This window comes from Dongia sp., from assembly GCF_041909655.1.
Lineage (GTDB): Bacteria > Pseudomonadota > Alphaproteobacteria > Dongiales > Dongiaceae > Dongia.
The window spans coordinates 343,671-458,769 of the sequence record NZ_JAYRDA010000001.1; the positions used below are offsets into that span (position 1 = coordinate 343,671).

Below are 115,099 nucleotides of genomic sequence, written 5' to 3' on the forward strand. Positions count from 1 at the left end.
ACCAGCACTTCGGCGGCCGTGAAGGGCCAATCGATCGACAGGTCTGGATCGTTCCACAAGATGCCTCCCTCGGCACCGGGCGCATAAGGGGCCGAGACTTTGTAATGGACCAGGGTCGCGGGCTGGAGCGAGCAGAAGCCATGCGCGAAGCCTACCGGTACGAAAAGCTGCCGGTCGCTGGAAGCGGCAAGATGCAGTACGGTCGGTTGGCCGAAATCCGGTGAATCCGGCCTGAGGTCGATCACCACGTCCAGAATGGCGCCGGCCAGCACGGTCACGAGCTTGGCCTGGGCGTAAGGTGGTCGCTGGAAATGCATGCCACGGATAACCGCCGGCGCCTCGGTGAGAGAGACATTGTCCTGGCAGAAATGCGGCAGAGCGTCATTGGCTGCGGTGCCGGTGGCCGGGTCGTTTTCCTGGTGCCGGTACAATTCCATGAACCAGCCGCGCTTGTCGGCGTAACGCTGCCGATCGACCAGACGCAATCCGGCCGGTAGGTGTTGTGGCAGGGGCGGGTCATACGGCATGGCGCACCTCGGCGTGTTGATGCATATCCTGAAGCGAAGCGTGCCAGGCCCAGGCCGACCCGACGATATCGGCAAGGCTCGATTCGACGGGCGACCAGTTGAGCGTTTCGCGGGCCAGCGTGGGGTCGGCGTAAAGCGCCGCCGGGTCGCCGGCGCGGCGCGCGCCAATCTGCTGCGGCACCGCCCGCCCGGCCTGGGTGGCGACGGCAGCCACCACTTCGCGTACCGAATAGGGCTGGCCGGTGCCGAGGTTGAACGCCTCGAAACCCGTCTGGCTCTCGGACCGCGCCAGCGCCTGGACATGTGCCGTCGCCAGGTCGTTCACGTGAATATAGTCACGCTGGCAGGTGCCGTCGGGAGTGGGGTAATCGGTCCCGAATATCTGGACCGGCCCACGACGACCGAGCGCCGCTTCGATTACCAGCGGGATGAGGTGAGTCTCGCAGGGATGCGCTTCGCCGATGCCGTCGGCTGGAACTGCTCCGGCGGCGTTGAAGTAGCGCAACGCCGTGGCCTTCAGTCCATAGGCGGCAACGAAATCCTTGAGGATCGTTTCAATCATCAGCTTGCTGCGGCCATAAGTGTTGATGGGCTGCTGAGGTGCCGTTTCACGGATCGGACAGGATTCCGGCTGACCGTAGGTGGCGCAGGTGCTGGAGAAGACAAAGCGATCAATCCCCGCAACGCGCATCGCATCGAGCAGCGACAAGGTGCCGGCGACATTGTTGTCGTAATAACGTGCCGGCAGGGAACCGGATTCACCAACCAGGGAAAGAGCCGCGAAATGCATCACCGCGACGGGCTGATACTTCGCCAGCAGCGCTGTGATCAGTTTGTGATCCGCAATGTCGCCAACTTCAAGAGGCCCCCAGCGCACCGCCCAGCGATGCCCGGTGGTGAGATTGTCCACGGTTACCGGAAGGTATCCGCTCTTGGCGAGCATCCGGCAGGCATGACTGCCGACATATCCGGCGCCGCCGGTCACGAGCACATGACGCATCTTGGTCTTCATTCCTCTTCTTGTGCCGATCGGTAGCGATGGCGACGTTATCAAACGGAAACCGGCTAAGCACTAATTACTTATTGGCGATAATATTCGTAAACTGCCGTACAAATAACGCTGCACTAATGCTTGCGCTTGCTTGCATCTTGCGCCTTCAATGTGACATCGCAATTTCAATGCCGACATTCTGCTGATGCGCGGCGAGACATGAGGTTCGCTTGATGAACATCCTCTTCGTGCATCGCGACTTCCCCGGCCAGTTCGGCGCAATTGCTGAAAGATTGGCGCGCTGTTCCCACCATCGTGTTGCTTTCATAAATTCCATGCAGAGCTTCGTGCGTGACGGCATACAGGTCGTTCGGGCGCAGCCGCGACGTCGTCCAGCCGCAACGACGCACCACTATCTGCACAGTTTCGAAGCAGACGTGCTGATGGGACAGGCAGTCTACGAAGCGTGTCACCGGTTGCGGCAGAATGGATTCGTGCCGGATGTCATTCTGGGTCATTGCGGTTGGGGCGTGACGCTTTATCTGCGTGAAGCCTTTCCTGCCGCCCGCTTCGTCGGCTACTTCGAATGGTATTATCATCCTCACAATAGCGATGCCGATTATCTCGACCCCGCCGGTATGAACGCGGACAAGGCCTGTCGTATCCGTACCCTCAATGCGCCGATCCTGATGGCGTTGGAAGATGTTGATTTTGGCCTTGTTCCAACGGCTTTTCAGCGCAGTCAGTTCCCCGAGGCCTATCAGGAGAAACTGGAAATCTTGCATGATGGTGTTGACACGGATTATTTCACTCCGCTGACACCGACATCTAAATGTATCGGCCCGCATGATTTAAGCGTCGTGGAAAAGCTGGTTACCTATGCGACGCGGGGCCTCGAACCGTATCGCGGTTTTCCGCACTTCATGCAAGCGATCAGCGGGCTATTACAACGTGACAAAGCTGTGCACGTCGCCATCGCCGGAGAAGACAAAGCATATTATTCCAGGTCTCTTCCCAACGGTGAGACCTATAAGGAGATGATGCTGCGGGAGCTTCCGGATCTGCCGCTGGAGCGCATTCATTTCCTGGGCACATTACCCCGCGACGACTACCGAGCTCTTCTCCGCCTTTCCACATTGCATGTCTATCTTACGGTACCGTTTGTGCCGTCTTGGTCATTGGTCGAAGCGATGTCCTGCGGCTGCCATATCGTCGCGTCGGACACGATTCCGGTGCGCGAGATTGTCGGTGACCCGGCTGTGGCGCGTTTAGTCGACTTTCGCGACGTGTTGCAATTGGAAGAAGTGATGCGCTGCGCGCTTGCTGAGCAGGAGGCTGCCGCGGAAATGCGCAGTGCTGCCAGAAATCGAGCAAAAACGGCCTTTTCCAGCGCACAACTCCTGCCCATATGGGAGCGCGAGCTCTGTGGCGAGACCTCCTCGGCGGTGTCGTCACGTATCACCAAAGTATAGGGTCGGATAATTTGTAATTCTTAGAATTAAGGTCATAGTTATATAACAATACAAATGTTGCGCCGCGTTATATTTGCTGTTCAAGTTAGTTCGGTTTCGGCACCCACGACCAGCAATCTCAAGTGATGAGGAGAGACACGATGGCGACAATTCCGGGCGGTGATTTCGCCGACCGTCTTGTCGGCACCGGCCAAGGGGATCATATCCTTGGTGGCGGTGGTGACGACGCGATCGCGGGCGGCAGCGGCAGTGATTACATCGACGGCGGTGACGGCGCCGATTGGATCAATGGCGGCTCCGGCGACGACACGGTCTATGGCGGCGAGGGTTCCGATCATATCGTCGGCGGCTCCGGCGCAGATTCGATCTTCGGCGGTGGCGATGCCGATTACATCAATGGCGGCTCCGGTGACGATGTGATTTCCGGCGGCGAAGGCGATGACTGGCTTAACGGCAGCGCCGGCGACGACACCATTTCCGGCGGCGACGGGGCGGATGACCTTACCGGCGGCAACGGCGATGATCGCCTGAGCGGCGGTGAGGGCGACGATGCCCTGCGCGGCGGCAATGGCGATGACACCCTCGACGGCGGTGCCGGCAACGACTTCATCACAGGTGGCAATGGCGATGACTTCATCGTCGGTGGTGCCGGTGATGACGTACTGGCTGGCGGTGCCGGCGCGGATACCTTCGTCTTCGCAGGTGGCGGTGGTCAGGATGTCATCATGGACTTCGAGGAGGGCGAAGACGTCGTCCAGATCGCGAAGAACATCAATGGTCTCGACATCACCTCGGCCGACGACGTGGCGACTCACGTTACCGATGTCAACGGCAATGCCGTGATCGACTTCGGCAATGGGGATCAAATCACCTTGGTAGGTGTCTCGGCGGCCGACGTTCAGGCCAACCCGAGCTCCTTCTTTGTGATCAGCTAATGACGGGTTGGTGGCGTTGCGGTCCCAGTCTATCGGGCCGTGGCGCCACCAATTTCGTTTTACGGCTCATTTGATCCCGGCCCGATTTGACTACAGTTCAATGTCGGCAGTTCAATTTTGGTCTGGCCAATTTCAATCGGGAGAGTGATGCTCGTTCAACCCATCGATCGGGCCACGCCTAATGGCCAGGACCCAAGAGTACGCCCGCCGGGGCAGGCTGACGCAGCCATCCCATGCTTCACATTGCCGGGTGGTTTGGTCGTCGTCATTCTGGACATGCATTCCTTGCCGGCGCAGATATCCCCGGCCAGCCTGCGGCCGTCGCGGGATGGCAAGCTGCTGCCGGCACCGACGGTAAAAGTTCAATTGCCGTGCAGCGACGGATCGCAGCGCGTGCTCATCACGCTCCACGGCGCTGCGGGGACGACGCCGATTGATTTCGCCGATGCCGGCGGCCAGATCGTTGTTCATGCCGACCCGCAGGCAGCGCAACCTTTGCCGATGCAGCGGCTGACCGAAGGCCTGGATGAGGTTGGGACGTTTCGATTGATCCGCCAGGTGGCGGAGACTTGGCGCAATCTCTTTCATTTGCGACACGATCCTGCCTATGCCCGGTTCTGTCGGCGCTTGCTGAAAGAATTGGCGCTGCAGCCGCATGCAGTGACGCCCGAGGCGGCAGTCACACGTCATCTCGCCCTGGTCAGCGCGGTTCTGCCGGCGAATCTCGGTGACATTACGGAGATCGTTCTGGTGGGTGACGACGCCCTCGAACAGGCGGTCTATCGGCCCTTGCAGACGAAACGCGGTCGCAGCTATCTGCTGCTCGATCGTGCCGCGGTCAAGCCGGGCTGTCTCATTGTGGTGCTGGGGACTCTGGGCCAAGCAGTGTTGCGCCTCGAAGAATTGCCAAGCACCCCCATTCTCGCCTGGCTGGAATCACATCGCAGCCTCAGCCGGCAATTGCGGGCTTTCATTCAGCGATCGGTTGTCGAAGCGCGCGCGGATGACGGATCGACAGCCGCTCTGTTGCGGGAGCTCAGTTTTTTCGCGCCGGCGGAGCAACGCAATCTGCTGGCGCGGAAATCTCCCGTGACCGCCGCCATAGATCTTCTTGTGGCTGACGGGGAGGGTGGCGTTTTCCTGAAGGGCTGGGTACGGGATGCGCATCAATTGCTGGCCGGGGCCCATCTGCGTTTCGGTGATAACGCGCCCATCGCGCTCGACCCTCATTGGCTGCGCTTTCCACGCCCGGATATCGATAAGCTATACAAGGGCCGCAGCGCTGCCTTCGGTTTTGCAGCCTACATCCAGGATGCCGGCAGCCAACGCGGCCAGGCGGTGGTGACACTCGAGCTTGGATCGGGCGGTGCGCTCGACTTGATGGTGCGACCGGCCATGGGCAGCGCTGCTGAATTGCGAGACGCCGTTCTGGGTGGAATCCCGCCGGAACGCCTGACCACCGATGCCATTGCCCGCATCATCGCGCCGGCGGCAGTGCCCTTGCATCGGCGGCATCTGGCCAGCCGGCAGGCGCCCGATGTGGTGCAATTGGGTGTAAAGCCGAAGCGACCGCGTTTCAGCATCATCGTCCCGCTGTATCGCAATCTCGACTATCTGCGCTTTCAGGTCGGCGCATTTGCCCTCGACCCGGAAATGACCCGGGCGGAGCTGATCTTCGTGCTGGATTCGCCGGAACAGCGTGCCGATCTGGTGCATTTCCTGAGCGGCCTCAATCAGCTCTATGGCCTGCCAATGACGATCCTGATCATGTCGGCAAATTTCGGCTATGCCGCGGCAAACAATGCGGGTGCCGCCATTGCCGCGGGCGAATATCTGGTGCTGCTCAATTCCGACGTGGTGCCGGAAGAGCCGGGCTGGCTATCGCGTCTTGCCGCGCCGCTGAAGCGTGGGCGGAAAGTTCTGGCCAGCGGCGCGCGCCTGCTGTTCGACGATCAATCCTTGCAGCATGCCGGCATGCGCTTCACCCGGGATGCCGGTGGTCATTGGCTCAACCTCCATTATCACAAGGGGGCGCCACGCGATTTTGCCCCGGCGTTGAAGGCACGGAAGGTGCCGGCGGTGACCGGTGCCGCCTTGCTGGTGCGCCGTGCGGCCTTCCAGCAAGTCGGTGGCTTCACCGAAGATTACATCATCGGTGATTACGAGGATTCGGATCTCTGCCTGAAGCTGCGCGCTCTCGGCGGTGAGATCTGCTACTGCCCCGAAGCGGTGCTCTATCATTTCGAGCGGAAATCGATCAACCGCCATGCCGGATATCAGCGCAGTGTCGCCGGCCTCTACAATCGCTGGCTGGCGGCGCAGCGCTGGAACGATGCGATGCAGGATTTGATGGTTCGTTTCGACCGGGCGCGGCCCGGAGCTGCCCAATGAATGCGCTGAGGGAGGATTTCGGTGTTGAGGCGGCGGAGATCGCCTTTGCCGAGTTGTTGCGCGTGACGCGGCGCAATCGTTTCCTGCCGATCCCACCGCAGGAGCGCAACTTCGTCGGCGACGGCGACTTCCTGGCGATCGGCTGTGAATTCCTGCGTCATTTCGTCGAACTCGGCGGTTTGCGGCCGCAGGATCGCGTGCTGGAGATCGGTTGCGGCCTCGGGCGCATGGCATTGCCGCTCACGCAATTCCTGGATGCGCCGGCGGGTCGATATACCGGCTTCGACGTTGTGACGGAAGGGATTGCCTGGGCACGCGAGAACATCGCGGCCGCTTACAGCAATTTCGAATTCTTGCATCTCGATTACCGCAACGAGCTGTACAATCCGGCGGGCGCTCTGCGGGAAGGCGAGGATCTGCTGCCCTTCGCCGGCGGGACCGTGGATTTCCTGTTCATGACCTCCGTGGTGACCCATCTCGACGCCAGCAACACGGCGTTCTATCTCCGGGAAGCTGCGCGATTGCTGCGCCCCCAGGGGCGACTCTTCGTGACCGCCTTCCTGCTGGACGAATCCAATCGTCTGCTGGCTGCCGGCGGCAAGGCGCGGCCGTCTTTTGATCTCAAGGATGCCGGCCCGGAGTACATTTCGGACCGCGCCCATCCGATGGCGGCGGTAGCCTTCGACCATGACTGGTTCCTGGAAACAAGCGCCTGCGCCGGTCTGCATCTGGCGCGGCCGATCGCCTTTGGGCATTGGAGTGGCCGGTCGGCGGAGAACTTTCAGGATATCTGTGTGTTTACCCGCAGCCCCATCCAACCGAAAGGGACGCGCGACCGATGACATCCGCAAAGCCGCTTAAGGTGCTCCATCTCTGCCACAACCACCCCGCGCTGCATCCCGGCGGTACGGAGATTTTTGCCCGCGATCTGCACCGGCAATTGGCGGCGACCCAGAATGTGAGCAGCCTGTTTATCGGCTGCGTCGACAAGAATCACCGTGAACAGCGGCCTGGCACCGTGTTTCAGGGAATCGGCCGCCAACGCGACGAGATGCTGATGTGGACCGGCTATTTCGACGGTTTCTATCTGTCGCAGATCGACCTCCATGGCATCGTGCCGGAGCTCTCGGATCTCCTGTGGGAGGTAAAGCCGGATATCGTGCATTTCCACCACATCCTGCTGATGGGCGTCGAGATGCTCTTTCTGGTGCGGCGTGTTTTGCCGAAGGCCAAAATTCTGCTCTCGCTGCACGATTACTATTCGATCTGCGCCCATGATGGCCAGATGGTGACGACCGGAGAAAGGCGGTTGTGCAATGTGGCAACGCCCGATGCTTGCCGCCGCTGCTTTCCACATCTGGAAACCGAGCAATTCGTTTTGCGTGAGCGGCATTTGAAGACGCATTTCTCGGTGGTCGACCAGTTCCTGGCACCCAGTGAATTCCTTCGCCGCCGCTATATCGCCTGGGGCCTGGCGCCGGAGCGGATCGCTGTACTGCGCAATGCCCGACCTATGGCGAAGGTGGCGCCACATCGCGCGTTGAAGCGCGGCGACAGGCGCAATCACTTTGCCTATTTCGGCAATCTCAGCCCCAACAAGGGCATCCTCGTACTGCTGGAAGCGGCGCGGCTGTTGAACGAACGCCGTCCCGGGTCGTTCCGTGTCGACATCTTCGGCGGCGCGCCGTTCCAAAGCGATGCCTTCAAGGAAGATATGAAGGCAGCCCTCGCGGCAGCGGGTGATGTGGCCGCCTGGCACGGAGCCTATCAGCCCGAAGAAATGCCAAACCTGATGCGTGAGGCCGATTGGGTGGTGACGCCGTCGCTTTGGTGGGAGAACGCACCCCTTGTGATCGACGAGGCATTCGGTCACCGTCGCCCGGTCATTGCCAGCGATATCGGCGGTATGGCTGAAGCCGTCAGCCACGGTCGCAATGGCCTGACTTTCCGTGCGGGCGATGCCCTGGCGCTGGCGGATACGCTGGAGCGGGCCCTGAGCGAGCAGCAGCTTTGGAACAAACTTGTCACCGGTATCAAGGCGCGCCGGACGCTAGAGCTTTGCACCGCCGAGCATCTGGCGACATATCGGCGCCTGTTGGGGGACGCTGCGGCCGAAACGCCCGAGATCGCTGTGCGACGCCGGAGAAAAGTCGTCGCAGAACCACGCGCAAGCCTGTAGCGCGGAGGCAAAGGATAGAGCATGTCGACGAGCGCCGAAACGGTTCACGAGTTGAATGCAGAGCGCGGCAAGCCGCTGGACGGCACGCCGCACCTGCAAGGCTATATCGATGCCATTGAACCCGACCGCGTCTATGGCTGGGCCTGGAACAGCAGCGATCCATCCGAGCGCCTGATGATCGAGATTCGGCAGGGCGAACAGCTGATCGTGCGGCTGGAGGCGAATCAGCCGCGCCCGGATCTTGTCTCCAATGGAATCGGTGATGGGCGTTATGCTTTCATCGCCAATGTGGCGGCGATTGGCGAGATCGATCGGGCTTCGCCCATCACGGTGCTCGCCATCGGGGCGGATGGTGACAGCGCGATAGAATTGAAGCGACAAACTCCGACCCAACCGGCCAGCAATGTTAACGCCGCCGTCATCGGAGAGATTCGTGCCCGCGATCAGCGATTGCAAGGTCAGTTGCGGCAATTGGTGAGTGTTGCCAAGGAGCGCGACGGGCTCGATCAGGAATTGCATGAGCGCCTCACGGAAAGTCTTGGCAAGCTGGATATGGCGGTACCCGAATTAGAGCGCCGTATCGGCGCCCTTGAAGTGTTCGAATTGCGGTTCGACACGCTGCTGCAGAAAGTCGACAAAAGACTCTCCATGATGGAAATACGATCACGCCCCAAGCCGTCCCTGCTGTTGTGGCTTTGGTGTGGGCTCGCCACCTTGGTATCGTTCGGCTTCCTCGCCTATCATTTATTGTTTCGAGGCGCTTGATCATGGCTCTCAACAAACAAGCCAAGTCTAACAGCGCTTTTGAGGACGCCATCCATGCGTTGCGCGGTGGCTTCATCTTCGTCGCGGTGCTGACCTCGGTTCTGTGCCTCTGCCAGTTGATTGTGCCGCTCTTCATGATCCAGGTTTATGATCGGGTTCTGGGCAGCCGCAATCTGGATACGCTGACGATGCTGATTGTGGTCGCGGCCGGTGGCTTGATGCTGCTCGGCTTCCTCGACTACATCCGCAGCCGCATCTATCACGTGCTCGGCGACAAGTTGTCGCGCCGCCTGCATCAACCGACGCTCCAGGCAGCGGTCGACGGGGCGCTGGAGGGACGCAACACGCATCCTGGGCAGGCCCTGCGCGATCTCAACGAGTTGCGGCAGTTCATCACCGGTTCGGCGATCAATGTTCCGTTCGAGGCGATGTTCACACCGCTCTTCCTGGGCATCATGTTCATGATGCATCCGGTCTATGGATTCATGGCGGTTTTGGCGGCATTCCTTTTGATCTCGCTCAGCGTGATGATGGAATTCGTGGCGCGCCGGCCCCTTGCCGAGGCAAATGAAGGGGCGGTCAAGAGCATGAGTGCGACCTCGGCAGCCTTGCGCAATGCCGAGGTGATTCAGGCCATGGGCATGCTGCCGGCGATTGCTCAACGCTGGGAGAAAGAGCAACGCCGGGTACTCTCCAATCTCGATGAAGGTAATCGCCGCAGCCGGGCCATGGCGTCCACGTCGAAAACGGTCCGCTATCTGCTGCAAATCGCCATGCTGTCGATCGGTGCCCTTCTGGTCATCGAGCGCGAAGCAACGCCTGGCATGATGGTGGCCGCCTCGATCATCATGGGGCGAATGCTGTTGCCTTTCGACAGCCTGATCGAAGGTTGGCGGCAATGGGTGTTCGCACGCGGTACCTATCACCGCCTCCAGGAACTGATCGGCCGCAGCGAAGCCCGTCGTCCCGGAATGGCCCTGCAAAATCCGGAAGGCCGCCTGTCGGTCGACCGCCTGACCTTCGTGCCACATGGTTCGGACCGGGCAGTGTTGCGCAATATCAGCTTCACCCTCGATCCCGGCGAGGTACTGGGCGTGATTGGGCCGTCCGCAGCCGGCAAGTCGACACTGGCACGGTTGCTGGTCGGCGTCTGGCGTCCGACGCAAGGAGCGGTCTATCTGGACGGGCAGAACGTCGTCAATTGGGATCGCACCGCTTTCGGCAAATCGGTCGGCTACCTGCCGCAATCTGTCGGGCTGCTGGAAGGCAGTATCCGGGACAACATTTCGCATATGGCTGTGGCGAATCCGGCCGATGTCGTGGCTGCGGCACGGCGTGCCGATGTGCATGAAACCATCGGCGCTCTTCCCCATGGCTATGACACCGAGATCGGCGAGCAAGGTTACTCGCTGAGCGGTGGCCAGCGCCAGCGTATCGGCCTCGCCCGCGCGCTCTACGGCAACCCGGTCTTCATGGTGCTGGACGAGCCCAATGCCAATCTCGATCAGAACGGTGAGCAGGCCTTGATGAACGCCCTGGCGGCGGCCAAGGCCGACGGCACCACGATCATCCTAATCACCCATCGCCCGTCGATTGTCGGCGTGTGCGACAAGTTGCTGGTGCTACGTGACGGTGCCATGGCGCAATTCGGCCCCCGCGCCGACGTGCTACGCTCGGTCACGGCTGCCAGCAAGAACGACAACGCCGTGACCGCGGGCGGGACAAGCGGCGTCGCAAGGTTGGTGAAGTCATGAGTGTTATCGATTTCGACGAAGCGGTTCTGGCACTGCCCGAACCGAGCCTGAGGCGTTATGTCATCGCTGGTCTGGCGGCGATCGGCATCGGTGTCGGCGGGTTCCTGCTGTGGGGCTTTCTTGCCTCGCTGGATCGGGCAGCAATCGCCGACGGCACGATCGTGGTCGATAGCAACCGCAAGACTGTGCAGCATCTGGAAGGCGGCATCATCAAGGAATTGCTGGTGCGCGAAGGTGACGAGGTCAAGGCCGGCGACGTATTGCTGCGGCTTGACCCGATTCAGGCAGAATCGTCGATCGATCAGCTGGAAACGGAGCATTTCTCGCGCGTGGCGCGGATCGCCCGCCTCACTGCCGAGCAGCAGAACGCCGATGAGGTAACTTTCCCGGATGACCTCATGGCTCATGCCGATGATCCTGCCATCACGGCGTTGATTGCCTCGCAGCAATCTCTCTTCGAGGCGCGCCATTCCGCCTATGTCGAAGGTGTCAACATGCGGCACCGCAAGATCGGCGAGATCGAGAACCAGATCAACGGGTTCAAGAGCCAGATCGCGGCCAATCGCGAGATGCGCGAGATTGCCCAGAAGCAGTTGGTGACGGTGCGTGAGCTTTATGCCAAGGGGTTGGCGCAGATTCCGCGCCTGCGCGGCCTCGAAAGTGAAGTCGCCGAAATCGGCGGCAAGCTTGGCGAACTGCAGTCATCGATCTCAAGCGCCAATGAATCGATCGCGGGTCTCAGGATCGAAATCGAAAACCTGCGCTCGACCCGGGCCAGCGAAGTGGCTGCCGAACTGCAACAGGTGCTGGCGGAAGGCAGTGATTATGTCGGCCGCCGGGCGGCCTTGGCCGACGTGCTGGGGCGTCTCGAACTCCGAGCACCGCAGAGCGGACGCGTGGTCGATCTGCAGGTCTTCGGTCCCGGTGCGGTTCTCCAGCCTGGCCAGCCGGTGATGGACATTGTGCCGCAGGATGAGCAATTGCTGGTGGAAGCGAAGATCAAGACCGACGATATCGATACGGTCCATGTCGGTCTGCCAGCCGAAGTCCGGCTGCTCGCCTACAAACAGCGGCGCGTGCCGCCGATTGAAGGCGAAGTGGTTAATGTCTCCGCCGATCGTTTTGTCGAGGAAACATCGGGGGTTGCCTATTACACGGCGCGTGTGAAGCTTGACCTTTCGTCGATCCCTGCCGGCATGGACGTGAAGCCCTATCCCGGGATGCCGGCCGAGGTACTGATCGCTGCCGGCGAGCGCCGGGCCATCGACTATTTCCTCTCACCCATCACCGATAGCTGGAACCGCGCTTTCCGGGAGGAGTGACAACACTGGCATCTTGCCAGGGCCGGGTGGCATGATCCGCGATATCGAGTCGCGTATCAGAGGAAAAAAATCATGGCCGGATGGGAACGGGTAGGGCGCTTGCTCTGCTGCCTTTGTTTCCTGACTGCGGGTTGCAGTGCCGACACCGCCTATGTTGAATTTGACCGATTGCAACGGGCCCCGTCGCCGAACGATGCCCTGGCCTGCCCAGTAAATCTTTGTCAGGCGCCGGCGGATTTTGTGACCCGGCCGGTCGAAATGACAGCCGACCAATTGGCGGTGCGGGTTGCCGACATGCTGCCGCTGGAAGTACGCACCGAACTCGCGGCGCGGGATGAGAGCGGCTACCGCTTCGTCTTCGTCCAGCGCTCGCGCCTGTTCCGGTTTCCCGATACCGTCAACATCCTGGTTGTGCCCGTGGGCGAAACCCAATCGACGGTGGCGATCTATAGCCGCTCCAATTACGGCTATGGTGATTTGGGTGTCAATCGGGCGCGGATCACGGCCTGGCTGGCCAAGCTGGGCATTCCCTATCGTGTTGGAAGTTGACCACAGTGCCCGATATCACCTCCGGCTTTTGGCCATTCACTCAACCGGATCAGGCGCGCATGCGCGCGACACGACGACTGTTCGAATATTGGCTGACCGGCCAAGAACTCGGGATAAAGTTCCGTCGCACCGACATCGATCCCAGTGCCATTGCGGAAATTCTGCCCTTCATCATCCTGGGCGATATCGAGGCGGATCCGTTCCGCGTGCGCTTTCGGTTGGTTGGTACCAGCGTAGTAGAATTCAGCCGTCTCGATTTTAGCGGCAAGTATCTTGATGAACTGAAATACGACGCGCGCGACAGTGTCGATTGGCGGGATTGTTATCGTTACGTCCATACTGAGCGCCAGCCGATCATCGGCAATAACGAGATCAGCTTCGTCGACGGCAAGGTGTCGATTTACGAATTCTCGATCCTGCCGCTGTGGCGGGACGACGACCCTGCCGGCAGTTTCATCGCCAGCGAGGCCTATGAGGGGTTCGACCGGCTCCACATTCCGGATCTGGAGCCGGTCGAGCAGCGCCCGCGCTGATGGCAGTCCTTATTCAGCCTCAGTCATAGAGGACGTGCGGCAGCCATAGCCCGATCCCCGGGAACATATAGAGCAGGAACATGGCGACGACCTGGATCAGCATGAAGGGAATCATGCCGGCGAAGATCTGGTTGAGCGTCACGTGGGGTGGTGACACACCCTTCAGATAGAAGGCCGCCATCGCCACCGGCGGTGACAGGAAGGCGGTTTGCAGGTTGAGCGCCACCATGAGGCCGAAGAACAGCGGGTCGATATCGAAATGGCCCAGCAAGGGGATAAAGATCGGCATGAAGATGACGATGATTTCGGTCCATTCGAGCGGCCAGCCGAGAATGAAAATGATCACCTGCGAAAGCAGCATGAACTCAATCGGCGTGAGATCAAGGCCGAGAACCCAGTTTTCAATCAACTCCTGACCGCCGAGAAGAGCGAAGGCCGCGGAGAAAATCGCCGAGCCGACGAACAGCCAGCAGACCATGGCCGAGGTCTTGGCGGTCAGGAAGACGGATTCCGTCATCACGCGCACGGTCAGTTGGCGGTAGGCCAGGGCCAGCACTGTGCCACCCAGGGCGCCGATCGCCGCCGCCTCGGTCGGTGTCGCCAGGCCGAAGACAATGGACCCCAGCACCGCCAGGATCAGTACGCTGAGCGGCACGAAGGATTCCAGCAGCAGGCGGTAGATCTGATAGCGCGGAAAATTGAGGATGGAATAGAAGACGAGGAGGCAGAGAATGCCTAGGCTCAGTACCCACCAATAGGCTTCCGGCGCCGGCCTGCGCTCGGGCAACGAGGTATCACTCTCGATATCGGCCGGCGCGGCGGCGGCCGGGGGCTCAGCCAGGGGCACAGCCCCAGGTGGCTCGGCAAGGCCGTTATCGGCAAGGGGCGGCTCGGCGAGGCCGCCGTCCAAAGGCGGCTCCGACAGTCCACCGTCGCTGGGCGGTTCGGCAAGGCCCCCGCCATAATCGGCCCAATTGTCGCTACCGGCACCCATTTCCACGAGGCCGCTATCCGAGACGATCACGGGCTCGGTGATGCCGCGGTAGATGAGCCCCATCAGAAGAGCAAAGGTGAGGAAGGGGATGCCGAGCAACAGCAGCTCGCGCCAGACTGCGCGCTGCGGGACCCGTGACGGGCCCTGCCCAAACGCGGCGCGGAAGAGACTGAGCGGTGCCCAGCGCTGCCGGTTTTCGCCGGCAAGGGTGGACAGAAGTGGCGGAAGGGCCACTTCGCGATCCGCTTTGGCCAGCGGCGGGGCAAGGCTCGGCTTCAGCCAGCTCACCAGAATGACGGCGCCTACATAAAGCGCGGTCAGCATCAGGCCGGGGAAGAAAGCTCCTGCATAGAGCTGCACCACCGAAACCCCCGCCGTGGCACCATAGACGATGAGCAGGACTGACGGCGGGATCAGGATGCCAAGACAACCGCCCGCCGTAATGACGCCCGCCGAGAGGCGGATGTCGTAGCCGGACTTCAACATGGCGGGGAGTGCCAGCAGACCCATCAGCGTCACCACGGCCCCGACGATGCCGGTGGCGGTGGCGAAGATCGCGCAGGTGATCAAGGTTGCGACCGCGAGCGAGCCGGGCAGCCAGGCCGTCGCCAGATGCAGACTGGTGAACAGGCGTTGAATGAGGTTGGCGCGTTCGACCAGATAGCCCATGAAGACGAAGAGCGGCACCGAAATCAGCACGTCATTGGTCATGACGCCATAGGTGCGCTGGACCATCAGGGTGAGCGTGTGCTCGATGTTATAGTCGAAGGCGATCCAGGCGAAGATCATGCCCATGCCCATCAGCGTAAACGCCGTGGGAAAGCCCATCATGATGGTAACAACGACCAGCGCCAGCATCAGAAGGCCGAGATGTCCATTGGTCATCTCGGAGGGAGATGGCAGGATGATCGCGGTGCCAATGAGAATCAGGACAACCAGTGTAAGGCCGAACCAAAGTTCCTTTCTCATGGTTGGGGCCTACGCTTGTCGTCATGAGCGTCGCCGGTGACGTATTTGTCGAGGGCTGCAATGTCCTCGTCGCGCACATGCACCATTTCTTTCAGCTTCTCGACGTCGACTTCCTCGACATCGCCCAGGCGGGCGGGCCATTTCCCCTGCTTCAGGCAAACATAGCACCGTGCCATTTCGACGAAGCCCTGGAGCAGCAGAAGGAAGCCGGCAACCGGAATGATGGTCTTGAAAGGATAGATCGGCGGGCCATCGGCCGAGATGGAGGAATGCTCGTTGATGACCCAGGAATCGGCGGCAAAGGTCCAGCCTGCCCACGCCATCGCAAACACGCCGGGAATGAAGAAGGCGACGTAGAGCGTAAGATCGATGCCGGCCTGCAATCGCGGCGGAAAGAAACCGTAGAGCACGTCACCCCGGACATGGCCGCCGGCCGCCAGGGTGTAGGCGCCGGCCATCATGAAAAGGAGGCCGTAAAGCATCGCCGAACCATCGAAGACCCAGGCATGCGGCGTGCCGAGCGCGTAACGTGAAAAGACTTCCCAACTGATCAGCAGCGTCAGCGCGACGATCGACCAGGCGCAGAGCCGCCCTGACCAGGTGCTCAGGAAGTCGATGAATTTAAGCGTCTTTCCCATACTCATCCCATGGCGATCAAAGTGAGATGCAAAAATGGCGAGGGGTCCGGCACGCGCTGCCGGACCCCTCGTTCATAAATCGCCCTCAGCCTTTGGCGAAGAAGTGGCTGTAGGCCATGCGGAAATTGACCAGCGTGTCATTCTGCCAGCGGACGGTCCGGGCGGCATAGGCGCGCTGCGATTCCAGCACCTTTTTGAACATCGGATTTTCGGCGGCTTTTGCCTCGATGATCTTAGACCAGGCGTCGAGCTGGGCCTGGAGCACCGAGTCCGGCGTCTTGTAGAATTTGACGCCATCCGCCTGCAAAGCCTCGTAATCCTTGGAATAGCGGTCGATCGCCTTCCATGACATGTCGGCGGACGAGGCCGATGCAGCCTGGTCGATGATTGCCCGCAGGTCTTCGGGCAAGGCGTCATATTTCGCCTTGTTGAACAGGATCTCGAACTGCTCCGAGCATTGATGGAAGCTCTGCAGCATGCAGATCTTGGAGACATCGGGGAAGCCGAGGACGCGGTCGGATGAGGCATTGTTGAATTCGGCCGCATCCAGCAGGCCGCGATCCATGGCCGGCACGATTTCGCCGCCGGGCAAGGCGTTCACCGCTGCACCCAAAGCGGTAAAGACATCGATGGAGAGGCCCACGGTGCGGAACTTCAGGCCCTGGAGATCTTCCGGCTTGGAGATCGGATTCTTGAACCAGCCCAAAGGCTGAGTCGGCATCGGCCCGTATAGGCGCGAGACGACGTTCATGTTGAGGCTGGAATAAATCTCCTGCTGCAATTCCTTGCCGCCGCCATAATTGTGCCAGGAGAGCAGCATGTTGGGATCCATGCCGAAGGCCGGCCCCGATCCCCAGAGCGCCAGGGCCGAGTTTTTGCCGTACCAATAGGCAATGACGCCATGGCCGCCGTCGAGCGTGCCGCTGCTCACGGCATCGAGCAGATCGAAGGCCTTCACGACGGCACCCGACGGCAGGACCTCGATCTTCAGGCGGCCGCCCGACATGCCGTTCACCTTGCTGGCAAAGTCGAGCGCGTATTCGTGGAAGATATCCTTGGCCGGCCAGGTGCTTTGCCACTTCATGGTGACCGGGTCCTGGGCGCGTGCCACATTGGGCGCGGCAAGTGCCGCAGCGCCGACGCCGACGGTGGCCGCGCCGAGAAATTTGCGACGCGACGGATCGGCTGTACGCGAATCACTCTGGGTGTTCTTCTCCCGCTTCTTCATCAGTGCCTCCCAGGCTATGGAATAAGGATGGGGTATTGCCCCCTTTGCTTATGCTTGATCGGCATTCTGCGCCAATCTGCCAAAAAGACTAGTTCAACCATGGGGGTGGGTCGAGCGGCAATTGACCGGCCGGTCCTTAGACAAACGTCGTAGTTCGACCGTTAAGGCCAATTCCATGATTGGATTCGGCAGTGCAGCAATCAGTCCGGGCAGCAATCAATCCGGCTGGTTCGTCACCCGGGCGGCGACCCGCTCCAGGAGGTCGCGGGCGAAGCCGTCGCTGGCACGCTCCATCTCGCGCAGGGCAGGCAGTCGGACGATGTCGTGGAAGCCGGTGAAATTGAGCATCTCCCCTTGGAGAGTCGCCGTATCGCCGCTCTCGCGCAGGCTGGTATAGAGCCGGCGCAGGGTATGCGCGACGGCATAGAGCGAGGCCACCGGATAGGCGACGCAGGCATAGCCGATATCCTCCAACTGCTCGGCGGAGAGCAGGGGGGTCTTGCCGCCTTCGACATGATTGGCCATGCAGGGCGCCGGGATTTCACTGCAGATGCGCGCCATTTCGTCGACGGTAAGCGGCGCCTCCACGAAAATGAGGTCGGCGCCCGCCTCGCGGTAGAGTTGGGCGCGCTCGATCGCCGCTTCCAGCCCCTCGATCGCCCGGGCATCGGTGCGGGCCATGATGACCAGGTCCTGATCGGTTCTGGCATCGGTTGCGGCCTTCAGCTTGGCGATCATCTCGGTCACCGGCACGACCCGTTTACCATCCATATGGCCGCAGCGTTTGGGTGCCACCTGGTCTTCGATGAAGAGCGCTGCCACCCCGGCGCGCTCATAGGCCCGCACCGTCCGGGCGGCATTGATCGCCGTCCCGTAGCCGGTATCGGCATCGGCGAGGAGGGGCAGCGACGTGGCATCGCAAAGCCGCGCGTAGTGATCGGCCATCTCGGCAAGGCCCAATTGACCGATATCCGGGGCCCCCAGCAGGGTCGCATGGGCGGCGTAACCGCCGGCGGTCAGGGCCTCAAACCCGGAAAGCTCGATGATGCGGGCGGCCAACGCATCATGGGCGCCGGGGAGAAGAAGGATTTCCGGGCGGTCGATCAATTGGCGGAATTGCGTCGTGCGGCGCATGGGACAACCCTGTTGCAGGCAGAAATCGATTAAGGTGCGGCATCATAGCCATGACGCCCGAGTCGGCTTGCCACCGGCGGTGTCGTTCCTGGCGCCCGGCCCCCAATTTTATCGATTTTGTACCCCAATGGGGTGGAACCAAAGCCGGGACAGCTATGTTAATCCCCTGCGATTGTGGCAAATTCCTGTTGAATTCTGCCGCCGGGCGCAGGACACTAGGCCCGGTTTTGCAATCCATGGGCTCAAAAGAGGGATAAATAACTATGTCGAAGAGCATTGTAACCCGCCTTGCGGCGGCAGCCCTGGTGGCCGGTAGTGTGTTGGGGACCGCCGGCTTTGCCGCCGCGCAGGACATGAACGCAATGTACAGCCAGTACCATCAGGCCATCCGTGCCGCGATCGCCTGCGAAGGCGTGTCGATGGACCCGGCGACCTGGAGCAAGGTCTCGACCTATATCGACCAGAAGATCAATTACGAGATTCCGGCTGGTGAGCGTCTGACCCTGATCGAGGCCGCGAAGACTGATACACGCGTGCTGGTCGAGAAGAAGGGCTGCGAGTCGGAAGACGTCGCCGCGCTGCTCAGCCTTTACAATTCGGAACTCGCCAGCCTCTAAGGCGCGTTCCGGCGGCCGCGAGGCCGATTGAGCTGCGAAAACCCCGTGCCCTTGGGCACGGGGTTTTTGTTTGTCGGCTGTGAGGCCGCAAGTTCCAGCAAGGCGGCAATGCCGGCTTGAATTGTTGGAGTGTCGCCGGCGCGGCCTGCCGGCGAGAGGATGAAATAGCCTTTGCCACTGGGCTTCTCGTCACCCGGCAGCTTCCGCAGACGATCCTCGGCCAGCAGCCTGTCGACGAAGGGCCGGCGGCCGATGGCGACGCCGAGGCCTTGGCACGCGGCTTCCAGGATCAAGGGGGAGCTTTCCAGGCGAATAACTTCACCGCCCCCGAATTTGTCGATCCAGGGGGCCCATTCCTCCGGATGCTGCAGGTTTTGCAGGCGTGGGATTTCCTCCAACCATCCGGCTTTCCGGGCGCGCCGTGCTAGCTCGGGTGCTGCCACCGGAAAAACCCACTCATCCATCAAGTGCTGCACCCGGCAACGCGGCCACGTGCCGGTGCCATAGCGGATCGCGATATCGATCTCGTCGCGGTCGAGGTCAACGAGGTCGCTTGAGACGAAGACCGACAGGCTCGTGCCCGGCAATCTTTCTTGTAACGCACCCAGATGCGGTATCAGCCAGTATTGCGCCAAGGCAGGGAGCACGCTGAGGCGCAATTGCGTGGTGGCACTTCCTTCAAGAGACAGCGTGGCCCTCAGGATGTCGCGATGCGCCTGTTGCACGATCTGAAGATAGGCGCGCCCGGCAGGCGTAAGCTTGATCTGGCGGTGACCCCGCACGAACAGCTCGATGCCAAGATCGCGCTCAAGTTTCCGGATCTGATGGCTGATCGCGGATTCGGTGACCTTCAATTCCAGCGCCGCGCGCTGGAAACTGGCCAGCCGCCCGGCGCATTCAAAGGCGCGGAGGGCGGCACTGCCGGGGAAAGTCACCTGGGCCAATCGCGCTCGCATGAAACCTGCTCATCTGAAATCGGGATCGAACTCGTTTGCGGCGTTTTGCGATGCGCTGTCAAGCTGGACGCCAGTAAACAACCGGATCGATAGTGCCATGAGCGAGTATCAAGTCGCTGCCACGAAGCATTTGTCGCCCATCGAAGTGACGCTGCTTTTTACCGCCTTCATCGCCTCCGCCTATGGCTTCGGCATTTATCTTTTCGCCTCTCTGGCGGCTGAAATGCGGGCTGAGCTCGGCCTTGATTACGGTACGATCGGCCTTGCCACCGGCATTGCTCAGGCGGGTTTCCTGGCGGCTTCGCTGCTCAGCGGAATCTGGGCACCGCGGCTTGGACCGGTGCGGCTCATTCTTGGGGCCGTCGCGGCCACCGCCACTTCGCTGCTGCTGATGAGCCGGCTGCCGATCGCCAATCCCACCTTGCCGCTGGTCGGCCTCCTTGCCGTCATGGGTGCTGGTGCAGCGGCGGTCTGGGTACCGATGGTAGCCATTGCGCAAAATGTCATCCCGATCCGGCATCGTGCCAAGGCGCTCGGCCTGATGTCGAGCGGGACCAGCTATGGCGTCTTCCTTAACGGTCTCATCATCCCGCCGCTGGTGAGCGACCATGGCTGGCGCAGCGTCTGGGTGGTGGTGGGTTGCCTGGCGATTCTGTTGCTGATCACCGGCTTCTGGCGGCTGCGCGGATTGGCCGATACCAATGTCACGGCCGCCAGCACCCAGCCGCAGCAGCGTCCCGACTGGCGGGATATGAAGCAGCCCCTGGCGTTGGTCATGATCGCGACGATGTTTCTCAACGGCCTTGCCTGCATGCCGTTCCAGACCTATCTGGTGCCGCTGCTGCAGGACGATCTCGGCCAGCCCGTCGCCTTTGCCAGCCGCATCTGGAGCGTCATTGGCGCCATCGGCATGGTGAGCGGCTTCCTGCTGGGAATGCTGGCCGACCGTATCTCGATCAAATGGGCGATGGTCGTGACCTATGTCTTCCTCACCGGGGCCGCAATCCTGATCCTGGCACTGGTTTGGCTGGATCTGCCGGTGGCGTTGCCGATGACGATCGCCGGGATATGTTTCGCCATGGCCTTCTACGCGATCTTTGGTCTGGTCCCGGCCTATATCAGCGCGACCTTTGCTGGCGGAAGTGCCACTCTGCTGTTCGGCTTTGGCAATATCGCGCTGGGCCTGGGTGGCCTCATCGGCAATATCGCCGGCGGCTATACCAAGGAGGCATCCGGCAGCTTTGTGCTGATTTATGGTGTGATCGCGGTCGCTGCGTTGTTGCAAATTGGGCTGGCCCTGGCGACTCCCAACGAGCGCGGGTTTACCCCGCAGCGTCGATCCTGAAACGCGCCGGACAGGAGCCACCCGGCGCCTTGGCCGGGATGGCCAGTGAAGTCCGGCCAAGCTTCCGGTTGAGACCTTCCGTGCGAAGCAAGAGACGAATCTCGCGCAACAATACCACACCGTCCTTGCGTTCGCAGATCAATCGCAACGCCTTGGCGCTGCCCCGGCCGAAATCGGCCTCGAAGCTGGCCAGCAGATCTCGGCGTGCGATCTCCCGGTCGATCGATGCCGAGACGAACTTGTTGAAGCCACTCGCGGCGAGGTCGTCGGTCCGCGCGATGGCGGCCTGAAAATAGGTCGTCTGGTCCAGGCCGGAGCAGGTGCCGTGTTTTACCCATTGATGACGCTCGAGCAGGGAGATTGTGCCCGGCATGACGCGGTTAAGATCCTGCCTCAGTGCCGCCGGCAGTGCGACCTCAGCAAGATCACGCCATTCGCTGCGGATCGCAAGGCTGCGCTGCGGCTCCGGCAGACAGTAATTGTCCTCGCCATCGATCCGGCCATTGCCGTCCCGGTCGACATTCGGCCAGAGACCATGAAGGGCAAGGTGTCGTGAGTCCCAGCGATCGGTGCTCTGCGCGCGGCATTCCGGTTTTCTCGCACTCAATTCGCAGAAGGCCGGTTGCCAGGAAAGGGCGAGGGTGAAATCGCGGGGCGCTTCATTGGCCCAGGCGGGTATCGCCCAAAAGAAAACGGCCGCCAGAAGGAAGAACATCCGGCGGCCGTTTTGCAAGCTCATGGCGGGTCCTATTTGAACTGGACCTTGGCGATCTCGTAGGATTTCGAGCCGCCGGGCGTGGTGACCTCGACCGATTCACCCACGGCCTTGTTGATGAGGGCGCGCGCCAGCGGCGCCGTCACCGCAAGTCGGCCATTGCTGATGTCAGCCTCGTCTTCGCCGACGATCTGGTAGACCGCTTCATCGTCCGTGTCCTCGTCGATCAGGGTCACGGTGGCACCGAACTTCACCTGGTCACCGGTGAGCTTCGCCACATCGATGATCTCGGCGCGCGAGATCTTGTCCTCGAGTTCCATCACCCGACCTTCGATGAAGGATTGGCGCTCACGCGCGGCATGATACTCGGCATTTTCGCTGAGATCGCCATGCTCGCGCGCTTCCGCAATGGCACGGATGACCGCCGGCCGTTCGACCGACTTCAGCTGCTTCAATTCCTCTTCCAGGCGGGCGAAACCGTCCGCCGTCATCGGCACTTTCAACATTCTCAATCCAATCCGGGCCGCGCCTGAAGGCGTCGGAACCCAAAAAAGCAAAATGACCCCTCGGGCGCCCAGCGGATTTTGTTGAGAAATCCGCCTTGCCACCCGGTGAGCCTGACTTGTCCAGTGGACCTGAGGCGTCTCGCCCCAGCTAAAACCCCTGGTAGCCGTCAACTAAAACGGCCGTTTCCGGTTCAGCTCTTAAAGTACGATTGCAGCGGCGCGACTGCAAGCTCCCCAGCGGCAAGGGCGCCGATGGCGTCCACGGCCGCCTTTGCCCCTGCCAGAGTTGTATAATAGGGAACTTGTCCCATCAAGGCCGCGCGCCGCAGAGAGAAACTGTCAGAGACAGCCTTGGTTCCGGCAACGGTATTGAAGACCAGCTTGATTTCACCCCGTTCCATCGCGTCGACGATATGGGGCGAGCCCTGGTGCACCTTGTTGATGGCGCGGACATTGAGGTTCTGGTTGCGCAGATATGCTGCAGTGCCGGGGGTGGCGCAGATGTCGAAACCCATATCCAGCAGGCACTTGGCCGCCGGGGTAATGGCGTGTTTGTCCTTGTCTTTCACCGAGATGAAGACCGTCCCGCTCTTGGGAAGATTGAGGCCGGCACCCAGCTGCGCTTTCAGGAAGGCGCGGGCGAAGTTGGAATCGAGCCCCATGACCTCGCCGGTCGAGCGCATCTCTGGCCCCAGGATGATGTCGACGCCGGGGAAACGGGCGAAGGGGAAGACCGCTTCTTTCACCGCCACATGGTGCCGCAGGCTGGTATTGAGGTCGAAGCTTGTGAGTTTCTCGCCCGCCATCACGCGCGCGGCGATCTTGGCGATGGGGAGGCCGGTCGCCTTAGCGACGAAGGGGACCGTACGGCTGGCACGCGGATTCACTTCAAGGACGTAGATATCGGCATCCTTGATCGCGAACTGGACGTTCATCAGGCCGATTACGTTGAGGCCTTTGGCGAGGGATTCAGCTTGCGTCCGCAATTCGGCGATCACCTGCAGCGGCAGGGTGTGCGGCGGGAGAGCGCAGGCGGAATCGCCGGAATGAATGCCGGCTTCCTCGATATGCTCCATGATACCGGCCACGTAGACGTCGGTACCATCAGCAATGGCGTCGACATCCACCTCGATCGCATCCTCGAGATAGGAATCGATCAGCACGGGATTGTCGCCCGAGACCTGGACGGCGGTGCGCATATAGCGCCGCAGCTGGTTGGTTTCGTGCACGATCTCCATCGCGCGGCCGCCAAGGACGTAAGAGGGGCGGATCACCACGGGATAGCCGATCTCGGCGGCGATCTTCTCGGCCTCTTCCGACGAGCGGGCGATGCCGTTCTTTGGTTGGCGCAGTTTCAGCTTGTGCAGCAATTGCTGGAAGCGTTCGCGGTCCTCGGCCAGATCGATGGCATCGGGCGAGGTGCCGAGGATGGGGATGTTCGCAGCTTCCAGGGCGGCGGCGAGCTTCAAGGGCGTCTGGCCGCCGAACTGCACGATGCAGCCCAGCAGCTTGCCTTTGCTTTGCTCAAGGCGCGCGATCTCGATCACGTCCTCGGCGGTCAGCGGTTCGAAATAGAGCCGGTCGGAGGTGTCGTAATCGGTCGACACGGTCTCCGGATTGCAATTGACCATGATGGTCTCGACACCGGCCTCCTTGAGGGCATAGGCGGCATGGACGCAGCAATAGTCGAATTCGATGCCTTGGCCGATACGGTTCGGACCGCCGCCCAGAATGATCACCTTGTTGCGGTCGCTGGGATCTGCTTCGTTCTCGGCGAGATCGACGCCGTCTCCCTCGTAGCAGGAATACATATAAGGCGTGTTGGAGGCGAACTCGCCGGCGCAGGTATCGATGCGCTTGTAGACCGGGTGGAGATCGAGGGCGAGGCGATGCTCCGTCACCTCGGCGGCCTTCTTGCCGGTCAATTGTGCCAGACGGGCGTCGGAAAAGCCCATCTTCTTCAAGCGCATGAGGCCAGGGCGCGTTTTGGGTAGGCCATTCGCCTTGATCGCAGCTTCCGTCGCAACGATGGTTTCGACCTGGCGCAGGAACCAGGGATCGAATTTCGAGGCGTCATGAATTTCTTCGACGGTGAGGCCGACGCGCATCGCCTGTGCGATGACCAGCAACCGATCGGGCGTCTGCCGGGCGAGCTGGGCGAGGATGGTTTCCTTGTCCTCGCCATCCAGCGGCACTTCGTTGAAACCGGTGAGGCCGGTTTCCATTGAGCGCAGCGCCTTCTGGATCGATTCCAGGAATGAGCGGCCGATCGCCATCGCCTCGCCCACCGATTTCATCGAGGTGGAAAGGATCGCTTCGGCGCCAGCGAATTTTTCGAAGGTGAAGCGCGGCATCTTGGTGACGACGTAATCGATGGTGGGCTCGAACGAGGCCGGCGTCACCTTGGTGATGTCGTTGGAGAGTTCGTCGAGCGTATAGCCGACCGCGAGCTTCGCCGCGATCTTGGCGATCGGGAAACCGGTCGCCTTGGAGGCCAGAGCGGAAGAGCGCGAGACGCGCGGGTTCATTTCGATGATGACCAGGCGGCCGGTTTCCGGGCTCACCGCGAATTGCACGTTGGAGCCGCCGGTATCGACGCCGATCTCGCGCAAGACCGCGATCGAGGCGTTACGCATGATCTGGTATTCTTTGTCCGAGAGCGTCAGTGCCGGGGCGACGGTGACGGAATCGCCAGTGTGGACACCCATCGGGTCGATGTTCTCGATCGAGCAGATAATGATGCAATTATCCGCCTTGTCGCGGACCACTTCCATCTCGAATTCCTTCCAGCCGAGGACCGATTCCTCGACCAGCACTTCGCCCACCGGCGAGGCCTTGAGGCCGCCTTCGATGATGCGGATGAATTCCTCGCGCGATTGGGCGATGCCGCCGCCGGTACCACCCAAGGTGAAGCTGGGGCGGATGATCGCCGGAATGCCCACATAGGCGAGGGCGTCGAGCGCTTCTTCCATGTTCGACACGAGGCGGCCCTTCGGGCTCTCAAGCCCGATCCGGTCCATCGCCTCGCGGAACAGGAAGCGATCCTCGGCCATGTCGATGGCATGCGCATTGGCGCCGATCAGTTCCACACCGAGTTCGGCGAGCTTGCCGGATTTGTGAAGCGACATCGCCGTGTTGAGCGCCGTCTGCCCGCCCATGGTGGGCAGCACCGCATCGGGACGTTCTTTCTCGATGATCTTTGCCACGACATCGGGCGTGATCGGCTCGATATAGGTTGCATCGGCGAGATCGGGATCGGTCATGATCGTCGCCGGATTGGAATTAACCAGGATGACCCGGTAGCCTTCCGCACGAAGCGCCTTGCAAGCCTGCGCGCCTGAGTAATCGAACTCGCAGGCCTGGCCGATGACGATCGGGCCGGCGCCGATGATGAGGATGGATTGGATGTCAGTGCGTTTGGGCATAATCGATCACTTCTTCTTCGCCATGTTTTCGACGAAGCGGTGGAAAAGGTAATGGCTGTCTTGCGGGCCGGGCGAGGCTTCGGGGTGATATTGGACCGAGAAGACCGGCTTCGATTTCATGGCGAGGCCCTCGACGCAATTGTCGAAGAGCGAGCGGTGGGTGACGACGACATCCGCGGGCAGGCTTTCCGCCATCACCTCGAAGCCATGATTCTGGCTGGTGATCTCGACCTTGCCGGTACCGAGGTCCTTGACCGGGTGATTGGCGCCGCGATGGCCGAGGCCCATCTTCCGGGTCTTGCCGCCCAAGGCCAAGGCCAGCATCTGGTGGCCAAGGCAGATGCCGAAGATCGGCAGATCCTGGGCGAGGAGATCCTTGATGACGGGGACGGCGTATTGTCCCGTCGCCGCCGGATCGCCCGGGCCGTTGGAGAGGAACACACCATCGGGCTTGTGCCGCAACACATCCTCGGTGCCGGCGGTCGCCGGCACTACGGTCACGTCGCAACCGGCATCGGCGAGGCAGCGGAGAATATTGTTCTTGGCGCCGTAATCGATGGCGACAACTTTGTATTTGGCGGCAGGCGCCGATTGGTAGCCACCGGCCAGGGCCCAGAGCCCGCCTTCCCAATGATAGGTCTGGCGGCAGGTGACATCCTTGGCGAGGTCCATGCCGTCAAGGCCGGGCCAGGCCTTGGCTTCGGCGACCAAGGCCGGAATGTCGAACTTGCCATCCGCCTTGTGGATGATGACACCGTTGGGGGCGCCCAGATCGCGGATGCGGCGCGTCAGCGCCCGCGTATCGACGCCGGCAATGGCAGGGAGATTGTTGGCCTTCAGCCAGGCATCGAAATGCTGCGTGGCGCGCCAGTTCGACGGCTGCGTGATGTCGAGATTGAGGATGCAGCCCCGGGCCGCGATCATCTGGGTTTCGACGTCTTCCGGATTGGCACCGACATTGCCAATATGCGGGAAGGTGAAGTTGATGATCTGCCCGGCATAGGAGGGATCGGTCATGATCTCCTGATAGCCGGTCATCGAGGTGTTGAAGCAGATCTCGCCCACGGCCTTGGCTTCGGCGCCCAATCCTCGGCCCTTCAGCACGCTGCCATCGGCGAGGACGATCAGCGCGGTCGCGATCGGCATCTCGTCGGTTGCGGGCGCGTGGGCGGATTTGGTCGCGGCGGTCATGCGCGGGCCTTTGCTGGTCTAGGGATAAAGGGGGCGGGCCAACCTGGGCAGCCGCCTTCAGCTTGAAATGCGCCGGCCGCAAGTTGGGAGTTTCTATTCCGTGACAGGCCCCGCGTCAAGCAGGCTCTCGAAAAGAATTTCAAGTATTTTCAATGGGTTGATGGCAATCAGCCGCATGGACTCGCAGGGGCGAATCCTATATGGTCCGACCTTTCCACAATCCTTCGGATCGGACAGGTGGCGGCCATGCTGCGGCAGCGGATCAATGATGATGTCAAAACGGCCATGAAAGCCAAGGACGAGGCGCTTTCGGGCCTGCGCCTGATCACGGCGGCGATCAAGGATAAGGACATCGCGGCGCGGCCCGGCAATATGAACGGCATTTCAGATGCCGAGATCATCGACATGCTGCAGAAAATGGTGCGCCAGCGCCAGGAAAGCATCGAGATGTACACCAAGGGCAACCGCCCGGAACTCGCGGCCAAGGAACAGGCCGAGATCGAGGTCATCCAGCGCTATCTGCCCAAGCAGATGGGGGAGGCCGAGACCGAGGCCGCCATCGCGGCGATCGTCACCGAGACCGGCGCCAGCTCGATCAAGGACATGGGCAAGGTCATGAGCGTCCTCAAGGAACGCTATGCCGGCCAGCTCGATTTTGCCAAGATCGGTCCCATGGTGAAGGCGAAGCTCGGCTAGAGGTCCCGCGCACATGGCGCTGCTGCCGCAATTCCTGGAGGAGCTGCGCCGTCGCGTCTCGATCTTTGACGTCGTCGGTCGCCGCGTGCGGCTCAATCGCCGCGGCCTGCAGGCGACCGGCCTTTGCCCCTTCCATAACGAGAAGAGCCCGTCCTTTCATGTCTATGAAGGGCCGGATGAACCGCATTATCACTGCTTCGGCTGCGGCGCCCATGGTGACGTCATCACCTTCGTCATGGAAACCGAAGGCATGCAGTTCCGAGACGCGGTCGAAAAGCTGGCCGGCGAAGCGGGGCTCGAAATTCCGCGCGACAACCCGGAAGCCCGAGCGCGTGCCGAGCGACAGGATACCCTGGCCGGGGTGATGGAACTCGCGGCGCGCTTCTTCGAAGCGCAATTGGGCGGCGGCGCCGGGAAGGCGGGCCTCGAATACCTGAGAGGCCGCGGACTTTCGCCCGATACCATCAAGCGCTTCCGCCTCGGTTTCTCGCCCGACGGATTCGAGGCGCTGAAATCCAAGCTCGCCAAGGAGAACATCCCGGAAGCGCTGTCGCTGGAAGCCGGCCTCCTGGTGAAGAACGAGGAAACCGGCCGCGTCTATGACCGCTTCCGCGGCCGCGTCATGTTCCCGATCATGGACCCGAAGGGCCGCGTCATCGCCTTCGGTGGCCGCACCATGGGCGACGAGAAGCCGAAATACCTCAATTCGCCGGAAACGCCGCTCTTTCATAAGGGCCGCACCCTCTACAACCTCAACCAGGCGCAAAAGCCCGCCCGCGACAAGAACGAGATCATCGTGGTCGAGGGCTATATGGATGTGATTGCGCTGGCTGAGGGTGGCTTTCCCCACGCCGTGGCACCCCTTGGCACGGCCCTGACGGAAGACCATATCCAACTCCTCTGGCGTTTTGCGCAGGAGCCGATCCTCTGTTTCGACGGCGATGCCGCCGGGCAGAAGGCGGCGGCGCGCGGCGTCGAGCGGGTTTTGCCGATCCTCAAGCCCGGCCTTTCCTTGCGTTTTGCCTATCTGCCCCAGGGTCAGGATCCGGACGACCTCATTCGCGGCCCCAGCAGCGGCGGTTCATCGGGCGGTGGCGCCGGGGCCATGCGCCAGGTTTTGGAAAAGGCGCTGCCGCTGGTCGAGGTGTTCTGGCAGGAAGTGTTGGCCGGCCGGTCGCTCGAAACCCCGGAACGGCGCAGCGGCTTCCGCCGCGATCTTCTGGGGGCCGTGGGCCGGATCGCCGACAAGGGGGTCCAGGAGGATTACCGGCGCGAGATGTTGGGGCGGCTGGATCAGACCTTCGCAGGTGCGAGACCCGGGCCGGGATCGACGAGCCGCCCCACCCAGCGCAGCCGGCAGCCCGGCCGTTTTGCCGACACCCGCCAGCCCGGCATGCCGTTCCAGCACCTCAGCCCGGGGGGCGAGGCCGCCAGGAGGGGTACCTCAGGGGTGAAACGCCTACCCTATGAGGTGCTGTTGATGGTCGTCATTAACCATCCCGATCTGCTGCACCGCCACCACGAAACTGTGGCCCTTATCGCTATTCCTGACCGTCAGCTTGACAAGCTGAAGGGGGCCTTGTTAGACCTCGCCACCCGGCATCCGGACCTTGACGCCAACGACTTCAAGAACCATTTGATGGACTTAGGTTTCTCTGGCGCGATCGAGACCTTGGTCCGGCATACCGGAACGATCAGATTCGCCCTTCCGTCGGCCGGGCTTTCCCAGGCCGAGGCGGGGCTTTTGCATGTTATGGCCATCCTGCGCGAGACCGAGATCGAGGTTGAGCTGACAGCGGCGGCGCGGGCGCTGGAGGAGGACATGTCCCAGGACAACCTGGATCGCTTTCAGGCCGCCCAGCAACAGAAGCTGGAAGCCGAGAGCCGGCGCCGGGACCTAGACCTCGCCGAATTCGATCCCTTGTTCAAGACATGAACAACGATTTCGACTGATACTGCGTGGCGCGATTGAGACGCCCCGATGGAATGACGACGCTCAAAGAGCCCAGGTGAAGATAGATGGCAACCAAACCGACCGCGAAGCCCCAAGCCGATTCAGCCAAGCCCAAGGAGGAGACTGCCGAGGGTCCTTTGATGGACGGCATGAACGCCGCCGTCCGCAAGATGCTGGCGAAGGCGAAGGAGCGCGGCTACGTCACCGTCGATGAATTGAACGCCGTCCTGCCGCAGGAGCAGATGTCCTCCGAGCAGATCGAGGACACGCTGGCGCTCCTCAATGACATGGGGATCAATGTCGTCGAGAACGACGACAGCGAGGAAAGCGAAGACGAGCCCCGTGCCGAGGCTGAGGAAGCCGAGGAAGACGGCAAGCCGGCCGGCAATCTCAACGACAGCGAAGTGGGCCGCACCGATGACCCGGTGCGCATGTATCTGCGTGAAATGGGCTCGGTCGAGTTGCTCTCGCGCGAAGGCGAAATCGCCATCGCCAAGCGCATCGAGGCCGGCCGCGACATGATGATCGGGGGTATCGGCGAAAGCCCGATGACCCAGCGCAGCATCGTCGAATGGCGCGACAAGCTGAAGGCCGGTGAGTTGCTGTTGCGTGACATCATCGATCTCGATGCCAGCATGCCGAGCGTGCCGGGCACCGAAGAAGAGATGATGCGCGAGAACGAGGCGGATCTCGGCGAGGACAAGGAACCCGAGGCGGAAGCCGAGGTCGAAGAAGAGAAGGAAAAGAAGGAAGGCGAAGGCGCCCCCGCCCAGGATGGCGAGGAGGCCGAGGAAGCGGCCGTGTCGCTGGCCTCCATGGAACTGCAATTGATGCCGCAGGTCCTCGAGACCTTCGACAAGATCGCCGCCCTCCACAAGAAAATCGAAAAGGCCCAATCGAAGCGCCTGGAAACCATTCTCGCCGGTGAAGAGCTCAATCCGCGCTCGGAAAAGGCCTATGAGAAGCTCAAGGCCGAGATGGTCGAGCTCATGTACACCGTGCGCCTCAACAACAACCGCATCGAGGCGCTGGTCGATGCGCTCTACGGCCTTAACCGCCGCCTGATGGGTCTCGAAGGCCAGTTGCTGCGCCTCACCATGAAGGCCGGCGTGAAGCGCGAGGAGTTCCTGCAGAAGTATTACGGTGCGGAACTCGATCCGAAATGGACCGCGCGCGTCGGCAAGCTCGCCGGCAAGGGCTGGAAGAAGTTCGCGACCGATCACAAGGACGACGCCAAGCAGATCCGCGGTCAGATCGCCGAAATCTCGCAGATCGTCAATCTGCCGATCGGCGATTTCCGCCGCATCGTCAACACGGTACAGAAGGGCGAGCGCGAAGCTTCGCGCGCGAAGAAGGAGATGGTGGAAGCCAACCTCCGCCTCGTCATCTCGATCGCCAAGAAATACACCAATCGCGGCCTGCAATTCCTCGATCTAATCCAGGAAGGCAATATCGGCCTGATGAAGGCGGTCGATAAGTTCGAATATCGCCGCGGCTACAAATTCTCGACCTATGCCACCTGGTGGATCCGGCAGGCGATCACCCGTTCGATCGCCGATCAGGCCCGCACCATCCGCATCCCGGTGCACATGATCGAGACGATCAACAAGCTGGTTCGCACCAGCCGCCAGATGCTCCATGAAATCGGCCGCGAGCCGACGCCGGAGGAATTGGCGGAAAAGCTGCTGATGCCGCTCGAAAAAGTGCGCAAAGTGCTGAAGATCGCCAAGGAACCGATCAGCCTCGAGACGCCGATCGGCGACGAGGAGGATTCACATCTTGGCGATTTCATCGAGGACAAGAACGCGGTCCTGCCGCTGGATGCCGCCATTCAGGCCAATCTGCGCGAAACCACGACCCGCGTGCTCGCCACACTGACGGCCCGCGAAGAGCGTGTGCTCAGGATGCGCTTCGGCATCGGCATGAACACCGACCACACGCTCGAGGAAGTCGGCCAGCAATTCTCGGTCACCCGCGAACGCATCCGTCAGATCGAGGCCAAGGCGCTCAGGAAGCTGAAGCATCCCAGCCGCTCGCGGAAGCTGCGGAGCTTCCTCGATACGTAAGGGGAGGAGCGGCGGCAAGCCGCTTCGGGGGCCCGTAGTTCAGCGGTTAGAACGCGCCGCTCATAACGGTGTTGTCGGGGGTTCGAGTCCCTCCGGGCCCACCATTCTCCTCACGCCCCGTCCTGCGGCATGTCGTCGGGCTTTGATCTGAGCGGCGTGTCCGGCCTGGTGAGGATGAAGGTCGCCACCGCGACCAGCACGGCGCCTTGCGCGACAAGCACCCAGAGCGGCAGGCGCATCGCCAGGCTGAGGCCGAAGGCGCCGATCATCAAGAAAAGTGCAATCCGTTTGGTACGCCGGTCGATGCTGCCATAGCGGCGCCAGTTTTCGATCATGGGGCCGAAGGTTTGATGTGCCTGGATCCAGGCATCGAGGCGCGGCGACGAGCGCGCGAAGCTATAGGCAGCCAGAAGAATAAAGGGTGTTGTCGGCACCAGGGGCAGGACGATCCCGGCAATGCCGCAGAGCAGCGACGTAAGCCCCAGAAGCAGCCAAAGGGGGCGCGTCATGGCTGATCATTCCCGTCGATAGCGGTCATGCGGCGATTTCGGTGGCGGGTAGCTAGGCGTTGGATATTGTTCATGCAGAGATATTCTACGCAGCCATATCTCCCAAGGGAAAGTTTCGATGCCCAGTCTCGCTGATTTCCCCATCACCAAGCGCTGGCCGGCAAAATATCCGAACCGGCTGCAGCTCTATTCGCTGCCCACGCCCAATGGGGTGAAGGTCTCGATCATGCTGGAGGAGATCGGCTTGCCTTACGAGCCGCATCTCGTGGACATCACCAAGGACGAGAGCTGGCTCCCGGAATTCCTGTCGCTCAATCCCAACGGCAAGATCCCGGCGATCATCGATCCCGACGGGCCGGGCGGGAAGCCACTGGGGCTTTTTGAATCGGGCGCCATCCTCCAATACCTTGCCGAGAAGACGGGGAAGCTTCTCTCTACCGATCCTCATATGCGCTATGAGACGATCCAGTGGGTCTATTTCCAGATGGCGGCGATCGGTCCGATCTTCGGCCAGGTCGGATTCTTTCACAAATTCGCCGGCAGAGAATACGAGGACAAGCGGCCGTTGCAGCGTTACGCAACGGAATCAAAGCGTTTGCTGGGGGTGCTGGAAGCGCGGCTCGAGGGCCGCGACTGGATCATGGGCCATGAGTTCAGCATCGCCGATATTGCGAGCCTCGGCTGGGTACGCAATCTCGTCGGGTTTTATGATGCCGGATCCCTGGTCGAATACGACAAGCTCCGCCGAGTGCCGGCCTGGCTGGAGCGCGGCCTCGCCCGGCCGGCAGTCCAGCGCGGCCTCGGCATACCAGCCCGCCCGGCGTGAATGTGATCAGGTTTTGCTGATCTTCTCGGCGCTGAGCGGCGTCGAAAGATAGCAGCCGAATTCCCTGGGGAAGTCGGCGCCGACCCTGGCATGCACCTTTCCCTGGCGGCCGAAGCAATCAAGACTGTCGACCACCGGGCAGAGGGCTTCGTGCCAAACACCCGGATGGATGTAGAGGCCCTGGCCGCCATCGAACCAGAAACCGACGAAGCTTTCCGGCGTGATGTCGTCGCCGGGTAGCGCCAGGGTCGTGACGAAAGGGCCGGGCTGCAGCGGAAAGAAAAGCTGGCCGCCATCGGGATGATAATTCGCTCGCCACATCAGCCATTCCTCGCGCGGCGCGTTGGTATCGTCTTCGCGCGCCAGCGAGGGCTGCGTCGACCAGCCCAGGACATAGTGATCGTCGACCGCATCGTTGCGGGCGCGCAACACGCTGCCGCGCCAGCGGAAAGTGAAGGGGCCTTCGGTAGTGCCACCCTGATCGCCGGTGCCGGGCTCGACCTGGCGCCAGCCCAGGGACGGCCAGCGCACGATCTCGACCTTATGGGCATCGGGATGGTCGAGGATGATTCCGAAGCCCTTGAGGTTCTCCGGCGTGGCGCGGAGCAACGGCACGCGATGAACCGGGAGATCCGGCATGACACGCGCTTCGGGGCGCAAATTCGGGGTGGGGGCTTGTATGTTCATGGCGGCACCTGCGTACTGGTTGTTGGCCCAGCTTGCCGTCGACCCAAGCTATAAATCCAATTTATTCCAGTATCAGATTCATACTAAAAAACTTATACTGACATCATGCGCTACAGCCAGTTGCGAGCCTTCGATGCGGTAGCCCGCTGCCTCAGTTTTTCACGAGCGGCGGAGGTTCTGGGCGTCACCCAGCCCGCCGTCTCGCTGCAGGTGGCGGCACTTGAGCGCAGCTATCGCACCGATCTCCTGGCCCGTCATGGCGCCCGCATCAGCCTGACCGGCGATGGCGAGGCGCTGTTCGTGCTGACGCGCCAGATGTTCAGCGCGGAAGCCGAAATCGAGGATTTTCTGACCTCGTCGGAGAAATTGCAGCGCGGCCATCTGCGTTTCGGTGCCGACGGGCCACATATTGCACTCGATCTGGTGGCGGCCTACCGCGCCAAATATCCGGCAATCACGCTGGAATTGGTATTGGGCAATGCCACCCAGACCTGGAACGCCGTGCTGCAATCGGTCGTCGATATTGCGGTCCTTGCCAATCCGCCCGAGGATCCGCGCCTCGGCTATCTGCCGCTCGCCGCCCAGAACATGATGCTGCTGGTCCCGCGTGAACATGCTTTCGCACGCCGCAAGGAGATCGGTCTCGCAGAAATCGGCAATGCGCCCGTGATTTTCCGCGAACACGATTCCAACACTCAGCGCACCCTGGAAGCCAAATTGCGCAAACTGGAGCTCACCTTGCGCCCGGTCCTGATCGTCGGCAGCCGCGAGGCGATGGTGGAGGCGGTCTCGCGGCAGATCGGCCTCGGTTTCATCTTCTCGCGCGAGAAGAATGAGGATCCGCGCAGCATCGCCATTCCGATCCGCGACCTCAAATCCTCCAGCAAGAACATGCTGGTCTATCTGAAGCCGCGCCGCCGCCGCCGCACGGTGGCGGCCCTGCTGGAGATCGCCGGCAAGATGCGGCGCTAAAAGAAGCTCCGTAGCCTGTCCCTGGCCAAGGGGTCTTCGCCCGCATGGCCGGGTAGGCCGAGGTCGCGCAGCATGTGGCTCGAAAGGGCATTCGCGTCCAGCCGATCGCTGTAGGTGAGGCGGCGCCAGGCGCGGCCGAGAAGACGCCAGAGCGAAAGCGGCAAGCCGGGCGCGGGATGGGGGCAATCCATGGCCTTGTTCATGGCAATCTCCAGGTAGCTCAAGGCCTAGCTGGCCTTATGCGATGACCCAAAAATGCGCTGGACAAAGCCTAAATTCAAATCGATCCTCAGGGGTAATCCATTAACTGGACTTATGGATAGATTGTGCTGAAACTACCTCCACTCGCTGCGATCCGCGCTTTTGAGGCGGCCGCCCGCCATGGCAGCTTCACCGCCGCCGCTGCCGAACTCGGCATGACCCAGGCCGCGGTGAGCTACCAGATCAAGCAATTGGAGGACCGGGTCGGTCAGCCGCTGTTCCTGCGCGGGAAGCGCAAGGTGACGTTATCGGAAGCGGGCCAGCGCTTGGCGCCGGCGGTCAGCGAAGCCTTTCAACGTCTGAGCCTGGCTTTTGGTGCGCTCAGGGAAAGCCAGGACGGCGTTCTGTCGGTCACTGTCGTCAATACTTTTGGCACCAATTGGCTGGTGCCGCGTCTTGGCACTTTTCAGATGGCGCATCCCGACATCGCCGTGAGGCTCGATACCTCGGCGCGCATCGTCGATTTTGCGCATGAGGATGTGGATGTCGGCATCCGCGCCGGCAAGGGGCCCTGGCCAGGCCTCAAGATGCATTGGTTGATGCCGGTCGAGTTCGCCGTGTTTGCCAGTCCTGATCTGATGGCGGGGCGAAGCTCGGTTATTGACGCTGCCGATCTCCTGAGCTGGCCGCTGCTCGATTGGACCGACGATGCGTGGCGTCACTGGTTTACCAGCGTCGGCATCCAGGATCCGCAACATATCCCGATCCGCAACATTCAGGTTCAGACGCAGCAATTGCTGGGCAGCGCCGCTCTGGCCGGGCAAGGGGTCGCCCTGCTGACGCCAGCCTTTTTCCGCAGTGAAATCGCGAGCGGTCGCCTCATCCAGGTGCATCCACACGTGGCGCGCCATGAGATCGACTATTGGCTGGTGTATCCGCAAGAACGTCAGAACACGAGGAAGATCCGCGCCTTCCGCGACTGGCTGCTGGCGGAGGTAGAGAAAGTCTGTGGCGTTTCCGTCTAGCGCAAGGCGGCCTTGATCGCCCGGGTGGCCTGGCGGATGCGCTGTTCGTTTTCGACCAGCGCAAAGCGGACATGGTCGTCGCCATATTCGCCGAAGCCGATGCCGGGTGCCACCGCGACGCCCGCTTTCTCGATGAGGAGCTTGGAGAATTCCAGCGAGCCCATATCGCGGAAGCGTTCCGGAATCGGCGCCCAGGCAAACATCGACGCAGAAGGCGCCTTCACCGGCCAGCCGGCGGCGTTCAATCCCTCGATCAGCACGTCGCGGCGAGCCTTGTAACGCGCGCGCATCTCGGCCACGCAATCCTGCGGGCCGTTGAGCGCTGCCGTGGCCGCCACCTGGATCGGCGTGAAGGCGCCGTAATCGAGATAGGATTTGACGCGGGTGAGGGCTGTGATCAGGCGCTGGTTGCCGACGCAGAACCCGATGCGCCAGCCTGGCATGGAATAGGTCTTGCTGAGGGAACTGAATTCGACCGCGATCTCTTTTGCCCCGGGCACTTGCAGAATGGAAGGCGGCGGCAGCCCATCGAAATAGACCTCGGCATAGGCGATGTCGGAGATGATGAAGATCTCGTGCCGGCGGCAGAAATCCACCACCTCGCGGTAGAAGTCGAGATCGGCCACCTCCGCCGTCGGGTTGCTGGGATAGTTGACAATGACGGCCAAAGGCTTCGGCACGGAATGCCGCACGGCGCGATCCATCGCCACCATGAAATCAGGGCCTGGCTGGAAGGGGATCGAGCGGATCGAAGCGCCGGCGATGATGAAGCCGAAAGCGTGGATGGGATAGGAGGGGTTAGGGGCCAGGATCACGTCGCCGGGACTGGTGATCGCCTGGGCGAGATTGGCAAGCCCTTCCTTCGAGCCCAAAGTCACGATCGCCTCGCGTTCCGGATCGATCTCGACGCCGAAGCGACGCGCATAATAGGCGGCCAGCGCCTTGCGCAAACCCGGAATACCGCGCGAGTTCGAATAGCGATGCGCGCGCGGATCGTTGAGCGTCTCGACCAGCTTGTCGCTGACATGTTTGGGCGGCGGCTGGTCCGGGTTACCCATGCCGAAATCGATGATGTCGCGACCGGCGGCGCGGGCCTCGGCTTTTAGCTTGTTGACGACGGCGAAGACATAGGGCGGCAGGCGCTTGGTGCGGTGGAAATCGGCATCCATCGTCGAACGGGTCTTTCTGCGGCGAAGAAATCGGATGCGCAAGCTCGCGCCGATTGTGCCGCCTGTCAATCACGCCTTTCGGATCGCCATTACTGTTCAATTGTTCAGGATTGAGGCGCGCTGCGGCCGCTATTCCGGGGCCTGATCCCGCATGAGACCGCGGGTCGCCGCTTGCGGCACCGTCACCATGTTGGGTGTCCGCTGCCGACGACGCGACTTCACCGGCTTGGCGCCATAAACCTGCTTGGTGGCTTCGATCAGGATGGCACCGGCAAAGCCCGGCAGCCAGGTGCGCGCAAGGCGCTCCCAGCCGGGGGCCGCCTTCAGCCAGGACCGGTTGCGATAGGGCAGGAAATAGAGGCCGCTCATGGTCCTGAGCGGGGTGAAGGAATGGCTGCGCAAGAGGCGCGAGACCTGGCCGGCGGAATAGGGCTGGCCGAAGCCGAAGGGAGTCCGCTCCACCTGAGCCCAGAGGCTGCGCCGATTGGGAACGACCAGCAACAGTCGGCCGCCACCTGAGAGCACGCGCCAGGCCTCGCGCAGCATGTCGCCGGGATGGTCTGATCCCTCGAGCGCGTGCACCATCAGGATGCGATCAACCGCGAAATCCTGCAGTGGCAATTCGGTTTCATCCGCGAGTGCGGTGAGATTGGGCTCGCCATGGGGCCAATGCACGACACCCTGGCCCGCCGGCATGATGGCGAAGACGCGTTCGGCCTCGTTCTTGAACTGGCGCAGATAGGGCGTTGCGAAACCGAGGCCGAGCACCGATTGGCCGGTGACGTCGGGCCACATTTCCCGGATGCGCTGGCGCAACAGCTGGCGCGTTACGCCCCCCAGCGGCGTCTGGTAGAAATCCCGCAGATCGACGACGTCCTGAAACACCTGGGCAGCTTCTCCCGAAAGGCTACTAGCGGTTTGATTATGGCATATCCGCTGCTATCGTCAGCAGGTCAATTGCCAGGAATGCGACAGAATGCTGAATGATCGCTCCCAGCCACCTCTGGAAATCGTGGTTTTTCCGATGCTCTCGGACAATTACGGCTTCCTCCTGCACGATCCCGCCAGCGGCGATACCGCGGTGGTCGATCCCGCCGAGGCGGAGGTGACCCTGGCAGCCTGTTCCGTGCATGGCTGGCGTCTCACGCATATTCTCAACACCCATCATCACGGCGACCATGTCGGCGGCAATCTGGCCCTCAAAGCCAAAACCAATTGTACCATAATCGGGCCAGCTTATGACCGCGACCGTATACCGGGTATCGACGTGGCGGTGGACGAGGCAAGCGGTGCCGATTTCGGCGGCCGCCATGCGCAGGTCTTCTTTGTCCCCGGCCATACGCGCGGCCACATCGCCTATTGGTTCGCGGCGGACAAGGCGCTCTTTTGCGGCGACACGCTGTTTTCCCTGGGATGTGGCCGATTGTTCGAAGGCACGCCGCAACAGATGTGGTCGTCGCTCCTGAAATTGCGCGCGCTGCCGGACGATACCAGGGTCTATTGCGCTCACGAATACACGCAATCCAACGCGCGCTTCGCCCTTGCCGCGGAGCCGGAGAATGCTGCCTTGCGCAGTCAGGCGGAGAAGGTAGCCAAAGCGCGATCGGCTGGCGCCTTCACGATTCCCTCCGATATCGGCACCGAGAAGGCATGCAATCCGTTTCTGCGAGCCGATCAATCAGATTTGCGACGACGCTTCGGTTCGGTCGATGCTTCTGATGCAGATGTGCTGGGTGCGATCCGTGCCGCGAAGGATCGCTTCTAGATAGCATTCACACCAGGAAGTGATGGGTGTAGGCGATGATTTTGTTGATGTACAGGCCATCGTCCGACAGCGGCAGTAGCACCGATTCCTCATTGCCGATGCGATCGTCCGGTGTCACGAAACGCCGGCGTTCAAAGCGCGGTGCCCGGCGATCGACCACATCCTGATAGGCGGCCAGGGCGACATCGGGCGAGATCGCGAAGAAACCTTCGGCGACGCCCTTGCCGGTAGGATCATTGTCGCGCATCGCTACCTCGCGTGTGCCAACCAGGCGATAGACGAAGCGGCGCGGATCGACCACGACGTCAATCAAGGTAATTCCGGCAAGATGGGATGTCATTTCGGCTGGATCAAAATCGGCGCGGCATGGTAATGCGCGCCTGCCTTTCTTTGCACACCAGAGCGCGTAGAAGGCGAGAATATCGTCGCAGAACAAGCCGGCTAAGGACGTTCCATCCGCATCGCTGATGAGGGTGATTCGTCCATGATCCGAAATGACTGACGCTGTCATTGGTTGGCCGATTGCTGCTGTCTTCCCATCCGTGTCGAGGGTATCCGAGGATGAGGCGGGAACCAAGGGCCAAGTCCCCTGCGGAACTCTTTTCGTCACAATCTGTTAGGTCGAAAGCTGCGCTCGCGCCATGTCGGCGCCGACATCACTGGTTGACCCTCACGTCTTTGCCATGAATAATCCAGACATGATCATTGAGCGGGACATATCTGACCCGCCGCTGCCCGATAATGTCGCCACTGGCGATTGGGCGCTCTTTCTGGATCTTGACGGAACCTTGCTAGATCTGGCGCCGACGCCGGATTCGGTTATCGTTCCAAAGGATCTGATCGAGACTTTGGCGGCGCTCCATACTCGCCTTGATGGCGCATTGGCCATTGTCTCGGGGCGATCCCTGTCGACCATCGATGCGTTTCTGCAGCCTTTGCGCCTGGCTGCCGCAGGTGAACACGGTGCCGTTCTGCGGTATGCCGATGGATCGTTCGGCGGAGCCGGCGCGTCCGCCGCCGTGCCCGTCCTGTGGCGTGCGAAAATTCGTGACGCGGCGCGGAACTGGCCTGGCGCCTTAGTCGAGGAAAAGCCGCATGGCATCGCCGTTCATTTCCGGGCCAACCCGAAACTGGAGACCGAGATCACAACGGCACTTGCGGATTTGACGGCGGCGGATCCCGCCTTTGAAGTGTTGCCGGCTGCGATGGCGCGCGAGCTTCGCCATCGCGGCGCGCACAAGGGTGCCGCGTTACGGCATCTGATGCAAACATCTCCCTTTGCTGGCCGTCGTCCGTTGTTCATTGGCGATGACGTGACGGATGAGGATGCGATCACGGCCGCGCAGGCACTCAATGGTATCGGCCTGCGCGTACCGGAACACTTTGCGGGACAACCGACGCTCGTGCGCGCCTGGTTGCGGCATTTGTCGGGGAAGGAATAGCGGCATGGCGCAACTGGATCTCGGAGTCATCGGCAATGGCACGATCGCCAGCCTGATTGACCGCGATGGGCGCCACCAATGGTTCTGCTATCCGCGTTTCGATGGCGATCCGCTGTTCAATGCATTGGTCAATGGCGAGGCACCGGAAGCCGGATTCCAGGATATCCTCGTCCGCGACGGCGCGATGGTGGCACAGGCCTATCGTCGAAACACGGCGATCCTGGAGACGGAATTCGCCGATAAGAACGGTGCGCGGTGCCGCGTGATTGATTTTGCACCCCGCTTTACCCGGTTTGGCCGCGTCTTCTGTCCGCCGATGATCATCCGGCGCATAGAACCCGTGGCCGGACGCTGCCGCATCAGAGTGCGCCTGCGGCCCACATTCGATTATGGTGCCAGCATCCCGCAACAGGCGAGCGGCAGCCATCATCTGCGTTACACCGCGGGCGATGTCACCATTCGCGTGACTACGGACATGCCGGTCAGCTATCTGAAGGACGAAGGCGAGTTTCTGCTCGACCAGCCCATCAATCTCATTCTTGGCGCGGACGAGCCCATACCGGAAGCGCCCAATGCTTTAGTCAGCGAATTCCTGACCGAGACCGAAACCTATTGGCGCGATTGGGTGCGCGGTCTAGCCGTGCCGTTCGATTGGCAGGATGTTGCAATCCGTGCCGCCATTACACTGAAACTCTGCACCCATGAGGATACCGGTGCCATTGTGGCCGCTCTCACGACGTCAATTCCCGAAGCGCCGAATTCCGGGCGTAATTGGGATTATCGCTTCTGCTGGCTGCGCGATTCCTATTTCACCGTGACAGCGCTCAACCGGTTGGGTGCGCCGCGCACGATGGAGAATTATGTCCGTTTCATCCTCAATGCCGTGCTGGCCCTGGGCCTGACGCCCGACATGCCGCTTTATCCAATCGGACCAGGCGGCAATCTCACGGAACGCGTCGCCCCCGCTTTGCAAGGTTTTCGCGGCATGGGACCGGTCCGGATCGGGAATGCCGCGGCGATTCAGCGACAGCATGACGGCTTCGGCTCGGTGATCCTGACCGCAGCACAAATGTTTTATGACGCGCGCCTGCCCAATCCCGGCGACATCGATCTCTATCGGCAATTGCGTCCGATCGGCGAAATGGCGGCAAAGGCGGCGCTGCAACCGGATGCGGGCCTTTGGGAGTATCGCGAGCGCACCGCAGTTCATACCCATTCGGCTGCCATGTGCTGGGCGGCTCTCCACCGGCTGGGGCTGATTGCCGAGCGGGTGGGCGAGATGGCGGACCGGGAGCATTGGTTGGGCCTTGCCGAGGAACTCCGCGTAACGATCCTGTCGCGCGCGACAGCGGCGACCGACGGTTGGATCGCCGGCGCTTTCGAGACTGAGATCGCCGACGCCGCAGTCCTGCTGCTGCCCGAACTTGGACTTCTGCGCTATGACGATCCCCGCTTTTTGCGCACATTGGGTGTTGTTGAAGAGCGCTTGATGCATAACGGCTTTATTCTGCGCTATGACGAGCCTGACGATTTCGGCCGCCCGGAGACAGCCTTTTTGGTGTGCAGCCTTTGGTACATCGATGCATTGGTGGCCGTGGGCCGCCGGAGCGAAGCGGAAGACATGTTTCGTCGCATCCTCGCCCGCCGGAATCATCTCGGCTTGCTGTCGGAAGACGTTGAAGCCAACGAGGGCGTGCTGTGGGGCAATTTCCCGCAGACTTTCTCGATGGTCGGTATGGTGCTCTCCGCCATGCGCCTCAGCAGGACCTGGGAGGAGGGGCTATGGCGCGCATCGTAATCGTTTCCAATCGCGTCCCCAGCCCCAATGAGCGGGGACCACGAGCCGGCGGCCTGGCTGTGGGCCTGGCCGATGCGCTCAAGGATGGCGGGCTGTGGTTCGGGTGGAGCGGCGAGATCGCGAAGACTTCGCGTAGCGAGGTGAAGCGGGTTGAGGCGGATGGCATCACCTATGCCACGATCGACCTTTGCCAGGAAGATTACGACCGCTTCTATGTTGGCTTTGCCAATTCGACCTTGTGGCCTTTGCTGCACTTCCGCCTCGGCCTGATCGATTTCAAGCGCGAAGATCTGGAAGGCTATATCGAGGTCAACCGCACCTATGCCGCCGCCTTGGCACTGGAACTCAGGCCCGACGATCTCGTCTGGATTCACGATTATCATCTCATCCCGCTGGGCCAGGAATTGCGCAAGCTCGGCGTCAAGAACCGGCTCGGCTTTTTTCTGCACATTCCCTTCGTGCCGGCCAGTCTGTTCACCGCCTTGCCGCAAGGAAACCAGCTATTGCGCGCCTTCTGCGCCTATGACGTGGTGGGTTTCCAGACCGACGAGCATCGTCGCGATTTCCTGGATTGCATCGAGCAGATTCTGGGATTGAAAGCTGAAAGCGACGGTCAGGTCGAGACCTCGACGGGCCGCATGCAGGCGATTGCCAATCCGATCGGTATCGATGCGCGCGGCTTCGCGGCCTTGGCGACCAAGGCCGAACGCTCGCCCGAGACGCAACGCTTGAAGGCAAGCCTGGTCGGCCGCGCCCTGGTGATCGGCGTCGACCGGCTGGATTATTCGAAGGGATTGCCCAACCGCTTCGATGCTTTCGGCCGATTGCTCAATTCCTTCCCGGAGCACCGGCAGAAGGTGAGCTATCTGCAGATCGCGGCACGAAGCCGCGAGGACGTCTCGGAATACCAGGCCATCCGCCGCGAGTTGGACCGCAAGGCCGGCAATATCAACGGCCGCTTTGCCGAATTCGATTGGGTACCCCTGCGCTATATGACGCGGGCAGTTGGTCGCAACACGCTGGCCGGCTTCTACCGGGCGGCCCGGATCGGCCTGGTGACCCCTTTGCGTGACGGGATGAATCTGGTGGCGAAGGAATTCATTGCCGCACAGGATGATAACGATCCGGGTGTGCTGGTGCTCTCGCGCTTTGCCGGCGCCGCCGAGGATTTGAGCGAAGCTCTCATCGTCAACCCGTTTGATCCTGACGAAATCGCCGAGGCGATGCATCAGGCTCTGATCATGCCGCTGGATGAGCGCAAGGACCGCATGGCGCGGCTGCGCGGTCGGGTGTTCACAGTGACGGCGGAAGCCTATTGCCGTGAATTCCTGAAGGCGCTTGCCGCCTAATCAGGCGGTTGCCGTGAGGCCGATGGGGCACGAAACGCCGGTGCCGCCCAGGCCGCAATAGCCAGCCGGATTCCGCGCCAGATATTGCTGGTGATAATCCTCGGCAAAATAGAAAGGCGGTGCCGGCGCGATTTCGGTGGTGATGCGCTCGGGATGGCCGGCCTTCTGTAACGCCGACTGATAGACATCGCGGCTGGCCAGAGCTGCGGCCATCTGTGCGTCGGAATGGGTATAGATGGCGCTGCGATATTGCGTGCCGACGTCATTGCCCTGGGCCATGCCCTGGGTCGGATCGTGGCTTTCCCAGAACAGTTTCAGCAGGGCATCGTAGCTGGTCGCAGTGGGATCGTAGACCACGCGCACCGCCTCGGTATGGCCGGTCAGGCCTGAGCAGGCCTCCTCATATGTGGGATTGGGCGTGATGCCGCCCTGATAGCCGACGGCGGTCACGTAAACGCCCGGCGCCTGCCAGAATTTGCGCTCGGCACCCCAGAAGCAGCCAAGGCCGAAATCGGCCACTTCCAACCCGGCCGGATAGGGCGGAGTCAGCTTATGACCATTCACGATATGGGGGCTTGGCAGTTGCATCGCCTCGGGGCGACCGGGCAGCGCTGTCTCGACACTCGGCATCTCGATTTTCTTGCGGGCGAAACTGAACATGATGGGCCTCCGTTCTGGCCGGGATGATATGGGGCGACTAAGCGCCTTTGCCAATACTCTACGGTTTTGCTGTCCTTACGTTACAGGACCGACGCGGTCAGTGGAAATCGCGGCTCCGCGTGGTCAGTGCTGGTTTTCCCATGCGCGGATCACGGCTATTGGGGCGTGTCACCTCATCGGCACGGGCTGTTGGGACGGCGAGTTTTGGGCCATCCCCTTCACGCAAGGTTTCCAGCAATTCGGTCATGTCGAGCAGCCTCTCGGCCACCACATGGACCACTTGTTGCGGGGCTTTCCCTTCGATCTGGACCCGGCCGACACAACCAACCAGACCAGCCCCCATGACGATGGCACGCGTTTGCTGAAAGAGACGTGGCCAGACGACAAGATTGGCGATGCCATTTTCATCCTCCAATGTCATGAAAATGACGCCGCTTGCCGTGCCGGGCCGCTGCCGCACCAGGACCAGACCGGCGACAAAGACCCGTTGGCCATTCTTGAGGCCGCCCAATTGATGGCAGGGAATGACACCGCGCCGCTGCAATGTCGTGCGCAGGAAGGCCAGGGGATGTTTCTTCAAAGAGAAGCGCAGGCTGCGGTAATCTTCAAGGACATGCTGCGAGAGCGGCATCTCGGGCAAGGGAACGGGGACGTCCGCTATCGTTTCGAGCGTGCTGAGAAGCGGCAAGGGTGCCTCGTTCAATGCCTTGACTGCCCATAAAGCCTGACGTCGGTCGAGACCGAGAGAGCGGAAGCAATCAGCCTCAGCAAGGCGCATGAGCGTTGCCGGCGCAAGATTCGCCCGGCGCCAAAGATCCTCGATGCTGCGATAGCCTTTGCCGCGGGCGGCAACGAGGCGCTGCATGTCGGCCTGCTTGATGCCATCCACCTGCCGGAAGCCGAGCCGTAGAGCGAGAAACTGGTCTTGCCGAATGAGTTGAGCCTTGGTGCGCCGGTCCCCCCTGTCGCGCAAGGGCGGAGGGTTTCGCCCGGCTTCGAGCCTTTCCAGGCCATTATCCCAATCGCTGGCATTCACATCCGCCGGCAGGATGACGACGCCATGTTCATCCGCGTCATGAATGATCTGGGCGGGAGCATAGAAACCCATCGGCTGGCTGTTGAGGAGTGCCGCCGGGAAAACCGATGGATAGCGGCATTTGAGCCAGGCCGAGACATAGACGAGGAGGGCGAAGCTGGCAGCATGGCTTTCCGGGAAGCCGTAATTGGCGAAGCCTTCGATCTGGCGAAAACAGCGCTCGGCAAAATCGCCCTCATAGCCATGTGCCAGCATGCCACCGATGAACTTGTCGCGGAACGTGTTGATGGTGCCGGTTTTCTTGAAGGTCGCCATGGCACGGCGCAATTCATCGGCTTCATTCGCTGAGAATCCGGCGCCGTCGATGGCGATTTTCATCACCTGTTCCTGGAATAGCGGAACACCATGAGTCTTCTGCAGGATATGTTCCAGGCCCTTGGGAGAATCGCTAGGCTCCTTGCCCTCGCGCCGGCGCAAATAGGGATGAACCATGTCGCCCTGGATCGGTCCCGGCCGCACGATCGCTACTTCGATCACCAGATCGTAGAATTTGCGGGGCTTGAGGCGCGGCAACATCGACATCTGAGCGCGGCTCTCGACTTGGAATACGCCGATCGAATCCGCCGCACACAGCATGTCGTAGGTTTCCGGATCATCTTGCGGGATCGTGGCGAGCGTGAAGCGTTGGCCGGTCTGTTCCGCGATCAGGTCAAAGGCGCGGCGGATGCAGCTCAGCATGCCAAGCGCCAGGATATCGACTTTCATCAAGCCCAAGGCTTCCAGATCGTCCTTGTCCCATTGAATGACGGTTCGGTTCTCCATGGCCGCGTTCTCGATCGGCACGATGCTGGAAAGCGGTCCCTTGGAGATGACGAAACCACCGACATGCTGCGACAGATGGCGTGGCATGCCGGTCAGTTCATGGGCGAGTGCCAGGCTGATCCGCAAGCGACGATCCGCGGGATCCAGGCCGATGCCTTTGATCTGATCGTTGGTGACGGCTTCACTCGACCAACCCCAGATGGTCTTGGAAAGCCGGTTGATCACATCCTCAGACAGCCCCATGACCCGGCCGACATCGCGCAAGGCCGCCCGGGAACGATAGCAGATGATGGTGGCGGCAAGCCCGGCACGATGCCGGCCATATTTCTCATAGATGTACTGGATGATCTCTTCGCGGCGCTCATGTTCGAAATCGACATCGATATCCGGCGGCTCGTTGCGGGCCGAGCTGATGAAGCGCTCGAACAGAAGGTTGCTCTTGATGGGGTCGATCGAGGTGATGCCGAGGCAATAGCAAATGACCGAATTGGCGGCCGACCCGCGCCCTTGATGCAGTATTTTCAGTTTGCGCGCCTGGCGGACGATGTCACGCACGGTGAGGAAATAGCGCGCGTAATCCAACTCGTCGATCAGTTGGAATTCATGTTCGATCTGATGCCGGATCTCCGGCGGGACATGGCGGCCATAGCGCCAGCGTGCCCCCGCCCAAGTGAACTTCTTGAGGCTCTGCAGGGGTGTCTCGTTCGGCCTCACCACTTCTTCGGGATATTCGTATTTGAGTTCCCGCAGGGAGAAGGTACATCGCGAAGCAATTTCGCTTGACCGCGCCACAGCGGCTTCATGCCCGCGGAACAGACGGCGCATCTCCTCCGAGGGTTTCAGATGCCGCTCGGCATTTTTCTCCAGGCGGTAACCGGCAGTCTCGATGGTGCAGCCATGACGCACGCAGGTCATCACGTCATGCAATGCCTTGCGGGCCGGGGCGTGATAGCGCACCTCGTTGATGGCGACGGTCGGCAGGCCGATCTGATCCGCCAGATTCTGCAGGCTGCACAGCCGCCGCACATCATCGCCGCGATAGAGATGTGCGAGTGCAAGATAGCCGGTGTCGGGAAAATCGTTATGGAACCGTTGCAGGAAAGCGGGAGAGGCCGGCGGTACGACAAGTGCCAGGAACCCGTCTTTGGCAGCGACAAAATCGGCGTAATCGAGATGGCATTGGCCCTTGGGCGCACGCCGTCGGCCCAGCGTGAGGAGTTCACAAAGGCGGCCATAGGCCGCGCGGTCGGTGGGATAAGCGAGGATGTCGGGCGCATCGCGGAAACCGAGCCGGCAGCCGACGATCAGGCGGATGCCGGCCTTGTCGCAGCCGACCAGGGCCCGCACGATGCCGGACAGCGAATTGCGGTCGGCGATACCCAGCGCGTTCATACCGAGGGCGGCAGCGGTAAGGGCCAATTCCTCGGCATGGGAAGCGGCTTCGAGGAAGCTGTAATTGGTCATGGCGGAGAGTTCGATATAACCGCTATCCGCCACTGATGCCATCGGCAGGCGCGGCTCAATAGCCGGTCGAAAGGCGATGATCTGGTCGTTGGCCATCCGTCTTGACCTCAGGCGAAAATGCCGTGGAGGAACCAGCGTGGCGGCTGGGGCATGTCGCGTTGATAGAGGCCGCTGCGGAACAGCCAGAAGCGGCGGCCATCCTCGATCTCGACGCGGTAATAATCGCGCGTCTGGCTGTAATCATCCGCCGCCAGCCACCATTCGGGCCGCAGGCGCTCCGGTCCTTCCGCTTTTGCCACACGGTGCAGCACATGACGCCAGCGGAAGGAAAGCGGTGGATCGTCCGGCACCGGCGCCATGGCATCGATCGGCTCCGGCGGTGACAGGAGGCGGATGGGGCGTGGCGGCAGGTCTTCCTGCCAATTCTCCATTGCTGCTTTCTTTTGCAGCGGTGGCACGAAGGCGACCGCCCGTTCGGGGATATGACTGGCAATGGCCTGGGGCCGGGTGATCGACCCCGCTCCCAGCCGGTTGCCGAGGCGATCGATCAGCGGGGCCAGGTCGGCGACGGCATCCGCCTCGTCACGCCGGATGAAATTACCCTGTGCGAGCGACATGCGTTCGACGAGAAGCGCGGTGAGGCTCATACGCTCGATGCCGGGACCGGGATCGAGCGTTTCGCTCTTTTCCAGAAGCAGTTTGAGAAGATGTTTGGCGTCCTGACTGGGTTGCGCGGTGCCGATGATGCATCCGGGAGCCGCATCGTCGAGGCGATGCAGGACGAGGCCCAGGCGCCGCACACCCAAATTCTTCTCGGCAAGTTCGGGCAAGAGGCGGGCGAGCAGATTTTCACTGGCATGGGCGATCTGTTCCGGTGTCGAGATCGGCTCGGCGAAGATCAGGCTGACGCGGTGATCGGGTAAGGGCGTCAGGGGTGACAGGCTTTCCCCCTGATAGCCCAAAGCCTGGTCGAGACGCTGTAACAGCAGCGGACCGAAACGCTTGGTGATGTCGGCACGGGGCAGGGGGTAGAGCGCGCCGATGCGGCGCAAGCCCAACCGATCGAGCGCCGCTGCTGTGGCATCGTCGAGCCGCAATCCGCGCACGGGCAGGGCCTCGAGCGCCGCGGCGATGCTGCCGGCAGGGAGGGTCGATCGCCCGCCGCCAAACCGCGCACTCGCCCAGGCAGCCCCGATCGTGCCGGCGATGGCACCCCGGGCGCTGATCCCCTGGCGGGTCAGGCGCGTGAGCGCATCTCGCAGCAAGGCTTCTTCCCCGTTCCATAGATGCGCGCAACCGGTGATGTCGATCAGCAATCCATCCGGCGCGTCGGGCGCGGCATGGGGCGAGAAGCGTGTCGCCCAATGTGCCAGTTGATGAAGGGCCGCGAGGTCCCCGGTGGGATCGGCTTCCTCGACCTGAGCTTCCGGCACGCAGGCAAGCGCATCGGCCAGGCGCTGACCGGGAATAAGGCCGCGCGCCAAAGCGCGGTCATCGGCGGCGTGAACCAGGCGCAGATTGCCGGCACTTCTCACCAGCAGAAGCGGCTTTGCTTCAGCCAGCTTTAAGTTTGGGTTCTCGCGTATCCGACGCCGCCACCAGCGGTCGCTCGGCCAATGCGGCAGCCACAGGGAGAGGTAGCGTCGCTTCTCGCCATCCATGTTCCGTTTCCTCCACAAGCCAGGATCCCGGGCGGCCGCCGCGGCAGCGCCACAACTCGATCTGCCACCGTGCGGTGCCGGGTAAGGGTTGCTGATGTGTCGCGATGCCGATCGAGGGGGCGGGATGAATCCGCCATCGCGTGTGGGCGGCGATCGGTTGAACCGCCCAACTCCGCGCCTGGACCGCATTCCGGCCGCGGCGGATGATGAAGGCCGGCACGCCGCTTTTCTCCGCGGCCAGTTGCAGGCGCCGGCTCTGGGTGAGGTCGAGCATTCCCACTTCGCCGATGACGGCCACCAGGCCGCGGCAGCGCAAGGCTTCCTCGATCGCCCAGAGCGTGTCCTCGTTGCGCCGTGTGTGCAAATGGAGGAAGCGTGCGGGATCGCAGGAACTGGCCGGGAGCGCACGGGCGTAGAGATCGCGCTGCCGTGCAATCCAGAGGGCATGGCCGGATCGGCCTCGTTGCGCACGGCCGAGCAGGCGCGCTGTCACTACGGCAGCAAGACTCGCTTCTTCCAGATCGGCGCCTGCGCCGGCGATTTCATGGAGGGCCCCCAGACCGAGGCCGCCACCCGGCAGATGCCGGTCGATGCTCTCGATGCCCCACGCGAGGGTAGGCGCGGTTGCTTCCTCGGCCTGAGGGGAAGCCGCACGCTCCAGCAGCGCGATCCGGCGCTTGAGGGCGCTGAGGCCCGGTCGGGCATCGGGCGATGGATGGGGGGCGGCTTCATTTTTCATATTCTCTTTTTGTTCTCATTGATGGGGGAGTCAAGAGATGAGAACGTATAACGAACATTCTGGTGGACATATGTATAAAGCGTGTGGTATATTACGTAAATCAACCAATGGAGGGTCCTCGCATGCTTCGCCCTATACCGAGCGTATCTAAGGGAAATATTGGAAAAAATACCCAACCTGAGGAACCCAAAACAAACCGTAAGAGAGACGGTGATTATGAAGAAAAGCTAAAACTGGCAGCCTCATTGCACGATCAGGGTGTCAATCCTGAGCTATGGCAGGAGGCCGAGCCGGCGCCATGGACAGTGCAGAAGCGCTTTCGTGAAACCGGCGAGGCGCCGGAAGACATGTTCCTCGCTCAAGGCCGCCTCTACCGGAAATCCCCGGCCATCGCCGCCAGCCGGACGCAAGGGGCGGCTTCTCTCAACGCGTTTCTCGGCGAAACGCCTAAACCCATCACCGATCTTGTCCCGGTCGAGAAAGTGCATTTGCGCCACCCGCTCGGCAACAAGCCGGACAACCTGCCGGCAGGGGACGCAGCCCTTGAGCGGTATCGTCGTTATGCCAATCTCGGCGTGAATCCCGACCAGGCCCATGAAGGCGATGCCATCCCGCATCACCTTCAGGATGGACTGAAGCGTGCCGTGACGGCAGCTGATGGCAGCGAAATCCCGCTCGGCATCCCCGGCGTTTATCGCAACCCCGATGATGGCATGTTCTATCTTGCCCATTCCGGCACAGAAGAACGCGATGCGGTCAAAGACCTGCGCCGACGCCTTGCCCTTGAGAAAACCGAACGTATCAATAGTGCCGATCCCATCACTGCTAACGACAATGATCCGGAGATCGATGAAGCGGTCGCACGGTTCTATCTGCGGGAGCTGGAGGCGCCACAAGAGAAAGTCGTTGGCAACAGCGTCAGTGAGAGTCGATCGAAATCGATCGAAAAATCTAACCAGGCCGCGGCCGAAACCAGAGGGCGCCTTGAGGAGCTGATTCAGGCAATCGAGTTGCACCAGAAAGAGGCATCTCTCACGCCGCGACAGGCGAAGCTTCTTGATATCGTTGAACAGTCCTTCGGTTCCCTGAATATCGAGGTTGATCTCGAAACCGTGAATACGGAAAGATTGCGAAGGATCATGAACCTTCAGTCATCTTCAGCTGACAAGCAAGAAGAGCTGTTATCGACCACGGAGAAGGATCTTGCCGCGAATGCGGCAACACAGGCTGCTGCAATGGGCAGCATTGCGACTGCGCAGTTGGGTGGTGGCTCCATGATGCCGATAAGAACGCTCGCAGCACTTGCTACAGAAGCTGTAAAGGGAGCGGCCGTAAGTGCCATCACATTGCCTGTTGCCGTGGCCGGCATCCTTGTCGCTCTGACGAAGCCGGTTAGCTCGCCAAACGAAACTACATGGGAGGCGCTCAACATCGCGCAAGAGATTGCCAGCCGGCCCGAATTCTCGGATCCTGATCAGGACGGGGAAGAAGAAGCTGACGTGAATCCTCGGAATTCGGCCAACGACAATCAACCCGATCCAGCGAACGACAATGATCCATCACATGGGCCGAATTTGACAGTGACTACGGCCGCAACGGTAGCGGCTGGCCTGTCGGCGATGGATGATCAACAATGGGCAAGCCAGACGGGTTTTGCACCATCCGAGAAGTTCAATCCCAATTCCCAGGATATGCGCGATTTCCAGGAAGACTTCGCACACGCCATTCTGCAAGGGCAGTTGCCGGAGATATGGCTCGATGGCAAACTATTAACGGCGCCAAATCCAGGTGGAATGCTTGGAGGTCCACTTACAAGGGAATTGGACAAAAGAGCTGCTGAAGCTGTTGCTACGGCATTGGATCAATGTCGGGGAATTAGCAATGTTCAGCAAGCAGGTGGCAGACCTAACGAGAAACAATTTCGAATTAAGGACATTGAAGAAAAGGGAAACAAGAACAGCGTGAGTCTTGATACGTCTTTTATCTTCGATCACGGAGATTTCAAGTGCATGTATCACCTTAATACGGTCGATCCAAATGCGAAGGGTTTGCCTAATTCTCGTGAAAGCGGGGCCCTCAAGCGAATGCAAGAGAATATCGAGAAAATCCATAAACTAGCCGGCAGCATCAACAAGAACTTTGCTCACGCCAAAACGCTAATCGAGGCCGGTTATGCTTATGATTGGATCAAAAAATCGACGGCGGAAAGCGATGCAGAAATTAATGAAATCATCGCTGATTTCATGAAGAACGTTTTTAGCTGCTCTCGAATTGTACGAGAATGCTGGCGAACCCAACCAATGAAGACGCTAAAATGACCGCTGTTTTTGGCGTCGACAATTTTTTTGTGGATCGTACGTCATGAACCAAAGATTCAAATCTACGTGGATGCCGGTTCCCCGTAGCGATTCAGAACGTTGGAAGCGCGGTGTCATCTATGAATTTGCTATCCTGCCCGAGGAAATAGATGGCTTTGGTATCGCGCTGGAACAGCGGTTTCCAGGCAGTGTAATCTATCCTTCGCGACTGCGGACAGAGCCGACACGGCTAAGTGGTTTTTTCCACTCGCTGCGGGAGGCCGGTCAGGCGGCTAACTCGGCAAGCGCCCATTTTCGGCAACCTTGGCCGGACGATACCGCGTCAGGTGACGAACGCCGGCTGGTGAGCTATCGCGAAGAACTGCTGGGCGGAGGGCATGATGCATTTCGGCGAATGGGCCGCTGTCTCCATGTTTCATGGTGGACTGGTCGTACCCCCATACTGGAGCGCCGATTCAAAGAGCGACGCAACAATGAAATGCTCGATTGCGAATTCTACTTCATTGCATCATCCATGAAGGTGAATTTCATCTACGATTGCGATGATCCGGAGGTCGTCTTATTTCTGAGGGATTTGGAGGCATTTCTACTTGAAATCACTACATGCGATTTTGCCAGCTACGATCCCTGCACACACGAAGTGATAAACCCAAAGCGGCGGGACGCATCGCAGCGGCGTAGCGTTGGGGTCGTTCGCCATGCCTCGCTGCATGACAGAATATACTTCGATTATTGTCACAGAGAGGGAAAACCACCCGAAGTCATGGGCCCCCGTCCCGAAATACGGGCGGCGTTCAGGCGCGAAGCGGGACTGGAGGCTTGAGCCATGAATCGGAAGCTCGCAGTTTCTCTCATGGATGCTCTGATGCGCCTTGGGCCGGGCTTCAACGAGATTGACGCGCTGGCGCGGCAGATCGAGGATCCGGCCGAGCGGGGTTTATTTCTGCGCAAGCTCGGCATCTTGATCCGGATAAATAAGCCGTAAACGTCGTTGTGATCGGCTGCTTGCGGATCATTGCTTGACCTCCGGACCCGCCGGGTGAAAATTCGGCAGGGAAAGAGCCGGATTGTCGGAATCCACTGGAGCCCCATCGCATGGCGCGCATCGTCGAGTTCTATTACGCGATCGGCAGCCGTTACTGCTATCTGGCGCAGAGTCAGGTGGCGCGGCTGGAGGCGATCGGGCATGTAGCGATCCGCTGGCGGCCGCTGCTCTCGGAGGCCTTGATGCGCGCGCGGGGCCTGACGCCGTTTCAGGACAAGGCGGTTTCCGTCCAGTATCTGCCCGAATATCGTTCCGAGGATGCCGGGCGCTGGGCAGCCTATTATGGCATTCCCTATCGCGAGCCGGCCTGGAAGAGCATTGATTGGCGCCGGGTCAACATGGCGGCCGTGGCGGCGGCCAGACTTGGCGATGTCGCGGCTTACTCCCGGCGCTTGTTCGATTTCGCCTTCGGCCTTGGCGCCAAGGCGATTGATGACGGCGACCTCATCCGGCTGGCGCAGGAGGCTGGCCTCGACGGCAAGCGCCTGGTTGCGATGCTCGATGATCCCGAAACCCAGGACCTGCATCAGCGTACGATCGATGACGCGGTCGCCGCCGGTGCGTTCGGCGTGCCGACCTTCGTCGTGGATGGCGAGGTATTCTGGGGCAATGACCGGTTGATCCTGCTGCAGCATCACCTTCAGCAGGATGCGGCTTGACGGGAAGGTCGGGGCAGGATTGCCCTTGGCGCGGGGATCGCCGATAGTGCCAGGAGTGAAGTCACCGCCGCACGAGGTTGATCTGTCCGCCGATGATCCGCGCTGTCACCATCGCCGAGCTTGATTCACAGCCGATCTCCCGGCTGGAGGCCTATTGGCTGGAAAAGCGGCAGGGGCGGTTGATGCCGGCGCGGGCGGATATCGATCCGGCCGAGATCAAGGAATTGCTGCCGCAGATTATTCTGGTGCGGATCGAGCATGATCCCCTGCGCGTCAAATACACCGTCATCGGCACCGCCAGCGCCGAGGCGGCGGGATTCGATTATACCGGCCGCTATCTCGACGAATTGCACTTCGATTCCGAAATCGACACCGATTGGCCGGCGATCTATCGCGAACTCGTGCGCGAGAAAGCGCCTATCGCCGGCACCTGTATCTTCAAGACGGCAACCCTGGAGCGGCCCTACCGCGTCGCCGTCTTTCCGCTCTCCAATGAGGGCGAGCAGGTCGATCACGCGATCGCTTATGAGCATCTGGCCCTGACCCCGCTGGAGCGGGACAAGATCCTGCCGGTCAAGCCGCGCGGTTAGGAGACAACGCGCAGTGGCGTGATGTCACGGAACAGATCCGTGCCGATGAGATCCTTCGCCGCGGCGATGTCCGGGGCCATTTCGCGGTCGATGTCCCAGAAGGCCACGCGCACCCGCAGGGCCGACATGACATTGCGCAGGCGCGGACTGGTTTCGACCGGTTTCCTGAGATCGATACCTTGCGCCGCGGCCAACAATTCAATCGCAACGATGCCGGATGTGTTGTCGTTCATGTCGATGAGACGCCGCGCACCATGGGTCGCCATGCTGACATGGTCCTCCTGATTGGCGGAGGTGGGGAGTGAATCGACGCTGGCCGGGTGGGCGAGGCATTTGTTTTCCGATGCAAGGGCCGCGGCCGTCACATGGGCGATCATGAAGCCGGAATTGAGGCCGGGTTCCGGCACCAGGAAGGCCGGAAGGTTGCTCATGCGCGCATCGGTCAGCATGGCGATGCGGCGTTCGGAAATGGCGCCGATCTCGGAGACCGCGATGGCGATGCAATCGGCGGCGAAGGCGACCGGCTCGGCGTGGAAGTTGCCGCCGGAGAGAATTTCGCCTTCACGCGCGAAGACCAGGGGATTGTCGCTCACCGCATTGATCTCGCGGCCGATGATCTGTGCCGCATGACGCAGCATGTCGAGCACCGCGCCCATGACCTGGGGCTGGCAACGGAGGGAATAGGGGTCCTGCACCCGGTCGCAATCGACATGGCTGGCGCGCAAGGGAGACTCGGCCATCAGGTTCTTGAGAGCAGCCGCCACCTCGATCTGGCCGATCTGCCCGCGGACCTCATGGATGCGGGGATCGAAAGGCGTGTCGCTGCCCAGGGTCGCATCGGTCGTCAGCGCCCCGGCGGCCAAGGCTGCCAGGAACACATCCTCGGCCACGAACAGGCCGGCGACGGCCAAGGCAGTCGAGACCTGCGTGCCGTTGAGAAGGGCGAGGCCTTCCTTCGCCGCGAGTGTCATGGGCGCAAGACCTGCGCGTTCCAACCCTTCCTTGGCGGTGATCACCTCGCCGCGGTGCCGCACGGCGCCGACGCCGAGCAGGGCCTGCGAGAGATGGGCAAGCGGTGCGAGGTCGCCCGAGGCGCCGACCGAGCCCTTGGCCGGGATCAATGGATAGATTTCCGCGTTGAGCAGGGTCACCAGCGCCTGGATCACCTCGCGCCGGATGCCGGAATAGCCGCGGACGAGGCCGTTGATCTTCAGGATCATGATCAGGCGCACAAGTGCATCATCAAGTGGTGCGCCGGTGCCGGCCGCATGCGAGAGGACGAGGCGCCGCTGCAATTCGGCAACCTGGTCGTCGGGGATGCGGGTATGTGCCAGCGAGCCGAAGCCGGTATTGATGCCATAGGCGGTCTTGTGCTGGTCGAGGATGGCTTGCACTGTCGCCGCCGAGGCGTCGATCGCCGGAAAAGCGGCCGGATCAAGTGCGATCGCGGCATTGCCACGCCAGATCTGCCGTAACTCCGCCAGGCCCAGTGTGCCGGGGTTCAGGGTAAATGTTTCGCTCATGCTTGTTCTCCGGCGCCACCAGGGAGGGGATTAGCTTGTATATACAAGTTGGCGCGGCGACTCGCAACTCCGTCTGGGCCGTCTGCTCAAAACCACCTCACATGAATTCTTCTCCTGTCTGGATGATTACGGGTGATCGATACCTGTCGCATGACGCACCCACGCGAAATCCCTGTCGTTCCCCGGATACTCGATGTCGCGGCGGCGCGGCCCGGAAAGCCGGAAAGCCGTTACGCCTGTTGCGAAATTTACGATGAAGGGGCAGGTTAACGCCCATTCTTAACCGGTGCTTAGGAACGATGGTGAGAGATTGCCGTCAATTCCGGACCACAACATGCCAAAGGCGAAGGTGTGACCATGGCCAATGACGGCGATCTTGATCTCAATGCGCTGAGCGACGACGAACTCGTCCAACAGATGCACGACGACCTCTATGACGGTCTCAAGGACGAGATCGAAGATGGGGTCAACATCCTGCTCGGCCGTGGCTGGACACCCTATGACGTGCTGACCAAGGCCTTGGTCGAAGGCATGCGCATCGTCGGTGTCGATTTCCGTGACGGCATCCTGTTCGTGCCCGAAGTGCTGCTGGCCGCCAATGCCATGAAGGCCGGCATGTTCATTCTGCGCCCGCTGCTCGCCGAGACCGGCGCGCCGAAGGTCGGCAAGATGGTCATCGGCACGGTCAAGGGCGACATTCACGACATCGGCAAAAATCTCGTTTCGATGATGATGGAAGGCGCCGGCTTCGAGGTGATCGATCTCGGCATCAATAACTCGGTCGAGAAGTATCTGGAAGCGATTGAAGAGCATCAGCCGGACATTCTCGGCATGTCGGCGCTGCTGACCACGACCATGCCCTATATGAAGGTCGTCATCGATGCGATGATCGAAAAGGGTATCCGCAACGATTACGTCGTGTTGGTCGGTGGTGCGCCGCTGAACGAAGCCTTTGCGAATTCGGTCGGTGCCGATGCCTATTGCCGCGATGCGGCGGTAGCTGTTGAAACCGCCAAATCCTTCATGGCGAAGCGCCAGGGTTCGGCTCTCTCCAAGAACTGATCCCCAGGCAAAATCTCTGGGTACGAAACCCCGCTTCCAGATGCTGGAGGCGGGGTTTTCATTTGCTGCGCCAGGCAGCGAGCCAGAACCCGCCGGCCATCACCAGCGTGCCGGCTATGCCATAGAGCAGCGGCTGGTGATAGGAACCGGTCAGCGACCAGAGATAGGCGGCGAGCAATGGCGAGGCCCCCTTGGTGATCGTGGCCGGGAGGTTGATGGCGCCGTTGAGCGTGCCATAGCCATCTCGGGTCAGGAGTTCGGGCACGGCCAGGCCGCGCACGATGGTCATCACACCATTGGCGGATCCCAGCAGCGTTGCAAAGGTGACGAGCCAGAAAAACTCGGCCGGCATCAACGCGACAAGCGCAAAGGCCAGTGGGAAGAGTAGTACGACAAAACGGCCGATAGCGCGGATTGGACGGTCCCGCCCCAGCATCCAGATCAGCACGCGGCCAGCCACCTGCGCCGGGCCGATGATGGCCAATCCCGTCACGACCGCCGCTGCTTCGAAGCCGCGTTCCAGGAGCAGCGGATAAAGATGATAGATGAGGGCGACATAGGTGGCCGAATAGAAAACGTTGGTGATCACCAAACCCCAGAAGGCGTGGCGCCTGAGCGCCCAGCGCAATATCGGCCATCCTGAGCGTTCGGCGGGCTTCGGGGTATCCGGCGCGGCTTCCGCCATGGTTGGGCGAGAAATGCCTGCGGCGTAATTGAGGCCAGCACCCAAGGCGATCTGCATCAGACCCAGGATGATGACGCTCTCGCGCCAATGGAACCGGTCGAGCAGCACCTGCACTAAAGGCACGAAGACCGTGCCGGCAAAGCCGCCCCAGAGTGTCAGCGCGGTAATGCCCGATCGCGCCCGCCCGCCGAGCTTATGCGCCAGCACCGCGAAGGCCGGTTCGTAGAGCGACATCGCCATCGCGACGCCGATGCCGGCATAGACGATATAGAGCGGAACCAGGCTTTCAACCCAGGCCAAGGCGATCATCAACGCACCGCCGAGCAGCGATCCCCCGACCAGGATCGAGCGGCCGTGTCCGCGATCGATCGCCGTTCCCACCGGATAGGCGGCGAGGCCGCTCATCAGCAAAGCGAGGGTCGCGGCGACATAGATCGCATCCTTATCCGCGCTAAGATCCTGCTCCAATGGGCCGGCCAGGAGCGGAAAAGCATAGAATAGGATGCCCCAGGATGTGATCTGCCCCAAGCCGAGCGCCCCGATCATCAGATGATAATTCATGTCACACCGATGCTTGACCGGGGGCGGATGGCTCAGAAAATTTCATGATTTCTCTTTTAAACCAATTAATTATGCGAAGTTCACCCCGTAATGACCAGCTTTTCCGGCCATTGCCGCGAAAACCGAGATCGGCCTCAGAATATCCGCCTTGGCCTAGCAATTGTGCAATTTGCGCCCCATTTCTGTCATCATTGGCGCCGATCTTGGCGATGCCTGCCTTTGGCCGACAAAAGCTGGCCATCATCGGGCAATTTCTATAACTGTTCCCGCGCCAAGGAGGATTCTCGTGCCGCAGACAATCGCGCTGGTTGACGACGACCGCAACATTCTCACTTCCGTCACGATGACGCTGGAGGCGGAAGGCTTTGCGGTGCGCACCTATAGCGATGGCGCCGAGGCGCTGCGTGGCCTAACCAGCCAGCCGGTGGATCTCGCCGTGCTCGACATCAAGATGCCGCGCATGGATGGGATGGAACTGTTGGAGAAGCTGCGTAAATCCTCGGCCCTGCCGGTGATTTTTCTGACCTCGAAAGACGATGAGGTTGATGAACTCATGGGTTTGCGCATGGGTGCCGATGATTATATCCGGAAGCCATTCTCGCAGCGTCTTCTGATCGAGCGCATCCGCACGATCCTGCGGCGGGAAGACAGCCGCAGCAACACAGGCACCACAGGCGAGCAGGCGATGCTGCGCGGGCCGCTGATGATGGACCCCACCCGGCATCTGTGCACCTGGGATGGAAAATCGATCGAGCTCACCGTTACCGAGTTCCTGTTGCTGAAGGCCCTTGCGCAGCGTCCAGGTCACGTAAAAAGCCGCGATCAACTGATGGATGCGGCCTATGGCGAGAACATTTATGTCGACGACCGCACCATCGACAGCCACATCAAGCGCCTGCGCAAGAAGTTCAAAGCAGTGGTCGATGATTTCAATCAGATCGAGACACTTTATGGCGTCGGTTACCGCTACAAGGAAAGCTGACCGCGGCCACGATCGGCGGCGTAGATGAGCGAGGCAGCCCGCGACGAGAACGTCGATCGGTGGCGCTTGCCTTTGTCGTCACCCGGTACTGGACAGCTTTCGCCCAAAGCGGCGCCGAAGGGTGGTTTCTGGGGGCGCAGCAAAGAAGCCGACGCGCGCGCGCAACGAGAGCCCGAAGCGGTCTCTGCACGAGTTCGGCCGGTGTCGCGCCCCGAGCCGGAAATCAAGGAAAAGCCAAAGCGCCTGCCGGCCTCCCGTCGCAGCTTGTGGCAATCGCCGCTGACGCGGCGCATTCTCGCACTCAATATCATGGCGCTGCTGGTGCCGGTGCTGGGCCTCCTTTATCTGCCGACCTATCGTGACAGCCTGCTGCAATCCGAACTCGAATTGCTGAAGACCGAAGGCAAACTGTTCTCCGGCGCGCTGGCGGCCAGTGGCGTCGTGACCGGTCCGCTGGGTGACGAAAAGCTGCTTCCGGAAACCTCCCGCCAGACCATCCGGCGTTTGGTCGACGTTTCGAAAACCCGCGCGCGTCTTTTTACACCCGACGGGACGCTGATCGCCGATTCATTCCTGCTCTCGGGCCCCGGTGGCATCGTTACGATCACGCCATTGCCACCCCTCGACCCCAACCGGAGTCTGGTCTGGACCTGGATTTCCGGTGCCTATGACTGGGTCTTCGACCGCCTGCCGAACAGCCGCGTGTTGGAGCCCTATCAGGAATCGGCCGTGCAAAATGCCCTCGATTACAACGAGGTTGTGAAGGCATTGGGCGGTGAAGCCGCCACTTACGTGCGCGATGCAGGCAAGGGCAAGATGGTGCTCTCCGCGGCCGTGCCGGTGCAACGATATCGTCAGGTTCTGGGCGGATTGCTGCTCACCAAATCCGGCGACGAGATCGAGGCGACATTGCGCGAAACGCGCCTCACGATTCTTGGTGTGTCCGGTGTCGCGCTCGGCATCACCGTGCTGATTTCGCTCTATCTCGCCAGCACCATCGCTTTGCCGATTCATCGCCTGGCAGATGCTGCAGACCGCGTGCGCCGCGCCAAGGGGCGGCAGCAGAACATTCCAGATCTCTCGAATCGTAGCGACGAGATCGGCGATCTTTCCGGGGCGCTCCGCGACATGACGGAAGCGGTCTGGCGGCGCATGGATGCGATCGAGGGTTTTGCCGCCGACGTGGCGCACGAAATCAAGAATCCTCTCACCTCCCTGCGCAGCGCCGTCGAAACCGTCGCTCGGGTCGAGGATCCGCAGCAGCAGAAGAAGCTGATGGGTATCATTCTCGATGACGTCCAGCGCCTCGATCGTCTGATCAGCGATATCTCCGACGCCTCGCGTATCGATGCCGAGATCTCGCGCGCCGAGGCCGGCCCGGTCCGCATGCGTGATCTCATTCTGGCACTGGCCGACATCCATGCCGCCACCGGCGATGGCGATGATGATATGCGCCCCCGCTTGATCACGGATTTGCCGGAGGGCGACGCACTCGCTGTCCTGGGAACCGAAGGTCGCCTGGGGCAGGTGCTGCGGAATCTGGTCGTCAACGCGATCTCGTTCAGCCCGGCGAAAGGTGTCATCACGATTTCAGCACGGCGCAAGGGCAGCCGCATCATTGTCACGGTGGATGACCAGGGACCCGGGATCCCGTCCGACAAGCTCGGCGCCATCTTCGAGCGCTTCTATTCCGAGCGGCCGAAGGGCGAAAAATTCGGCACTCATTCCGGCCTCGGCCTGTCGATTTCGAAGCAGATCGTGGAGGCCTATGGCGGCAAGCTGGGCGCAGAGAACCGCATTGATGCCGACGGCTATATCTGCGGTGCCCGCTTCATCATCGATCTTCTCAAGGCTTGAGATCGTTTATGACGGCAAGTCGCCTGCGCATCGATGGTGTGGCGGTAGCAATCGGTGAGGAAGCCGTCTTGCTGCGCGGGAAGCCGGGCAGCGGCCGCTCTGATCTGGCCTTGCGGCTGATCGATGAAGGCGCCAGGCTCATCAGCGACGAGCAGGTGGAATTGGAGCGGCGCGGCGACAGCGTCTTTGCGATGGTTCCTGCCCTGATGCCGCAGCATCTGATCGGGCGGATCGAAGCGCGCGGCCTGGGCATTGTACCGGTGCCCCATGTCAGCGTGGCATTGCCACTTTCCTGGGTGTTCGACATGATGCCGTGGCCGGAGATCGAACGCATGCCGGCTGCCGAGCAGGCTGATTACCTCGGTGTCGCGGTTCCGGTCTTGAAGCTGGATCCATTCGGACCTTCGGCAGCCGCCAAGCTGCGTCTTGCCGTGAAATGCGGGCCGAATCTTATCATGGGGCGATCGTGACGACAGAACCGAAAGTTTGCCAGCGATGAGCGAGAAGGAAAGTATGGCCGTCATCGCCGGGCCGAACCGCCTCATGGCCGAGCAGCACCGCCACATTCTCCTGGTTACAGGACTGGCCGGTGCGGGCCGTTCGACTGCGCTCAAATGCCTTGAGGATATCGGCTATGAAGCGGTCGACAATCTTCCCCTTGATCTCTTGCCCTTGTTATTGGCTGGCCTGGGGCAAACGACCTTGCCAGATCTTGCCAAGCCGCTCGCAATCGGCATCGATTCACGTACCAGCGGTTTTTCCAGCGAACGCTTTATCGATCTTGTCCGGCAATTGAAGGCTGAATCGACACTGAAGGTCAGCCTGCTGTTTCTGGATTGCGAGGACGACGTGCTGCAGCGCCGTTATACCGAAACGCGGCGGCGGCATCCGCTGGCGCAGGATCGGCCGGTGGCAGACGGCATTCAGCGTGAACGCACTTTGATGGCCCCAGTCCGCGACCGAGCCGATTTGATGCTCGATACCAGCGACACGGCGATCGGCGATCTCAAGGTCCTGCTTTCTGGGCATTTTGGCACGGCTGCCCGCTCGGAATTGGCGGTGACCGTGCTTTCTTTCTCCTATCGACAAGGCCTGCCGCGCGAATCAGACCTCGTTTTCGATGTCCGATTTCTGGATAACCCACATTATAATCAAGAGCTTAAGCCGCTTACGGGTGAGGATCTTGCTGTTGGCAAGGCGATCGAAGCAGACCCTGCTTTCCCTGGTTTCTTTGCGGCTTTGACTTCCTTATTGTGGCCCCTCCTGCCGGGCTACGAGGCTGAGGGAAAGAGTTATCTGACCATCGCCATCGGTTGCACGGGTGGGCGGCATCGATCCGTCTTCGTGGCCGGCAGGCTTGCTGCCTGGTTGCGCGACAAAGGTCGGTCGGTGACGTTGCGGCATCGGGATCTGGCTCGTGATTTGGCACGCACCGCCGTCAAAGACAGAGGTTGAAGATGTCGCTTGGTGAGTTCGTATTTGGGGGTTTCGGGTGGGTCAAACATCGTTGATCGGCATCGTCCTTGTGACGCATGGCAATCTTGCCGCAGAGTTTCTCGCAGCACTTGAGCATGTCGTTGGTAAGCAGAGCGCTGCCGCCGCGATCTGTATCGGGCCGGAAGACGACATGGAGCTGCGCCGCCGCGAGATATTGGATGCAGTCGCGGCCTGTGATCAGGGAAAGGGCGTCGTGCTGCTGACCGACATGTTCGGCGGGACACCCTCCAATCTGGCGATTTCGACTCTCGACAAGGCGAATGTTGAAGTGGTGGCCGGCGTCAATCTGCCAATGCTCATCAAACTCGCAAGTGTGCGCGGCACACTGCCGCTGACGGGCGCGGTGAACGCAGCGCAGGAAGCGGGGCGGAAATATATCAACGTCGCTTCGCAATTGCTCAAGGCCAGCGAATCCTAAGGACGGGGAACGGCGAGATGTCGGCGGTGGGGAAGATCACGGGACGTGCGCGGATCGCCAATCAGAAGGGGCTGCATGCGCGTGCCGCTGCCAAATTCGTCAAGACGTCCGGGGCATACAACGCCGATATCCGCGTCGCCAAGGGCGAGATGGATGTCAGCGGCGGTTCGATCATGGGTCTGATGATGCTGGCTGCTGGAATTGGTTCCGAGCTTGAAATCCAGGCATCGGGACCGGAAGCAAAGCAGGCCGTCGATGCCCTCATTGATCTTATCGAGCGCAAATTCGACGAAGAGTAACGATCATGAACAGTGACGGCCCAGCTTCAAAGCGGCGCCGATCCAAGGCCGGTGGCGATAAGCCAGAAGCGGTCGCACCCGGTAAATTGGCGCCGGTGGGTGAGATTGTGCTGGTGGGCCTCGGCGTTTCCAGCGGCATCGCCATCGGCGAGGCGCATGTCGTTGAGATCGGCGTTGTCAATGTGCCGGATTATGAGATCGCCGAGGATGCGATCGAGACCGAACTGGAGCGTTTCGCGGCCGCTTTGACAAAGTCAGAGCGGCAGTTGAAGAAGCTGAAGAAGAAAAGTACCGAATTGCACGGTGCCGCGGCCGAGGAACTGGAATTCCTGCTCGATGCCCATCTCCAGATGTTGTCGGGTTCGCGCGTCGTGCGTGGTGTCGAGCGGCGCATTCAACAGGAACGGCAGAATGCCGAAGCCGCCGTGCAGGCCGAGATCGGCGCTGTCGCGCACGAGTTCGAAAATCTCAATGATCCCTATCTGTCTGCGCGTGCCAAGGATGTGCGCGAGGTCGGCGACCGGCTGCTGCGCAACCTGACCAAGACCCCGTTCGAAGCCTTCAAGCATCTGCCCGAGGGTGCCATTGTCATTGCCGAGGAACTGACGCCCGCCGACACGGCATTGCTCGACCCCAAGCGCATTCACGGCTTTGCGACCGAGCTCGGCGGTGCCGAAAGCCATACGGCGATCATGGCGCGGTCGCTGGCCATGCCCGCCGTCCTTGGTCTGGCCGGCCTATCCAAGGCGGTGAAGACCGGCGATACGGTTATCGTCGACGGTACCGCTGGGCGCCTTTATGTCAATCCGACGGCCGCGCGGCTCGACGAATTGCATCGCCGCCAACTCGAGATCGAGAAATCAGACCGCATTCTGGCACGGCTCAAGAAGGTGCCGGCAATCACTCGTGACGGGCAGCGCATCGGCATGCTGGTCAATCTGGAAATGCCGCGCGAACTCGAGATGGCGCTTAAATCGGGCGCCGAGGGCGTCGGCCTGCTGCGCTCGGAATTCCTGTTCATGAACCGCGCCGATCTGCCCAGCGAGGACGAGCAACTTGAGTCCTATCGCGAGATCGTCGAGGGCATGGAAGGCCGCCCGGTGACGATCCGCACGCTCGACGTGGGTGGCGACAAGCTGGCGCCTTCCTTGCGCGACCGGCTGGGCGATGCTGCCAACCCGGCGCTGGGATTGCGGGCGATCCGCCTCGGGCTGCAGGAACGCGGCCTCTTGGAGACGCAGCTTGCCGCCATCCTGCGCGCCAGCGCCTTCGGCGAGGTCCGCATTCTGTTGCCGATGATCTCCTCGCTTTCGGAGGTGCGGCAGGTGCGCGAGATCGTGCTGCAGGTCGCCAAGAAACTGAAGCGGCGCGGGGTCAAGATGGCGGACCCCTTGCCGCTGATCGGCATCATGATCGAAGTGCCGGGGGCTGCACTTGCGGCCGATGCACTGGCTCAGGTCTCCGATTTTTTTGCCATCGGTTCCAATGATCTCACGCAATACACACTGGCAATCGATCGCGGCGAGGAACAGGTAGCGCATCTCTACAATCCGCTGCATCCCGCGGTGTTGCGTCTCATCCAGTTTGCGACCGAGGCCGCCTTGCGGGCGCGTATTCCGATCAGCGTCTGCGGCGAAATTGCGGGTGACCCCAAATATGTGCCGCTCTTGCTTGGCCTCGGTATCCAGGATCTTTCCATGGCGCCGGTCAATCTGCCGCGCGTCAAGCAGCGTATCCGCAATATCGATTATCTGGCGGCGACACGTTGTGCCCGCCTCATCATGGATCAATGGGATACCGGCCGCATCGCCATGATGCTGGACGATTTCAACGCCTTGGCAATGTAGCCGCTGATGGTGGGAGACGGCGCATGATGTGGCGCTGGCTGCGATGGTTCTGCACCGGGTTGCTGCTGCTTGGCTTCAGCTATGTTGGCGCCGCCGTTCTTCTCAATGCGATGCCACGTTCAAGCTTGACGGCGACATCCGCCGATTACCGCTTCTTCGCTTGTGATAACGGCGTGCATGTCGACCTGGCCTTGCCGGTCAGTGCCGGCGGCCGCGATTGGCGGGCGCTGTTTCCTCCGACCGATTTTCCCGGCGACGTGACGAATGCCAGCTTTATAAGTCTTGGCTGGGGTGCGCGCGGATTCTTCGCAACCACGCCGCGCTGGCAGGACATTCGACCAGGACCGGTCATCAAGGCCTTGTTCTGGATGGATAGCAGCGTGTTGCATGTCGTCTATCATGGTGATCCAAGCGGTGCGCCGCAATGTCGTGCCCTGACGACGGATGAGGCCGGCAAGGAGCGGTTGTTCGCCTTCATCGACGCAACCCTGGCCCCGGTTGACGGCAGGCCGGCGCTACGGGACGCCATTCCCGGCTACGGCCCGCACGATGCGTTCTACGCGGCCGATGGCCGCTACTCGCTGTTCCGGACCTGCAATGTCTGGTCGGCCGAGGCGCTGCATGCCGCGGGGCAGGAAATGGGGCTCTGGTCGCCCTTCTCTTTTCAGATCATGAGCAGATTGTCGCAGATTCCCGGGAATTGACCTGCATCAAGGTTTGGTCGCGTGGAAGGTCTAGGTTGATTACATTAGATCACCGACAGGAGCAGAACATGATCAAATATGTAAGCGGCGACATTCTGATGAGCCAGGCGGCGGCAATCGCCCACGGCGTGGCGCCAGGCGACCATTTTAATACAGGCCTTGCCTTGGCACTCCGCGAGAATTGGCCCGCCATGGTGAAGGATTTCCGCCATCACTGTCAGTTGAGCCACCCAAATCCGGGCGAAATCTTTGCCTGGAAAGGCGCCGATAGCCGGCTGATCGTCAATCTGTTGACCCAGGAAGCGGCTTACGGCCAGGGTGAGAAGCCTGGCAAGGCTAAGCTGGAATATGTCGGCCATGCTTTGAAGGCGCTGGCAAAATTCGCTCGCGACGAGCATCTGGAGAGCGTTGCCCTGCCGCGGCTGGCGACCGGTGTGGGTGGGTTGGATTGGGATGCCGTGAAACCACTGATCGAGCGCTATCTCGGCGAGCTGGATATCCCGGTCTATGTCTATGCCGTCTTCCACAAGGGTACGGCAGCCTTGGAAGCTGCCTGACTGCGACCAACATTCTGATATTACGTCCAAATTCCCAAGGCTGCCCTGGCTTGATCAGGGCGGCCTTGCCATGCTGCTTGGCGCCTGCTAAGAGGGCCGCATAAATTTTTCTTTATCTGACCCGAGCCCTGGAGAAACGCAGATGGCTGCCGCCCAAGATTACAAAGTCAAAGACATGAGCCTCGCCGAATGGGGCCGCAAGGAAATCGCGATCGCCGAGACCGAAATGCCGGGCTTGATGTCGCTGCGTGAGGAATTCGGCAAGAAGCAGCCGCTGAAGGGCGCCCGCATCGCCGGCTGCCTGCACATGACCATTCAGACCGCCGTGCTCATTGAAACGCTGATCGCGCTTGGCGCCGAAGTGCGCTGGTCCTCCTGCAACATCTTTTCGACCCAGGATCATGCCGCCGCGGCGATTGCGGCGAAGGGCATTCCGGTCTTTGCCTGGAAAGGCATGAACGAGGAAGAGTTCTGGTGGTGCATTGAAGCGACGGTGACCGGCCCCAATGGCTGGAAGCCCAACATGGTGCTCGATGACGGCGGCGACCTCACCGTTCTGTTGCATGACAAATATCCGGCGATGCTCAACGACATTAAGGGCATTTCCGAAGAAACCACCACCGGCGTGCATCGTCTTTATCAGATGCAGAAAGACGGCTCGCTGAAAGTACCGGCGATCAACGTCAATGACAGCGTCACCAAATCCAAGTTCGACAATAAATACGGCTGCCGCGAGAGCTTGGTGGACGCGATCCGTCGCGCGACCGACGTCATGATGGCCGGCAAGGTCGCCGTCGTGGCCGGTTTCGGCGATGTCGGCAAGGGTTCGGCCGAAAGCCTGCGTCATGCCGGCTGCCGCGTGCTGGTCACCGAAGCCGACCCGATCTGCGCGCTGCAGGCGGCGATGGAAGGTTACGAGGTAACCACGATGGAAGATGCCGCCACCCGCGGCGACATCTTCGTGACAGCCACGGGTTGCGTCGACGTCATCACCGTCGATCATATGCGTGAGATGAAGGACCGCGCCATCGTCTGCAATATCGGTCATTTCGACAGCGAAATTCAGATCGCCGGCCTGCGCAATTTCAAATGGCACAATGTGAAGCCCCAGGTCGACGAGGTCGAGTTCCCGACCGGCCGCCGCATCCTCGTGCTGGCCGAGGGCCGCCTGGTCAATCTCGGCTGTGCTACCGGCCATCCGAGCTTCGTGATGTCGGCTTCCTTCACCAATCAGGTGCTGGCCCAGATCGAGCTCTGGAACAACCACAAGGCCTACAAGAATGAGGTCTATGTGTTGCCCAAGCATCTCGACGAGAAGGTGGCGGCATTGCACCTCGCCAAGGTCGGGGCCAAGCTCACCAAGCTGTCCGACAAGCAGGCGGCCTATCTCGGCATCACGGTCCAGGGCCCGTTCAAGCCGGAACATTACCGCTACTAATGCTGGTATGACCAAAGATAAAGGGCGTTGGGCCGTTGGGCTCGGCGCCCTTTGCTTTTGCCAATTGCTTGTCATGCGAATCCACGCCCCTTACATTATGGGCCTATGGGGGACTCGGGACATTCATTGCTGAGGCACCGTGACCGACTCAGCCGATTGCCCTGGGCGGCCAAGGCAGGACCTGCCTTTGGCTGCGCCATCGCCATGCTCCCGTTGCCGGCGCTGGCACAGGAATCGGGTTCTGCCTCAAGCCTTGGCCTTGGCTATGTCGCCGGAATTGTTGGGCTGCTGGCGGCCGGCCTCGCCGGCGCGATGGCATGGCGTTACAGCCAGTCCCATAAGCGACTCGGGGCTGCCCTCGCAGTCGAGCGGGAAGGGCGGTTGGCGGCCGAACAGCGCCTTGCCGAGGCGCACCAGCATTGGACCACGGCACCTGTCGGACATCTGACCTGGACGCCCGGCCAAGCGGCCCGCGCCAATGACCGGACCCGGCTGGCCTTGCATCTGCCGGAAACCCCGATCGCCGTACTCGACCTTGCCGGCGGCATCGACGCGGACGACCGCGAAGCCTTTGGCGCCATGCTGCGGGCGCTGGACAATGACGGTACCCCCTTTGTCACGGTTCCCAAGCCGAATGTTGGCATGCCCAGGCTGCGTTGGGTGGGGCGGGTGGCCAGCGATGGCAGCCGGCATATTTGGCTGACCGAGATCGACGACATCCTGGCCCCGGTCGAAGATGCCAGCGCCCACGCCCTCAAGATCGCGGCCTCCCTGTCGCAGCTCCTCGATCAATTGCCCTATCCCGTCTGGCGCCGCGGCAGCGAACTGGCCATCGCCTGGTGCAATCCGGCCTTTGCCCAGATTTTCGATATGCCGGTCGAACGGATCATCGGCGAACGCCGCGAGATCAACGCGGCAGCCAAGGCCCTGGCCAAGCGCGCGCAACGGGTCGGCCTGGCGCAATCGGAGAGCCAGCAACTGATCGTAAAGGGCCAGCGCCGTCTCTATGACCTTACGGAAGTTCCTCTGGCAGACGGCTCGGTGATCGGCTTCGCGCTTGATCAGACTCAACTGGAAGAAAGCCACGCCGAACTCACCCGCCACATTGCCGCGCATGACGATGTCTTGCAGGCACTCTCTACCGGCATCGTTATTTTCGGCCCGGACCGCCGGGTCAAATTCTTCAACAGTGCGTTCCGCGAATTGTTCAACCTGGATGCCCAGTTCCTGCGCCAGGAACCGACCATCGATCAGGTGCTCGACAAGTTGCGCGAGCGCCGCCAGATTCCCGAGCAGGCGGATTTCCGCTCCTTCAAGCAGGAATGGATCCGCCATGTAATGTCGGTGATCGATCCTTTTGAAGAGTTGATGCATGTGCCGAGTGGCGGCACCTACCGCATGATGGCGGCGCCACATCCGTTCGGCGGCGTTATTCTGACTTTCGAGGACGTGACCGACAACCTGACCCTGGAACGGAACTACAACACCCTCATCGAGGTGCAGAAGGAAACCATCGATCATCTCTATGAAGGCATTGCCGTCTTCGGCAGCGATGGCCGGTTGAAGTTACATAATCCGGCTTTCGAGCATTTGTGGAATCTGTCGCCCGATATCTTGCGGACGGAGCCGCATGTCGCCCAGATCGCCGATGCGGTGAAGCCTTATTTCGAAAGCCGGCCAAACTGGCCGGATCTACGGCATCGGATCATCACCGAAGTGGCGGACCGCGAACTGAAAAACGTACGTCTGGAGCGCGTGGACGGCAAGATCATCGACATCGCCGCGATACCGCTGGCCGATGGTGGCCGGTTGTTCAAATACACCGACGTCACCGACAGCATCAACATGGAGCGAGCGCTGACCGAGCGCAACGAAGCGTTGATGGCGGCCGACCGCTTGAAGTCGGAATTCATCGCCAATGTTTCCTATGAGTTCCGTACGCCGCTCAATGCGATCATCGGCTATGCCGAATTGCTGGCACGCCAGTATTTCGGCGAGATGAACGAGCGACAGCTGGAATACGCATCGGCAATTCTCGATTCGGCGCAGAACCTGATCCTCATGATTGGCGACGTGATCGACGTGGCGGCGATCGAGGCCGGATACATCCAGCTGGAACCGGCCCTGGTCGATATCCGACAACTGGTGGAATCGATCTCGCGCCTGTTCCAGCAGCGCGCCCGCAGCCGCAACATCGATCTGGTGCTGGAGCTGCCGCCCGACATTGGCGCGATCCGCGCTGATCCGCAGCGCCTGAAGCAGGCGCTTGGCAATCTCCTGAGCGCCGCAATCGGCGCGGCCCCTGGCGGCCGGTCGATCGTCGTTACGGCGCAGCGCCATGAAGACACGATGGAGATCGGTGTCGCCGTGCGTGGTGCGCCCGATGATTTTGGCCTCGATGTTGGCCCGGAATCGGATTCCGCGCAGGCCCGCAGTTCAACCCGTGGCCTGGGCGTCGCTCTTGCCCGCACGCTCATTGAATTGCATGGCGGCCATTTGACCACCGAGAGCAGTCCGCAGGGCCGCCGTATCGTCTCGACCCTGCCGATTCTGGCGGGCTAGGCGACCGATCCCCCACTCAACGCCGCTTCCAGGGCCGCGATCAGTGTCGGGCGGGTCACATTGGATTTGGTCAGATAGCCGCTGATGTCATAGCGGCTGCGAACGGCAGCCTCCGGCGCCTGGCCGGGCTGACCGGTATGGAGCAAAACCGGCAGGTCTCGGGTAGCCGGCAGGCTTCGGAGTTCTTCCAGCAGATCGAGACCGGCATCGGCCGTTTCCATCACCACGTCCAGCAGCACCAGATCGACTTGAGCGCCTTCGTCAAACAGCTCCGTACGGGCCGCTGCAGCCGAGTGGCAATGGCTCATCCGCAGCGGGCGGCCGAGCACATTGATGCCGCCGAGGGCAAGGTCGATGGCACGGTGCACCTCGTCATCATCATCGATCACGACGATCGACCATGGGCGCGCGGCATGTGAGTCCTTTGCAGCATCGTGATCTTCGGCGAAATCGACCAAGTCATCATCGGCGAGGCTATAGAGCCGCAGGATGACCCATTGAGCCAGCGGATCATGGCCGGATGCTGGGGAACCGGGACGATGCTCGTTCACGCACTGCCTCGTTCGATCGATGGTTTGTCGCCACCAGATTCTGGCGTGATACGAGGCAGCGTCAAGGTAAAGGTTGTTCCCCTGCCTTCGTCGCTGTCCACGGCGATGGTCCCGGCCAGGATGCTGCCAACGATGTTGTGCACGATGTGCAGGCCAAGGCCGCTGCCGCCTTGACCCAGCTTGGAGGTGAAGAACGGGTCAAAGATACGCCCGCGGACGGTAGCCGGGATGCCGATGCCGTCGTCATCAATCTCCAGGCAGAGCGTATCCGAATCCGGCGTCGATGCCACGATACGAATCGTTCCTGCGCGACCGCCCGGGAAGCCATGCACCAAACTGTTATTGATGAGATTGGTCAGGATCTGCCCAAGCGGCCCCGGATAGGAATCGAGAACGATGCCATCGGGCACGGATGTTGCGATGCGCACGGCGCTGCGTCTCAGGCTCGGGTGCATCGTCGTGACGATCTCATCGACGATCTCGGTCAGGTGGAATTGCCGCCGCTGAGAACTGGTTTGATCGACGGCTACCTGTTTGAAGCTCTGGATGAGGTTTGCGACGCGCTCGATATTGCGGTTGGCTATGTCCGTCCCAAGTTTAATTTGCTGCACAAACGATTCGAGCGCGTTGCGCGTGAGTTTCTCGGCCATCTGTCGCTCGAATTCGCCGATGCTGCCGGCCATGGTTGACGTGGCGAGGCTGGCATTCCCGACCGGTGTGCTGATTTCGTGGGCGACGCCGGCAACCAGACTGCCGAGAGAGGCCAGTTTTTCGGCCCGCATGAGGCCTTCCATGGCAACCTTCAGTTCCTCCGTGCGCTCGGCTACGAGGCGTTCAAGTTCGTCATTGAGGCGCTGCTGTACGTCCTCGGCGGCACGCCGCAGGGTGATATCCTCGATGGTCGTCCAAACATAGCTGGTGCCATCCGGCCCCATAACCATGGAGCCGTTGAGACTGACGGCAATGCGTGAGCCATCCTTGCGGACATATTCTTTCTCATAGGGTCCATAGCTGCCGGTGGCGGAGATGACCCTGGCCTGTTCGGCATCGGCGGCAGCGAGTTCAGGGGGCGTCAGCATCTGATAGCGCAGGCCCGGGAGGGCCGCGCGCTCATACCCAATGATTTTCAGGAAGGCGTCATTCGCCTCTAGAAAATCGCCATCCAAGGTGGTGAGCGTCACGCCCAGCGGGCTGGTCTCGAACAACGCCCGCAGCTTCTCTTCGCTGGTACGCAAACGCTCCATGGCAGCGCGCTGTTCGGTTACGTCGGTGCCGATGCCAAGGACACCCTTCACTTCTCCATCGGCGCTGATCAACGGCAATTTGCTGACGTCGAACCAGCGCGGTGGCCCGGATGGCATATCATGCAAAGAGGTAACATTCATCTCTGGATTCCCGCTCTCGACAATGCGTCGGTCCGCAGCCTGGAAGAATTCGGCATCAGCCCGCCAGGACAAATCCCAATCCGTTTTTCCAACCACGGCGGCAGCGCTTGCGATACCGGAATCGCTGACGAATTTGCGATTGCACCCGAGGTAGACCGAGTTTTTATCCTTCCAGAATACGCTTGAGGGAATAGCGTCAAGGACTGTCTGCAGCATTTGCTGCGATTCCTGCGCCGCCTGCGTCGCAAGGCGCATGTCTGTGACGTCGTGAACCACGGAAAGCAAAGCCGGCTCGCCGTCGAATGTGAACGATCTTGCCCACATGGCACAGTACCGAGTTGTGCCGCCGCGCTGATTGACGCGAATGGGAAGAGACGTAACTTCACCATCTCGTCGTACCGCTTCGATCATGGTGTTGCGCTCGTCGAGATCGGCCCAGATGCCGAGCTCGATCGTCGAGTGTCCTATGGCATTCTGCTGTGAAATGCCGGTGATCTGCTCGAAACCCGGATTGGCCTCCAGGATACGGCCATCCCGGAGCGAGGTAATCAGGATCGCGTCGGGAGATTGCAGCAGAACACGCGCCGCTATGTCCTCGGATTGGCGCAGGCGACTTGCCAGCATCTTTCGGTCGGATACATCCGAGGCAATGCCGAGGAAGCCGCCGAGCTCGCCATCCGGCGTGCGGATCGTGGTGACGGATAGACGAATGGTGAGGCGCCGGCCATCCTTACGGATATAGATCCATTCGTTCTCACTGGGCTGACTGCCATTGGTATCCACGGTGAAGATTTCAAACGGGTACAGGATATCGCGCCCCAGTTTTTTCTGGGCCGCCTGCATGCGCGACCGGACCTCCTCAAGGTCGTGGAAGATAAGGGGCGTCTGCCGCCCTACAAGTTCCGCTGAGCTGTATCCCAACATCTCCTCCGCGGCGCGATTGAAGAAGGTGATGGTGCCTTTGGCATCGGTGGCAATCACGGCATAAGATACATTGTTGAGGATTGCTCCCTGCAGGGAGGCGCCGGATTCCGCCGCCTGCTCGGCGCGTTTGCGTGGTGTAATGTTGAAAAGCACACCTTCCAGTATCATGCCCCCATCTCTTTGCCGTGAGCCGCTGCCGCGGTCCATGACCCACATTTCGTCGCCTTGAGGATGTCGTATACGATACTCCAAAGCATACTCGGACCCGGCGATGGCGGATTGATAGGCTGCGGTCACGCGCGCGAGGTCATCCGGGTGGATGAATTGAGACCAGCCGACGGCTCCTTCGGCCGATAACTGCACAGGAACATCGGCCGTGAAACGCTCGATGCCAGATGACACATAGGTAAACGGCGCTGTGAGGTCCGGTTGGCGCTGATAGACTGCGCCCGGCAAATTGTTGCTAAGGGCACGCAGGCGTGCTTCCGATAGGTGCCGCGCGCCCAACTCTTCCTCTTGCAGATGGTTTGCATAAGTCAGGGTCAAATAGCTGGCGGTGTTACTCGCTACTGCTAGATCATCCGCCAGCCAGACTCGGTTGCCGTGACTCCGTTCAAAAGTGACAAGCCCTACATTTCTGCCGCCATTTCGGATAGCGTAGCCAAGAAGGAATGTAACGCCGTCTGAATTGTGCAGGAACGCCGTTAAGGCCGGCAATCGTTTGCTGTCGACTACATTGTCGACAATGATCTTTGGGTGGTATTCAAGTTCTTGCAGAAGCTCCGTGGTCGCAGCGGCGGGAATTGATGCCGGCAGACAGGGAGATCTCGTTGCCGCACAGAAGCGCGCGCGGCTGCGGAAGGTGCCTTGATCTGAATCGAGCAGCCAGACGCCGACAAACTCCACCCCAACAACATCTATTGTCTTGGCCACGATACTGGCCGCGACGGTGTCCATATCACCAGCTTCAATGGCTGGAAGCTCGGAGAGAGAAGCGAGGAGAGAAATAACGCTAGCGGACGTGTGGCGCGGGTCGGGAGTCACCGTCGGTTGTTCGGTCACATTCGGCACGGTTAAGCCGCGTAGCGAGGAAATTGCAGCGAGACGATCGACCCGCCACCATCCCGATCCTCGATGGAAATCCGTCCACCCATCATTGTCATGAGGTGGCGGCAGATGGTGAGGCCCAGGCCAAGGCCGCTCGCATCCTTGGTGAGAACGTCCTGCCCGATCGAGAAGGGTTCGTCGAGATTGCTTCTGACTGCTTTCGGAATGCCAGGTCCGCGATCCGCTATGTCAATCACGACGTCTCCGTCGCGGAGGTGCCACGAGATGGCGACATCCTTGCCACGGGGCGAATAGCGCAAGGCATTGGCAATGATATGTCCAAGGACCTTGGTGAGGGCGCTGCGGTCAATCTCGCACTGAACGGCCGGATCACCACGGTTGATCGTCAGATTGACGCCAAGGCGACCGGACTCGCCCATGAGGAGTTCCTGCTGGTAGTCGAGGATTTCCTGGATGCCGGTTGGTTCGCAAATAAGGCGGCGCCGGCGCGCATCGAGCTGGCTGAAATCCAGGATGTCGTCGACCAGAGTTGCCAGGCGACGGCCGGCATCGAGCACGTCCTGCATGTAGGCGGGAGGGACCTTTTCGCCATTTTCCAATGCGCGCAGCGACAACTCGCTGAAGCCGACTATGGCGTTGAGCGGTGTGCGCAATTCATGACTGACATTGGCCAGGAAGCGCGATTTCGCTTGTGCGGCGGCCATCGCCGCCTCGCGCTGCTCGAGATATTCTACATTGAGGATTTCAAGGTCCCGCGTCATTGCTTCCAGGCGCTGATTGGCTTCCTGCAATTGGCGCAGCCGCTCATAGGCACGCAAGGCGGTTGCGACGGATGTGAAAAGCCGCGCGCGCGACAATTCCGATTTGGTGCGGTAGTCGTCGATATCGTAGTCGCGGATGACGTCGCGCTCAGGCGCGTAGCCGGGATGCCCGGTGCGCAGGATGATGCGGGGTATGCTGAGACCCAGTTGATCGCGGATGATTTTCACCAGACGCAAACCGGCGTCGTCGGATTCCATCACCACATCCAATAAGATGACCGCGATCTCGTTGGCTTGCGCCAGGATCTTTTCGGCTTCTATGGCAGAGAAAGCATGTTGGAATTTGAGGCTGCGGCCGCCGAAGGTCTCGCTGCCGAGGGCGAATTCGGTGGTGATGTGGACATCGCGATCGTCATCGACAATGAGAATTTGCCATGGCGCGGCACCGCCCCCCGACATGCGTTCATCGACGATCTCTGGGAATTCAGAGTCTATCTGGAGCGCCGCGCTCAATGTCGGATCCGATCTTGCGAATATTGTCCTAGGTAGTCATTTGTCCTTGTAGCACCCACGATGGCAAAAGAGTGTTAACGCAAACTAAACGTTTGCCGGATGAGCCGGTTTTCCGGAACTCAGTTCCCGGGAACGCCTTTCGACGTCGAATATTCGAAGTGCAAAGCTTCGCCCGGATGAACCAGCGGATGCGATGCATGCGCTGCCATGGCGGCTTCGGAGAAACCGCAAAGAATCAGCTTCAGCTTGCCGGGGTAGGTGGCGATGTCGCCCACGGCAAAGATGCCGGGAGCGCTGGTCGCACAGTTCTTTGGGTCGACCGCGATGTGGTTGCGCTCAAGATTGAGGCCCCAATTGGCGATCGGCCCCAGATCCATGGCGAGTCCGAAGAAGGGGAGGAGAGTATCTGCTTCCAGACGCCGGACCTCGCCTTCCAGAGTCGAGACGTTGACGGCGGATAGTTGGCCGTTCTCACCTTCCAGCGAGTGGAGCTGATATGGCACCACCAACTCGACCTTGTCTGTCTTGGCAAGGGCCTCCATGCGTGCCACAGATTCCGGTGCACCGCGGAACTTCGGTCTGCGATGGATGACGTAGATCTTCTCGGCAAGCTCGGCGAGCGAAATGGTCCAGTCGAGTGCTGAATCGCCACCGCCGGCGATAACGATACGCTTGCCGCGGAAATCCTCGCGCCGCTTCACCAGATAGAAGACGCTCTTGCCTTCGAATTCGGCGAGACGCTGCAAGGGCGGGCGATTGGGGCCGAAGGCGCCACAGCCGGCCGCGATGATGACGGCGCGGGTGTCAATCCTGGTCCCGGCATTGGTCTCGACCAGCCAGCGATCGCCTTGCGGCGTCAGCTTGTCGACTTGCTGACCAAGATGGTAGGTCGGATTGAACGGGGCGGCCTGCTCCTCGAGTTTCTGGATCAGATGTGCGGCATCGATCGAGGGGTAACCGGGAATGTCGTAGATCGGCTTTTCCGGATACATGGCGACGCATTGTCCGCCGGTTGATTCCAGGGCATCGATGACATGGCAGCGCATTTTCAGCATGCCGCATTCGAACACGGCGAAAAGCCCCACCGGGCCGGCGCCGATGATGACCACGTCTGTCTGCTGAACCGCATCGCTCATGGAAACCTCCCCAAAATCGAGGCGCATCCTTTAGCATATTGTAATATTGGGGCAAATGTGACGTTGCGATGATCGTTGCGGCGAGGTCGCAGGACGGCTACAAACCGGCGCCATGACGCCAGTTCCAACGGAATCCCTGTTTGAATGCGACCTAGCCGATGCGGCGGCCACCCGCGGCGCGGCAGCGGTGCTGGCTGGTCTGGCACGGCCCGGCGATGTCTTCGCCCTCCGGGGCGATCTGGGCGCCGGCAAGACCACATTTGCCCGCGGGTTTATAGCCAAGCTCTGTCCGGACGAGGAATCGGTGCCGAGCCCGACTTTTACGCTGGTGCAGACCTATCCTTCCGAGATGGGCGACATCTGGCATTTCGATCTTTATCGCCTGAAGCTGGCCGAGGAAGCCTATGAGCTGGGCATCGAGGAGGCCTTCACGAGTGGAATTTCCCTGATCGAATGGCCTGAACGTCTCGGCTCGCTCTTGCCACGGAAGCGTCTGGACGTGACTCTGGCCCCGGGGAAGACGCCCGAGTCGCGGCGGCTGGTGCTGGTGGGCAACAAGGCCTGGGCGGAGCGGCTGGCGCCGGTAACGGCGGCAAGGTTTGGGGGATGGCTACGGGGATGAATGAAATGAGCAAGACCGCGGATGCGGCAGCGCGCCTGGCGCGCCGCGATCGGTTCCTGGCGGCGGCCGGATGGGGAGCTGCCGAAATCAAGCTGCTGGCCGGCGACGCTTCGTTTCGTCACTACGACCGTTTGACCATGGCTGGCCGGACGGCGGTGCTGATGGATGCGCCGCCACCGATGGAAGACGTGCGGCCCTTCGTCCGCATCGGCCGCCTGCTGAAGGATTTGGGTTTCAGCGCGCCGCTGATCCATGCCGAAGATGCCGAAGCCGGCTTTCTGCTGCTGGAGGATCTCGGCGACCAGACCTATACCCGTGAACTGGATGGCGGGGGCGATGCCCATGCTCTCTATGCATTGGCGACCGATACGCTGATTGCGCTTCACGACCGGGTGCCGCCATCGGCGCTTGCTGCTCTGCCCGTGTTCGATGATGCCCGGGCGCTCCGGGAAGTCCAGTTGCTGCTCGACTGGTACTGGCCCGCGCATTTTGGTGTCCCGGTACCGGCCGAGACGCGAGCCGCTTTCGTGGCTGCCTGGGAAGAGGTTCTTCCCCGTCGCTTCGACGTGCCGCAAAGCATCGCCTTGTTCGATTTTCATGTCGACAATCTGCTGGTGCTCAAGGACCGCAAAGGGGTCGAGGCCTGCGGCCTGCTGGATTTCCAGGATGCCGTGCTGGCGCCGATCACCTTCGATCTGGTTTCGCTGCTGGAAGACGTGCGGCGCAACCTGCCATGGGATTTGATGCAGGTGATGATCGATCGCTACCTCGCCGCCAATCCGTCGATCGCGCGCGATAAATTCATGGCGGCCTATGCCGTCATCGGCGGCCAGCGCAACACCCGCATTGCCGGAACCTTTGCACGATTGCTGAAGCGGGACGGCAAGGGCTGGTATCAGCGCTTCATGCCGCGGGTGTGGGAATTGATCGCCCATGACATCCAGCATCCCGTCATGGCGCCGGTGGCGGCATGGTATGCGCGCTATCTGCCGCCCGCCGAGCGTGGCGCGATCTCTGTCGATTGAAATGAAGGATTGCTCGTTTTGACCAAGCCCAGCGTCACCATTCCCCATACTGCCATGGTTATGGCCGCCGGTTTCGGGACACGATTACGTCCTCTGACCGAGACCACGCCCAAGGCCCTGGTGCCGGTCCTGGGCGTACCCATGCTGGATGTCGTGCTCAACCGGTTGCAGGCTGTCGGTGTAAAGCGCGTGGTGATCAACCTGCATCATCTGGGCGAGAAGATTCGGGCGCATCTGAAGGGGCGTGCCGATCTCGAGATTCTCTATTCCGAAGAAGCCGAGATTCTGGAGACAGGTGGCGGCATCGTTCAGGCGCTGCCGCTGCTGGGGCAAGATCCCTTCTTCGCCGTGAACGCCAAGATCATCTGGCTCAATGGCAAGATCGACGCACTGGAACGCCTCGCCGCAGAATGGGACGATGCGAAGATGGATGCGCTGCTGCTGTTGCAGCCGACGGTGACCGCCGTGGGCTATAATGGCAAAGGCGATTTTGTAATGGATCAGGAAGGCCGCGTGCGCCGCCGCAAGGAATGGCAGGTTGCACCCTTTCTCTATGCCGGTATCCAGATTTGCCATCCGCGCCTGTTTCGTGATCCGCCCCAGGGGGCGTTTTCGACCAATGTCGTGTGGGATCGTGCCATCGAGGAAGATCGGCTCTTCGGGCTACGTCACGATGGCGAATGGTACCACGTTTCGACTCCTCAACATTTGCAGGATGTCGAGCGGCATTTGAGCTTCCACGGCATCAGATTCTAGGCCAAGCTCCCCATGACACGGGGAGGCGAATGAATCTGTTCGACCGCACATCGCGCATCTGCACAATTCCGACGGGCGTCAGTTTCGTTGATGCCCTGGCGTTCGGATTGATGGCAGAGACCGCCGCCGATCCCTTGCGCCTCAGCGCGATCACCATTCTGCTGCCCAATCGACGTGCCTGCCGTGCCATGCAGGACGCCTTTCTGCGTCTGGGCGCCGGCGGTGGCCGGGCACTGATGCTGCCGCGCCTGATGCCCTTGGGCGATCTCGACGAGGGCGAGCTTTCCTTGCATGGCCTGGCACTCGATCTCAGCCTCGGCGAAGCCATGAGCGCGGACGTGCCGCCAGCCGTGCCGAATCTGCGACGTCAGATGCTGCTGGCGGAACTGGTACAAGGCGCTGCCGCGGTGAGTCTTCCTGGCGGCGCGATGCCGCTCGATCAGGCTGCGAGGCTCGCCGCCGAGCTTATGCGGCTTTTCGATCAGGTCGAGACCGAAAGGCTCGATTTTGCGGCGATCCGGAATCTGGCCCCTGAGGAACTGGCGGAGCACTGGCAATTGACCCTGCGCTTCCTCGATATCCTGCGCGACAACTGGCCGGAGATTCTCGCCAATGAGGGCGGCATCGATCCCATGCATCGCCGCAATCTGCTGCTGGAACGCCAAAGCCGTCTCTGGCGCGAGCAACCGCCGGCTGATCCGGTGGTCGCCGCGGGCAGTACCGGTTCGATTCCCGCCAGTGCTGATCTTATCGCGACTATCGCCAGTCTGCCCAAGGGTCTGGTCGTGCTGCCGGGGCTGGATCTGCAGGCCGATGCCGAAGCCTGGGAAAAGATCGCGATCGATCCGGCGCATCCACAGTTCGGTCTTGCCCATTTGCTGTCGCGCCTTGAGGCAAAGCGTGAGGATGTATGGTTGTGGCCGCATTCGCTGCCCGATGGGCCGGAGCGTTCAGCGCCGCCAACCCGCACCAAGATCGTTGCTGCCGCGATGCTGCCGGCCGCGGCCACTCATGATTGGCCGCTTATCGCGCAGAGATTTGCGCAACCGGACGGGCTGGCCAAGGCAGCCTGGCACGATGTGAGCCGCGTCGATTGCCGCACGGAGCAAGAGGAGGCCGGCATTATCGCGTTGATGCTGCGCGAGGCAGTGGCCCAGCCGGCGCCTTATCGTGCTGCGTTGGTGACACCCGATCGCGGTCTGGCGCGGCGGGTTGCTGCCGAGTTGCGGCGCTGGGACATCGAGATCGACGATTCTGCCGGCAGGCCACTGGGCATGACCGAGCCGGGCCTATTCTTCAATCTTATTGCAGCGGCTCTGGCCGAGGAACTGGCGCCGGTGCCCTTGCTGGCATTGCTGAAACATCCGCTTTGCGCGGCGGGTATGCCTCATGCCGCCTTCCAGAGCCAGGTGCGGCGGCTGGAGGTTCATGTCTTGCGCGGGCCACGTCCCGCGCCTGGCGTCGTCGGCTTGCGTGCGGCGCTTGCCGCCGCAGAATGCAATGACGATGTTCGCGCTGAGCTGCAGGCCCTTATTGACCGGCTGGCAGGTCTACTCGGTGCTGCCGGCCATTGGCAGGGTACGGTGCCGCTAACGGAGAGGCTGGATCGCCATATTAAACTGGCGGAAGCTCTGGCGGCGCGACCGGAAAGCAGTGGCGCCGAAAATCTGTGGCGCGACGAAGCAGGCGAGGCATTGGCTGGATTCCTCAACGACATGATGCGCGCCGCGCGTGGCATGTCGCCGGTCTCTGCAGCGAGTTATGCGGCCCTGCTGCAGGAATTGATCGACGGTATCGATGTGCGGCCGCGCTACGGGCTGCATCCGCGCCTTTTTATCTGGGGGCCGCTGGAAGCGCGCTTGCAGCAAGTGGATCTGATGATCCTGGGCAGCCTCAATGAAGGCGTTTGGCCGGGCGAGGTCGCCATCGATCCCTGGCTCAGCCGGCCGATGCGCAAAGCCTTTGGCCTCCCATCGCCGGAACGCAAGATCGGTCTTTCTGCCCATGACTTCCAGCAGGCGCTGGGGGCACCTCGGGTCGTGATGACCCGGGCGCAGCGTGTCGGCGGCAAGCCCAGTGTCCCGTCCCGATGGTTGTTGCGCCTCGATGCCTTCCTGCGCGCCTTGGGCATCGTCGCGCCGGTCGAGGGGCCGAGCCTCTATCGCGGCTGGCAGATGCGACTCGATTGGCCGGACGCACCGCCCGTCCCGCTGGCGCGGCCGGCACCGCAACCCGGCGCAAAATTCCGCCCCAATCGCCTGTCGGTCACGCAGATCGAAACCTGGATGCGCGATCCCTATGCGCTCTATGCCCGGCACATTCTGAACTTGCAGGCGCTGGATCCCCTGGATCAGGAGCCTGGCGTTGCCGATCTTGGTTCGTTGTTCCATGACATCCTCGATCGCTTCCTCAAAGAGGTAGGGCTGCCGCTGCCACCGGATGCGGAGACCCGCCTGGTGGCGCTTGGAGAAAGGGCCTTCGCCGCGGATCTGGCGCGGCCCGCCGTCTGGGCTTTTTGGTGGCCGCGATTCCGCCAGATGGCCGCCTGGTTCGTGACTGAAATGCGCGAGCGGCAGGCGGAGATCGCCGTCATCGCCACCGAGACCCGAGGCAAATTGCCAATCAGCGAGGTGTCGCCGGCCTTTACGCTGACGGCCAAGGCGGACCGTCTCGATCGGCTGCGGGACGGCTCGATCGCAATCATCGATTATAAGACCGGAACCATTCCGTCAGCGAAGGACGTCGCCCTCGGCTTTGCACCGCAATTGCCTCTGGAAGCGGCAATCGCGCAGAGGGGCGGGTTTGAGATTGCCGCCGGCGCAAAAATCGCACGCCTCGAATACTGGCACCTCAAGGGTGGGCGCGAGGGCTGCGCGGTCATGCCGATCAAACTGCCCGACAGCCGCAACCCGGCGGATCCGATGGCGCTGGCGGACGAAGCCTATCTAGGCCTTATTCGCCTGCTGGAGGCTTACGGGACGGATGAAGCCGCCTATGTGGCAAGACCGCGGGAATCCTTTGCACTTGGCTATAACGATTATGAGCATCTCGCGCGGTTTGCCGAGTGGGCGAGCGAGGTCGGTGAATGAGTGCGAAGGCCGACAACCCCACAGTACTTGCCACGCGCGACCAGCGTCGTGCTGCCGACCCAGCCGTCTCGGCTTGGGTGTCGGCCTCGGCGGGGTCCGGCAAGACGCAGGTGCTGCGCGACCGCGTCTTACGCCTGTTGCTGGAAGGCGCGGCGCCCGAGCGTATTTTATGCCTGACCTTCACCAAGGCTGGCGCCGCCGAAATGTCGAACCGCATCGCGACCACGCTGGCGGAATGGGCGTCGATGCCAGAGGTCGCGTTGAAGGCGGATCTCAAAAAGCTGGCAGGTGATATGGGGCTTGCGCGGCTGATCCCGGTGGCACGCGGTCTTTTTGCCAAGGTGCTGGATGCTCCCGGCGGCATGCGCATCGATACCATCCACGCCTTCTGTCAATCATTGCTGCGGCGCTTCCCCTTGGAAGCACGGGTAATGCCGCATTTCCGTCTGATTGAAGAGCGTGATTCTGCGACATTGCTGCTGCAGGCCCGCGAAGAACAGCTCAACGCGGCCCGTGCCGGGGCCGGTAATCTTGGCGCCGCTCTTGCCCATCTGGTACAGCGCAGTGGCGAGATCGGGATTGGGAGCGTGATCGGCGAATTGCTGCGCGATCGGGCGCGCCTTGTGGCCCTGCAACGGCAGATGAGTGATATCGAAGCGTATCGGCGGGCGCTCGCCGGATTGCTCGGTGTTTCCGCGGATGCCAATCGTGCCGATATTGTTGCCGCTGCATTTGCCGATGCGGCGTTCGATAGCGTTGCTCTGCGTGCGGCGATGGCAGCCCTGGCCCAAGGAGCCAAGACCGACAATGCGCGCGCCGCCATTCTGGACGCCTTTCTGGCTGCGGATGTCGATCAGCGCGCGGCGATGTTGGACGAATATCTCTCGGTCTTCCTCACGGCGAAGAACGAGATCCGTGCCACCCTGGCCAGCAAGGGCGCCATCGCGGCGATGCCTGACGTCGCCCATATTCTGGAGCGCGAGGCCGAGCGCCTGCTGCGCCTTCTCGACAAGTTGCGGGCTGTCGATATTCTTGCCGATTCCACTGCGCTGATGACCCTTGGGCTCGATCTCCTGGCGCGCTTCCGTAAACTCAAGGAGGCGCATGCGGCGCTGGATTTCGATGACCTTATCCTGGCGACACGCGATCTGTTGTTGCGGCCGGGCATCGCGCCATGGGTGCTCTACAAGCTTGATGGCGGCATCGATCATGTGCTGATCGATGAGGGGCAGGATACCAGCCCGACCCAGTGGGATATCATCAAGGCACTCACCGAGGAATTGATTGCCGGCAGCGGCCGTGACCGCTCTTATGCCGTGTCCGGCAAAGTGGCGGAGAAGCCACGTTCGATCTTCGCCGTGGGTGATTTCAAGCAATCGATCTTCAGCTTCCAGGGCGCCGAACCACGTGCGTTCCTGGCGGCGCGGGAGCATTTTCGTAGCCAGTTGGCGCGCGATCGTGGCGCTGCCGATACCCGCACTCCTTTCCTGGATCTGCCGCTTAACGTGTCGTTTCGCTCCAGTCCCGCGATCTTGCGCGCCGTCGACGCGGTTTTTGCCGGCACGACAGGGAGCGGCGTCGCTGAGGCGGATCGGAAGATCCAGCATGTCCCGGCACGCAGCGGGGCTGCTGGTTTGGTTGAGGTCTGGCCGTTGGCGGTGCCGCTGGATGTAACGCCGCCTTTGCCCTGGATGCCGCCGGCCATCGATACCGACCCAGGGGATCCCGGTACGCGCGTAGCCAATGCCATCGCCGACAAGATCGCGGACCTCATTCGCGGCAATGCCTCTCTCGAAGCGCGCGGTCGGCCGGTGACGGCCGGCGACATCATGGTCTTGGTACGCTCCCGCAACGCCTTCGTGCCGACGCTGGTAAAGGCGTTGAAGGCGCGGCAGGTTGAGGTTTCGGGGATCGATCGCCTGGCTCTGCTTTCCGAACTCGCGGTGATGGATCTGGTCGCTCTGATCGATTTCATTCTGTTGCCGGAGGACAACCTCAATCTCGCCGCGTTGCTGAAAAGTCCGCTGGTGGGTCTCACTGAAGCCGAGCTGTTCGATCTTTGCATCGCGCGTGGCGATGGAACGCTCTGGCAGGAACTCAATCGAGCCGCAGCCAATGCGGAACGCATTGCGGCCGCACGTGACTTTCTCCAAACCTATCTCGATCGCGCCCTGATTCTCACGCCTTACGAATTCCTGGCCGATCTGCTGTCGGCGGGCGGTGGTCGCAAGAAGCTCTTCGCGCGCCTTGGTTTGCAAGTGGGCGAAGCGGTAGACGAATTGCTCAATCTGGCGCTCGGTTATGAGGCAAACAATCTTTCGTCCTTGCAAGGTTTTCGGCATTGGCTGGAGATGGGCGAGGCGGTGGTGAAGCGCGAATTGACCGAGGATGGCGGTGGCCAGGTACGTATCATGACCGTCCACGGCGCTAAGGGCCTCCAGGCCCCAATCGTGTTCGTCGTCGATGCGCGCCGGCGCAAGCCGAACCGGCCCGGGCTGTTCTGGCTGGGGGAAGAGTACGCGGCGCTCCCGGTCTGGGTGCAGCGCAAGGAAATGGATGTGGCGCCAACGGCGTCGGCGCGCGCCGAGATCGAACAGCGATCACAGGAAGAAGAGAACCGATTGCTCTATGTCGCGCTGACGCGCGCGGAGGACCGGCTCTATATCTGTGGCTGGCGCGGCCGCGTGAGTGCGACGTCGGCGAGCTGGCATGACAACGTCACGGAAGCCATGGCCGGCCTCGAGAACGTCGTTGTTCAGCCGGCGGAGCAATGGCGTGCGGAAGCAGGATGGGAAGGCGCGAGCTACACGCATAGCAATGCGCAAAGCGATGCGCCCGGGGACAAGGTGGCGAAGGCTGGCTTGGCGATCGACCTGACGACACCTTTGCTGCCGTGGTCGCTTTTGCCGGTGGACCCGGAGCCGGACCCGCCGCGGCCGCTCATTCCCTCGCGTCCCAGCACGGAAGGCGGAGCTCCTCTAGAGGCGCCGTTGCTCTCGCCGCTCGGTCAGGATCAGGGTTTCCGCTTTCAGCGTGGTTTGGTGATTCACAAGCTGTTCCAATTGCTGCCGGATCTGCCATTGGCATCGCGGCGCGAGGCAGCGCGGCACTGGCTGGATAGCATCAACCGCCCAAGCGGTCTCATGGCGGAAGATTCGGCGTTGGATGCCATCGTCGCGGAAGTGATGGCCGTGCTGGAGGCGCCGGAATTTGCGCATCTTTTCGTGCCGGGTTCGCGTGCGGAAGTGCCGATCGTGGCCGAATTGTCCCGTGCCGATGGCGGCCGGCAGATCCTCAGTGGACAGATCGATCGGCTCCTGGTGACGCCAACGGAATGCCACATCATCGATTTTAAGAGCAATCGGCCTCCAGCCATGCGGGCAGAACATGTCTCAAAGCAATATCTTCGGCAGCTCGCGCTTTATCGGTCTGCCATGCGGGGAATTTATCCAGATCGAACAGTAAGTTGCTATCTGCTCTGGAGCGCCGTGCCCAGCTTGATGGCGATCCCCGATTCGCTGCTGGAGAGTTATGCGTCCTGAGCAGGTCAGGGGTCAGGTGCGAACTCGTCACCTTGACGCTGGGCAGTGGGCTTCATAGATTCCCTGACAAGCAGCGTCGGGAATCCGGCGCCGTTACAGTGTAGAACCGGACCGCCACGATACATGGCAAGGTCCAATGGGAAGGAAGACGGGATGAGCACGACCCATGTCAGCGACGCGAGCTTCGAGGCCGACGTCCTAAAATCCAATCAGCCGGTGCTGGTGGATTTCTGGGCCGAGTGGTGCGGCCCCTGCAAGGCCATTGCGCCCGTGCTGGAAGAGATTGCACAGGAACTCGGTGGCAAGCTGAAGATCGTGAAGGTCGATATCGACCGCAACGCGCAGACGCCCAAGAAATACGGTATCCGTGGCGTGCCGACCCTGATGCTGTTCAAGGATGGTCAGGTCGCGGCCACCAAGGTCGGTGCCGAACCCAAGCGCAAGCTGCTCGATTGGGTGAACTCGAATATCTGATCGATCCCGCTCGATCAATCATGGAGAACCCCGCTCGCAAGAGCGGGGTTTTTCGTTTTTAGTCGTTCTCGGCCAGCACCGTGCCGGCAAGATACAGCGAGCCGCAGATAAGGACCCGGCGCGGCTCGTCGCTGCCGTCATGGGCATCGACGATGGCGCGCAAGGCGGCTTCCACGGAACGGAAGCCCTGGCTGAGCAAGCCCACCTCGGCGCCGGCCTGAACGCATTCCTCGACCGAGAGGCTGGCATGGTCGCCCGGGATGGCGACGGCAGCCAGATCCTCGGCATGGGGTGCCAATTGGCCGAGGAAAGCCACCGGATCCTTGGTATTAAGCATGCCGAAGATGAGATGCGCCGGCTTGCCGTCGGCAGCGCGCCAATCGGCCAGCATGGCGGCGATCACCTCGCCGGCCTCGGCATTGTGGCCGCCATCCAGCCATAGCTCCCACTTGCCGTTCTTGCCACCCGGCAGCATCTCGACCAGAGGCCCCTGGGTCAGGCGCTGCATGCGTGCGGGCCAGGTGACATTGCGCAGGCCCTGCGCAATATGCGCGTCCGAGATATTGAAGCCGTCGAGCACCGCCGTCGTTGCGATGGCGCAGCCGGCATTGCGGAACTGATGGCGACCAGCGAGACCCGGGACCGGATAGAGCCGCGGGCCGCGCTGGTCGAAGAAGCGCAGTTGGGATTTTAAGTCACCGTCGCAATTCCATTCGCGGCCGAAGCGGTGAAGGGGAGCGGAGAGTGATGTCGCGCGTTCCTCAAATACAGCCAGCGCCTCGGTCGGCTGTGGCGAGACGATGACCGGCCGGTTGCGCTTGATGATCCCGGCTTTCGCCTTGGCAATCAGCTCCAGCGTATTGCCGAAAAACTGCATGTGGTCGAAGGAGATCGGCATCAGCACCGTGGCGAGCGGCTGGTCGACGACATTGGTCGCATCGAACTCGCCGCCGACACCGGTTTCCAGCAGCACGATATCTGCCGGCTCCCGCGTGAAGGCGAGAAAGGCAGCTACTGTGGTTATTTCAAAAAAGGTGATCGGTGTGCCGCCATTGGCACGTTCGCATTCTTCCAGCAGCTCAATCAGCGCCGATTCGTCGATCAGCTTGCCATTGAGGCGGATGCGCTCGTGAAAACGCACCAGATGCGGAGAGATATAGACATGGACCCGGTAGCCGGCCGCCTCCAGGATCGCGCGCAGATAGGCGATGACCGAGCCCTTGCCATTGGTGCCGGCCACATGAATCACCGGCGGCAAGTGGCGTTCCGGATGACCCACCGCTGCCAACAGGCGGTGGACCCGGTCGAGTTCCAGATCGATCAGCTTGGGATGGAGTTTGGTGAGGCGATCCAGAACAATGTCGCTGGTCTGTGTCACGCCGCCTCGTCGCGCTTGGTGAGGAGCGAGATCACGCGGCCGATCTGTTCGCGCAATTCCTTGCGCGGCACGACCAGGTCGATGATGCCGTGGTCGAGCAGATATTCGGCACGCTGGAAACCCTCCGGCAGCTTTTCGCGGATGGTTTCTTCGATGACACGGGCACCGGCAAAGCCGATCTGGGCGCCGGGTTCGGCGATTTGTATGTCACCCAGCATGGCGAAGGAGGCCGAGACGCCGCCCGTCGTGGGGTCGGTCAGCAACACAATGAAGGGAAGACCGGCTTCCTTCACTTGATCGACCGCGATCACGGTGCGGGGCATCTGCATGAGCGAGAGGATGCCTTCCTGCATGCGCGCGCCACCTGAGGCCGGCACGGCAACAAGACCGGCCTTGCGGGTGACGGCGAGACCGGCGGCGGTCACCAGGCCTTCGCCTACCGCCATGCCCATCGAGCCGCCCATGAAATCGAAATTGAAGGCGGCGACAACCGCTGGGGCGCCGTTCATCGTGCCATGGGCTACGACAATCGCGTCCTGTTCCTCGGTCTTCGCCTGGGCATCCTTGAGCCGATCCGTGTAACGTTTCCGGTCCTTGAACTTCAACGGATCGACACCGACACGCGGCGTTTCGACACGTTCATACTTGCCGTCATCGAACAGCAGCTCAAGGCGCGTTTTCACATCGATACGCATGTGATGGCCGCAATGCGGGCAAACGCGCTGATTGGCGTTGAGCTCGCGGTGAAAGATCATCTGGCCGCAGCTCGAACATTTATCCCACAGATTTTCGGGGACGTCGGTTTTCTGGACCAGCTTGCGGATCTTGGGTCGCACAAAATTGGTAAGCCAGCTCATCTTGTTCTCTCCGTATCGTCGCTCAGCTGCGCGCGCTGCGCACGCCGGCGGCGAGGTTGGCCACCAGTTCCAACGCCGATTTGGCGGCGTGGGGTTGTGGCTTGCCAGTGGCATCGATCGCCGCGGCAATGCGGCTGACAACAGCCGAGCCCACCACGGCGGCATCCGCCACGCGGGCGACGGCGGCGGCGCCCTCAGGTGTCGTGATACCGAAGCCCACGGCGACTGGCAGGTCAGTATGCCGCTTCAGGCGGGCAACCGCCGCGCCGATATCCGTCTGGCTTGCCGAACGCGTCCCGGTGATGCCCAGAATGGACACATAATAGACGAAACCGGAGGTGTTGTTGAGAACGGTCGGCAGGCGCTTGTCATCGGTGGTAGGTGTAGCGAGGCGAATGAAGTTGAGGCCGGCTTTCAGGGCCGGGAGGCACAATTCCTCGTCTTCCTCGGGCGGCAGATCGACCACGATCAGCCCGTCGACGCCGGCCTTCCCGGCATCTACCAGGAATTTATCGACGCCATAGGAATAGATCGGGTTGTAGTAGCCCATGAGCACGATCGGCGTGGTCTCGTCTTTGGCCCGGAAGTCGCGCACCAATTGCAGCGTCTTCTTCATGTTCTGGCCGCTCGCAAGGGCGCGCAAGGACGCCGCCTGGATGGCTGGCCCGTCGGCCATGGGGTCGGTAAACGGCATGCCAAGCTCGATGAGGTCGGCACCCGCCGCCGGCAGGCCCAGAACGATCTCGCGCGAAACTTCGTAGGTGGGATCGCCTGCCGTCACGAAAACCACCAGGCCGCCGCGCTTGGCCGCCTTCAATTCGGCAAAGCGCCGCTCGATACGCGTAGTCATATTTTGGTACCCAGCCTTTCGGCGACGGCGAAGATGTCTTTGTCGCCCCGGCCGCAGAGATTCATGACGATGATATTGTCCTTGGGTCGCGTCGGCGCCAGTTTGCGCACATAAGCCAGCGCATGGGCTGGCTCCAGGGCCGGAATGATGCCCTCGATTTTGGCCAGCATCTGGAAGGCGTCGAGCGCCTCGAGATCGGTCGCCGAGACGTATTGCACGCGCTTCATCTCGTGGAGCCAGGAATGCTCGGGCCCGATGCCGGGATAATCGAGGCCGGCGGAAATCGAATGCGCGTCGATGATCTGGCCGTCGTCGTTCTGCAGCAGATAGGTGCGGTTGCCGTGCAGCACGCCCGGCCGGCCGCCGGTGAGGGAGGCGGCATGGCGACCGGTTTCAACACCGTCGCCGCCGGCTTCAACGCCGATGATCTCGACCTCGCGGTCATCAAGGAAGGGATGGAACAGCCCGATCGCATTGGAGCCGCCGCCGATACAGGCGACCAGCGTGTCGGGGAGGCGGCCTTCGGCTTCCAGAATCTGCTCCTTGGTCTCGATTCCGATCACGGATTGGAAGTCGCGCACCATGCTGGGATAGGGATGCGGGCCAGCCGCGGTACCGATGATGTAGAAGGTGTTTTCGACATTGGCGACCCAGTCCCGGAGGGCCTCGTTCATGGCATCTTTCAGCGTCGCCGTGCCGCTATGGACCGGAATGACCTCGGCCCCCAGCAACTTCATGCGAAAGACGTTGGGCTGCTGGCGGGCGATGTCGGTCGCCCCCATATAGACGGTGCAGGGCAGATTGAAGAGCGCACAGAGAGTTGCCGTGGCGACGCCATGCTGGCCGGCGCCGGTCTCTGCAATGATGCGTGTCTTGCCCATGCGCTTGGCGAGCAGCGCCTGACCAAGGCAATTGTTCACCTTGTGCGAGCCGGTGTGATTGAGCTCGTCGCGCTTCATATAGACCTTGGCGCCACCTAGTTCCGCGGTCAGCCGTTCGGCAAAATAAAGCGGGCTCGGCCGGCCGATATAGTGCTTGCGGTAATACTCCATCTCCTCGGCGAATTTCGGATCCGCTTTGGCCGCCTTGTAGGCCGCCTCGACCTCGAGAATGAGCGGCATCAGCGTTTCGGCGACGAAGCGGCCGCCGAAGATGCCGAAACGGCCATGTTCGTCCGGTCCGGTGCGGTAGGAATTGGGCTGTGCGACGCTGGCTGTGCTCACGGGTTCAAGGCTCCGAAACGCAGGGAAATTCAGATAGATGAGAGCGGAGTCGCTCAAGGCGCGCAATCAACCATAGCGGCGGCCAAAGGTCAAAGGCCGTAACGTTCGGTCCAGCACCTTAAAGGGTTTGCGCGATTGCCAGGAATTCTTTGATTTTATTGATATTTTTCTCGCCGGGGCGATCTTCGACGCCAGATGAGGTGTCGACCGCCCGCGTTCCCGTCGCCCGTACTGCCGCGGCGAGATTGCCGCTATGGAGCCCCCCGGCCAGCATCCAGGGACGGTCAAAATGCTGGCCCTTCAAGAGGCCCCAGTCGAAGGAAAGCGCATTGCCGCCCGGCAGGGCGCCCGTCATGGATTTGGGTGGCTTGGCATCGAAGAGCAGCCGGTCGGTGACCGCTTCGTAGGCGCGTGCCGCGGCGATATCGGCGGCATCGGCGACGCTGATCGCCTTCATGACCGGAAGGCTGAAACGGGCGCGGATCTCAGCAGTCCGTTCAGGCGTCTCATGGCCATGCAATTGCAATAGATCGAGCGGCGCCTCGGCCAGGATCGCGGCGATGGCGTCGTCGGTCGCGTCAACGATCAGGCCCACCTTGGCGATACCCGCCGGCACGCGTTTGCCGAGTTCCTTGGCCAAGAGCGGCGCAAGATTACGCGGGCTTTTAGCGAAGAAAACGAAGCCGACCATGAAAGCGCCACCGCCGACGGCCGCATCCACGGCCGCCGGCGTCGTCAAACCGCATATCTTGGCGTCAACCGCCATCTCATACCGTCTCCGATACAAACCGCGGATAGGCCAGCACGAAGACTGCGCCGATTGCCGCGAACATGATGAACTGGATGACCACCGAAATAAAACTCAGTGCCAGAGGGGCTGCCTCGAGAACACCCAGGCTGATCGATAGGCTTAGAAAGAGCGATTGCAGAAAAAACAGACCCAAAGAGACAATCACGAAGGCGACAGCGAGACCAACACCCTGACCCGTCGTGCGCCGCCAGGCGTCCCGGAGCTTCATCGGCGCATCGATTGCGATACCGACCCATATCGGCGTGAGCCGCACGACAACGATCAGTGACCAGATCAGAAACAGGATGGTCGCGGCGAAAACGATCGCCGGTATCGGCAGCAAGACCAGGACCAATGCCATAAAAATGAAGAAGGCGAACAGAATGCAAACGAGAAAGCCGATCAGGTACAGCCACATCCGGATATGCCGGCGCCGCAAGTCTAGGCCGAGGCCCGATGGACCGCCATCGCCCAGCGCCAGGGCACGCATCCAGTTCACCATAAAGATTGCGATCACCAGCCAATTTGCCAGCCCAATCAGGATGATCGGCGCCTGAACGCTTTGCATCTGAGCTAGATCAGGTTCCTGTCCCGGCTGTATTGCGCCAAACATCATTTCGGCATAGGGCTGGAACCAGATGTTGAGAGCAAAGGTGGCGATGACCGGAATCGCTGCCAGTCGCATCAAATCATCGCGCTCCTGCCAGACGCGGCGGAAGGCCGCCATGGCAAGCGGCCATGGCTTGAGATCAGTCGAACTCGGTTTGGTCATGTTCGCAATCGTCAGAGAGGGATCAGCCGCGCGCCCATCAGCGCCGTGCTTGGGCCGGCGGATGGCCGATGGCGGCGTCGATTTCCGTGCCGATACGGCAGGCGGCATCGCGTGGATCGGCCGCCGCCGTAATCGGACGGCCGATCACCAGGTAATCGGCACCGGCCTTGGCGGCGTCACCGGGGGTGCGGACCCGCTTTTGATCGCCGCTGTCGCTGCCCTGCGGCCGGACGCCTGGGACCACCAGCAGGAAATCTTCGCCCAGTTCTGCCCGCAATGCTTCGATTTCATGGGGCGAGCAGACGACGCCATCTAGGCCGGCCGCCTTGGCCAGATTGGCGAGGCGCTTCACCTGATCGCTGGTCGGGGCGGCCTGACCCACGGCAGCGAGGTCCTTGTCATCGAGGCTGGTGAGGACGGTAACACCGATGATTTTCGGCCGCTTGACGCCGCGCTTTTCTGCCTGTTCCTCGGCGGTTTCGCGGGCGGCCTGCATCATCGCCTGACCGCCAGCGGCGTGGACCGTCACGATGCTGGGGGCAAGCGGCGTGATCGCCCGCAAGGCACCAGCCACCGTATTGGGTATGTCATGAAGCTTGAGGTCCAGGAAGATCGGCATGCCGACCGCGGCGATGCGGCGATAGCCAAGCGGCCCGTTGGCCAGGAAGAATTCCAGCCCGAGCTTGACGCCGGCGACGGTCCGGTCCAGGCGATGCGCCCAGTCGACAGCCTGATCGATATTGACCGTGTCGAGTGCCGCCAGAATTTGCCCTTTGCTGCCCACGCGCGCTCTCCTTGGAAAATGGCCGGAAATGCCAGTCGAGACCGTACCCGGCCGAGATGATCACCCCCCTCGAACCACGACACAGGTTTTTATCCTATATTGCGGCCAGCGTCACCCGCTAGCAGACAGGAAGGCCATATTAGAGGCCAGCCATGTTAACGACTGCCCTTTAACGTCCGACGATGGCCAGATAAGCTGAACAGGAACACGGCATGCAGGCGTCTCGATGCAACTGACCCAGTTCTCCGATTACTCACTCCGGGTACTGATCTATCTCGGCTTGCGGCCGGATCGTCTTTCCACGATCGAAGAAATCGCGGCCGCCTATGGAATTTCGGAGAGCCATTTGACGAAGGTGGCCCACAAGCTGGGCCGGCTTGGGATCGTCGAAACTGTGCGGGGCCGCAAGGGGGGGATGCGGCTGCGGGATGCGCCGGCGAAAATTAATGTCGGGGCGACGGTGCGGGTGATGGAGGCCAATCTCACCATCGTCGAATGCTTCGATCACGAGCACAATACCTGTCCCATCGCGCCGGTCTGCAAGCTGGCCGGCGTCCTTGGCGAGGCATTGGAGGCGTTTTTGTCGGTGCTGGATCGCTATACCCTGGCCGATGTGCTCAAGAATCGGCAAGATCTGGGTGAAATTTTGCAAATCCGGCCGGAGCCATGAGATGACGGGCGCAGTAACCGGGCTTTAAACGTGAGATTTGACCAAATGAACAACAAGGCTCGCCCCCTCTTGAAATGCGGACTTGCCGCCGCTGCGACGATGTTGGTAGCGGCCTGCGCCACGCCGGTGCGCGTGGTGGATCGGCCGAGCCAGGAATTGCCCTGGTCGGCCGCCATCGGCCGTCTGGATTTGGAATCTGTGGATGCGCGCGGCTCTTGCTCGGCGACGCTGGTGCAGCCGGATGTGATCCTCACGGCCTCGCACTGCCTCTACGGGCGCGGGTCCGAAATCCGCATCATTGATTTTAGCTTCACGCCGGCCCTGGATGCGGGGCGGGAACGGCTGCGGCCGGTGCCGGTCGCGGCGGTCGTTGCAATGGGCTGGCCGATCAATCCGGAGAAAAACTGGGAGGAGAATGAGCCGCCGATACTTGATTGGGCCCTCTTGCGTCTTGCCCGGCGGGTCGACTTCCTTGAGCCGCTGCGGGTGGAGAAGCTCAGTGTGGCGGATATCGCCAAGCGCATTGATTCCGGCGCCACCTTGTCTCATGCCGGTTTCGGCGTGTACGGGGTTGGTTCCGGCAAGCGGCTCCAGATGCGCGATAAGTGCCAATTGCTTGACGACCGTCAAGACAAACTGAGGACTGGTGTCGAGGTCATCAAGAATACCTGCCCGGTCATTCAGGGAGACAGCGGTGGGCCGATTCTACTGACGGCGGCCGATGGGACGCGCAGCGTCGTCGGCATCATTACCAATTACTGGCGTTCGGAATCGGGCGAGGAAGGAGCCAGCTATGGCCCCAGTTCGCTCAATTTCGCCGGCGAATTGCCCGCTTATGCCGGTAACAGCGGCGCATTGCCAGCCGCCGCCGCCGACACGCTGTCCGATCCGTGACATTCTGGCGCGGAAAGCCCGGCCGACCTGGCGTCGTTGCCAGAAGTGTGGGGCTCGGCATCTTGCTGCTGGTGCTGGCTGGTTGTGCAGCCCGCCCCCCGGTGATCGCCCCGACGCCGGTGCCGGTACCCGAAAAGCTGCCCTGGACCGCAGCGATTGGGCAATTATCCATTCTCCAGGGCGGCGGCCGACCCTGCACAGCCGTGCTTGTGGCATCGGACCTTATCGTCACCGCGGCCCATTGCCTCTACCAGGAGGGTCGCGCGGCACCGCCAACCAGCGTCGTGTTTCATCCCAATTTCGGCGCACAGCCGGAGCTGGGTCAGTATCGTGGCGCCACCATTCGGGCCATCGGTAGTGTCGTTCGGCAGGGGCGTATTACCAAGGGCTCGGAGGTGGCCGCCGATTGGGTCCTGCTCAGCATCGATCCGCCGGTTCGCGCCATTGAACCGGTTCCAGTCGCCCGGCTGACCACCCAACAGATTCTGGATCAGCTGGCTAATGGCGCCGATCTCTTCACGGCAGGTTACGGGTATGGCGCCACAAAGGTGCTGCGGCCCCATGGCAAATGCCGGATTGTCTCGCCGCGCGAGAATAAGGCAGCCCAATTTCCCAGCATGCTGGTGACCGATTGCATCATCCGTATCGGCGACAGCGGCGGCCCGATCGCCCTGCTGGACAAATCGGGTCGGCCCAGCCTGATCGGCATTTTTTCGGGGTTTGGGGTCAATGGCCAGACCGGCCTTGCCTTTGGCAGCAATGCCAGCAATTTCGCTCCCTATCTCGATTCCTTGCTGATCTCGCAGTGGCTTGGATCCTGATACGAGATTCCGGAGCAATGGCGAGCGCCGATTGACTCTTGGAAATGAGCTGTATACAGCTTTCTCAACCACCTGAAAGCATTTGTAAACTGAAGTGCCAGCCGGGATTGGTCTGAAAGGGGCCAGCTCGCCAGCCTTGTCGGGAGATCGATCATCGTGCCGCGCAATCCTCGCTATGACATCCTGTTCCAGCCCGTAAAGATCGGGCCGGTCACCGCGCGCAACCGCTTCTACCAAGTGCCACATTGCACGGGCATGGGTTACGACCTGCCGCATTCGGTTTCGCGTCTGCGCGAATTGAAATCCGAAGGCGGCTGGGGCGTGGTCAACACCGAATATTGTTCGATGCATTGGTCGTCGGAAGATGCGCCCTATCGCCTGTGTGCGCTCTGGGACGAGAACGATGTCAAAACGCAATCGCTGACGGTTGAGAAGATCAAGCGCCATGGTGCGCTGGCCGGCGTGGAACTCTGGCATGGCGGCAACCACAGTCCCAATCGCTGGAGCCGCGAGACGCCGCTCTCGCCCTCGGGCTCGACCCAGCATGCGGTTTTTCCCATGCAGACTCGTGCGATGGACAAGGAGGACATACGCAACCTCCGCAAATGGCAGGTCGACGCGGCGAAACGTGCCAAGCGCGCCGGTTTCGACATCGTCTATGTCTATGCCGGTCACGGCTATCTGCCGTTCCAGTTCATCACTAAGCGCTGGAACCAGCGGACCGATGAATATGGTGGGCCAATCGAAAACCGCGCGCGTCTCCTTAAAGAGATGATCGAGGACACCAAGGATGCCATCGGTGATACCTGTGCCGTCGCCGTGCGGCTCGCGGTCGATGAGTTGATGGGACCCGAAGGCGTCCAGGCAGCGGAAGAGGGCGAGGCCGTGATTTCGCTGCTGGCCGAGTTGCCGGATCTCTGGGACGTCAACATCTCCTATGTGGACAACGATTCCCTTTCGTCCCGTTTCGGGCCGGAAGCACATCAGGAAAAATTTACCGGCTTCGTCAAGAAACTCACCACCAAGCCGGTGGTAGGTGTCGGCCGTTTCACGTCACCGGATACGATGGTCGATCAGGTGAAGCGTGGCATTCTGGATTTTATCGGCGCGGCGCGTCCCTCGATTGCAGACCCCTTCATCCCGTTGAAGATCGATGAGGGGCGCGAGGACGACATCCGCGAATGCATCGGCTGCAATATCTGCCGCGCCCAGAACAATTCCGGCGTGCCGCTTCGCTGCACACAAAATCCGACCATCGGCGAGGAATACCGCCGCGACTGGCATCCGGAGATCATGAATCCGAAGAACGGGCATGCTGATGATCCCATTCTCATCGTGGGTGCGGGACCAGCGGGCCTCGAATGTGCGATGTCGTTGGCCAAGCGCGGTTACGACGTGGCCCTCGCCGATGCCGCGCGCGAACTGGGTGGCCGTCTTAATAGGGAACCGAAATTGCCGGGCCTTGCCGCCTGGGTGCGCGTGCGCGATTATCGCCTCGGCCAGATCGCGAAGCTCCCAAATATCGAGATCTTCCGCGAAAGCCGCATGGACAAGGGCGCGATCCTGGAGGCCGGCTACCGGCACGTGATCCTTGCCACCGGCGCCACTTGGCGGCGCGATGGTACCGGTCACAACAATTATCTGCCGGTACCCGGCATGGATGCCGCCAACGTCCTTACACCTGACGACATCATGGCCGGGAAGACGGTCACCGGTCCGGTCATCATCTACGATGACGATCAATATTATATGGGCGGCGTGATTGCGGAAAAGCTGCGCAGCGAAGATCACGAAGTCACCTTGGTGACCCCCGGAACGGATGTGTCCAACTGGGCCTTTTTTACCGACGAGCAGTTCAAGGCGCAGGCCAAGCTGATGAGGATGGGGGTCAAGCTGGTGCTGACCCATCGCCTTGCGGCCTGGGCGGGCGACCATGCGCGCTTTGCCTGCAACTATACCGGCGCGGAAATGCGTATCGACGCGGTGACCCTGGTCAGCGTCACCTCGCGCGTTTCGGAGAACGCTCTCTTCCAGGAACTGAAAGCTGATGAAGCTGGCCGGAAGGCAGCAGGAATCCTTACTCTGAAGGCGATCGGCGATTGCGACGTACCAGGCGCTATCGTGCACGCGGTCTATGCGGGACACCGGGCCGCGCGTGAGTTCGGCGAAGTGATCGATCCGGACCTTTTTCCGTTCAAGCGCGAACTCGTCTTCGTCAAATAGAAAGAATTGGGGGAGCAGGTCATGACCCGGGAAGCGACGAAGAGGCGCGAGCGGCGGCCGGTCAGCGTCGGTCCGCGCCAGATGCCGTTCGGCAAGGTCCGCAATGCCTATCCGCCGATCGCGCTCCTGAGCGCCGATGAACTGGAATCGATCCATATTGCCTCGCTGCGGCTCCTGAGCGAGATCGGCATGGAAGTGATGCATGACGAAAGCCGCGCGCTGCTGAAGGCCGCCGGCGCCAGTGTCGATGAATCGAACCAGCGTGTGCGCTTCGACCCGGCCATGATCGAGGAGAAGATCCGCACGGCGCCCTCCAACTTCACCTTGCAGGCGCGCGATCCGGCGAAGAATCTGGCGGTCGGTGATGGCAGTGTCATTTTCGCTGCCACCGGTGGCCCCGCCTTCGCTCACGATATCGATCGTGGACGCCGGCCCGGCAATTACCAGGACATGTGCGATTACATCAAGGTCGTGCAGTCGCTCAATGTGATCCATCAGGAGGGGGGCTGCCCCTGCGAGCCCACCGATCTTCCGGCGGATTCGCGCCATCTCGATTTCTATCTGGCAGCGATCCGTCTGACCGACAAAAACTGGCAGTGCTGGGCGCTGGGCGGTTACCGGGTCGAGGACGCGATCGAAATGCTCTCGATTGCGCTTGGTCAGTCCCGAGAGCAATTGCGAGCTAACCCCGCCACTCTTACCATCGTCAATTCGAATTCGCCCTTGCGTCTCGATATTCCGATGGGCGAAGGGCTCTGCGCCATGGCGCGGGCCGGGCAACCAGTGGCAATGACGCCCTTCACCCTGTCGGGTGCGATGAGCCCGGTCACTATCGCGGGGGCTCTCGCGCAGCAGAATGCCGAGGCGCTCGCCCTGATCGCCCTGTCGCAAATCGTGGCCCCCGGCGCTCCGGTGCTGTACGGCGGCTTTACCTCCAATGTCGATATGCGCACCGGCGCACCGGCTTTCGGCACGCCGGAATATGCCAAGGCGCAGATTGCCTCGGGCCAATTGGCGCGGCGCTACAATGTGCCGTTTCGCTCGTCGAATGTGACAGCCTCGAACGCGGTCGACGTACAGGCGGCTTATGAAAGCGGCATGTCGCTGTGGAGCACCATCATGGGTGGCGTGCATTTGATCGAGCATGCGGCTGGCTGGCTCGAAGGCGGCCTCACGGCGTCCTTCGAGAAGCTGATCCTCGACGCCGAAATGCTGCAATTGATGCGGAGCTTCCTGGATCCCTTGAAGGTCGACGAAGCCAGCCTCGCCTTCGATGCCATGCAAGAAGTAGGGCCGGGTGGTCATTTTTTCGGCGCCGCGCATACTTTGGCGCGCTTCGACCGGGCTTTCTATGAGCCGATGCTGTCCGATTGGCGGAACTTCGAGAATTGGTCGGAATCGGGTGCCAAGACCGGGACCGAGCGCGCCAACGGAATCTGGAAAGATCTGCTGCGGACCTATGAACAGCCGCCGATCGATCCCGCGATCGACGAGGCGCTCGAGGCCTATGTCGCCAAACGCAAGGAAGCAATCCACGCCGGCCGCTGAACGCCGATTTCTAACGTGACAGGCCAGCGTCATCTGTGATCCGATCCCGCGCAAGATAGCGTAGGATCAGACGATGAGCGATAAACGCGAAGACAATTCATTGGGCGGCCGCGTCAAGCGCTATGCCAAGGTGGGCCGTGCCATGGGCGGACTGGCTGCGCGTGTCGCTGGCCATCGATATCTGGGGCTGAAGGTCGACCGGGCCGAGCATGCCTCGGAACTGAAATCGGCCCTGGGTGGCCTCAAGGGGCCGCTCATGAAGGTGGCGCAGATCATGGCCACCATCCCGGATGCTCTCCCTAAGGAATATGTCGAGGAACTGCGTCAGTTGCAGGCCAATGCCCCCTCGATGGGCTGGGCCTTCGTCAAACGCCGCATGGCATCGGAGCTTGGGCCTGATTGGCAGAAGCGTTTCAAGGAATTCACCCATGAAGCCGCGGCGGCGGCGTCTCTGGGCCAGGTGCATCAGGCGACCTCGCTGGACGGGCGCGCGCTGGCCTGCAAGCTGCAATATCCCGACATGCAATCGGCGGTCGAAGCCGATCTCTCGCAGTTGAAGCTGATCTTCCGGCTCTACGAGCGCTACGACCGGGCCATCGCCACACAGCAGATCCATGCCGAGATCGCGGATCGCTTGCGCGAGGAACTGGATTACGATCGCGAAGCTCGCGCGATGGCTCTTTACCGTCTGATGCTCGCAGATGAACCGGAAGTGCATCTGCCGGAACCGGTCTCGACCCTTACCACCAAACGACTCCTCACCATGACCTGGGTCGAGGGTGAGCCGCTGATGTCGTTCCTCGACAAGAAGCCGAAGGTCGAGCTCCGCAACAAGGTCGCCTACAACATGTTTCGCGCCTGGTATGTGCCGTTTTACGAATACGGCATCATCCATGGTGACCCGCATCTCGGCAATTACACCGTCCGGCCAAAGGGCACGGCGGATGAGGGCGCCGTCAACCTGATGGATTTCGGTTGTATCCGCATCTTCGATGCGAAATTCGTCCAAGGCGTCATCGATCTCTATTGGGCCCTGCAGAACGACGATCGCGAGCTCGCCGTGCACGCCTATGAAAGCTGGGGCTTCAAGGGTCTCAACAAGGACGTGATCGATGTCCTAAACCGCTGGGCCATGTTCGTCTATGGTCCACTCCTGGAAGACCGCACGCGCAAGATCCAGGAACATGAAAGCGGCATCTATGGCCGCGAGGTGGCGGAGAGCGTCCATGCCGATCTGCGGCGCTTAGGCCCGGTAACACCACCCAAGGAATTTGTCTTCATGGACCGTGCCGCGATTGGCCTTGGCTCCGTATTTCTCCACCTTAAGGCTGAGATCAACTGGTATCAGATGTTCCATGATCTCATCCGCGATTTCGATGCAAAGGTGCTCGCGAAACGGCAGAAGGCGGCACTGAAGGAAGTGGGGCTATAACGACCGCGTAAACCCGCTTGTCACTGGGTTGATCCGCAGGCAATCTTGCCGCTGATTGAGAGGGGGGGAATCATTAGTTCCTTGCCCTCTGGCGAATAATAACAAGCTGATCCAACGGCTTATCGTCCGCGATGTGATCGGATACGAAGTGGGGAAGGTATGAAGATCGCGATTCTGAAGGAACGGCGCGTGGCAGAGAAGCGCTGCGCCGCGACGCCGGAGACGGTCAAGAAGTTCATCGCTCTCGGTGCTGAAGTGAATGTGGAGACGGGGGCGGGGATCGCCGCTTCGATCCCGGACGCCGCCTTTGAAGCCGCCGGCGCCAAGGTTGTTGGCGATGCTGCCGCAGCCTTGAGTGGGGCAGCGCTGGTCCTCAAAGTGCAAAGGCCGCTCACGGCGGGTGAAGGCGCGGTGGATGAGCTGGGATTGCTGCCAAAGGGTGCCACGCTCGTCGCCATCCTCAACCCTTATGGCGCCAAGGAACAATTGGCGGGCTATGTCGCCGCCGGCATCGATGCGATGGCGATGGAACTGGTCCCGCGCATCACCCGGGCCCAATCGATGGACGTGCTGTCGTCGCAGGCTAACCTTGCCGGCTACAAGGCGGTGATCGACGCGGCAGGTGAGTACAATCGCGCCTTCCCGATGATGATGACGGCCGCCGGCACCGTGGCGCCGGCGCGGGTTCTCGTGATGGGCGCCGGGGTTGCCGGATTGCAGGCGATCGCGACGGCGCGCCGACTGGGCGCAATCGTTTCGGCGACCGATGTGCGGCCGGCCTCGAAAGAGCAGGTGCAGAGCCTGGGAGCAACCTTCGTCGCGGTCGAGGATGAAGAATTCAAACAGGCTGAAACCGCCGCCGGCTACGCCAAGCCGATGTCCGAGGCCTATCAGGCGAAACAGGCGGCTCTGATCGCCGAAACGATCAAGAAGCAGGACATCGTCATAACCACCGCCCTTATTCCCGGCCGCAAGGCGCCGATCCTGGTGACCGAGGAGATGGTGAAAACCATGAAACCCGGCGCTGTCATCGTCGACCTCGCGGTGGAGCAGGGCGGCAACTGTCCGCTCTCGGAACTCGGCCAGGTGGTCGAGAAGCACGGCGTCAAGCTGGTGGGGCATGCCAATGTGCCGAGCCGCCTCGCGGCCGATGCAACCGCGCTCTATGCCAAGAATTTGCTTAATTTTGTGACGCTGCTGATCGATAAAGAGACCAAGCAGCTCAAAATCGATTGGGAAGATGAGATCGTCAAAGGCGTCGCCCTCACCAGGGGCGGCCAGGTGATCCATCCAAACTTCCAGGCCTGAGGGGATACGCCATGGACGAACAAACTGCGCTTGATGTCGCGAACGCGATCGCGCCGGCGGAGCAGATGCCTTTCGTGCAGCTTTTCACCGTCTTCGTGCTGGCCTGTTTCGTCGGCTATTACGTTGTCTGGCGCGTGACACCGGCCCTGCACTCGCCGCTGATGGCCGTTACCAACGCGATTTCGTCAGTCATCATCGTCGGAGCCTTGATCGCTTCCGGGGCGGCCGCGTTCGGGATCAGCCAAGGCATGGGCCTCGTCGCCGTGGCGCTGGCGGCGGTCAACATCTTCGGCGGATTTCTGGTGACCTACCGCATGCTCTCGATGTTCAAGAAGAAAGACCCGGCGAAGAAGGAAGGCAAGTAACATGAGCCAGAATTTCGCCGCCTTCCTCTATCTGCTCGCCTCGGTTTGTTTCATCATGTCGCTGCGCGGGCTTTCCAGCCCGGCGACCTCCCAGGGCGGTCTTCGCTATGGCATCGTCGGCATGGTCATCGCCATCGGCACGACACTCGCTCTGCCGGAAGTCGCCGGATCGTCTTATGTTGGGATCGTTGTCGCCCTGGTGATCGGCGGTGCCATTGGTGCGGTCATTGCCCAGCGCATCCAGATGACGGCCCTGCCCCAGCTGGTTGCTGCCTTCCACAGCCTCGTCGGCCTTGCCGCGGTTGCTGTCGCAGCGGCGGCATTCTACGCCCCGGCTGAATTCCACATCGGTGCGCCAGGCGCCATCCATGCCGGCAGCCTCATTGAAATGGGCCTCGGTGTCGCTATCGGCGCCATCACTTTCACCGGTTCCATCGTCGCCTTTGCCAAATTGCAGGGGCTGGTTTCCGGTGCGCCGCTTGTCTTCAAGGGGCAGCATTTTCTCAACGCGGCCCTTGGCATCGGTATCGTCGTTCTCATCGTGGCCCTGATCCTTGCGCAGTCGGAACCTTTGTTCTGGGCCATCGTGGTTGTCTCGCTGGTCTTGGGCTTCCTGTTGATCCTGCCCATCGGCGGCGCCGACATGCCGGTCGTCGTCTCGATGCTGAATTCCTATTCCGGCTGGGCTGCTTGCGGGATCGGCTTCACGCTTGCCAATCCGCTCCTCATCATTACCGGTGCCCTGGTCGGCTCATCGGGTGCGATCCTCAGCTACATCATGTGCAAGGGGATGAACCGCTCGATCTTCAACGTGATCCTGGGCGGGTTCGGTACGGATTCCGGCGGTGCTGCCGCTGCCGGTGGCGCCAAGGCGGCGGATCGGCCGGTGAAGGCCGGCAGCGCCGACGATGCCGCCTTTATCATGAAGAATGCGGCCTCGGTCATCATCGTGCCGGGTTATGGCATGGCGGTAGCACAGGCACAGCATGCGCTGCGTGAAATGGCGGACCTCCTGAAGAAGGAAGGCGTCAAGGTCTCCTATGCCATACATCCGGTGGCGGGTCGCATGCCGGGGCACATGAACGTGCTGCTGGCGGAAGCCAACGTGCCCTATGACGAAGTGTTCGAGCTTGAGGATATCAATCGCGACTTCGCTCAGGCGGATGTCGCCTTCGTCATCGGCGCCAATGACGTCACCAACCCGGCGGCGAAGACCGATCCGAAGAGCCCGATTTTCGGTATGCCGATCCTCGACGTCGAACAGGCCAAGACCGTCCTTTTCATCAAGCGTTCGATGGCGTCCGGTTATGCCGGTGTCGACAACGAGCTATTTTTCCGCAGCAATACGATGATGCTGTTCGGGGACGCCAAGAAGATGTGCGAAGACGTGGTCAAGGCCTTTGGGCACTGATCGCCCAACGTCACCTGATCGGCAGTTTCGACTCTGGCCGTTTCGGGCGTGTAGGTGAGTTGGCGGCGAAGACGAGGATGCGGTTGACGGTCAAGCCGTCATCCGACAGCGGCAAAAAGAGGGTCTCGTCATTGACCCATTTGCCGTTGGTCGACATATAGGGCGTCGCATCGTATTGCGGTCGCAGCGTGGCGACCGCGCGCTCGTACCAACCCAGCGCATCTTCCCGCGACGGTCCGATGAAACCTTCTGCGACAGATTTTCCCGTCGGGTCATAACCGCGTACTTCGACCTCTTTGGTGCCGACCAGGCGGTAGACATAGCGCCGGGGATCGGTCACCACGTCGACAATGATGAGGTGGGCGAGCAGGCGCGGGATGTCGACGGGGTCGATATCGGCACGCCGCGGCGGCTTGCCATCCTGGCAGCGCTCGTGCCAGTAGGCGTACATCTGTTTGAGCTTTGGCCCGGACCCGGCCAGCCAGTCGGGATCTTCCACTTACACGCCCCCAGAAAGACCGACCCGGTGACGGCGTGCTGCCGGCCGGTGGTCGCATGGTGATACGAAACAGCCGGCCAACAGGTTCTGCAAGGATTACCAAAAGTCATCGCCCCGCCGACAGAATCGGCGGGGCGAGAGCAAAGTGCGTAATCTCGTCGATAAAGCCGCTCGGTTGAGCGGGAAGGCGGGACTAGAAGCCCTCGCGCTCCATGCGCTTGCGCATCAGCTTCCGGTAACGACGCACCGCCTCGGCCGCTTCGCGCGCCTTGCGCTCGGAGGGCTTCTCGTAGTTACGACGCATCTTCATTTCCCGGAAAATCCCTTCGCGCTGCATCTTCTTCTTCAGCGCGCGCAGGGCCTGATCGACATTGTTGTCACGGACGAGCACTTGCACGGTTGACCACGGCTCCTTTCGCCGATTGGAGTAGAATTGGAAACAAGAGAACTGTCGGCCCGCTCGATTAACGGCCCGTCTGGGGCGATGCTGTAGCACAGCCCATCTGGCTTGTGAAGCCCCGAGCACTCATTATGGTATTGCTGCGGTGCTTCCTAAATGCCTGTTTTATGGCCATATTCTGGATCACAACCAAGGGAGAAAGCATGGCCATCCTGAAAATCGCGCGTATGGGCCACCCGATCCTGAAGCGGATCGCGGACCTCGTCCCGGACCCCACTGCGCCGGAAATTCATAAACTAATCAATGACATGGTGGATACCCTGGCTGATATCGGCGGTGCCGGTCTCGCGGCCCCCCAGGTCCATGTGCTCTTGCGTGTTGTTATTTTCCACGTTCCAGGGGCGCGTCTGGCCGCCGAAGACGGGACCGATCCGGAAAAGGCCCCCGGCGTGCCGCTTACAGCCCTCATTAACCCGGAAATCACCCCCCTCTCCGGTGATATGGCCGAGGGCATGGAGGCGTGCCTCTCGGTGCCGGGACTCGCCGGCTCGGTGCCGCGCCATACCAGAATTCGCTACCGGGCCCTGGCCCCGGACGGGCAGGTCATCGAGCGGGAGGCGACGGGGTTTCATGCCCGGGTGGTGCAGCATGAATGCGATCATCTGGATGGCATCCTCTACCCCATGCGCATGCGGGACATGACCAGTCTGGGATTCGTCGAGGAATTGCGCCGTTTTGAGAACAAGGAGGCGGCGGACTAAGTCCGGCCCGTGCTGCGGCAAAGGAACGGGTTTGCCTGCCTTCCGAACTGGGTCACAATACGAGCGGATGTCCCGCCCTCAATCTTGGCTGCGGAGGCGGAACATCTCTGCCAACGGAGCGTTGACTGGTCATGAGTGAAACTTACAACCGTGCGCGAGATCGCGAGAAACTGGTCGACGCGATCATGCCGCATGTTCCCTTCGATGGCTGGAGCGACGCAGCCTTCCGGGCCGGCGCCGGCGATTGCGGGATCGATGTGCCGCGTGCGCTCAATGCCTTTCCGGGCGGAATGGCCGAGGTGCTGGCCTTCAATCATCAGCGCGCCGATGCCCAGATGGTCGGGGCCATGGTCCGGGACGAAACAGGCAGCCTGAAAATACGCGAGCGGATCATGCGCGCGGTTCAATTGCGGCTGATGCTCGTCGAGGGGCAGCGCGAAGCGATCCGCGCCGGATTGTCGTTTCTTCTGTTGCCGGAAAATGCTCCGCTGGGACCGAAATTGCTCTACGGCACGGTCGATGCCATCTGGCATGCGATCGGCGATCGTTCGACCGATTTCAGCTACTACACCAAGCGGGCATTGTTGGCGGCGGTCTATTCGGCGACTTTGCTGTATTGGCTCAATGACAAGAGCGAGGGCCATGCGGCTAGCTGGGCATTCCTCGAGCGACGTATCGCCGACGTCATGAAAATCCCCCAGGTCACCGGGCAAATTCGCGCAATCGTCGATCGGCTGCCCAATCCGTTGTCATTCCTGTCGCGAGACGCCCAGCGGGCCGGGGTGCCCTTCAGCATGCCCCGTCGACGCCGGCTGGCGCGGCGCTGAACCGCCGGCTCCTGCATGGATGAAATCGAGCAGCCTGGGCCTGTCGCGGGTGCGGTCGATCTGGATTTCAGCCATTTCGATCTCGGCATCGCCATCAATCTGCTGGTTGCCCTAGCCATCGGCCTGTTGATCGGGTTGGAGCGCGAGTGGCGCAAGCGGGGCGACACCGGCGAAGGCGAGGGTCGGATCGGTATCCGGACCTTCGGCTTCATCGGGCTGTTCGGCGGTCTCGCCAGTACGCTTCAGGAGCAGCTCGGGCCGTGGTTGGCGCCTGCCGCATTGCTGGCCTTGGCTGTTCTCCTCGTCGCTGATCGCCGAACCGACGCGAAAGGGCGCTTGGCGGGACTTACCGAGGATATGACGACCTTGGTCGCGGCATTGGCGACGGCGCTGCTGGGCATGCTGGCAGCGCTCGGCGCCATCGAACTCGCGGTGGCCGCCGCGGTGGTCGTCGTGACGCTTCTCTACCTGAAGCCGACCCTGCATGGCCTGGTCAGCAAGCTGACCGAAGCCGAGCTCAAGGCGAGCGTGCGTTTCCTGGTCATCTCGCTGGTGGTTCTGCCGGTCCTGCCCAACCAGCAATATGGCCCTTATGGCGCTTTCAATCCGCGCGAGACCTGGCTTCTGGTCGTAATGATCTCGGCGCTTTCCTTCATTGGCTATTTTGCGATCCGCTATCTGGGCGCCGCGTTGGGGTGCATCGCGACGGGCTTGTTCGGCGGTCTCGTCTCTTCGACGGCGACGACCATCACCTTCGCCAAACTGGCAGGCGATCAGCCGCGGCAAGGTCAGATGCTGGCCACCGGCGTGGTCATCGCCAACGCTGTGATGGCGGCAAGGATCTTGGTGGTCACGGCGGTTCTGGCGCCGAGCCTCGCCATCTCCTTGGCTCTGCCAATGGGATTGTTCGTCACCACCGCATTGGTGATGGTTGTGGTCATGTGGCATACCGGTCAGAACAGCAAGTTGGGCGGCGAGGCACTGGGGATCGACAATCCTTTTGAGTTGCGTCAGGCGATCAAGTTTGCCGTCCTCCTCAGCATCATCCAATTGGCCGAGAAGTTCCTCAGCGATCAGTTTGGCACCAGCGGTCTCCTCGTCCTGGCGGGCATCGCCGGGCTCGCCGATGTCGACGCCATCACCATTTCAGTGTCGCGCGATGCCGTCGTCGGCCAAAGCATGGGGCCCCTCATCGCTGCCATTCTGATTGCAGCGGCCAGCAATACCCTGGTGAAGGGGGTGATTGTTCTGCGCGCTGGCGGCGTCTTTGCCCGGTGGGCCCTGGGCGCCCTGGTTGTGATGACGCTTGCGGCGGCTATTGGTGCGACCGTGCAGGAGCTTTATTTCGCATCATGATGCTCTAGGCCGGCTCTTTCGGCGGAATTTTGTCGCTGTCCAGCTCCTGGCTGCCCAGTTCCTTGCCGGCATGGTCGCGCTCAAATCGCTCCCGCGCCTGACGGTCGCTGGCTTTTTCTGCCTTGTTACGACCAAATTGGACGCGGTTTTCTGCGGCTTTCTTTTGCTCGTCCTGGCGCTGCCGAGCCTTACGGAATCGGTTGAGATTGACGATCTCGGCCAAGTTGCACCTCGCGGAAATGTCACCCAGGCGGGCGATTCCAACCTTGCCCCCCATTCTCCCGAAAGGCGATAATAGACGCAAGCGGCAATCGTGACCGTAGCTTAGACAAGAGTGGCTGTTTCACATCAGCCACTGACCGGGAGAGAAAGATCATGAAGAAAGCGCTGAAAATCGGCGGCGGCATTCTGGCCGTCATCATCGTTGCTCTTCTGGTGGTGCCGTTCTTCATCGATCTCAACAGCTACAAAGGCATGATCACCGAACAGGCCCGCGCCGCGACCGGTCGCGACCTGGTGATCGAGGGCGATATCTCGCTGTCTTTGCTCCCCATACCCTCCGTTTCCGTCGAAGGCATCAAGTTTGGCAACGCGGTGAATGGTGCCGCTGCCAACATGGCTGAGATCGAACAGGTCAAGGTGCAGGTGGCGTTGCTACCGCTGCTGTCGAAAAGCGTGGAGGTGAAGAGCATCGAATTGGTGAAGCCGACGATCATCCTCGAGAAGCTGGCAGATGGCAGCGGCAATTGGGAAATCACACCGGCGGGTGGTGCGGCGCCTGCTGAAGCCCCGGCCCCTGCCGCGGAAGGCGAGGCAGCGGCCGGTGGCTACAATATCTCGGTCGATGGCGCCAGCATCAGCGATGGTACCTTGGTTTATCGCGACCTCGCGACGGCGGCCGAGCAGCGAATCGAAAACCTCAATGTCGATCTGTCCATGCAGAGCCTGCAGGGGCCATTCAGCGCCACCGGCGGGGTCACCGCCCTTGGCATGCCGCTCGGATTCTCGGTCGACGTGGGCCGGCTCGATCCGGCTCAGCCGATGCCGATCAACCTATCTCTGCGAGTCACCGATGCCGGCGCCGAGATCGGGTTCTCGGGCCAGGCCGATCTAAAGGCCGCCGAGACGGAAGATCAGCCGATTCTTGTGGGCAAGCTGACCGGCAAGGGCGACAGCGTTGCGAAGCTGATCTCGGTGCTCTCCGGGGGCGAGGCAACGGAGGGGCCGCTGGCGCAGGCTTTCGCGCTCGACGGCGAGGTCAGCGCAGCGAAGACCCGCGCCGATCTCAAGAATTTTACCGCCAGTCTCGGCGAGATGACGGCCCGCGGTGGCGTTGCCGCGACCATGGGTGAAACCACGAATGTCGAACTCGACCTCGCCATGGGCAGGCTCGATCTCGATGCGCTCCTGCCGGCGAGCAGCAGCGAAGCGGCGCCGGCTGCAGACGCGGCGCCCGCCGAAGTCCCGGCCGACAACGCTGCTGGTGGTTTTGCCTTGCCCGTGGGCATCAATGCCAAGGCCAATGTCGCGATTGAACAGGTGGTGGTGCAGGGTAACTCGATCGACCGCGTGAAGTTGGTCGCAGATCTTGCCGATGCCAAGCTCAATCTTACTGAATTGTCGGCGCAATTGCCGGGGGCGACCGCCTTCAAGCTGGGCGGTACGCTGGAAGCGCAGAACGGGCAGCCGGCCTTTGCCGGCGGCCTCGATGTCAATTCGAGCAATCTGCGCGGGCTCATCGATGCCTTCGCCAAGGGTGCCGTCGACAGCGTTCCGGGGGATCGGCTGCGGGCCTTCGCCCTTAACAGCCGCGTCACCTTCACGCCGACGCAAGTGGCACTTTCCGACCTTGCCGCCAAGCTGGATGCGACGCGGATCGGTGGCGGTCTCACCGTGGCATTGCCCGATGGCAAGCTGCGCCAGCGCATGGCCTTCGGCGTTGGTCTCTCGCTCGACAAAATGAATCTCGATGGCTATCTGCCCAAGGGCGGCGAAGCTGCCGCGGCGGCACCCGCTGCCGAGCCGGCGGCTGCGGAGGGTGGCAATCCGTTAAAGGCGCTGGCGCCGCTCGGCGATCTCGACGCCAATATTGAATTGCGCGCGGGCGCATTGACGCTCAACGAACAGCAGATCCAGAAGCTTCACGTTCTGGTCGGCTTGGCCAGCGGCGTGCTGACCATCGAGGATTTGTCGGTGGGCGATCTCATGGGCGGCAAAGGCACCGTGAAGGGCCAGATCGTCGATCTCAAGGGTGATCCGCGCTTCGATCTCGATTTCGATGTGACGGCGAAGGATGCCAACAAACTGGCGCAGATGGCGGGCGCGGAGCCGGCCGGGAAGCTCGGTGCCTTGACGTTGAAAGGCAAAGCGCTGGGCGGCGGCGACGAGGTCTCCTATGACGTCGCACTCGCCATGACCGGTATCGGACTCGACGGCACGGCCAAGGGTGGTGCGGCGGGCCTCACCGGCGGCGGCATCCCCCGGGTGAATTCGACCTTCGATATCAAAATCGGCAAGCTGGCGCCGCTCCTGGCATTGGGTGGCACTACCGATGCGACGCAGATGAAAGCTGCCGACAATCTGGGCGCCGTCAGCTTCGCTGGCAGCGCACAGAGCGGCACCGACGATCTTACCTATGACATCGACCTTGCCATGAGCGGAATCGGTGCAGCCGGCAAGCTCTCCGGCAAGATCGTTGGCATTTCCGGTACACCGCAGGTGGATACGGTGCTCGATCTGCGTGCCGACCGACCGGCACCGTTATTGCAACTGGCCGGCCTGGCCGGGCCGAAGGCGCAGCAGATGGGGGCGCTCGCCGCCAAGGGCACGCTCAAAGGCGGTGCTGACGACATGAATCTCGATCTCGGTCTTCAGGCTGCGGGGGCCAACGTCAAGATCGCCGGCAATATCAAGGCCAAGGCTGATCCGATGGCATTCGATGTCGCGCTTGAGGCCAATCATCCCGAGTTCACGCAGCTTCTGGCTCTGGCTGATCTGCCGAGTTCGGGCGCCAAGGCAGGTCCATTGGCGCTGCAAGCCAAGGCCGCGGGCAGCACGGCAAAGGCAGCTTTAAGCGGACTCGATTTCCGCTGGGGCGATTCCAGCCTCACGGGTGCCGCCAATTACGACGCCACTGGCGCCAAGCCGATGGTCACCGCCAATCTTGTCGGCGGCACGGTGAATCTGGTGCCGTTCATGGGCGGTGGATCGTCATCGGGCGGCGAAGCATCCGGCGGGGGTGGCACCGCTGGTTCTCCCTGGTCGAACGAGCCGCTCGACCTTTCCGCGCTGAAGGCACAGGACGCCGACATCGATTTCAAGGCAGCGTCACTGATCATGCCCGACCAGCGGATCGACGATCTTATCGCCAAGGTCATGATCAAGGATGGCGTGCTCACCATGAACACGCTGAGCGGTCGCATCTATGGCGGCGGCTTCAACCTCTCCGGCACCTCAGTCGATGCGCGTGCCACGCCGCAGATTGTCGCCAAGATGGCGATCGACCAAATTCAGATTGGCGAAGCGCTGGGCGGCGGCATCGCCGGCAATCAGATCAAGGGACCGCTCTCGCTCAATCTCGACCTCACTGGCGCCGGTGAAAGCCAAGCCGCCATCGTGCGCTCGCTCACTGGAAAGGGTGATCTCGGCGGCACCATGATGATCATCGGCAAAGTCGAGCAGACAGTCGGCTCCGCCCTGCTCGGCGTGCTCGGCCAGAAGGTCAAACAAGTGAAGGGGATCGCCGACAGCATCAACGGTGTGATCGGGTCCTATACCGGCGTCGACAACCAACTGTCGGGGACTTTCGACATCGCTCAGGGCGTTCTCGATACACAGGACTTCGCATTCCGGAATCCGAAGGCGAGCGGAACAGCCAAGGGCCAGGTGGATCTCGGTGCCTGGGCACTCAACATGCTGGTTGATCTCTTCGGTGCTGAGGCCGAAGCGGCTTTCATGAGCATTAATCTCACCGGTCCGGTGAACTCGCCCACCCCCGCTTTCTCGGGAAGCGGCGCGGCTGGGCCAGCGAGTGGCGGTTTGGTCCCCGGGCTTAATCTGCCAGGCATCGGCACCATCCCCGGTCTTGGCGGCAGTGAAGGCAGCGGTGTGCAATTGCCGGGTGGTGTGACGATCCCGGGGCTCGGCGGATCCAGCGGCGAGACCGGCACGACCGAGCCTGGTGCCGCTGCGCCGGCAGGTGGATTGATCAACGAGATTCCCGGCGTGGGCGATCTGCTCGGCGGCGCAAAGAAACAGGAGACCCAGGCGGCCCCGGAAGCAGCGCCGGCGGAGGCTGAGCCGGGAGCCGTAGCACCCGCAGACGTAGTCCCCGCCGAAGTGGCACCGGCTGAAGTCGCACCGGTTGAAGCCACACCGGCCGAAGGGACCCCAGAGCCAGAGGCGGCGCCTGCTGAAGCCGCTCCGGCTGAGGTGGCTCCCGAGCCGGGCGCTACGCCGGCGGAAGCGGCCCCCGCCGAGGCCGCACCGGTGGAAGAAGCGCCGGTGGAAGCCGCCCCCGCTGAGGCTGCGCCCACGGAGGCAGCTCCTGCCGAGGCAACCCCGGCCGAACCCAGCGCGGTACCGGAAGAGCTTCTGCCGGAGCCCGGCGCGGTCCTGCCGCAGTAACGCGGTCAGGCCCCTTGGACGGTGCGTAGAACGTAGACCCGGATGGCACTTGAGAGATTGGGTGCCCCGGCATCGGCCGGTCGTGCCTGATCGATTTCCGCAATCAGAGCGGATACGGAAACCCCGCGCCGCATCGCCGCGTCCTTGAGAGCGTCCCAGAAGGCCTGTTCCAGGGTCACCGACGTGCTGTGACCGGCAATGCTGACTGAGCGCTTCTTGAGCGCAGTGGCGGGCGGGGTTGCCATAATGCCCCGCCCTTACCGGTGCCGATACGTCGTCACTTCGGCCCGAGCATGTCCTGGGGGCGGACCCATTTGTCGAACTGGTCTGCCGTGAGCAGACCCAAGGCCAAAGCGGCCTGCTTCAGGCTGGTGCCTTCCTTGTGCGCCTTCTTCGCCACCTTGGCCGCGTTGTCATAGCCGATATGGGTGTTGAGTGCCGTCACGAGCATCAGCGATTGCTCCAGCGATTGCTTGATCTTCGGCAGATTGGGCGTGATGCCGACGACGCAATTGTCGGTGAAGCTCATGGCGGCATCGGCGATCAGCTGACCCGATTGCAGCACGTTGTGAATGATCACCGGCTTGAAGACGTTGAGCTCCAGATGGCCGTTCGATCCGGAGACTGTCACTGCGACGTGATTCCCCATGATCTGGGCGCAGACCATGGTCATCGCCTCGGCCTGGGTCGGGTTCACCTTGCCCGGCATGATGGAGGAGCCGGGCTCGTTCTCCGGCAGGTTGATTTCTGCGAGGCCCGAGCGGGGGCCTGAGCCCAGCAAGCGGATATCGTTTGCGATCTTCATCAGCGAACAGGCGATGACGTTATAGGCGCCCGAGATCTCGACGAACGCATCGTGCGCCGCCATGCCTTCGAACTTGTTCTCGGCGGTGCGATAAGGCTGGTCCGTGAGCTTGGCGAGTTCCTTGGCAAAGGCCTTGTCGAAGCCCTTGGCCGCATTGAGGCCGGTGCCGACTGCGGTGCCACCCTGCGGGACAGTGAGAAGGCGTGGCGCCGTCGCCTGTACCCGTTCGATGCCGAGCCGGATTTGCATAGCATAGGCCGAGAATTCCTGGCCCAGGGTGACCGGGGTTGCGTCCTGCAGATGGGTGCGGCCGATCTTGATGATCTTGGCGAATTCCCTGGCTTTCTTTTCCAGCGCGGCAGCCAGGTGATCGAGTGCCGGAATGACATCCTCGGCGATCTGCTGCACGGCGGCGATATGCATCGCGGTGGGAAAACTGTCATTCGAAGACTGGCCGTAATTCACCTGATCATTGGGATGGATCGGCTTTTTGTCGCCACGCTTGCCGCCCAGCATCTCATTGGCCCGGTTGGCCAGCACTTCGTTGACGTTCATGTTGGTCTGGGTGCCGGAGCCGGTCTGCCAGACGACCAGCGGGAAGTGATCGTCGAGGGCACCGCTGGCAACTTCCGCCGAGGCCGCCACGATAGCTTTGCCGAGCTTCTTGTCGAGCTTGCCGAGCTTCATGTTGGCAAGAACCGCCGCCTGCTTCAGGGTGCCGAAGGCGCGGATGACGCCGACCGGCATCTTCTGTCCGCCGATGCGGAAGTTCTGCAGGCTGCGCTGGGTCTGGGCACCCCACAGCTTGTCGGCGGGTACCGCGATCGGGCCCATGGAATCGGTTTCGGTGCGCGTCACCTGCTTGGCAGCGGATTTGGCGGCGGATGCGGATTTCGCGGCGATCGGCTTCTTAGCCATCGTCAATCTCCCTCAATGGATCGGTGGGTCCTGGATTGGCAGGATCGCCCCCCTGGAATGGATGCCCCGTTCTAACGGCTTTCGCGCGGCGAAGAAAGGGCGGCGCGCTTAGAGCAGGGGATTGCGGCGAGGCCTGGGTTTGCTGGGGCGCGGCTTTTTCTTGGCGCCGATCCGGCGGCTGGCGGCAACCGATTTTTCCACCCATTCCTGCAATGTTCCGGCGGCGGCCATGACCTTGGAGGGGCAGCGCCAGTAGCTGTCCACCGTTACCTCGCCCTTGCGGGTCTCGTAGCGGAAGGGTTGGCTCTTGGCCTTCACGAAATCGGGGCGGTTCTGATCATCGACCTTGAGGTAAAAATTCTCGCGCAGCACCAGTCCAAAAATCACACCGTCGAGATAGAGGCCGTAGCCGCTGAACATGGGTTTGGCGCGGAACGGGCCGAGCGGCGTCAGCTTGCGTTCGAGTTCGGTAACAATTGCCTTGGCCTGGGGGCTGGCCACGTCACTGATTCCCGCCGAGGCGGCAATGCGCGATGACGAAATCCGCGACCGCGGTCACGTCGTTGAGGTCGAGAACCGGCAGCTTCGTTTGCGGGACGGGGCCGTCGCTGAGGATCGCAACATAGGTCGGATCCTCGGCCGAGAGCAGCGGCTTGCCGTTGGCGGCCCGGAAGATCTCGATCTTGTCGTGAGGTGCTTGTTTGAAACCCTCGATCAGCAATAGATCGACCGGCGTCATGTGGCTGATGAGATCGGTCGCTTCGGGTTCGGCCTGATCGCGCAACTCATGCATGAGGGCCCAGCGCCGCCCCGATGCGATCATGACTTCCGTGGCGCCCGCTTCGCGATGGACAAATGAATCCTTGCCGGGCGTGTCGATGTCGAAGGCGTGATGGGCATGCTTCATTGTCGATACGCGGATACCACGCGCGGCGAGCGTGGGAATGAGCTTGGCGAGAAGCGTGGTCTTGCCTGCGCCGCTCCAGCCAGCAAAGCCCAGGATCTTCATGTGGGCGTGATCACCTTGGCCGCGCCATATCGTTGCCCATGTGCTTGAGGCCCAGGCGCAGATAATCATAGCCGGTGATTACGGTGAGGACCGCCGCCAGCCAGAGGAGGCCGTCGCCGATAGCCGTCACCGGCAGCCAATCGGG

General features: G+C 61.4%; 101 protein-coding genes and 1 tRNA gene (2 of these 102 only partly in view). 59 read left to right on the plus strand and 43 right to left on the minus strand.

The annotated features are described in order from the left end of the window. Together rfbC and galE are read right to left on the minus strand one after the other, a co-directional pair. Positions 1-527, minus strand: the 5' portion of a protein-coding gene (gene rfbC / locus ACE3PR_RS01485; protein ID WP_374367372.1) for a dTDP-4-dehydrorhamnose 3,5-epimerase. 64 nt of this gene lie to the left of the window's left edge; only the first 527 of its 591 coding nucleotides appear in the window; it begins with the start codon at positions 525-527; the stop codon falls past the left edge of the window. Then, positions 517-1,539 (minus strand): UDP-glucose 4-epimerase GalE, encoded by a 1,023-nt coding sequence (gene galE, locus ACE3PR_RS01490; protein WP_374367375.1) that lies wholly within the window; start codon positions 1,537-1,539, stop codon positions 517-519. The genes rfbC and galE overlap by 11 nt, the downstream gene beginning before the upstream one ends. Before the next feature lie 212 nt (positions 1,540-1,751). Here galE and ACE3PR_RS01495 point away from each other — a divergent pair, with 212 nt between their 5' ends. The 10 genes from ACE3PR_RS01495 to ACE3PR_RS01540 all read left to right on the plus strand — a co-directional run bounded on the left by ACE3PR_RS01495 (position 1,752) and on the right by ACE3PR_RS01540 (position 13,418). Beyond that, positions 1,752-2,990: a glycosyltransferase gene (locus tag ACE3PR_RS01495; RefSeq protein ID WP_374367378.1), complete on the plus strand. Its 1,239-nt coding sequence runs from the start codon at positions 1,752-1,754 to the stop codon at positions 2,988-2,990. Between the two features lie 140 nt (positions 2,991-3,130). Further along, on the plus strand, positions 3,131-3,925 hold the full coding sequence (locus ACE3PR_RS01500; protein ID WP_374367380.1) for a calcium-binding protein: 795 nt from the start codon (positions 3,131-3,133) through the stop codon (positions 3,923-3,925). Positions 3,926-4,072: 147 nt separating this feature from the next. Beyond that, positions 4,073-6,316, plus strand: coding sequence for a glycosyltransferase family 2 protein (locus ACE3PR_RS01505; protein ID WP_374367383.1), 2,244 nt, complete (start codon positions 4,073-4,075; stop codon positions 6,314-6,316). Then, on the plus strand, positions 6,313-7,158 hold the full coding sequence (locus tag ACE3PR_RS01510) for a class I SAM-dependent methyltransferase (protein ID WP_374367385.1): 846 nt from the start codon (positions 6,313-6,315) through the stop codon (positions 7,156-7,158). Before ACE3PR_RS01505 ends, ACE3PR_RS01510 begins: the two co-directional genes overlap by 4 nt. After that, positions 7,155-8,495: a glycosyltransferase family 4 protein gene (locus ACE3PR_RS01515; RefSeq protein ID WP_374367387.1), complete on the plus strand. Its 1,341-nt coding sequence runs from the start codon at positions 7,155-7,157 to the stop codon at positions 8,493-8,495. Before ACE3PR_RS01510 ends, ACE3PR_RS01515 begins: the two co-directional genes overlap by 4 nt. 21 nt (positions 8,496-8,516) lie before the next feature. Beyond that, positions 8,517-9,260: a hypothetical protein gene (locus tag ACE3PR_RS01520; RefSeq protein WP_374367389.1), complete on the plus strand. Its 744-nt coding sequence runs from the start codon at positions 8,517-8,519 to the stop codon at positions 9,258-9,260. Between the two features lie 2 nt (positions 9,261-9,262). Further along, positions 9,263-11,014, plus strand: a complete 1,752-nt coding sequence (locus tag ACE3PR_RS01525; RefSeq protein ID WP_374367391.1) for a type I secretion system permease/ATPase — start codon at positions 9,263-9,265, stop codon at positions 11,012-11,014. Next, positions 11,011-12,336, plus strand: a complete 1,326-nt coding sequence (locus ACE3PR_RS01530) for an HlyD family type I secretion periplasmic adaptor subunit (RefSeq protein ID WP_374367393.1) — start codon at positions 11,011-11,013, stop codon at positions 12,334-12,336. Before ACE3PR_RS01525 ends, ACE3PR_RS01530 begins: the two co-directional genes overlap by 4 nt. A 258-nt stretch (positions 12,337-12,594) precedes the next feature. After that, positions 12,595-12,885 carry a DUF1499 domain-containing protein gene (locus ACE3PR_RS01535; RefSeq protein ID WP_374367395.1) on the plus strand — a complete coding sequence of 97 codons (291 nt, stop codon included), beginning with the start codon at positions 12,595-12,597 and terminating at the stop codon, positions 12,883-12,885. Positions 12,886-12,944: 59 nt separating this feature from the next. Beyond that, a complete protein-coding gene (locus ACE3PR_RS01540) occupies positions 12,945-13,418 on the plus strand; it encodes a PAS domain-containing protein (RefSeq protein WP_374367398.1) in 474 nt (157 codons plus the stop codon). 19 nt (positions 13,419-13,437) lie between these two features. Here the strand turns inward: ACE3PR_RS01540 and ACE3PR_RS01545 are convergent, their stop codons facing one another. The 4 genes from ACE3PR_RS01545 to ACE3PR_RS01560 all read right to left on the minus strand — a co-directional run bounded on the left by ACE3PR_RS01545 (position 13,438) and on the right by ACE3PR_RS01560 (position 18,381). Then, positions 13,438-15,381, minus strand: a complete 1,944-nt coding sequence (locus tag ACE3PR_RS01545; protein WP_374367400.1) for a TRAP transporter large permease subunit — start codon at positions 15,379-15,381, stop codon at positions 13,438-13,440. Then, the gene (locus tag ACE3PR_RS01550; RefSeq protein ID WP_374367403.1) at positions 15,378-16,019 is read right to left on the minus strand and encodes a TRAP transporter small permease subunit; all 642 of its coding nucleotides are present in this window, start codon (positions 16,017-16,019) and stop codon (positions 15,378-15,380) included. Before ACE3PR_RS01550 ends, ACE3PR_RS01545 begins: the two co-directional genes overlap by 4 nt. Before the next feature lie 85 nt (positions 16,020-16,104). Then, complete coding sequence (locus ACE3PR_RS01555; RefSeq protein WP_374367404.1) at positions 16,105-17,247, minus strand: TRAP transporter substrate-binding protein; 1,143 nt, start codon at positions 17,245-17,247, stop codon at positions 16,105-16,107. A gap of 216 nt (positions 17,248-17,463) precedes the next feature. Then, positions 17,464-18,381 (minus strand): oxaloacetate decarboxylase, encoded by a 918-nt coding sequence (locus tag ACE3PR_RS01560; protein ID WP_374367406.1) that lies wholly within the window; start codon positions 18,379-18,381, stop codon positions 17,464-17,466. 263 nt (positions 18,382-18,644) lie between these two features. Between ACE3PR_RS01560 and ACE3PR_RS01565 the strand changes: the two genes are divergently transcribed. Further along, positions 18,645-18,998 carry a hypothetical protein gene (locus ACE3PR_RS01565; RefSeq protein ID WP_374367409.1) on the plus strand — a complete coding sequence of 118 codons (354 nt, stop codon included), beginning with the start codon at positions 18,645-18,647 and terminating at the stop codon, positions 18,996-18,998. On the opposite strand, the gene ACE3PR_RS01570 is transcribed toward ACE3PR_RS01565, so the two are convergent. Next, positions 18,995-19,954: a LysR substrate-binding domain-containing protein gene (locus tag ACE3PR_RS01570; RefSeq protein ID WP_374367411.1), complete on the minus strand. Its 960-nt coding sequence runs from the start codon at positions 19,952-19,954 to the stop codon at positions 18,995-18,997. The two genes, ACE3PR_RS01565 and ACE3PR_RS01570, sit on opposite strands and share 4 nt — an antisense overlap. A gap of 97 nt (positions 19,955-20,051) precedes the next feature. On the opposite strand from ACE3PR_RS01570, the gene ACE3PR_RS01575 reads away from it, so the two are divergent. Next, a complete protein-coding gene (locus ACE3PR_RS01575) occupies positions 20,052-21,299 on the plus strand; it encodes a nitrate/nitrite transporter (protein ID WP_374367414.1) in 1,248 nt (415 codons plus the stop codon). Here ACE3PR_RS01575 and ACE3PR_RS01580 read toward each other — a convergent pair. From ACE3PR_RS01580 to carA, 4 genes are all read right to left on the minus strand, one after another. Continuing rightward, positions 21,277-22,038: a hypothetical protein gene (locus tag ACE3PR_RS01580; protein ID WP_374367417.1), complete on the minus strand. Its 762-nt coding sequence runs from the start codon at positions 22,036-22,038 to the stop codon at positions 21,277-21,279. The genes ACE3PR_RS01575 and ACE3PR_RS01580 overlap by 23 nt on opposite strands. Positions 22,039-22,046: 8 nt before the next feature. Next, entirely contained in the window at positions 22,047-22,520 is a 474-nt protein-coding gene (gene greA / locus ACE3PR_RS01585; protein ID WP_374367419.1) for a transcription elongation factor GreA, read from the minus strand. Positions 22,521-22,711: 191 nt separating this feature from the next. Next, entirely contained in the window at positions 22,712-25,945 is a 3,234-nt protein-coding gene (carB, locus tag ACE3PR_RS01590) for a carbamoyl-phosphate synthase large subunit (protein ID WP_374367422.1), read from the minus strand. A 6-nt stretch (positions 25,946-25,951) separates the two neighbouring features. Continuing rightward, the gene (carA, locus tag ACE3PR_RS01595) at positions 25,952-27,136 is read right to left on the minus strand and encodes a glutamine-hydrolyzing carbamoyl-phosphate synthase small subunit (RefSeq protein WP_374367425.1); all 1,185 of its coding nucleotides are present in this window, start codon (positions 27,134-27,136) and stop codon (positions 25,952-25,954) included. A gap of 246 nt (positions 27,137-27,382) precedes the next feature. On the opposite strand from carA, the gene ACE3PR_RS01600 reads away from it, so the two are divergent. The 4 genes from ACE3PR_RS01600 (at position 27,383) to ACE3PR_RS01615 (ending at position 31,956) form a co-directional block, all read left to right on the plus strand. Beyond that, entirely contained in the window at positions 27,383-27,832 is a 450-nt protein-coding gene (locus ACE3PR_RS01600) for a GatB/YqeY domain-containing protein (protein ID WP_374368067.1), read from the plus strand. Between the two features lie 13 nt (positions 27,833-27,845). Continuing rightward, positions 27,846-29,768: a DNA primase gene (gene dnaG, locus ACE3PR_RS01605; protein WP_374367428.1), complete on the plus strand. Its 1,923-nt coding sequence runs from the start codon at positions 27,846-27,848 to the stop codon at positions 29,766-29,768. Positions 29,769-29,851: 83 nt separating this feature from the next. Then, positions 29,852-31,852, plus strand: a complete 2,001-nt coding sequence (gene rpoD / locus ACE3PR_RS01610) for an RNA polymerase sigma factor RpoD (RefSeq protein ID WP_374367431.1) — start codon at positions 29,852-29,854, stop codon at positions 31,850-31,852. Positions 31,853-31,880: 28 nt separating this feature from the next. Continuing rightward, positions 31,881-31,956, plus strand: a tRNA-Met gene (locus ACE3PR_RS01615). 6 nt (positions 31,957-31,962) lie between these two features. Here the strand turns inward: ACE3PR_RS01615 and ACE3PR_RS01620 are convergent. After that, positions 31,963-32,361, minus strand: coding sequence for a YbaN family protein (locus ACE3PR_RS01620; RefSeq protein WP_374367434.1), 399 nt, complete (start codon positions 32,359-32,361; stop codon positions 31,963-31,965). A 118-nt stretch (positions 32,362-32,479) separates the two neighbouring features. Between ACE3PR_RS01620 and ACE3PR_RS01625 the strand changes: the two genes are divergently transcribed. Further along, complete coding sequence (locus ACE3PR_RS01625) at positions 32,480-33,187, plus strand: glutathione S-transferase N-terminal domain-containing protein (protein ID WP_374367437.1); 708 nt, start codon at positions 32,480-32,482, stop codon at positions 33,185-33,187. A 6-nt stretch (positions 33,188-33,193) separates the two neighbouring features. Here the strand turns inward: ACE3PR_RS01625 and ACE3PR_RS01630 are convergent, their stop codons facing one another. Next, positions 33,194-33,874, minus strand: a complete 681-nt coding sequence (locus tag ACE3PR_RS01630) for an ureidoglycolate lyase (protein ID WP_374367440.1) — start codon at positions 33,872-33,874, stop codon at positions 33,194-33,196. Between the two features lie 105 nt (positions 33,875-33,979). Here ACE3PR_RS01630 and ACE3PR_RS01635 point away from each other — a divergent pair, with 105 nt between their 5' ends. Continuing rightward, positions 33,980-34,846 carry a LysR substrate-binding domain-containing protein gene (locus ACE3PR_RS01635; protein ID WP_374367443.1) on the plus strand — a complete coding sequence of 289 codons (867 nt, stop codon included), beginning with the start codon at positions 33,980-33,982 and terminating at the stop codon, positions 34,844-34,846. On the opposite strand, the gene ACE3PR_RS01640 is transcribed toward ACE3PR_RS01635, so the two are convergent. After that, complete coding sequence (locus tag ACE3PR_RS01640) at positions 34,843-35,049, minus strand: hypothetical protein (RefSeq protein WP_374367446.1); 207 nt, start codon at positions 35,047-35,049, stop codon at positions 34,843-34,845. The genes ACE3PR_RS01635 and ACE3PR_RS01640 overlap by 4 nt on opposite strands. Positions 35,050-35,172: 123 nt before the next feature. Here ACE3PR_RS01640 and gcvA point away from each other — a divergent pair, with 123 nt between their 5' ends. Continuing rightward, entirely contained in the window at positions 35,173-36,072 is a 900-nt protein-coding gene (gene gcvA, locus ACE3PR_RS01645) for a transcriptional regulator GcvA (RefSeq protein ID WP_374367449.1), read from the plus strand. On the opposite strand, the gene ACE3PR_RS01650 is transcribed toward gcvA, so the two are convergent. Both ACE3PR_RS01650 and ACE3PR_RS01655 read right to left on the minus strand, forming a co-directional pair. Beyond that, positions 36,069-37,241 carry an LL-diaminopimelate aminotransferase gene (locus ACE3PR_RS01650; protein ID WP_374367451.1) on the minus strand — a complete coding sequence of 391 codons (1,173 nt, stop codon included), beginning with the start codon at positions 37,239-37,241 and terminating at the stop codon, positions 36,069-36,071. The two genes, gcvA and ACE3PR_RS01650, sit on opposite strands and share 4 nt — an antisense overlap. A gap of 129 nt (positions 37,242-37,370) precedes the next feature. Then, positions 37,371-38,126 (minus strand): class I SAM-dependent methyltransferase, encoded by a 756-nt coding sequence (locus ACE3PR_RS01655; RefSeq protein WP_374367453.1) that lies wholly within the window; start codon positions 38,124-38,126, stop codon positions 37,371-37,373. 91 nt (positions 38,127-38,217) lie between these two features. Between ACE3PR_RS01655 and gloB the strand changes: the two genes are divergently transcribed. Beyond that, on the plus strand, positions 38,218-39,006 hold the full coding sequence (gloB, locus tag ACE3PR_RS01660; RefSeq protein WP_374367456.1) for a hydroxyacylglutathione hydrolase: 789 nt from the start codon (positions 38,218-38,220) through the stop codon (positions 39,004-39,006). A 7-nt stretch (positions 39,007-39,013) separates the two neighbouring features. On the opposite strand, the gene ACE3PR_RS01665 is transcribed toward gloB, so the two are convergent. Then, complete coding sequence (locus ACE3PR_RS01665; RefSeq protein WP_374367458.1) at positions 39,014-39,517, minus strand: PAS domain-containing protein; 504 nt, start codon at positions 39,515-39,517, stop codon at positions 39,014-39,016. A 130-nt stretch (positions 39,518-39,647) separates the two neighbouring features. On the opposite strand from ACE3PR_RS01665, the gene otsB reads away from it, so the two are divergent. Genes otsB through ACE3PR_RS01680 form a run of 3 tightly spaced genes read left to right on the plus strand, consistent with a single transcriptional unit; the run spans position 39,648 to position 43,595 of the window. Next, positions 39,648-40,448 carry a trehalose-phosphatase gene (gene otsB / locus ACE3PR_RS01670; RefSeq protein ID WP_374367461.1) on the plus strand — a complete coding sequence of 267 codons (801 nt, stop codon included), beginning with the start codon at positions 39,648-39,650 and terminating at the stop codon, positions 40,446-40,448. A 4-nt stretch (positions 40,449-40,452) separates the two neighbouring features. Beyond that, on the plus strand, positions 40,453-42,246 hold the full coding sequence (locus ACE3PR_RS01675; RefSeq protein WP_374367463.1) for a glycoside hydrolase family 15 protein: 1,794 nt from the start codon (positions 40,453-40,455) through the stop codon (positions 42,244-42,246). Continuing rightward, on the plus strand, positions 42,231-43,595 hold the full coding sequence (locus ACE3PR_RS01680; RefSeq protein ID WP_374367466.1) for a trehalose-6-phosphate synthase: 1,365 nt from the start codon (positions 42,231-42,233) through the stop codon (positions 43,593-43,595). Before ACE3PR_RS01675 ends, ACE3PR_RS01680 begins: the two co-directional genes overlap by 16 nt. On the opposite strand, the gene msrA is transcribed toward ACE3PR_RS01680, so the two are convergent. From msrA to ACE3PR_RS01700, 4 genes are all read right to left on the minus strand, one after another. After that, positions 43,596-44,255 (minus strand): peptide-methionine (S)-S-oxide reductase MsrA, encoded by a 660-nt coding sequence (msrA, locus tag ACE3PR_RS01685; RefSeq protein WP_374367468.1) that lies wholly within the window; start codon positions 44,253-44,255, stop codon positions 43,596-43,598. A 97-nt stretch (positions 44,256-44,352) separates the two neighbouring features. Further along, the gene (locus tag ACE3PR_RS01690; protein ID WP_374368069.1) at positions 44,353-47,619 is read right to left on the minus strand and encodes an error-prone DNA polymerase; all 3,267 of its coding nucleotides are present in this window, start codon (positions 47,617-47,619) and stop codon (positions 44,353-44,355) included. A gap of 65 nt (positions 47,620-47,684) precedes the next feature. Continuing rightward, complete coding sequence (locus ACE3PR_RS01695; protein WP_374367470.1) at positions 47,685-49,238, minus strand: DNA polymerase Y family protein; 1,554 nt, start codon at positions 49,236-49,238, stop codon at positions 47,685-47,687. Then, positions 49,132-49,977, minus strand: a complete 846-nt coding sequence (locus tag ACE3PR_RS01700) for an ImuA family protein (RefSeq protein WP_374367472.1) — start codon at positions 49,975-49,977, stop codon at positions 49,132-49,134. Before ACE3PR_RS01700 ends, ACE3PR_RS01695 begins: the two co-directional genes overlap by 107 nt. A gap of 122 nt (positions 49,978-50,099) precedes the next feature. On the opposite strand from ACE3PR_RS01700, the gene ACE3PR_RS01705 reads away from it, so the two are divergent. The 5 genes from ACE3PR_RS01705 to ACE3PR_RS01725 all read left to right on the plus strand — a co-directional run bounded on the left by ACE3PR_RS01705 (position 50,100) and on the right by ACE3PR_RS01725 (position 54,589). After that, entirely contained in the window at positions 50,100-52,295 is a 2,196-nt protein-coding gene (locus ACE3PR_RS01705) for a hypothetical protein (protein ID WP_374367474.1), read from the plus strand. A gap of 43 nt (positions 52,296-52,338) precedes the next feature. After that, on the plus strand, positions 52,339-53,118 hold the full coding sequence (locus tag ACE3PR_RS01710; protein ID WP_374367477.1) for a hypothetical protein: 780 nt from the start codon (positions 52,339-52,341) through the stop codon (positions 53,116-53,118). A gap of 3 nt (positions 53,119-53,121) precedes the next feature. Next, on the plus strand, positions 53,122-53,280 hold the full coding sequence (locus ACE3PR_RS01715; RefSeq protein ID WP_374367480.1) for a hypothetical protein: 159 nt from the start codon (positions 53,122-53,124) through the stop codon (positions 53,278-53,280). A 110-nt stretch (positions 53,281-53,390) separates the two neighbouring features. Further along, complete coding sequence (locus ACE3PR_RS01720; RefSeq protein ID WP_374367482.1) at positions 53,391-53,999, plus strand: 2-hydroxychromene-2-carboxylate isomerase; 609 nt, start codon at positions 53,391-53,393, stop codon at positions 53,997-53,999. Between the two features lie 92 nt (positions 54,000-54,091). Next, positions 54,092-54,589, plus strand: coding sequence for a PAS domain-containing protein (locus ACE3PR_RS01725; RefSeq protein WP_374367484.1), 498 nt, complete (start codon positions 54,092-54,094; stop codon positions 54,587-54,589). Here the strand turns inward: ACE3PR_RS01725 and hutH are convergent. Then, positions 54,586-56,112 (minus strand): histidine ammonia-lyase, encoded by a 1,527-nt coding sequence (hutH, locus tag ACE3PR_RS01730; protein ID WP_374367486.1) that lies wholly within the window; start codon positions 56,110-56,112, stop codon positions 54,586-54,588. The two genes, ACE3PR_RS01725 and hutH, sit on opposite strands and share 4 nt — an antisense overlap. 357 nt (positions 56,113-56,469) lie before the next feature. On the opposite strand from hutH, the gene ACE3PR_RS01735 reads away from it, so the two are divergent. Beyond that, complete coding sequence (locus ACE3PR_RS01735) at positions 56,470-57,174, plus strand: corrinoid protein (RefSeq protein WP_374367488.1); 705 nt, start codon at positions 56,470-56,472, stop codon at positions 57,172-57,174. A 58-nt stretch (positions 57,175-57,232) separates the two neighbouring features. Here ACE3PR_RS01735 and ACE3PR_RS01740 read toward each other — a convergent pair whose 3' ends face one another. Further along, the gene (locus tag ACE3PR_RS01740; protein ID WP_374367490.1) at positions 57,233-58,420 is read right to left on the minus strand and encodes an MFS transporter; all 1,188 of its coding nucleotides are present in this window, start codon (positions 58,418-58,420) and stop codon (positions 57,233-57,235) included. Position 58,421: 1 nt separating this feature from the next. Beyond that, positions 58,422-58,664 (minus strand): hypothetical protein, encoded by a 243-nt coding sequence (locus ACE3PR_RS01745; protein ID WP_374367492.1) that lies wholly within the window; start codon positions 58,662-58,664, stop codon positions 58,422-58,424. A gap of 42 nt (positions 58,665-58,706) precedes the next feature. Here ACE3PR_RS01745 and ACE3PR_RS01750 point away from each other — a divergent pair, with 42 nt between their 5' ends. The 11 genes from ACE3PR_RS01750 (at position 58,707) to ACE3PR_RS01800 (ending at position 70,581) form a co-directional block, all read left to right on the plus strand. Beyond that, positions 58,707-59,402 carry a response regulator transcription factor gene (locus ACE3PR_RS01750; protein ID WP_374367494.1) on the plus strand — a complete coding sequence of 232 codons (696 nt, stop codon included), beginning with the start codon at positions 58,707-58,709 and terminating at the stop codon, positions 59,400-59,402. Positions 59,403-59,426: 24 nt separating this feature from the next. Further along, positions 59,427-61,259, plus strand: coding sequence for a stimulus-sensing domain-containing protein (locus tag ACE3PR_RS01755; RefSeq protein WP_374367496.1), 1,833 nt, complete (start codon positions 59,427-59,429; stop codon positions 61,257-61,259). 8 nt (positions 61,260-61,267) lie between these two features. Then, positions 61,268-61,729 (plus strand): HPr kinase/phosphorylase, encoded by a 462-nt coding sequence (locus ACE3PR_RS01760; RefSeq protein ID WP_374367499.1) that lies wholly within the window; start codon positions 61,268-61,270, stop codon positions 61,727-61,729. A 25-nt stretch (positions 61,730-61,754) separates the two neighbouring features. After that, positions 61,755-62,714, plus strand: coding sequence for an RNase adapter RapZ (gene rapZ / locus ACE3PR_RS01765; protein WP_374367501.1), 960 nt, complete (start codon positions 61,755-61,757; stop codon positions 62,712-62,714). 52 nt (positions 62,715-62,766) lie between these two features. Beyond that, positions 62,767-63,174 (plus strand): PTS sugar transporter subunit IIA, encoded by a 408-nt coding sequence (locus tag ACE3PR_RS01770; RefSeq protein WP_374367503.1) that lies wholly within the window; start codon positions 62,767-62,769, stop codon positions 63,172-63,174. 17 nt (positions 63,175-63,191) lie between these two features. Continuing rightward, positions 63,192-63,473, plus strand: coding sequence for an HPr family phosphocarrier protein (locus ACE3PR_RS01775; RefSeq protein WP_374367505.1), 282 nt, complete (start codon positions 63,192-63,194; stop codon positions 63,471-63,473). Positions 63,474-63,478: 5 nt separating this feature from the next. Then, positions 63,479-65,320: a phosphoenolpyruvate--protein phosphotransferase gene (gene ptsP / locus ACE3PR_RS01780; RefSeq protein ID WP_374367507.1), complete on the plus strand. Its 1,842-nt coding sequence runs from the start codon at positions 63,479-63,481 to the stop codon at positions 65,318-65,320. A 23-nt stretch (positions 65,321-65,343) separates the two neighbouring features. Further along, positions 65,344-66,024 (plus strand): TIGR02117 family protein, encoded by a 681-nt coding sequence (locus tag ACE3PR_RS01785; protein WP_374367510.1) that lies wholly within the window; start codon positions 65,344-65,346, stop codon positions 66,022-66,024. A gap of 68 nt (positions 66,025-66,092) precedes the next feature. Continuing rightward, complete coding sequence (locus tag ACE3PR_RS01790; protein ID WP_374367514.1) at positions 66,093-66,581, plus strand: macro domain-containing protein; 489 nt, start codon at positions 66,093-66,095, stop codon at positions 66,579-66,581. Between the two features lie 142 nt (positions 66,582-66,723). Beyond that, complete coding sequence (gene ahcY / locus ACE3PR_RS01795) at positions 66,724-68,019, plus strand: adenosylhomocysteinase (RefSeq protein WP_374367517.1); 1,296 nt, start codon at positions 66,724-66,726, stop codon at positions 68,017-68,019. 204 nt (positions 68,020-68,223) lie between these two features. Further along, positions 68,224-70,581: a PAS-domain containing protein gene (locus ACE3PR_RS01800; protein ID WP_374367520.1), complete on the plus strand. Its 2,358-nt coding sequence runs from the start codon at positions 68,224-68,226 to the stop codon at positions 70,579-70,581. On the opposite strand, the gene ACE3PR_RS01805 is transcribed toward ACE3PR_RS01800, so the two are convergent. The 4 genes from ACE3PR_RS01805 to ACE3PR_RS01820 form a co-directional block, all read right to left on the minus strand. Then, positions 70,578-71,132 (minus strand): response regulator, encoded by a 555-nt coding sequence (locus tag ACE3PR_RS01805; RefSeq protein ID WP_374367523.1) that lies wholly within the window; start codon positions 71,130-71,132, stop codon positions 70,578-70,580. The two genes, ACE3PR_RS01800 and ACE3PR_RS01805, sit on opposite strands and share 4 nt — an antisense overlap. Then, complete coding sequence (locus ACE3PR_RS01810) at positions 71,129-74,398, minus strand: PAS domain S-box protein (protein WP_374367525.1); 3,270 nt, start codon at positions 74,396-74,398, stop codon at positions 71,129-71,131. The genes ACE3PR_RS01805 and ACE3PR_RS01810 overlap by 4 nt, the downstream gene beginning before the upstream one ends. A gap of 116 nt (positions 74,399-74,514) precedes the next feature. Further along, entirely contained in the window at positions 74,515-75,729 is a 1,215-nt protein-coding gene (locus tag ACE3PR_RS01815; RefSeq protein ID WP_374367527.1) for an ATP-binding protein, read from the minus strand. 173 nt (positions 75,730-75,902) lie between these two features. After that, on the minus strand, positions 75,903-76,919 hold the full coding sequence (locus ACE3PR_RS01820) for an NAD(P)/FAD-dependent oxidoreductase (RefSeq protein WP_374367528.1): 1,017 nt from the start codon (positions 76,917-76,919) through the stop codon (positions 75,903-75,905). Positions 76,920-77,031: 112 nt separating this feature from the next. Here ACE3PR_RS01820 and tsaE point away from each other — a divergent pair, with 112 nt between their 5' ends. From tsaE to trxA, 6 genes are all read left to right on the plus strand, one after another. After that, entirely contained in the window at positions 77,032-77,541 is a 510-nt protein-coding gene (gene tsaE / locus ACE3PR_RS01825) for a tRNA (adenosine(37)-N6)-threonylcarbamoyltransferase complex ATPase subunit type 1 TsaE (RefSeq protein ID WP_374367530.1), read from the plus strand. A gap of 5 nt (positions 77,542-77,546) precedes the next feature. Continuing rightward, a complete protein-coding gene (locus ACE3PR_RS01830; protein WP_374367532.1) occupies positions 77,547-78,566 on the plus strand; it encodes an aminoglycoside phosphotransferase family protein in 1,020 nt (339 codons plus the stop codon). A gap of 18 nt (positions 78,567-78,584) precedes the next feature. Next, on the plus strand, positions 78,585-79,322 hold the full coding sequence (locus tag ACE3PR_RS01835; protein ID WP_374367534.1) for a nucleotidyltransferase family protein: 738 nt from the start codon (positions 78,585-78,587) through the stop codon (positions 79,320-79,322). 29 nt (positions 79,323-79,351) lie between these two features. After that, entirely contained in the window at positions 79,352-82,411 is a 3,060-nt protein-coding gene (addB, locus tag ACE3PR_RS01840) for a double-strand break repair protein AddB (protein WP_374367536.1), read from the plus strand. After that, positions 82,408-85,953, plus strand: a complete 3,546-nt coding sequence (gene addA, locus ACE3PR_RS01845; protein ID WP_374367539.1) for a double-strand break repair helicase AddA — start codon at positions 82,408-82,410, stop codon at positions 85,951-85,953. The genes addB and addA overlap by 4 nt, the downstream gene beginning before the upstream one ends. 153 nt (positions 85,954-86,106) lie before the next feature. After that, on the plus strand, positions 86,107-86,427 hold the full coding sequence (trxA, locus tag ACE3PR_RS01850; protein ID WP_374367541.1) for a thioredoxin TrxA: 321 nt from the start codon (positions 86,107-86,109) through the stop codon (positions 86,425-86,427). A 58-nt stretch (positions 86,428-86,485) separates the two neighbouring features. On the opposite strand, the gene ACE3PR_RS01855 is transcribed toward trxA, so the two are convergent. The 7 genes from ACE3PR_RS01855 to pyrF all read right to left on the minus strand — a co-directional run bounded on the left by ACE3PR_RS01855 (position 86,486) and on the right by pyrF (position 93,081). Next, positions 86,486-87,805 carry a folylpolyglutamate synthase/dihydrofolate synthase family protein gene (locus tag ACE3PR_RS01855; protein WP_374367543.1) on the minus strand — a complete coding sequence of 440 codons (1,320 nt, stop codon included), beginning with the start codon at positions 87,803-87,805 and terminating at the stop codon, positions 86,486-86,488. Continuing rightward, on the minus strand, positions 87,802-88,662 hold the full coding sequence (accD, locus tag ACE3PR_RS01860; RefSeq protein WP_374367545.1) for an acetyl-CoA carboxylase, carboxyltransferase subunit beta: 861 nt from the start codon (positions 88,660-88,662) through the stop codon (positions 87,802-87,804). Before accD ends, ACE3PR_RS01855 begins: the two co-directional genes overlap by 4 nt. 22 nt (positions 88,663-88,684) lie before the next feature. Beyond that, complete coding sequence (gene trpA / locus ACE3PR_RS01865) at positions 88,685-89,512, minus strand: tryptophan synthase subunit alpha (RefSeq protein ID WP_374367547.1); 828 nt, start codon at positions 89,510-89,512, stop codon at positions 88,685-88,687. After that, positions 89,509-90,735: a tryptophan synthase subunit beta gene (trpB, locus tag ACE3PR_RS01870; protein WP_374367549.1), complete on the minus strand. Its 1,227-nt coding sequence runs from the start codon at positions 90,733-90,735 to the stop codon at positions 89,509-89,511. The genes trpA and trpB overlap by 4 nt, the downstream gene beginning before the upstream one ends. Before the next feature lie 118 nt (positions 90,736-90,853). After that, complete coding sequence (locus ACE3PR_RS01875) at positions 90,854-91,501, minus strand: phosphoribosylanthranilate isomerase (RefSeq protein WP_374367551.1); 648 nt, start codon at positions 91,499-91,501, stop codon at positions 90,854-90,856. Position 91,502: 1 nt separating this feature from the next. Next, positions 91,503-92,252, minus strand: coding sequence for a hypothetical protein (locus tag ACE3PR_RS01880; protein WP_374367553.1), 750 nt, complete (start codon positions 92,250-92,252; stop codon positions 91,503-91,505). Between the two features lie 82 nt (positions 92,253-92,334). Beyond that, entirely contained in the window at positions 92,335-93,081 is a 747-nt protein-coding gene (gene pyrF / locus ACE3PR_RS01885) for an orotidine-5'-phosphate decarboxylase (protein WP_374367555.1), read from the minus strand. 226 nt (positions 93,082-93,307) lie between these two features. Between pyrF and ACE3PR_RS01890 the strand changes: the two genes are divergently transcribed. The 9 genes from ACE3PR_RS01890 to ACE3PR_RS01930 all read left to right on the plus strand — a co-directional run bounded on the left by ACE3PR_RS01890 (position 93,308) and on the right by ACE3PR_RS01930 (position 103,753). Then, positions 93,308-93,751 (plus strand): Rrf2 family transcriptional regulator, encoded by a 444-nt coding sequence (locus ACE3PR_RS01890; protein WP_374367557.1) that lies wholly within the window; start codon positions 93,308-93,310, stop codon positions 93,749-93,751. Positions 93,752-93,796: 45 nt separating this feature from the next. Continuing rightward, on the plus strand, positions 93,797-94,645 hold the full coding sequence (locus ACE3PR_RS01895; protein WP_374367559.1) for a serine protease: 849 nt from the start codon (positions 93,797-93,799) through the stop codon (positions 94,643-94,645). Next, positions 94,642-95,466 carry a serine protease gene (locus tag ACE3PR_RS01900; RefSeq protein WP_374367561.1) on the plus strand — a complete coding sequence of 275 codons (825 nt, stop codon included), beginning with the start codon at positions 94,642-94,644 and terminating at the stop codon, positions 95,464-95,466. Before ACE3PR_RS01895 ends, ACE3PR_RS01900 begins: the two co-directional genes overlap by 4 nt. 156 nt (positions 95,467-95,622) lie before the next feature. Next, positions 95,623-97,689 carry an FAD-dependent oxidoreductase gene (locus ACE3PR_RS01905; protein WP_374367563.1) on the plus strand — a complete coding sequence of 689 codons (2,067 nt, stop codon included), beginning with the start codon at positions 95,623-95,625 and terminating at the stop codon, positions 97,687-97,689. 21 nt (positions 97,690-97,710) lie between these two features. After that, complete coding sequence (locus tag ACE3PR_RS01910; protein ID WP_374367565.1) at positions 97,711-99,237, plus strand: trimethylamine methyltransferase family protein; 1,527 nt, start codon at positions 97,711-97,713, stop codon at positions 99,235-99,237. Between the two features lie 73 nt (positions 99,238-99,310). Next, positions 99,311-100,669 carry an ABC1 kinase family protein gene (locus tag ACE3PR_RS01915; protein WP_374367567.1) on the plus strand — a complete coding sequence of 453 codons (1,359 nt, stop codon included), beginning with the start codon at positions 99,311-99,313 and terminating at the stop codon, positions 100,667-100,669. A 159-nt stretch (positions 100,670-100,828) separates the two neighbouring features. Then, entirely contained in the window at positions 100,829-101,977 is a 1,149-nt protein-coding gene (locus ACE3PR_RS01920) for a Re/Si-specific NAD(P)(+) transhydrogenase subunit alpha (protein WP_374367569.1), read from the plus strand. Positions 101,978-101,988: 11 nt separating this feature from the next. Further along, a complete protein-coding gene (locus ACE3PR_RS01925) occupies positions 101,989-102,342 on the plus strand; it encodes an NAD(P) transhydrogenase subunit alpha (protein WP_374367571.1) in 354 nt (117 codons plus the stop codon). Between the two features lies 1 nt (position 102,343). Further along, positions 102,344-103,753: an NAD(P)(+) transhydrogenase (Re/Si-specific) subunit beta gene (locus tag ACE3PR_RS01930; RefSeq protein ID WP_374367573.1), complete on the plus strand. Its 1,410-nt coding sequence runs from the start codon at positions 102,344-102,346 to the stop codon at positions 103,751-103,753. A gap of 10 nt (positions 103,754-103,763) precedes the next feature. Here ACE3PR_RS01930 and ACE3PR_RS01935 read toward each other — a convergent pair whose 3' ends face one another. Both ACE3PR_RS01935 and rpsU read right to left on the minus strand, forming a co-directional pair. Then, entirely contained in the window at positions 103,764-104,252 is a 489-nt protein-coding gene (locus ACE3PR_RS01935; RefSeq protein ID WP_374367575.1) for a PAS domain-containing protein, read from the minus strand. Positions 104,253-104,445: 193 nt separating this feature from the next. Beyond that, on the minus strand, positions 104,446-104,649 hold the full coding sequence (gene rpsU, locus ACE3PR_RS01940) for a 30S ribosomal protein S21 (protein ID WP_133613211.1): 204 nt from the start codon (positions 104,647-104,649) through the stop codon (positions 104,446-104,448). A gap of 206 nt (positions 104,650-104,855) precedes the next feature. Between rpsU and ACE3PR_RS01945 the strand changes: the two genes are divergently transcribed. The 3 genes from ACE3PR_RS01945 to ACE3PR_RS01955 all read left to right on the plus strand — a co-directional run bounded on the left by ACE3PR_RS01945 (position 104,856) and on the right by ACE3PR_RS01955 (position 107,596). Beyond that, entirely contained in the window at positions 104,856-105,413 is a 558-nt protein-coding gene (locus tag ACE3PR_RS01945) for a peptide deformylase (protein WP_374368071.1), read from the plus strand. A gap of 131 nt (positions 105,414-105,544) precedes the next feature. After that, positions 105,545-106,240, plus strand: a complete 696-nt coding sequence (locus ACE3PR_RS01950) for a COQ9 family protein (RefSeq protein WP_374367578.1) — start codon at positions 105,545-105,547, stop codon at positions 106,238-106,240. 15 nt (positions 106,241-106,255) lie between these two features. Further along, on the plus strand, positions 106,256-107,596 hold the full coding sequence (locus tag ACE3PR_RS01955; protein WP_374367580.1) for an MgtC/SapB family protein: 1,341 nt from the start codon (positions 106,256-106,258) through the stop codon (positions 107,594-107,596). 4 nt (positions 107,597-107,600) lie between these two features. Here ACE3PR_RS01955 and ACE3PR_RS01960 read toward each other — a convergent pair whose 3' ends face one another. Then, positions 107,601-107,819, minus strand: a complete 219-nt coding sequence (locus ACE3PR_RS01960; protein WP_374367582.1) for a DUF4169 family protein — start codon at positions 107,817-107,819, stop codon at positions 107,601-107,603. Between the two features lie 152 nt (positions 107,820-107,971). Here ACE3PR_RS01960 and ACE3PR_RS01965 point away from each other — a divergent pair, with 152 nt between their 5' ends. Beyond that, positions 107,972-112,222 carry an AsmA family protein gene (locus ACE3PR_RS01965; protein WP_374367584.1) on the plus strand — a complete coding sequence of 1,417 codons (4,251 nt, stop codon included), beginning with the start codon at positions 107,972-107,974 and terminating at the stop codon, positions 112,220-112,222. Between the two features lie 5 nt (positions 112,223-112,227). Here ACE3PR_RS01965 and ACE3PR_RS01970 read toward each other — a convergent pair whose 3' ends face one another. From ACE3PR_RS01970 to pgsA, 5 genes are all read right to left on the minus strand, one after another. Next, on the minus strand, positions 112,228-112,467 hold the full coding sequence (locus ACE3PR_RS01970; RefSeq protein ID WP_374367586.1) for a ribbon-helix-helix domain-containing protein: 240 nt from the start codon (positions 112,465-112,467) through the stop codon (positions 112,228-112,230). A 32-nt stretch (positions 112,468-112,499) separates the two neighbouring features. Next, positions 112,500-113,945: a class II fumarate hydratase gene (gene fumC, locus ACE3PR_RS01975; RefSeq protein ID WP_374367588.1), complete on the minus strand. Its 1,446-nt coding sequence runs from the start codon at positions 113,943-113,945 to the stop codon at positions 112,500-112,502. 108 nt (positions 113,946-114,053) lie between these two features. Next, positions 114,054-114,446 carry a TfoX/Sxy family protein gene (locus ACE3PR_RS01980; protein ID WP_374367590.1) on the minus strand — a complete coding sequence of 131 codons (393 nt, stop codon included), beginning with the start codon at positions 114,444-114,446 and terminating at the stop codon, positions 114,054-114,056. A gap of 1 nt (position 114,447) precedes the next feature. Continuing rightward, positions 114,448-114,954: a molybdopterin-guanine dinucleotide biosynthesis protein B gene (gene mobB, locus ACE3PR_RS01985; RefSeq protein ID WP_374367592.1), complete on the minus strand. Its 507-nt coding sequence runs from the start codon at positions 114,952-114,954 to the stop codon at positions 114,448-114,450. 10 nt (positions 114,955-114,964) lie between these two features. Continuing rightward, positions 114,965-115,099: the 3' end of a CDP-diacylglycerol--glycerol-3-phosphate 3-phosphatidyltransferase gene (gene pgsA / locus ACE3PR_RS01990; RefSeq protein WP_374367594.1), read on the minus strand. It continues 435 nt past the right edge of the window; 135 of the gene's 570 nt are visible here — the last part of the coding sequence; its start codon lies off the right edge, out of view — the gene reads right to left on this strand; it ends in the stop codon at positions 114,965-114,967.

What these genes read in the sequence shown, in the direction of transcription:
- ACE3PR_RS01930 (WP_374367573.1), top strand. Translation starts at nt 102,344, where the DNA reads ATGAGCCAGAATTTCGCCGCCTTCCTCTATCTGCTCGCCTCGGTTTGT.
- tsaE (WP_374367530.1), top strand. Translation starts at nt 77,032, where the DNA reads ATGACGCCAGTTCCAACGGAATCCCTGTTTGAATGCGACCTAGCCGAT.
- ACE3PR_RS01565 (WP_374367409.1), top strand. Translation starts at nt 18,645, where the DNA reads ATGTCGAAGAGCATTGTAACCCGCCTTGCGGCGGCAGCCCTGGTGGCC.
- ACE3PR_RS01915 (WP_374367567.1), top strand. Translation starts at nt 99,311, where the DNA reads ATGAGCGATAAACGCGAAGACAATTCATTGGGCGGCCGCGTCAAGCGC.
- ACE3PR_RS01735 (WP_374367488.1), top strand. Translation starts at nt 56,470, where the DNA reads ATGGCCAATGACGGCGATCTTGATCTCAATGCGCTGAGCGACGACGAA.
- ACE3PR_RS01665 (WP_374367458.1), bottom strand. Translation starts at nt 39,517, where the DNA reads ATGACAGCGTCAGTCATTTCGGATCATGGACGAATCACCCTCATCAGC.
- trxA (WP_374367541.1), top strand. Translation starts at nt 86,107, where the DNA reads ATGAGCACGACCCATGTCAGCGACGCGAGCTTCGAGGCCGACGTCCTA.
- carA (WP_374367425.1), bottom strand. Translation starts at nt 27,136, where the DNA reads ATGACCGCCGCGACCAAATCCGCCCACGCGCCCGCAACCGACGAGATG.
- ACE3PR_RS01505 (WP_374367383.1), top strand. Translation starts at nt 4,073, where the DNA reads ATGCTCGTTCAACCCATCGATCGGGCCACGCCTAATGGCCAGGACCCA.
- ACE3PR_RS01720 (WP_374367482.1), top strand. Translation starts at nt 53,391, where the DNA reads ATGGCGCGCATCGTCGAGTTCTATTACGCGATCGGCAGCCGTTACTGC.
- dnaG (WP_374367428.1), top strand. Translation starts at nt 27,846, where the DNA reads ATGGCGCTGCTGCCGCAATTCCTGGAGGAGCTGCGCCGTCGCGTCTCG.
- ACE3PR_RS01945 (WP_374368071.1), top strand. Translation starts at nt 104,856, where the DNA reads ATGGCCATCCTGAAAATCGCGCGTATGGGCCACCCGATCCTGAAGCGG.
- ACE3PR_RS01925 (WP_374367571.1), top strand. Translation starts at nt 101,989, where the DNA reads ATGGACGAACAAACTGCGCTTGATGTCGCGAACGCGATCGCGCCGGCG.
- ACE3PR_RS01540 (WP_374367398.1), top strand. Translation starts at nt 12,945, where the DNA reads ATGCGCGCGACACGACGACTGTTCGAATATTGGCTGACCGGCCAAGAA.
- ACE3PR_RS01785 (WP_374367510.1), top strand. Translation starts at nt 65,344, where the DNA reads ATGATGTGGCGCTGGCTGCGATGGTTCTGCACCGGGTTGCTGCTGCTT.
- ACE3PR_RS01600 (WP_374368067.1), top strand. Translation starts at nt 27,383, where the DNA reads ATGCTGCGGCAGCGGATCAATGATGATGTCAAAACGGCCATGAAAGCC.
- otsB (WP_374367461.1), top strand. Translation starts at nt 39,648, where the DNA reads ATGTCGGCGCCGACATCACTGGTTGACCCTCACGTCTTTGCCATGAAT.
- ACE3PR_RS01910 (WP_374367565.1), top strand. Translation starts at nt 97,711, where the DNA reads ATGACCCGGGAAGCGACGAAGAGGCGCGAGCGGCGGCCGGTCAGCGTC.
- ACE3PR_RS01830 (WP_374367532.1), top strand. Translation starts at nt 77,547, where the DNA reads ATGAGCAAGACCGCGGATGCGGCAGCGCGCCTGGCGCGCCGCGATCGG.
- ACE3PR_RS01635 (WP_374367443.1), top strand. Translation starts at nt 33,980, where the DNA reads ATGCGCTACAGCCAGTTGCGAGCCTTCGATGCGGTAGCCCGCTGCCTC.
- rapZ (WP_374367501.1), top strand. Translation starts at nt 61,755, where the DNA reads ATGAGCGAGAAGGAAAGTATGGCCGTCATCGCCGGGCCGAACCGCCTC.
- addB (WP_374367536.1), top strand. Translation starts at nt 79,352, where the DNA reads ATGAATCTGTTCGACCGCACATCGCGCATCTGCACAATTCCGACGGGC.
- hutH (WP_374367486.1), bottom strand. Translation starts at nt 56,112, where the DNA reads ATGAGCGAAACATTTACCCTGAACCCCGGCACACTGGGCCTGGCGGAG.
- ACE3PR_RS01555 (WP_374367404.1), bottom strand. Translation starts at nt 17,247, where the DNA reads ATGAAGAAGCGGGAGAAGAACACCCAGAGTGATTCGCGTACAGCCGAT.
- galE (WP_374367375.1), bottom strand. Translation starts at nt 1,539, where the DNA reads ATGAAGACCAAGATGCGTCATGTGCTCGTGACCGGCGGCGCCGGATAT.
- ptsP (WP_374367507.1), top strand. Translation starts at nt 63,479, where the DNA reads ATGAACAGTGACGGCCCAGCTTCAAAGCGGCGCCGATCCAAGGCCGGT.
- ACE3PR_RS01500 (WP_374367380.1), top strand. Translation starts at nt 3,131, where the DNA reads ATGGCGACAATTCCGGGCGGTGATTTCGCCGACCGTCTTGTCGGCACC.
- gloB (WP_374367456.1), top strand. Translation starts at nt 38,218, where the DNA reads ATGCTGAATGATCGCTCCCAGCCACCTCTGGAAATCGTGGTTTTTCCG.
- ACE3PR_RS01675 (WP_374367463.1), top strand. Translation starts at nt 40,453, where the DNA reads ATGGCGCAACTGGATCTCGGAGTCATCGGCAATGGCACGATCGCCAGC.
- accD (WP_374367545.1), bottom strand. Translation starts at nt 88,662, where the DNA reads ATGAGCTGGCTTACCAATTTTGTGCGACCCAAGATCCGCAAGCTGGTC.
- ACE3PR_RS01550 (WP_374367403.1), bottom strand. Translation starts at nt 16,019, where the DNA reads ATGGGAAAGACGCTTAAATTCATCGACTTCCTGAGCACCTGGTCAGGG.
- ACE3PR_RS01815 (WP_374367527.1), bottom strand. Translation starts at nt 75,729, where the DNA reads ATGTCGGGGGGCGGTGCCGCGCCATGGCAAATTCTCATTGTCGATGAC.
- ACE3PR_RS01755 (WP_374367496.1), top strand. Translation starts at nt 59,427, where the DNA reads ATGAGCGAGGCAGCCCGCGACGAGAACGTCGATCGGTGGCGCTTGCCT.
- ACE3PR_RS01575 (WP_374367414.1), top strand. Translation starts at nt 20,052, where the DNA reads ATGAGCGAGTATCAAGTCGCTGCCACGAAGCATTTGTCGCCCATCGAA.
- carB (WP_374367422.1), bottom strand. Translation starts at nt 25,945, where the DNA reads ATGCCCAAACGCACTGACATCCAATCCATCCTCATCATCGGCGCCGGC.
- ACE3PR_RS01530 (WP_374367393.1), top strand. Translation starts at nt 11,011, where the DNA reads ATGAGTGTTATCGATTTCGACGAAGCGGTTCTGGCACTGCCCGAACCG.
- ACE3PR_RS01715 (WP_374367480.1), top strand. Translation starts at nt 53,122, where the DNA reads ATGAATCGGAAGCTCGCAGTTTCTCTCATGGATGCTCTGATGCGCCTT.
- msrA (WP_374367468.1), bottom strand. Translation starts at nt 44,255, where the DNA reads ATGTTCAGTTTCGCCCGCAAGAAAATCGAGATGCCGAGTGTCGAGACA.
- trpA (WP_374367547.1), bottom strand. Translation starts at nt 89,512, where the DNA reads ATGACTACGCGTATCGAGCGGCGCTTTGCCGAATTGAAGGCGGCCAAG.
- ACE3PR_RS01955 (WP_374367580.1), top strand. Translation starts at nt 106,256, where the DNA reads ATGGATGAAATCGAGCAGCCTGGGCCTGTCGCGGGTGCGGTCGATCTG.
- ACE3PR_RS01620 (WP_374367434.1), bottom strand. Translation starts at nt 32,361, where the DNA reads ATGACGCGCCCCCTTTGGCTGCTTCTGGGGCTTACGTCGCTGCTCTGC.
- ACE3PR_RS01510 (WP_374367385.1), top strand. Translation starts at nt 6,313, where the DNA reads ATGAATGCGCTGAGGGAGGATTTCGGTGTTGAGGCGGCGGAGATCGCC.
- ACE3PR_RS01760 (WP_374367499.1), top strand. Translation starts at nt 61,268, where the DNA reads ATGACGGCAAGTCGCCTGCGCATCGATGGTGTGGCGGTAGCAATCGGT.
- ACE3PR_RS01890 (WP_374367557.1), top strand. Translation starts at nt 93,308, where the DNA reads ATGCAACTGACCCAGTTCTCCGATTACTCACTCCGGGTACTGATCTAT.
- addA (WP_374367539.1), top strand. Translation starts at nt 82,408, where the DNA reads ATGAGTGCGAAGGCCGACAACCCCACAGTACTTGCCACGCGCGACCAG.
- ACE3PR_RS01965 (WP_374367584.1), top strand. Translation starts at nt 107,972, where the DNA reads ATGAAGAAAGCGCTGAAAATCGGCGGCGGCATTCTGGCCGTCATCATC.
- ACE3PR_RS01820 (WP_374367528.1), bottom strand. Translation starts at nt 76,919, where the DNA reads ATGAGCGATGCGGTTCAGCAGACAGACGTGGTCATCATCGGCGCCGGC.
- rpoD (WP_374367431.1), top strand. Translation starts at nt 29,852, where the DNA reads ATGGCAACCAAACCGACCGCGAAGCCCCAAGCCGATTCAGCCAAGCCC.
- ACE3PR_RS01920 (WP_374367569.1), top strand. Translation starts at nt 100,829, where the DNA reads ATGAAGATCGCGATTCTGAAGGAACGGCGCGTGGCAGAGAAGCGCTGC.
- ACE3PR_RS01640 (WP_374367446.1), bottom strand. Translation starts at nt 35,049, where the DNA reads ATGAACAAGGCCATGGATTGCCCCCATCCCGCGCCCGGCTTGCCGCTT.
- ACE3PR_RS01875 (WP_374367551.1), bottom strand. Translation starts at nt 91,501, where the DNA reads ATGGCGGTTGACGCCAAGATATGCGGTTTGACGACGCCGGCGGCCGTG.
- ACE3PR_RS01695 (WP_374367470.1), bottom strand. Translation starts at nt 49,238, where the DNA reads ATGGATGGCGAGAAGCGACGCTACCTCTCCCTGTGGCTGCCGCATTGG.
- ACE3PR_RS01705 (WP_374367474.1), top strand. Translation starts at nt 50,100, where the DNA reads ATGCTTCGCCCTATACCGAGCGTATCTAAGGGAAATATTGGAAAAAAT.
- ACE3PR_RS01525 (WP_374367391.1), top strand. Translation starts at nt 9,263, where the DNA reads ATGGCTCTCAACAAACAAGCCAAGTCTAACAGCGCTTTTGAGGACGCC.
- ACE3PR_RS01515 (WP_374367387.1), top strand. Translation starts at nt 7,155, where the DNA reads ATGACATCCGCAAAGCCGCTTAAGGTGCTCCATCTCTGCCACAACCAC.
- ACE3PR_RS01680 (WP_374367466.1), top strand. Translation starts at nt 42,231, where the DNA reads ATGGCGCGCATCGTAATCGTTTCCAATCGCGTCCCCAGCCCCAATGAG.
- ACE3PR_RS01740 (WP_374367490.1), bottom strand. Translation starts at nt 58,420, where the DNA reads ATGAATTATCATCTGATGATCGGGGCGCTCGGCTTGGGGCAGATCACA.
- ACE3PR_RS01625 (WP_374367437.1), top strand. Translation starts at nt 32,480, where the DNA reads ATGCCCAGTCTCGCTGATTTCCCCATCACCAAGCGCTGGCCGGCAAAA.
- ACE3PR_RS01520 (WP_374367389.1), top strand. Translation starts at nt 8,517, where the DNA reads ATGTCGACGAGCGCCGAAACGGTTCACGAGTTGAATGCAGAGCGCGGC.
- greA (WP_374367419.1), bottom strand. Translation starts at nt 22,520, where the DNA reads ATGTTGAAAGTGCCGATGACGGCGGACGGTTTCGCCCGCCTGGAAGAG.
- fumC (WP_374367588.1), bottom strand. Translation starts at nt 113,945, where the DNA reads ATGGCTAAGAAGCCGATCGCCGCGAAATCCGCATCCGCCGCCAAATCC.
- ACE3PR_RS01745 (WP_374367492.1), bottom strand. Translation starts at nt 58,664, where the DNA reads ATGATGGCCAGCTTTTGTCGGCCAAAGGCAGGCATCGCCAAGATCGGC.
- ACE3PR_RS01790 (WP_374367514.1), top strand. Translation starts at nt 66,093, where the DNA reads ATGATCAAATATGTAAGCGGCGACATTCTGATGAGCCAGGCGGCGGCA.
- ACE3PR_RS01725 (WP_374367484.1), top strand. Translation starts at nt 54,092, where the DNA reads ATGATCCGCGCTGTCACCATCGCCGAGCTTGATTCACAGCCGATCTCC.
- ACE3PR_RS01580 (WP_374367417.1), bottom strand. Translation starts at nt 22,038, where the DNA reads ATGAGCTTGCAAAACGGCCGCCGGATGTTCTTCCTTCTGGCGGCCGTT.
- ACE3PR_RS01650 (WP_374367451.1), bottom strand. Translation starts at nt 37,241, where the DNA reads ATGGATGCCGATTTCCACCGCACCAAGCGCCTGCCGCCCTATGTCTTC.
- ACE3PR_RS01970 (WP_374367586.1), bottom strand. Translation starts at nt 112,467, where the DNA reads ATGGCAACCCCGCCCGCCACTGCGCTCAAGAAGCGCTCAGTCAGCATT.
- ACE3PR_RS01880 (WP_374367553.1), bottom strand. Translation starts at nt 92,252, where the DNA reads ATGGCGGCCTTCCGCCGCGTCTGGCAGGAGCGCGATGATTTGATGCGA.
- ahcY (WP_374367517.1), top strand. Translation starts at nt 66,724, where the DNA reads ATGGCTGCCGCCCAAGATTACAAAGTCAAAGACATGAGCCTCGCCGAA.
- ACE3PR_RS01545 (WP_374367400.1), bottom strand. Translation starts at nt 15,381, where the DNA reads ATGAGAAAGGAACTTTGGTTCGGCCTTACACTGGTTGTCCTGATTCTC.
- ACE3PR_RS01895 (WP_374367559.1), top strand. Translation starts at nt 93,797, where the DNA reads ATGAACAACAAGGCTCGCCCCCTCTTGAAATGCGGACTTGCCGCCGCT.
- ACE3PR_RS01570 (WP_374367411.1), bottom strand. Translation starts at nt 19,954, where the DNA reads ATGCGAGCGCGATTGGCCCAGGTGACTTTCCCCGGCAGTGCCGCCCTC.
- ACE3PR_RS01560 (WP_374367406.1), bottom strand. Translation starts at nt 18,381, where the DNA reads ATGCGCCGCACGACGCAATTCCGCCAATTGATCGACCGCCCGGAAATC.
- ACE3PR_RS01700 (WP_374367472.1), bottom strand. Translation starts at nt 49,977, where the DNA reads ATGAAAAATGAAGCCGCCCCCCATCCATCGCCCGATGCCCGACCGGGC.
- ACE3PR_RS01950 (WP_374367578.1), top strand. Translation starts at nt 105,545, where the DNA reads ATGAGTGAAACTTACAACCGTGCGCGAGATCGCGAGAAACTGGTCGAC.
- ACE3PR_RS01810 (WP_374367525.1), bottom strand. Translation starts at nt 74,398, where the DNA reads ATGGACACCGTCGCGGCCAGTATCGTGGCCAAGACAATAGATGTTGTT.
- ACE3PR_RS01710 (WP_374367477.1), top strand. Translation starts at nt 52,339, where the DNA reads ATGAACCAAAGATTCAAATCTACGTGGATGCCGGTTCCCCGTAGCGAT.
- mobB (WP_374367592.1), bottom strand. Translation starts at nt 114,954, where the DNA reads ATGAAGATCCTGGGCTTTGCTGGCTGGAGCGGCGCAGGCAAGACCACG.
- ACE3PR_RS01630 (WP_374367440.1), bottom strand. Translation starts at nt 33,874, where the DNA reads ATGAACATACAAGCCCCCACCCCGAATTTGCGCCCCGAAGCGCGTGTC.
- ACE3PR_RS01775 (WP_374367505.1), top strand. Translation starts at nt 63,192, where the DNA reads ATGTCGGCGGTGGGGAAGATCACGGGACGTGCGCGGATCGCCAATCAG.
- ACE3PR_RS01690 (WP_374368069.1), bottom strand. Translation starts at nt 47,619, where the DNA reads ATGGCATCAGTGGCGGATAGCGGTTATATCGAACTCTCCGCCATGACC.
- ACE3PR_RS01800 (WP_374367520.1), top strand. Translation starts at nt 68,224, where the DNA reads ATGCTCCCGTTGCCGGCGCTGGCACAGGAATCGGGTTCTGCCTCAAGC.
- ACE3PR_RS01495 (WP_374367378.1), top strand. Translation starts at nt 1,752, where the DNA reads ATGAACATCCTCTTCGTGCATCGCGACTTCCCCGGCCAGTTCGGCGCA.
- ACE3PR_RS01535 (WP_374367395.1), top strand. Translation starts at nt 12,595, where the DNA reads ATGACAGCCGACCAATTGGCGGTGCGGGTTGCCGACATGCTGCCGCTG.